Raw genomic sequence first — 115,343 nt, forward strand, 5'->3', positions numbered from 1 at the left:
GTCTTTAGACTCCAGTGCCGGTAACAAGCCCTTATAGGGCTAGAACAAACCACCGGCTAAGCCGGTGGTTTTGATTATAGAGGTAATTATGTTAAATCAGTTTTCAAGAACAGAACTTCTTCTTGGCAAGGAAGCCATGGAGGAGTTGGAGAATAAAAGAGTTGCCATTTTTGGAATTGGCGGTGTCGGCGGTTATGTTTGTGAAGCCCTTGTAAGAAGTGGTGTTGGCCATTTTGATTTGATAGATGATGATAAGGTTTGTTTGACAAATCTTAACAGACAAATCATTGCAACACGTTCTACAGTTGGTAAGCACAAGGTTGATGTTATGAAAGAACGTATGCTTGATATCAATCCAAAGGCAGATATCACTGTTCATAAGTGCTTTTTTCTTCCTGAAAATGCTCAGGAGTTTCCATTCGAAACATACGATTATGTTGTGGATGCAGTAGATACAGTTACTGCTAAAATCGAAATTATTATGCGCTGTAAGGAGCTTGATGTTCCAGTAATCAGCTGCATGGGAGCAGGAAACAAGCTGGACCCTAGCAGATTTAGGGTGGCAGATATTTATAAAACAACAATGTGCCCTCTCGCAAAAGTAATGCGCCGAGAGATGAAGAAGAGGGGCGTTAAGCATTTAAAGGTTGTGTTCTCAGATGAAAAGCCAAGGCGTCCAATTGAGGATATGGCCATTAGCTGCAGGACAAATTGCATTTGCCCACCTGGCGCAGAGCACAAATGCACAGAGAGAAGGGATATACCAGGTTCTATAGCATTTACACCTGCTGTAGCAGGCTTGGTTTTAGCCAGTGAGGTTATTAAGGATTTAACTAACGGATTTAGCAGAGACAAAATAGGGGAATAAAACTATGACATTACAACAAGTATTGTACGCGTTAACTATTGAAGAAATGGGGTCAATGAACAAGGCAGCGGAGAAGCTATACATTGTTCAGCCTACACTTACCAGTGCCATTCAAGAGCTGGAAAATGAGGTGGGACTGACCATTTTCATGAGAACCAATAAAGGTGTTATCGTAACACCTGAGGGGCAGGAATTTTTGGATGACATCAGAGGTTTCTATCGTCAATACGATATTGTAATGCAAAAATATAAGGATGAAGGTACATACAAAAGAAAGTTTGGTGTATCAACTCAGCACTACACATTTGCTGTAAGAGCCTTCATTGACATGGCAAAAGAATACGATATGAATCAGTTTGATTTTGCCTTGAGAGAGACCACAACTCACAATATTATAAAGGACGTCAGCACTCTTAAAAGCGAAATCGGTATTTTGTACATCAGTGAGCATAATAGAAAGGCTTTGAATAAGCTTTTTAATGAGCATTCTGTGGAGTTTCATCCACTTATTAAGTGTCGAGCTTTTGTTTACTTATGGGGAGAGAATCCACTTGCTCAAAAAGAATATATTACGTTTGATGACTTGAAGGATTATCCTTGTCTTTCCTTTGAACAAGGAGAAAATAGTGAGTTTTTGGCAGAAGAGATTCTTAGCGAGAATATATATCCTCAGACTGTAAGAGTTACAGATAGATCAACAATGCTTAACCTGGTTCGTGCAATGAACGGTTATACTCTGTGTTCTGGAATTGTATGGGGCGACTTGAATAGCGACGGATATGTGGTTGTTCCTTACAAAGGAGATGAAGAGAATCCTAATAGTATTATGGAAATAGGCTATATCACCAAGAAAAACTCTGTAATGAGTAAGATAGGTGAGCAGTATCTGGAAGAGATAGATATTGCATTATCTCAAATTGATAAGAGCGTTATTTACGAAGAATAGTTTTTTCACATATTTTTGCTATAGTGTATACACTGATGATGAGAAAACGTATCAAGGAGGCTGATATGGCATATTTTCCAATGTTTGTAGATATAACAGATACTAATTGTCTGGTTGTAGGTGGCGGTGATGTGGCCCTTAGAAAGGTAAATGTACTTCTGGATTTTGGAGCAAAAGTACATGTGATTGCCAAAGAAATCTCTATGGAATTGGCTGCTTTATCTGAGGAGACGGATCATCTGCTCTTAGAACAGCGCGAGTTTACGCCACTTGACCTTCAGGATCGCAAGTTGGTTGTTGTTGCAACTAATGATAATGAGCTCAATGCTCAGATTTCTATGATGTGTAACGAAGGCGGTATCCCTGTCAATGTGGTGGATGACAAGGATAAATGCTCATTTATTTTCCCATCATATTTGAAGGAGCAGAATTTAGTAGGAGCATTTTCTAGCAGTGGCAATAGCCCTGCCCTTACTCAGTTCCTTAGAAATAAAGAAAAAGAAGTGCTTACGCCAAAGCTTGGAGAGCTTAACGAGATGCTTGGCAGATGGAGACAACCGATTACAGAGCTGTTTCCACTGGAAGCATCTAGAAAGAGTGCATTTGAACAGCTTATCGATTATGCACTTTGCTATGATGGAATTCCAACTGATGAAGAGGTTGAAGAGCTGCTAGGCGCTATTAGCATGACATTATAAACATATCTAAGAAAAAGACCTTGAAAAAAGGTCTTTTTTTGTGTATTTTTTGTCAAAAAAGACACATTTTTGCAAAAGTTGGGTACAATAGAAGTGTTATTTTATATAACGAGGGGTGAGAGTATGAGTACATTACAGAAAACCAGAAAACTAATAAAAAGATTGTTTATAATCTTAGGAATTTCTTTTGCTGTCATCATTATTTCTTTTGTATTTCACGTGATTCAAGTTAACAAGTTTAATAGCCAGGAAAGATATTATACACCAGATACTGTATCCATGGATGTTATAGCGGATATTCATCCTAGGGGGATGCTTACAGATTCTTGGGAAAAGAATGATGCTTTCGATAATATGGTCATTAATGGCAAAATCTATGAAGCTACTATAGTAAACAATTCAAAGTGTCTCTTAACAGATTGGCAGTTGAAGGTATATGTTCGGGAAAGCTGTTGGATTAATAATGCCTGGAATGGGACTATGGAAATTCATCAGTTTAAGAATGGCGTAGAAAACATTCAGACTTTAGATTTGAGAGATTATAACGCAAGTGATATTACTCTTGATTATTATTTGGCAGGACAGGATTTGCTTATTCCTCTTAATAGTGGTGATTATTATATATATCATCCAAAAACAGGTAGTGATTCTGGAGAAGTACCAATTAAGTCAACATCGGAGCTCTCAGGTCAGTCCAACATTGGATTTATCCTGTATAGTCTGTCTGGGGACAATGATTTATCTGACTATGTAATGACATATCATCTTACTAAATCTTATTTTGCAGGCACAGCTGGAATGATATTTGTTGTACTTATACCGGCATGGATTTTACTGATAATTGTATCTGCAATAATTGGATGGATTATTTTAGGCTTCGAAAGTACTGTGAATTATCAAACCCAGATAATAGATGACATGTTTACAATCTGTAGCAATCTTGCAGATGAAAAGGATTATTATCACAAAGAACATTCTAATAGAGTTGCAAAATATTCTAAGAAAATTGCTGAAGCAATGGGAATGGATAAGCATGATTGTAATGTAGTGTATTATGGTGCACTCCTTCACAATATAGGTAATTATGCAGTACCGGAAAGAGTTTTAGGAAAATCAACCAAGCTCACAAAGGATGATGAGAAAATTGTACAAATACATACAATTAAAGGTGCAAAATTGCTTGAAAATGTGAAGATGATACAGCTGGCACCTGCAGCAGCATTGTATCACCATGAACGCTTTGATGGAAAAGGCTATCCAATGGGCAAGAAAGGGGAGGATATTCCTTTAATTGCAAGGATTATTGCTGTCGCTGATGCCTATGATGATATTAGTCACGATAGAGAATATCGTAAAAAGTATAATCTAGAAGAAATAAAATTATTCTTTAAAGATAATTCGGGAACATGGTTTGATCCACTTATTATAGACGTGTTTCTAAAAATTATTGATACCATTGAGGAATAGTTGGGGAGTTTTTAAATGGTTAACATAGATAAGAAAAAGCTCAAAATTTTAATACAGGGTATAGTAATTATACTATTGAGCAGAGGGGGAGCACATCTACTGGAATTTCCAGGAAATCTGAACCTTACAGGAATTATTTATGCCTCTTATTACGGAGGATGGATAGTGGGCCTTCTAGCTGCAATCATTGGTGGCCTTCTAGCTAAGTTTTTTGTGGCAGGAGATATAGTTTTTATTGTTATCGATGCTTTAATGGCTATTTTAATTTATTTATTGAGCAGAAATAATAGATTTTTTAATAGGTTTTTCTCTACGATAAGCTTAGCCCTTACATTTGCAATATTGCAAGGAACTATGTTGACTGTTGTATCGTATATCAACTACCCAGAGTATGCCGGAAACTATCTAATAGATGCGTTAGCAGCTTATATTACGAATTTAGGCGGCAGTCTGTTTTCTTGCATTGCTATATGCAGTCTTTTTGTGTCTTTTGCAGACGCATTTGTGAGCTGTATGCTTATTTATACAGTCAGAAAGCTTTATAAATGGTATTTCAGAAAAAAGAATTCATCTAAATTGAAAAAAGCATTGGGAGCGAAAGTTACCTTGACGCTTTTGGCAATTTCTACAGCCTTAGCATTTATTGGTCCAATAAATGCTAAAGCCGAAATGAACATCAATTTTGTTCAACGTATATACAATAGTGATAATGGTTTAGTTGGTGGATGTGCAAATGATTTGGCACAGACTTCCGATGGAAGCATGTGGGTCGGTACATACGGAGGCTTGTACAGGTTCAATGGCAAAAACTTCGATTTGCTTGATTCCGTGGCATCTATTCGATCTGTACAGTGCTTGTATGTGGATGAAAATGATAGGCTTTGGGTCGGAACCAATGGGGCAGGTCTGTCTGTGGTTCATGACGATTTGTCTGTAGGCGTGTTAAATACTGATAATGGGTTGTCAGCCAATTCTGTACGAGCCATTGTTGAAGATGGCAAAGAAAACTATTTTGTAGGAACTACAGCAGGGCTCGAAATTGTAAAAGTTGAAGATGAAAAACCAGTAATCATTAAATCCTTTGATGATATTGGTTATGTATCAAAGGAAGCTGCTGATAGCAATGGGCATGTTGCTGTACTTGATACTGTTGGAAATATTACTGTTTTTTCTACAGATAGTTATGAGGTGGAAAATTCATTTGAATGTAATGAAGCGACTACAATAGCTTATGATTCTAAAGATAATTTATATATAGGCACAGATATGCAGTGTATCTACAAATATGAGTATGTTGATGGAGCCTACAACAAAATAGAAACTATTGATACTCCTGATTTTACATATATTAATGAAATGTATTTTCATCGTAACGGTTTGATTTACATTGCGGCTGATTCTGGAATAGGATTTGTAGATGAAGAGGGGAATGTAAGTCATATTAACACAGGAAGATTTGATAGCTCTGTGGAACAAATATTTGAGGATTATCAAGGAGATTTGTGGTTTACCTCTTATCGTCGTGGATTACTATGTTTAAGTCAGTCTGCTTTTGTTGATACATTTGGTGTTTATAATATTTCACCAGCGGTAGCAAATGTTATAAAAAACAAAAATAATCAGTTTTATATTGGAACTGATGATGGACTTGTAATTATAGATTATGTCACTGGTAAAGCTGTATACAATGAGATTACTGAATTTTACGCGGAAACAAGAATTAGATCAATGTCGGAGGACAAAGATGGCAATTTAGTTATAGCTGGTTATGGCAAAAATTTAATGGCTGTTTCAGATACTGGAGAGTTTTATCAATATGTGCAGGATGAAAATCAGATTACAGATAGAAAACAGCGATTTTTACTAACTCTATCAGATGGTAGAATTCTGGTTTCTAGTGAAAGTGGATTAACTTTCATAAAGGATAGAAAGATTGAAAGCACACTTGAACTGGGAAATGAACTAGATAATGCAACAATTTTAAATGCTTTAGAGCAGGAGGATGGCACACTACTTGCAGGCAGTGACGGTGATGGAATAGCTGTTATAAAAGATGGCAAGGTTGAAAAATATATAACGAAAGAAGATGGCCTATGTTCAAGTGTTATCCTCAGAATAGTGGCTGATAAAGTTGGAAATGGCTATTTTATAATGACTGGAAGTGGGCTTTGTTATATGAATCAAAAATATCAGATTCGAGAGTTAACAGGCATACCATATTTTAACAACTTTGATTTATATCAATCGGAAAGTGGCAACGTATTTATAATTGGCGGAGCAGGTATTTATGTAGTTAGATATGAAGACCTGATGGCAGGCTTGTCAGCAAATGTCTATAATTTGTTGGATTCTAATAAGGGGCTGCCAGGAAGCCTTACAAGTAATGCATGGAATTATGTTTCTGAAGATAATACAATTTTCCTTTGTGGAAGCACAGGAATATATTCATTGAATCTTGATAATTATGGAATGAATATTGATTCATATAAGGCAAAGATAACAGGTGTTTCTTATGATGGAGAATACGTGCCTGTTACCACGATGGATGAAATAGTTATTCCTAGAGGAGTAGAGAGGGCAGATTTTACCTTAGATTTAAATAACTTCACTCCTAGTGATCCGTATATACGATATTATCTATCGGGTGTTGATATAGAAAAGACGAAGGTTTTAGCAAGTGAACTAGGAACAATATCCTATTACCGTCTACCTTACGGGACATATAAGTTTAATATAGAAGTGTTGAATGACGATAATAGAGTTCTAGTAGAACAACAATATACAATTATAAAAGAACGAGAAGCATATGAAACTACAGCATTCAAGATATATTTTTATCTAGAAGTAAGTTTAATAGTTTTTGCAGTAATAGTTTCATTTGCAAATGGAACCGTATATACGTTAACCAAAAAACAAAATATTGAGCATGAGGAAGTTGTAAAGAAATTACAAGCTGAAAAAACTGCTGCCTTGGAAAGAACCCTTAGGATGGAAGAAGCGGCTAACAAGATGAAGTCAGAGTTTTTGGCTAACATGTCTCACGAAATCAGAACTCCTATTAATGCAATTATTGGCATGGGAACTATGATTACAAGAGAGTCAAAGGAAGAAACAACAAAAAAATACGCAAGAGATATAAGAAATGCCAGTAAGACTTTGCTTGCTCTAGTTAACGATATTTTGGACTTTTCAAAGATTGAATCGGGTAATCTGGAATTAATTGAGAGTGATTATGATTTAAGCATACTAGTTAACGATTTGATTAACATGATTAAACCAAAGGCTGACGATAAAAAGCTTAGCTTTAATGTTGATATAAATCCGGATATTCCTCAGTTTTTATTTGGCGATGAGGTGCGAATAGAGCAAATTATTATCAATATTCTGAGTAATGCCGTTAAGTATACGCAGGAAGGTGGCGTTACATTTAAAATGGATTATTCTCGAGAGTCAGACGAGGATATTATGCTCAAGGTTAGTGTAAGCGATACAGGTATAGGCATCAAGGAAGAGGATATTGAAAAGCTGTTTTCGCCATATCAGCGTTTTGATGAACAGAAGAATAAAAAGGTTGAGGGTACAGGCCTTGGCATGAGCATTACAAAGAGTCTTCTTGAAAAAATGCATAGTCAGCTTGAGGTTACTAGTGTGTATGGCGAAGGCTCAACTTTTGCATTTTCCATTATTCAACAGGTAAAGGGAGAGGAAAAGCTAGGAGATTATAGGAAAAAGGCTGACGTTGCCGTTTCCGAAGATGCTATGGAGTCCTTCCATGCTCCAAATGCCAACATTTTGGTAGTTGACGATGTAGAAATGAATTTGATTGTCGCAAAGAATCTTTTAAAGCGTATTCAGATTCAGGTTGATACAGCACCTTCAGGACCGATTGCGGTAGATTTATGCCATACTAAAAAGTACGACATTATATTCTTAGATGCAATGATGCCTGGAATGAGCGGCGAGGAAACATACGCAGCCATTAGAAAGGCTTGCTCGATTAATAATGATACTCCTATCATTGTTCTTACTGCAAATGCAGTAAAGGGGGCAAAGGAGGAGTACTTGGCAGTAGGTTTTTCAGACTATTTGTCAAAACCAATAGATGGTCTTAAGTTTGAGGCCATGATAGAAAAGTACTTGCCAGATGATAAGAAGCAATTTGATGTTGAACGAACAGACGAAGAAGAGAATGATTCTGATGGGGACGGGGACAGTATTTCTGGTTTGCGCCAGATACCAGAAATCGATGTTGATTCAGGAATCTTGGCAGCAGGAGATGTAGATACTTATCTTGTAGTTTGTAAAAGCTTTTACGAAACAGCCAAGGAACGAATTCAGATGATAAAGGATTATTATGATGGCATGGATATTAAGAATTATACTATTCAAGTTCATGCATTAAAGTCATCTGCAAGACTTATAGGTGCTAATGATTTATCTGAAAAGGCGTTGGCGCTTGAAATGGCTGGAAAGGATAAAAACGTAGATGCGATAATCGCAAATACGAATCAGGTATTAGATATTTACACAAGGATTTACAACCAAATGATAAATATCTATGAGAAGGAAGCTGAAGCTTCTGATAGTGAAGAGCCTAAGCAGGAGATTTCGCAGGAAGAATTGAATGACGCGTATGAGGCATTGAAAGAGTTAGTAACACAAATGGATTATGATTCTATAAAAATGCTTATAGAAGAATTAAATACTTATAAATTGCCAAGTGATGATGAAAAAACAATATTTGAAATCGAACGGTTATTAAAAGTGTTTGATTGGGATAAAATAGAGGAATTGTTGCAACTATGATATAATTACATAGGGTTATATTAAGGGGTTTTGAGTGATGAAAAAATTTGATAAAAATGTTATTTTGAATTTCATAACAATGATTGGCGGCGTTACTGTTAATTTTTTGCTTTCATTCCTGATGTATAAAATGGGGCTGCCAATGTATTTGGATTCTATTGGAACGATTGCAACAGCAGCGGTATGCGGCATGCTGCCAGGTATTTTAGTGGCGGTTATAACAAATCTTGTTTGCTGCATATATAATCCTCTTGCGATATACTACGCTATCCTAAGTGTTCTTATGGCAATTGTTACATCTATTTATACTCATCGTAATTATTTAAAAAAGAAAACTCGCGTTGCAGAATATCTTCTGATTTTGGCATTAATTGCAGGGGGATTGGGAGCAGGTGTGCAGCTTTTGTTGATACATCATCCACAATATGCCGAGGTATCACATGTCAGTGAATATATTTCAACTAGATATTCTATCAATCTATATGTTTGCTTTTTTGCAGTTAACATAATTCTAAACCTAATAGATAAAGGCTTATCTGCAGGAATTGTTTTTGGGGTCCTTAGATTAGTTCCACAGAAAAATCTTGATGAGATTTGGGACATTGGTTGGCAACAGCGTCCTTTATCAGCTATAGATATGAAGAGGATGAAAATAGCCTCAAAAAAGAATAGTGCTAAATTACAAAAAAGAGTTTCGAGTATGCTCATTACTGCAGCAATAACTATGTCTGTGATAATGAGTGTAATTAGCGTGCAGCTATTCTATTCTGATGTTAGAGAGCGTTACATCGCCAATGCAACAGGCGCCGTTAAAATGGCAGCAAAGGTGATTGATCCAGATAGAATTGATGCTTATGTTATCAAAGGACATGAATTAAGTGATTACATAGAAACAGAAAATGCTTTGTATGATATCAGGGCAAATTTTGAGGGCGTAGAGTATCTTTATGTAATCAGAATGAAAAAAGATGGCTGTCAGGTGGTGTTTGATTTGGCTACCGAGGAGGTAGAGCCATATGACAATGGAGATATGATTCCATTTGAAGAAGCCTTTGAGCCTTATTTGGACGATTTATTTGCTGGCAAGGAAATTGAGCCAGTAGAATCAGACGATATATCAGGGTGGATAATCACTAAATATTATCCGGTAAAAGATGCTGATGGAAACACTGTTTGTTATGTTGCAGCAGATGTACAAATTAAATATCTTTCAGGCTATCTGAAGGATTATATTATAAAAACATTTTTGATATTCTCCGGATTTTTCTTACTAATACTGGCTTATGGTATGTGGCTATCCAGATATCATTTAGTTTATCCAATAAACAGTATGGCTGCCTATACAAGTGATTTTATGACGGAAAATGACAATCAGACTGCGCTGGAAGAAAATGTACGAAGAATAAAAGCACTAGATATCCACACTGGAGATGAAATTGAAAATCTGTATAAGGCACTTTGCAAAATGACGGAAAGCACAGCGGAAAAAATGAAGGATGTTCGTCAGCAGGCAAAAGCTATCAACCAAATGCAATCGGGTCTTATCATTACGATGGCGGATTTAGTTGAAAATAGAGATTCGGACACAGGATATCATATTCTGAAAACTGCAGATTATGTAAAGATTATATTAGAGGGACTTCAGAAGAAAGGCTATTATTCTAAAAAGCTCACTCCAAAGTTTATCTCAGATGTGGAAATGTCAGCACCTTTGCATGATATAGGAAAAATAAATATACCTGATGCTGTGTTAAATAAGCCAGGAAAGCTTACAGATGAGGAATATGAGATTATGAAAACTCATACCACAGCAGGTAAGCAGATTATGGAGAAGGCAATAAGTACAGTTAAGGGTGAAAGCTATTTAAAAGAAGCAAGAAATATGGCTGCTTACCATCATGAAAAATGGGATGGTAGTGGATATCCAGAAGGGTTAAAAGGGGAAGTTATACCTCTTTCAGCAAGAATAATGGCAGTGGCAGATGTCTTTGATGCCTTGACAGCAAGAAGAGTTTATAAGGAACCAATGCCATTTGAAAAAGCTATGGATATTATTATAAAGGACTCAGGAACACACTTTGATCCTAAATGTGTTGAGGTATTTGCTGAATCAGAAAAAGAAGTTAGGAGAGTCTTAAAGAAGTATCAGGAATAACTATAGTTTAAGCATTTACGGGGGGACCTAGTGCATGAAACATAATAGCAGCAGGAAATATTTTGCCATTGGAATAGCAGCAACTATATTTATGGCTACAAATGTTTTTGAATCGCCTTACATATATGCATCAAATGTAGAAGATGTAGATGAGGTTTCTTCTGCCACGGAAAATTTAGAAAAAAATGGTGGAGGCTATGCTATTTCCAATCAGTTGGAGGGAGTAGGATATGCGGTCAGGCTTTATGATGCTACAAATGGACTTCCTACGTCGGATGCAAACTGTGTTCTTGCTGATAGCAATGGCTATATATGGATAGGAAGCTATGGCGGCGTAATAAAATACGATGGCGCAACATTTGAAAGACAGGACTCTTCAGATGGTTTGACCAGTGCAAAAGCCTTATATGAAGATAGTAATGGAAGAATATGGGTAGGTACAAATGACAATGGTATTGTTGTTATAGAGGAAGATAAAAGAACACAATATACATACAAGGATGGTTTGCCTTCATCCACAATCCGCTCTATTGCTGAGGATGAAAATGGTTCGATTTATGTAGGAACAACAAATGGTATTTGTTATTTTGATTCAGATTTTAATATATACAACATTGATGATAGCCAATTACTTAATAAATACATTAGTTACCTGTACGCAGATTCTCAAGGAAGAATCATAGGAAATACAAGGGATGGAGATGTATTTGTCATAAAGAACAATAGGGTTGTTTTCTTTTGGACAAGTCAGGAAATAATAAGTAATACAGTATCTATTGTTGGAATGGATCCAGACAATGCAGATGGCATTTACCTTGGCGATGATTCTGGAATTTTGTATCACGGAAGCATTTCAGATGGATTAAATAATCTAGAGACAATAGATTTATCAGCAGATACAACAAAGCTATCTAATATTACATATGTCTGTGGACGAATATGGATAACAAGTGACAATGTTTTAGGATATTTGGATGCTGACAAAGAATTCCATGTAGTTGAGACCAGTCCGTTGTATAGCACTGTTGAAATTATAACAGCTGATTATCAGGGCAATCTGTGGCTGGCATCAACAAGACAAGGTGTTGCGGAGGTGGTCACCAGTAATTTCCAGAATATAACAGATTTGGCGGGCCTTGAGCAAGAAGTAGTAAATTCCACTTGTTTGTATAAAGATAATATTTATATTGGAACAGATAAAGGTCTGCGTATTTTAGATGGCGATTTTCATGTGGTAGAAAATGACCTGACGAATATACTAATCGACACACGTATTCGTTGCCTCATGGAGGATGAACATTCAAACCTGTGGATATCTACATATACAAATGGATTTGGTTTGATTTGTTACGGCGCGGATGGACAGATAACACAGTACAACGAGGATAATGGTTTTATTAGTAATGGTATCCGTTGCACTTCTATGCTAACAGATGGTTCTATTGCAGTTGGCACAAATAAAGGTGTGGCGATTATTGAAAATGGACTTGTAAGAGAAACAATAACAGCAGATGATGGGCTGGAAAATGAGGTCTGTCTGTCTGTAACAGAGGGAATAAACGGAAACATATACATTGGCACCGACGGCGCGGGTATATTTGAATATGATGGTATTGGGCTATCTAAAATAGGAAGAGATGAGGGATTAACATCTGATGTCATTCTAAGAATAAAGCCTGATAAAAATAAAAATGTTGATTGGGTCATCACTTCTAACTCAATCGAGTATATAAAAAATGGAGAAATATATCCTGTTAAGACATTTCCTTATAACAATAACTTCGATATATTTTGGGATAATAATGATAATTACTGGATTCTATCTTCATATGGATTATACTGCGTTGAAGCAGATATGATGCTTGATGATTCAATTGTAGAATACTCACTGTACAACACTGCCAGCGGCTTGACTAGTATACCAACAGGAAATGCGTATAGTGCCTTAGATGAAAATGGAAATCTGTATATAGCTGGACGAAGTGGAGTTAATCTAGTTAATATCAACAATTATTTTAAACAAACCAGCGAAATAAAAATCAGGGTAAAGGACATTACGTATGATGGAATCAGTGTGCTTCCTGATGAAGATGGTAAATACATTATTCCTGCCGATGCAGGCAGAATTCAAATGAATGCTGCTATTTTAAATTATACTTTGTCTGATCCTATGGTAAGGATATACCTCGAAGGAGATTCTAGTGAGGGTATTACTGCTGTTCAGAGTGAATTAGATTCTCTTGAATATACTGGTTTGGCATATGGAGAGTACACTCTTCATTTACAGATTATTGATGATGCTACAGGAACAATATATCAGGATTCCACATACAGCGTAGAAAAGAAACCACATATTTTTGAGCTGATGGTTGTAAAGATTTTACTATTAATATTTGTGGCTCTTTTGGTGGCGCTATTTGTATGGAGATTGATGACAAATACCATAATACGAAGACAGTATAAAGAAATCCAGGCTGCCAAAGAAGAAGCAGAAAGAGCGAATAGTGCGAAATCCCGTTTCTTAGCCAATATGTCGCATGAAATACGTACGCCTATTAACACTATTCTTGGAATGGATGAAATGATTCTTAGAGAGGATGCTAAAGGTGTAGACAAAAAGTATTCTATGTCTGTAATTAATTACGCATTAGATATTCGATCTTCAGCAGAAACACTGTTAGGGTTGATAAATGACATTTTGGATATTTCTAAGATAGAGTCAGGAAAAATGCATCTTATTGAGCAGGAGTATAAGCCTGCCGAACAAATACGCTCCATGATCAAAATGATTAGGGTAAGAAGCGACCAAAAAGGTCTGAGCTTTGATTTGGATATTGATGAAAATATTCCATGCAAGCTATATGGTGATTATGGAAAGATAAAGCAGATAGTTCTTAATTTACTTACAAATGCAGTTAAATATACAGATGAGGGAGGCTTTACATTGTCTGTAGCTATGATGGAACAGACAGTGGGAAAGTGCAAGCTAAAGTTTGCAGTAAAAGATACTGGTATTGGAGTAAAGCCTGAGGATATGGATAAATTATTTTCGGCTTTTGAAAGACTGGATGAAGAAAAAAGTAATGGAATTCAAGGTACTGGACTGGGACTTGATATTTCAAAACAGTTTGCAGAGTTAATGAATGGCACATTAACCTGTGAGAGTGAGTATGGAACAGGCTCTACATTTACATTTATAGTAGAGCAGGAAATTGTTGATGCAACTCCTATAGGTGATTTTAGCGAAGACGATGCTTTGGTGGTTAATGGTCCTTATGTGCCATCTTTCGTTGCACCGGATGCCTCAGTGCTTGTTGTTGATGACGATCCTATGAACCTGACAGTTATAAAGGGGTTGTTGAGAGATACAAAAGTTTTTGTTACTACCGCAGAATCTGGTGAGGAATGCTTGGAAAAACTTAAATTTGGAGAGTATGATGTTGTATTCCTGGATCATCTTATGCCAGGAATGGATGGAATAGAAACAATCTCAAAAATAAGAGAACAAAATCCCGAGCTTCCGGTCTATGCCTTTACTGCAAATTTTGTTGCAGAAGGAGATGATTTTTATGAATCACATGGATTTAATGGGTATTTAACGAAACCAATAGATGGAATGGCTTTAGAGAAGACCATTCGAAAGCATATAAAAGATGAGATAGTAATGGAAAGTAACTAGGAAAGCAGTCTTAAGGTGTTTGATTGGGCTAGGATGGAGAAAATTCTCCAGGGGAAACTAAAGTGATGAATTTTTTGAGAGAGATACAATTAAGTGTAATGCTATTTTTGAGTGGGGCTTGTGGCGTGCTCATATTATTGACCTCCTTCACAAAAACTATGTCCGCCTCACGAAGACGTGCACTTGTCTATATGCAAGTAGTGTCAATGCTATTGCTACTGTTTGATAGAGAGGCATATATATACAGAGGCGATGTTAGTGAGCTTGGCTATTGGATGGTTCGCATAAGTAATTTTGCAGTTTTTTTATTCTCATTGTGCGGAACACATTCTTTTAATTTGTATCTGATAGACTTATATAAAGGAAAAGATAAACTAAATCGTATTCCAAACACATTGAGATATTGCGAAGTCTTTTTTTTCTGTGGGCTAGTACTATTAATAATTTCACAGTTTACAGGATTCTATTACACGTTTGATGAAAATAATCGTTATCAACGAGGAGATGGCTATTTACTTTGCTATTTGATGCCAATGTTAATATTGACACTTCAATTAATAACGATTTTAAAGTACAAAAAGGCATTATTAAGAACGGAATATATACCAGTAATACTATTTGTCGGCTTTCCATATATAGCTACCATAATACAAATATTTGCATATGGACTATCACTTACAAATATTTCTATGGTAGGAATGGTTGTGCTTTTGTATTTCTTTGAGATTAAAAATCTCAATACTCTACAGGAAGCGAAGCAAAAAGCAGAAGAAGCAAACACAGCAAAATCCCGTTTTCTGGCAAATATATCACACGAAATACGTACTCCTATTAATACAATAATGGGAATGAATGAGATGATATTAAGGGAGGACGCAACAGAAGTACCTAGAAAGTATTATCAGAATATAACGGAATTTGCCAAATCAATTCAGGTTGCATCAGAATCCTTGCTCAGTCTGGTAAATGATATTTTAGATATTTCACAGATTGAGTCGGGAAAAATGAAGTTGGATGAGCATGAATATGATTTGGAAAGCTTTTTAAGAAATATTATTACCAACATAAGAAAAAAGTGCGAGGAAAAGGACTTACAGTTTATTGTAGACATTGATAAGAATCTTCCACAAAAAGTCTTTGGAGATGTAAACAAGATTAGGCAGATAGTTTTTAATATGCTGACAAACGCTGTAAAGAATACAGAGGAGGGCTCTATACAATTCATTGTAAAACTGGTGGAGCGCAAACAGGAGGATTGCAAAATCTCATTTATTACAACTGACACTGGAATAGGAATGAAAACCGAAGAAAAGGAAAGATTATTTTCGGCTTTTGAATTAATGGATGTTGTAAAAAATAGCAATATTCAAGGTTCTGGTTTAGGGTTAGATATATCACGTCATTTTGCAACCATGATGGATGGAAAACTGGATTGTGACAGTGAATATGGTAAAGGGACAACATTTACATTTGAGATATCACAGAAGGTCATAGATAACGAGCTTTTGGGAAATTTTGATGAGAATCTGGAAGAAATACCTAAGGGAAATTATATTCCAAGATTTATTGCTCCTGATGTAAGTGTGCTTGTTGTTGATGATAATCCAATGAATTTATCAGTTATAAAGGGGCTACTTTCGGCAACAAAGATGTATATTGTGACCGCCTCGTCGGGTGAAGAGTGTTTGGAAAAAATAGAAGAGGCAAATTACGATATTGTTCTTTTAGACCATATGATGCCTGGTATGGATGGGTTAGAGACAGCAAAAAGAATTCGTGAGAAACATAAAAGACTGCCAGTTATAGCACTTACAGCAAACTATATTTCCAATGGAGATGAATTCTATACATCCCATGGATTTGATAGCTATCTTCCAAAGCCAGTAGATGGAGCAACATTAGAAAAAACTATTAGGGAGTTTTTACCTAGCAATTTGGTTATGGATGTTGATGCATCAGATATGCCGGTTCAATCTATGGAATTACCAACGGAATATCAGTGGATTAATTCGGTAGAGGGAATATCAGTAGAGGATGGCATACGTTTCAGCGGAGGAGCAGAAGGGTTTATAAATGCTCTAAAAATGTTTGTGGAAACGCTGGAAGGAAATATTGATGTAATACAAAAGGCATTTAACGAAAAGGATCTTAAGTTTTACACAGTAAAGGTTCATGCACTAAAGAGTTCAGCCAGAATAATAGGTGCCTTGGAATTATCAAATCAGGCTAAAAAACTTGAGGATGCAGGAAAAGCTGGAGATATTGATTATATTTTAAGTAACAATAATAAATTATTAGATGCATATAAATCATTCCAGGATAAATTTTCAGGATTATTTTATAAAGAAGATGACAAAAATAAACCTTTATTACCGCCAGAAGAATTAAATGAGGCAATCAATGCCATTAAAGAACTTGTTCCACAAATGGATTATGATGCTATCGAAATGGTAATGGAGCAGATACATGAATATAAGCTTGAAGAAAAAGATGCAAAGGCTTTTGCAGATATAGAAAAAGCATTAAAAACATTTGACTGGGACAAAATGGAAGAATTATTAAACAATATGTAAATAAATGGAGGACACTTACTTATGGGGCAAGACAAAATTTTAATTTTAGGTTCAAAGGAATCATTTATTATTCGAGTACTTTTAAAGAAACTGGCAGATGCTGGCATTGATGCTGAGTTTACAACTCTTTCGGTAGAAAAGATAAATGATTATTGGGAGGATATTTCGCTTGTTACCTTTTATATGGAACAGGATGAAAGACTCGATGATGAAATAAGAACATTTCTTGTAGATAAGATGGAGGATGATGACAAACAAATCATTCTCATTGGCGAACCCAATGATACAGATGATGTAGCAAAGGGAATACCATCGGATTTGATCTTTGAAATACTACCAAGGCCGCTAGATTATTCTAATTATATTAATATCGTAAATACGTATACAAAGAAGGCCTCAACAGGCGAGTTGAAAAAGAGCATTTTAGTAGTAGACGATGATCCTAATTACATGAATCTTGTTCGAGAATGGTTGAAAGATACCTACAGGGTTTCTATGGCAACTTCCGGGCTTAGAGCAATTAAATGGCTTGGAGCAAACAAAGTGGATTTGATTCTGCTTGACTATGAAATGCCAGTAACTGATGGTCCTCAGGTTCTGGAAATGCTTAGAGCTGACGACGATACAAAGGATATTCCGGTAATGTTTCTAACGGGACGAGATGATAAAGAGAGTGTTATGGCAGTTGTGTCATTAAAACCAGAAGGCTATTTTTTGAAAACGATAGGAAAAGATGAATTATTAAACAAGCTTAAGATTTATTTTATGTCGAAGGAATAGACTTTAATTATGACTATGATGAGTAAAAGAGCAGGAAAAATAATAGTTTCTTTTGCTTTAATATGTTCACTTGGTTGCTTCTTTACTAGTTATTTATGTGCAAGGGAAATTGATTCAGAAAATGATAGTGTTCAGATGGGTGGAGGCTTTGCTGCTACAGGGCAATTAACGCAAGTAGGGTATTCCACCCAGGTGTATGATGCTGTTAATGGGCTTCCAACTTCGGAGGCAAATTACGTTTTATCAGACAAGGAAGGATATATCTGGATAGGCGGATATAGTGGAGTTATGCGCTACGATGGAAATACCTTTACGCGCTTTACCTCTACTGAGGGCCTAACAAGTGGAAGAGGAATATTTGAAGATTCTGAGGGCGGTATTTGGATAGGAACTAACGATAATGGTGTAGTCTATTTTGATGAATATAGGCAACCAACTCATTATAGTAAAAAAGATGGTTTACCTTCTGCTTCGATAAGAACATTCGCAGAAGACTCAGAAGGAAATATATTCATAGGTACAACTGAAGGAATAGCATATGTAGATTCTAAAGGGCAAATACTTACAGTTAATGATAGCAGAATAAACACCGAGAGAATTTTACGTTTATCAACAGATTTAGATGGTACTGTATATGGATATACCAAAAATGGTTCAGTATTTTCTTTAAAGGATTGTAGTGTCTCAGAATTCTATACTGGGGAGGAGCTGGGTGAACAAAGCATTACTAATATATATGCAGATCCATCAAGCTCAGAAAAAGTATATATAGGTGTTAATTCTGGAAAAATCTATTATGGTAAATTTGGTCTGAAGCTAGATGATATGGAAGAAATATCTGTAGCACCTTTGGATAAAATTAAATGGATAGAATTAGCATGTAACAGAATATGGGTGGCTTCTGAGAGTGCTTTGGGCTATTTGGATGAAAAAAATGTATTTCATTTGTTAGATGATATTGCGGTAGAGAGCGGAATAGAAATGCTAACTTCTGATTATCAGGGAAATATTTGGGTTGCATCCTCAAGGCAGGGGGTTATGAAGCTTGTGGCCAATAGCTTTTCAAACATTACCTCTAAGGTGGGTTTAAGTGAAGAGGTTGTAAACACAACATGTGTGTATAATAATTCACTGTATATTGGCACAAATGCTGGACTTAGAATTATAGATAATTTTTCTACAGTTATAGAAAATGATTTAACGGAGTATCTGGGAAATGCAAAGATCAGGTGCATAATCAAAGACAGTAGTAATAATCTTTGGATTGCTACCTTTGAAAATAAGTATGGTTTAGTTTGCTACAAATCAGATGGAAGCCTTGAATCCTTTACTATGAATGGTGGAATGCCAAGTAATGAGATTAGATGTGTAGAAGAAGCGAAGGATGGAAGCATAATTGCTGGAACAAATGGCGGTTTAGCTATTATCAAAGACTATAGTGTTGTATCTACAATAGACAAGTCGTCGGGTATAAAAAACACGGTTTTTCTCGATGTTGAAGCGGGGCAAGATGGTGAGATATATGCAGCAACAGATGGTGATGGAATATATGTAATTAAGGATGATGAAATTGCAAAGCTTGGCGAGGATGATGGACTTACAAGCGACGTAATAAACAAAATCAAATGGGATGACAGCAGAAATGTTTATTGGATAATTACATCAAATTCCATTGAATATATGAAGGAAGGGAATATAAAAGAGGTATCAACCTTTCCATATAACAATAATGACAATATTTTCTATGATAAAAATGGAGGTCTATGGATACTTGCATCAAATGGCGTTTACTGGGTTGATGCATCTGAAATGCTAAGTGATGATGTACAAAAGTATAAACTATTTACTATTTCAAATGGACTTACCAGTATACCTATTGTTCTGGAATATAGTGATATAGATGAGGATGGTAACCTATATATTGCTGGAATGAATGGTGTTTGTGTTGTTAATATCAATAACTATTACCAGGGAAATTTGTGGATAAAAACTGGAATAACAGATATTTACTGCGATGATCAGTATATTTCACCTGATTTATATGGTACATATACTATTCCAGCAGTTATGGGAAGAATACAAATAAGACCGGCAATACTTGATTATTCCATGGTAAATCCGTTGGTAAGAGTTTATTTGGAAGGCAATCCAGACAAAGGCTTTATTGGATACAGAGACGAATTAACCACGCTGGAATACACAGGGCTTCGATATGGAAATTATAAGCTTCATATTCAGCTATTGGATGAGGCGTCAGGAGAAATAATTCAGGATAATACTTATGCAATTATTAAAGAACCGGTTTTCTTTGAGAGAACAGCTGTAAGGGTGCTATTGGTCGTTTTGCTTGCAGTAGTTGTGGGCGTCGCAGTTTGGCGCGTTATGACATGGACAGTTATTCGGCGACAATATATGGAAATTGCAGCAGCAAAGGATGAGGCGGAACGAGCTAATTCTGCAAAATCCAGATTCCTTGCAAACATGTCCCATGAGATTCGTACACCTATTAACACAATTATGGGTATGGATGAAATAATTCTCAGGGAAAACCCAGAAGGAGTTCCTAGAGAGTATTTGATGTCCGTTATCAATAGCGCGATGGATATTCGTACAGCCTCGGAATCATTGCTTAGCCTGATTAATGAGATTCTTGATATATCTAAAATAGAATCAGGGAAAATGCATTTGGTGGAACAGGAATATGAACCAGTAGAACAACTACGTGCCATAATCACTATGATTCGAGTTCGTGCAGAACAAAAGGATTTATCATTCGATGTAGAAGTGGATGAAAATATTCCTAGTATTTTGTATGGTGATTTTGGAAAGATTAAACAGATAACACTTAACCTGTTGACGAATGCAGTTAAATATACAGAAAAAGGTGGATTTACACTTAAAGTAGCAGTGACAGATGATCCAGAAGAATATTGTGATTTACGCATTTCTGTTAAAGATACTGGAATTGGCGTGAAGGAAGAAGATTTAGATAAACTGTTTACAGCTTATGAAAGACTAGATGAAAAGCGAAACAGTGGAATTCAAGGCACAGGACTTGGATTGGACATTTCACGTAGATTCAGCGAATTAATGGGCGGAAATCTTTGGTGCGAAAGTGTCTATGGTGAGGGCTCTGAATTCATTTTTACCTTCCGACAAAAGGTAATTGATAATACTCCTATAGGTGAATTTAAGGAGCGAGAGGAAACTACTCCTCCAGGCTTTTATGCACCTCAGTTTATTGCACCAGAAGGCGAATTATTAGTTGTTGATGACAGTCCAATGAACCTAAATGTCTTTAAGGGACTTCTTCGAGCAACACAAATAAAAATCACAACTGCTTCAAGTGGATTGGAGTGTTTGGAACTGTTGGAGAAAAAACAGTTTGACATTGTTCTTTTGGATCATATGATGCCAGAAATGGATGGTATTGAAACAAATGCCATTATCAAGGAAAAATATCCAGATTTACCGGTATATGCTTTGACTGCAAACAATATGTCGGATGCAGATGAGTTTTATAAGTCTCATGGTTTTCTTGGATATTTATCTAAACCTATTGATTCCTTTACAATGGAAGCAACTTTGATGAGGCATCTTGGAGATAAAATAATTCAAAAGCCAGCAGAGGAATTAGAAAAGAACGAGCCTACCGACTTGCCAGATGATATGCTTTGGATTAGACAGGTGGATGGTTTGGATGTTGATGAGGGTATAAAAAATTCTGGCGGTGTAACGGTATATGTTATTTCAATCAAAGATTACTATGACACAATTGATTTAAATGCTGATGCTATCGAGGAAGCATATAATGCCGGAGATATCAAGCTGTACACAGTAAAGGTACATGCTCTTAAGACCTCAGCAAGAATCGTTGGAGCTATGGAGTTATCTGCATTGGCTGAACAGTTAGAGGATGCAGGAAAGAAAAACGATTTAGATTTTATTAATGGACAAACTAAAAAGCTGTTGGCCGATTACAGAAGGTACAAAACTTTGCTTTCCAAATTAGAAGCCAGCCAGGAATCCCAAGGTGAAGAGGATAAAACTCCAATTAATCCTGAGGAGCTGAAGGAAGCCTACGAAGCTTTAAAAGAACTTGTGCAGCAGATGGATTTCGATGGGGCTGAAATGGTGCTTTCTGAAGTGCGCCAGTTTAAGCTTGGCGACGAGGATAACAAGAAAGTATCAGAACTTGAAAAAGCTTTGAAACGATTTGATTGGGATGCCATGGATAATTTGCTTTAGGCGGGAATAGAAATGTAAGAATATTGATGTAAAAGAGTCTCATTAGTTGGGACTCTTTTTTGTGTGAATGTTGTATATGAAACACAATGTTTAACAGAAAATTCAAAATTTTCAGACGGGGATTATGTTACGATTATATAATAAGGTAAGGTGTTATTATAGACGAATTGTAAGTAGATATATAAGACTGGAAGGGGGCAATGAATTATGACGGTTAACGAAAGAATGGAAAGTGACAAAATTGTACTTGAAGTGGAAGGCAAGGTAGATCGTTTGACTACACAGACACTACAGGATGCAATTCTTTTGGCTTTACAGAAAATGAGTCAGCTGGAAATTGATTTTGGTGGAGTAAGCTATATTTCCAGTGCAGGACTTCGTGCACTTCTGATGGGACAAAAAACTGCTCAGTCTAAGCAGGGACGTATGTATCTAACAAAAGTTACTGAACCTGTACAGGAAATTTTTAATATGACAGGGTTTAGCAGTTTCCTAGAAATTCAATAAAGAGAAAGCGGGAAATATGGAAAAGAAGGTTTTAGTTATTGAAGATGACGAGGATTTGAGCTTTATCTATAATGTTCGTCTAAAAGACGCAGGCTATGAAGTGGATATAGCTGTTGATCGCCTAACCACAGAGGAAAGAATATTATCCTGTGAATATGACATTATTCTTATGGATATGATGTTGATAGGTACAACGGGGTTGGAACTATGTCCTTTTATTCGTGAGCATACAAACGCTCCGATTATATTTATTAGCTGTGTTGGAGATAATGTAAGTAAGATTGAGGCTTTTGATGCCGGGGCTGATGATTACATGGTAAAGCCAATAGATTATGAAGAGTTGATTTCTCGTATGGCAGCCAACATCAGACGAGCGAATTCCAGTGAGCCTACAAGAGGTATAGAGGGGATTCGACACTTTCAACAGTTTGATATCAATGAAAAAATCCACACAGTATTTAGCAAGCATGGTGGTGAAAGAAAACGAGTGGACTTATCTCCTACAGAATATAATCTATTGCTACTATTTGTTGATCATCCGGACGAACTGATTATGTATGACAGAATGTATAGGGAAATATGGGGGTGCTCTGATGAGGGAGATGTAAGAACGGTTATGGTACATGTGTCTAATCTTAGAAAAAAGATAGATGTGGAAAAACGAGATTGCATACATACAGTAAGAAGTGCAGGTTATATTTTCTCAGATAGATAACAGATGTGATTGTAAAATAGAACATGGAGAAGAGTATGAGAACAAGTTTGCAGAAATTATTATTGGCATTGATGTATACGGTGTTCATCGTTGGAATGATTAGCTTTTATCAGGAACAATTGTGGATAATTTTTATTTGCTTTGTTGGTTTTGCAGTATGCTCTGTACAGTACGCAAAAGCCTGTAAAGAAGAATCGGTTGATGAGCTGGAAGAAGAGAAAGAAAAGAATCAGTCCTTAACTGAAAGATATGATGACATTAAAGAACGAAATAATAGGATGAAGACTGAGTTCGAAAATCAGGTTGAGCTTAAAGAACGAAAAATTGAAGCGGCAGATAATGAAATTACTGATTTAAGCAACAGATTAGACGCTGCTATAAAATTTGATAATCTTAAAGGCATTTTACCGGAGTCCGCCAAGCTTACATCGGATTTTGATGAGGTAGCTATTACGCCTGTAATTCGACAAGTTCTAAGGGAATTTCATGAAAGAATGAAAGCCTCGGGAATTACAATGCAAATTTCAGAGCCTAAAGAGGATGTATATGCTAGGGCAGATGAGGGTAGTCTAAGGGTTCTTTTCAGAAATATTATTGATAATTCAGTGAAGTTTGCAGGCTATAACGGTAAGCTGGTGGTGACTATAACAAATGCACCAAAGGAGACTATCGTTGTAATTAGGGACACGGGAGTTGGTGTACCTGATGAGGAATTGAAACATATTTTTGAAATAAATTATCAAGGTAGCAATGCAATAGGAGGCAGTGGCCTTGGCTTGGCTCAGGCTAAAGCAATAGTCGATTATCTTGGCGGAATAATATACGCCAAAAGTTCAAAGGAAGATGGAATGGGAATATTTGTACATTTGAAGTCTGATTAAAATGGGGAAAGAATATGAACAGATTCGTATATACGTTAACAACAATAGCATTTTTAGTAATAGCGATAATTACCGCTTATATGGTAGTAGAGAAAAATCACTCGGGGTCAAAGGCACCTGTTGTGGCAGAAGTGCAGGAGCAAGAAGAAACTACTGAGGTTGCAGTAGAGGAAGAGCCTGTACAAGAAGAGGTAGTAGAGGAAGAACCTGCGGTGGAGGAGCCAGTTGAGGAAGAACCGGTAGAGGAAGAACCGGTTCAGGAGCCTGAAGAAGAGGTGGAATATTACACCTATAAAGTGGTGGGGGCAAGCTGGCTTCACTTAAGAGCTAATCCGGGAACGGATAATGAAGCGGTAGCGACTGTTCCTAGGGGATACACAGGATATGTTGTAAAAATGACAGGTCATTGGACTCTTATATGTGCTGATGGTTATATAGGCTATTGTAGTGACACTTATCTTGAATTTGAACAGATAGATGAAAGCGAATTTCCCGATGAGTTAAAGGGCTATGATGAAAATGACGCTGGAACAACTATCGCTGAAGGCAAAATAGGACCAGTGGAAGAAGCAAACGAAAAGAATGTTAAATGGCGTTAATGTTTTTTAGAAAAATGGTGGGGTTATGGGAAATATATTCAACTTAGATGATAGAGACAAGCCTTTTGAAAGCTATGATGAGTTTATGCGATATCTTTTTTCTTGTGTAGATATACGTATAAAAGAGCAAATTAAGGCAATGGAGAGTGATTATGAGTCTGATAGAGGAGGGTACAGAAACGTTTTATACCCTGACTTAGAGACTGCAGAAATCAAAAATAATAAAAGGTTTGATGCTTTTTTTAAAACCAATATGGCCAAAGAAGACACTGATGAGGACTCGCAAGTGGAAGAAGAAGGTGATGACTTCGAGGATGATATGCCTTCTGATTTATTAGATATTTTGAACGCTTTCAGTGCGCCCGAGGATGACGAGGAAGAAGATACTGAAGAAAGTAGCGGAATTCCTTCGGATATGAATATAGGAGATATGATTTCCTATGTAATGGACAGAGGCAGATTAACAAGGGAACAGGGAATGATTCTGCCATTTTTAAATATCACTGAGAAATTAAATTATACAAATTTTGCTGTGTTCTGTTTTACAGCAGGCATTCTGTCATCACTTCAGACAGATTATGCAACAATTTTCCAAGTTATTAATCAAAATAGTGGCTTGCCAGTCCCAACAATTGAGTCGGCAGCAAAAATATATTATGGCAGCGATTATCAGGTTGCCAAGTTTTACGATGACATGAGTCATTGCTTAGAGCAATTGCAACCAATCATGTCTTTAAATGTAAATCCAGCTATGCCATTTTCTACAACAGTGAGTCCTGATAAGAGGCTTATAGACTTCTTGTTTGGAAGTGAAGATGACAAACTTGATGCGGATTATAGCAGATTCTTCAAGATGCTTACTAAAAAGGGAGAAGAGCTTGACCCTATTATGGCAAACGAAGGTATTTTGGATGCCATGGAAATATCCTTTAATGAGGGTGTCAGAATCTTCCATTACTATGGTGACGAAGGTAGTGGCAGGCGATTCTTTGTAAAGAAATTCTGCGAGAAAAATGGTCTTAAGGCTATAACCATTAATTGCAAAAAGCTGTTTAGCTATGACTTTAAATATGTAGACCATGCTCTGTGGGCTGTCACAAGAGAATGTATTTTGACAGGAGCGTGTTGTTGTCTTACAGAGCTTACATATAGGGATGAGGAAAAAGAAAAATTCTTTGGTTACATGGATTTAGCTCTTGGCAAATTGTTAGAGAAAGATATTCTTTCATTTGCCATGAGTAAAGAAAAACTTCCGATGAAGGAAATTACGAGGGAGGAATTTACAGAGCTTGAGCTTCCAACTCCTACCACAGCAGAACGAGAGGAATGCTGGAAGTTTTTTGCCAAGGATTACACTTTAGGCAGTGACGTAGAACTTCCCGAAATGGCTATAAAATTTCTGTTTACTGCAGGAAAAATCAAGGATGCCCTAAAGAATGCTAGGTCTCTTGCAACTATGGACAAAAACATTGATATACCAAGAAAGACATTGTTTAGAGGTTGCTACAACCAGATGAGCTCAGAGCTTACTCAAAAAGCAACAAAAGTAAAGGCAAACTTTGGATTTGAGGATATCGTAATGAATCCAACCCAGAGGGAAACCTTACAGCACGCTATAGACCAAATGAACTTTAGAAAACAAATATACGATGATTGGAATTATACAAAGAAGTATCCATATGGTCGTGGTCTTTCAGTGCTTTTGTTTGGTGCTCCTGGTACAGGTAAATCCATGTGTGCTCAGGTTATTGCCCATGAGCTTAATCTGGAGCTTTACAGAGTAGATTTGTCAAAGGTTATTGATAAATACGTAGGTGAAACAGAAAAATCTATTTCAATGATTTTCCGTGAAGCAAAGAAATGTAATGTGGTACTTTTCTTTGATGAGTGCGATACCCTGTTTGCAAAACGAAGTGATGATGGCGGTTCGAATCAGTCATCAAATAATAACAAAACAGCGCTATTGTTACAGGAAGTTGAAGCCTATGATGGTGTTTCAGTACTTGCTACAAACTACAAGCACAACATTGATCCAGCCTTCTTTAGACGTATGAAATACATCGTAGAGTTCCAGTTTCCAGATGTGGATACAAGAGAAATGCTGTGGAGAACTACTATACCGAAAACTACTCCACTTGCAAAGGATGTGGATATTAGATTCTTGGCAGAAAAGTACGAACTTGTTGGTGGTAATATCAAAAACTGTATTCTTAATGCAGCCTTTCTTGCAGCAGCAGATCCAAATGCTGGTGGAGAGGTACACATGCAACATTATTTAAATGCAGTTAAATATGAATTTGTTAAGGTAGGAAAAGTATTTACAAAGGCAGATTTTGAACCATATTCAGATTTGGTTGGTCTATAAATGGAGGGTTAAATATGTCAGATATTATGGGTGAGGTTCAACAGAACATAAATGCAAATGAAATAAACGCTAATCAACAGGTAGAGGAACAGAAATTTCATCAAACAAATACTGAAATAGATTATGCTTCTGTGCAGTTAGAGGAAAATCTGCCAGTTAATGTTGCTGTTAACAAAAATGGTAGTTTGTTAATTATGAGCGACTCTGAATTGAAAAAACAGATGTTAAAAACTCAGTTTCGTGAAGCAAGCATTTTGAGAAAAAAGCCTGATATTGCCTTTGATGATAATGCATTTCACTCCATAAAAGCCACTAAAAGAGATATGGCTCGTATTGACCATCTGTTGAAAAAGGGAAACATAAAGGTCGATAAGGATTACTTTAAACTCCAGGCAATGCAGGAGCGCAACCAAGCGCATGTGTTCTTGAATGATGAAAAGTTTTCTGGCGATAGTAAGCTGATGGAAGCAGTTAAAAACAGTGTGTTAAATATCGAAAATGCTTTTGCAACAATGAGAGGCGCAGGAGAAGGCCATGATGGTGCATTAAATAATAGGCAGATTAAGCAGATGCAAAAGTACTATGTAGATGCCATAGAGGCTTGCCATAATTATTGCAAGAACAGAAATCCTTGGTTTGAAGCAGGAAAAAGGCGTCTTGCTGCAGTAAAGGATATACTTGCAAATCTGGAAAAGGAAGCTGCCGAAATTGAAGTTGGAAAGCAGCTTTTATGGTCTGGCGTTTTTTCGGGAGATGAAGCATGCGATTTTTCAACACTTATATATAATGCCAGATTCCAAATGCAAATGGGTCTGCAAAAAAACAGACAGGAGATTTTTAAGTCTAAGAAAGCTAAGCAAGATAAGAAGACAGAAAAGACTAAAAACGACCAAGTGGCTTTATCAAAAGAGTTAAAGCCATTTATTGACATGCTTAACACAGAAAAAAATCCATCTGAACTAATAAAGAAAGCCACTGATAAATCTATGGCAGATTTGAAAGCACTGGTGTCAGCTTTACGAGAGATACCAGCAGGTAGATATTTTGCCAAAGATATGTATATTGGTGGTACAAATATCATGCTTATTTCTACAGATGACAGTGAGCTCTCTGTAAGAATAGGTGATAGCGAGATAAAGCTTCTAGGCACAGCAGATGAAATAGTTGGGTATTTGGAAGATGATATGGTTAAGCATAGTGATGTATTTGGGCAAGACTGTGTAAATGACGCCATTTTTCACTATAGAAATAAGGATTTTAAAAACCTTAAAGAGATTGTCAGTGGTGATGTAATTAATGCACGTCAGTTAATGACATATATCATCTTGAAGTCTGAAAAAATTAAGCCAGAGCTTCTTTATAATGTGCCAACCTATGAGTTGGTTGATTTGGCTGACAAAATCAATAAAAAAGAAATTGAGTCTTCTAAGGTATTAGAAAGAATTAATTTTTATCAGGGTGGAGACAACAATGAAGTTGCTTTGACAGCAGAGGATAAGGAAATTACGAGAATACTTGCTAATGAGGACAAGGATATTAAGGCCGCAAAGGTGGCTGGAGTAATAAATAATAAGTCTAACGTTGATCTGATACTTAGCATAAAAGAGAAGGAAGAGGAAGCAAAGGAGGCAGAAGAGGCAAAATTACTAGAAGAGCGTGAAAAGGAATTAATGGATAAATATGCATCCATGAGTCCGGAAGAGCAGCCTATGTGGTACAAGACCTATCAAGAGGGGGTTAAGACTAACGATCAGTTTAAGATAACTTTGGCCAAAGGCATGCGATTGTTTGCCGGAGATAAAGTTTCAGTGACTAATGAAGAGGTAGAGAATCGATACAATCAGACAATTGCTGATTCAATGACGGATATTATTACAGAGTTTGTATCTGATTTTATGTTTTCAGCAAACAATTGGGATGAAAATGGTAAGGTAGTTGATCCTGTCGATAGAATTAGACAGGTGTTTGTTAAACATGCTTATACTATTGTTTATTTGATGGATAATCCAAGTATCTTGTTAACTGTGTTTGATAATTTAGCTATTAGTTCAATGTTGTCTGATGAAGATAGCAAAAATATGAAAGAAACATTCAATACATTTATTAATGATACATTAGGAACTGTTCGTACTATTGTGGGAGTTGCAAATTGGTTTTTGAGCTATGAGGTCAAGGCAAATTTAATCATAAAGGGTATAAATAGTGGTCTTTTAGACAAAACTATCAAGGAAAAGGATGAAGAATTATCAGAATTAATACAGAAGAACTTTACAAAAATATCCGACAAGATGATTGTTGAACAGACTGAGAGTCTGTTTGGAAAAGCTGAAAAATCTCATATGGATATGTCCCGCACTGCAGAACAAAATGCTCATGCCACAGAAAATATCAATTCTTTAATGGCTAAAAGTAAAGCCAGAGCAGAGGAGTTATTTAAGGATAAAAATCTTCATGTTTCAAGGGCGCTAAGTGGAGACATAGATTTGGTTGAACGATATATGACTCTTAAAGAATTGTTAAAACTGGCTTCTGATGCTAAAGCAAAAGCAGAAGGGGGTAATGATGAAGATGAAGTCGAGAGACTTAACTTGATGCTAGAATCGATTAATGAAATGATATCGTCTACTGACCGGGCAATTGAGGAAACCCCAGTGCTATTTGAGGAGGATATGAATAAGGATGCCAGTTGCCGTACTGCGACTGACACAGGAAAATTTAGAAGATTATATGAAAATGATAAGCTCATTGTAGTGGGCAGTAAACTTAATATATTCAAATTCTATTTTAATAAGCTTATTTCTCTAATGAAAAATGAGGAAAAACTAGATGAAAAAACAAAGAAAATAGAAATTGATAACACTGTCGACAAGATGATAGAAGAGGCCGGAAAATTTATATCGGAAAACACATCTGCATTATGGCAGGGCTTTAAAAGTAAAGATTATTATAATAAATCAAGGACTATAGAAGACCTTGTATCTACTTTCAATGAAAAGATGAACGAGCTTGTCCTATATAATCAGGCATATGAAAACTATGAAAAGCTTATTGAATATGGTCATGGTCAGATGAGCTTGACAAAACAGGAAATGGAGGAGGTTGAGATTGAAGAAAGTACAAAGCAAATCGTAGTACCAGAAAGAACAGAAGAACAGAAAAACTGGACCGACGAAGAAATGCTGAAATTTGCAAAGAAACAGTCGTTGGATGAAGCAATAAAAACAAAAAAAGATAAAAAAGCAGATGAATACAGAAAGAAGCTGTTTGAATGCTACACTGTTAATACGTTTGCAAGTATGATGAGCAATTCATATAATCCAATTATTAATATAGCTATTAAATTTCAAGGTGTTAAGGATGTGGCAGATCTTAAATTAGAAAGCTGGTTTACTGACGAGAATAATTATGGACCAGAATTTAAGGCAGCAATAGAAAAGCTAATAAAAACAGACTGGAAGACACCGGAATTTAAGTTTGCTCAAGCTGAAGTGCTAAGACTGTATACAATCATAGCAAAAAATAGAATGGAAATAGCAAAAAATGCTATAGGTGGTGCAGAAGAAAAGAAGGGAGCTAGAAAGCTAACACAAGCCGAAGAAGACATTGTATTAGAGGCAACTCAGAAGAAGGATTTAATGAGTGGCGATGGTGTTGGAGCATTTTATAAAAATATATTTGAAAATTATTTTTCAAGAATTTCCAACATGGATAAGCGCGCCATGCTTGCTTCTTTAGTTAAAACTAAAAAGACACATAAGCTTAAAATTGATGGCACAGTAGATAAAAATGCTGATAGAGGAGCAGTGCTTGGGGGTATTTTCAAGGGATGTGGTCCGCTTTTGCAAAAGATTTTACAAGCACTTCCAGCAAATACTACACCTGAATTGAAGCAGGCTCTTTCGGATGTAAAGTCAAAACTGGCGCCTCTTCCAGATGATTATGTAGAGGCTCAATTAGCAGCCCTGGTAGATAATTCTAATGGAAAGGTAACGAAGATTGTAAAAGTCAAATCTTTGGGAGCAGCATCTGTAGGTCAGGCATTTTTCTGTAAGGCATACGGCCCAGGCCTTGGCGATGATGGAAAAACTGTTGTTGTAAAGATACTTCGTCCTGATATTCAAAACAAGATGAAGCGTGAAGAGCAAATCATGCTTGATGCGGCACAGGCTACCAATGATGGTATGGTTGCTACATATCAAGGACAGATGGAGAGCATTAGAAGAGAGATGGACCTTAGAATTGAGGCTGAGAATATTGAAAAAGGTCAGGTATATAGTAAAGGCTCAGTATTAGAGAAGAAGGTAGAAGAATTTGATGATGTTAAGTCAGTAAAAATCGATAAGCTTTTCAAATCAACACAAAATGCTTTGGTGCTTGAACTTGCAGATGGGAACACTGTTGAAGACTATGTAAATACCACAGAAGAATTTAGAACAGAACTTGGAACAAAGAACTTCCTTGTTAAAAGAGATGCTAGTGGCAAGTTGGTGGCTAGAGTTGATTACAAAGAAAATCCAGCAGATTTGGCGGATATAGAAAAAATCAATCAGCTACATGGACAGGCTGTTGATAAGCTTGCAGAAATGAGAAAGCGCCAGGAGCATCTGGTTAAAGTGGCAGACAAGTGGATTTACGAAGCTTTATTTGGCAGTGGATATTATCACGGGGATTTGCATGCTGGCAATATAATGGTATCAGAGAATGAGGCAACAGTCATAGACTTTGGTAATGCTACTCAGTTAACCAAGGAGGAACAGTCTCAGATATTAAAATTTATGGCTGCAGGTACAATGAATGATGCTGCAAATATGGAAGATGCTTTTGTAAGTCTTCTGTCAGCAGAAGGAAAGGCAAAGCTAGCTGAATCAAGAGAAGATTTAAGTAAAATGATTAAAAAAGTGGCTGAAATGGGCTCGATGGATTCAGCTATGTCTCGTATAGCTATAGTAATGACAAAAGCTCAGAAACTGGGTTTTGAAGTTCCAGCATCAATATTCAACTTTGTTCAGTGCATGCTTCGATTAAAGAATACTGTGGATGAAATGAATAAAGCAGTTAATCAGATGGACGACGATGTTGATAGTATTACTAGTATTAGAAAGACAATCAAGATAAAGAGTGATATCAATCCAATTAATCCAGATCAGAAGACTCTGTTTTCCGATAAAGAAGGGCTTAAGCTTAATTCTGATTACAGAGATGAAACAAGGATGCTCAGCCAAAGCTATGGCGTAGTGGATGAGAAAGAGTTTATGAAAGCTTTGCGAGATACAAATCATAGACAGGATTTCTTGGACACCTATATGCTTGGCATAAACGAGGATGTGGATTATCTAAAGGGCATAGCAAATAAGATTCAAAGCCCAACAAGTGGCGTAGCTGGAAAGATCAGAACTAAAAAAGGAAGAGACAAAGTTGACGCTAAGAACACTTCTCACAGAATTAAGCTTGCAAATTATATGCCATCCTTATTCAGCCGTGCTAAGCTTTTCTTGACAAATGAGGAATTAGAGAGAAAAAAGGGTCTTTGGGAGGAATTAAAGGGACTTGAAAATGATAAATTTATTACACGTAAGGCTGAATTTATATCACTTATTGATTCGCTAGTAAATAAAGATGAATTGGAGGCTCCTCTTAAGAAACTGTTTGAAGACCAGGATAACAAGAAGCTGTCTAAGGCTCAAAAAGAAAAGAAAGAAAAGGAATTTTTCAATCTCTACAAGAGTACAATTCAATCTAGAGCTAATGAAAAGTATGACACTTTAAAGGAATTGTCTGAGCAGCTGGATAAGACAGAAGAGAAGGATATTAAGAGTATAGATGAGGCTATGACGCCATTGTTCAAAGAAAAAGGTGGTAAGGACTTGGAGGCTGCATACAATGCCTATAGAGCTGCTCAGTCTAAGAATGAGGGTGTTGCCGAGGCTAAACAAAAACTTACAGACATCTTCTGTCAAATCAGTAGTAGAAAGGTAAAAACTGTTTTGAGTAGATGGGTTAAAGGTGAAAAGGTATCTTTATCTTATAAAGGTCAGGATGGTATAGAAGATTCCATTGATAAGGTATTATCTGCAAGAAAGTGGGATATACCAAAGAATATTGGTTATTTCAGAACCATAAAGTATGGAGCCCAATTTGGATATAGAATCTTGTTTGGTGAAGATGACCCTATTGGTAAAATCAAAGCAGATGATGAGATGGTTAAATATAGTGGCACTGCTGATCAGTTTAAAGAGCAAAATGATGACGAGGAGTAGAATAAGGCAGGCTAATTGGGAGGAGGAATAACATGGATATTATTCGTCTGGATAAGGAACAAATAAAATACTTTGCCGATATGGATCCATTTTCATTTGGGGACAAGCTGGATTTAAATGGTTACTTTGCGGTAGGAGCTTTGGCTCACAACAAAGCGAAAAATGTGGATATTCCTATGGGGCTAATGATATGTTCGTTGATAGAGCAAGGTCTTGTGGTGGAATGGATATGTATAGGTGAAAAGTTTAGGGGCTATGGTATTGGCGAAAAGCTCTTGATAACTGCATTTGATTTGGCCGCAGAGATAGGCTGTGGTAAGGTATTTGCTTATATTAATGAGTATAGTGAGGAATTTGCTCAGTCACAATTAATGTATTTACAAGACAGGTTATTTAAAGAGGAATATCCAGTACTTGGTGAATGGAATAACGCAATTGGTGAAATGGCTGCAGATAAAGCTGCATTGAAGGGTGATAATTTCAACATAGTAGCTTTTAATGCATTTCCAGAGGCAGGCAGGAAAAAGGCTTTTGTAGATTTTGCAAAATTAGATAATACCGTGTTTAATTATCCTTTTGAATTAGAGGATGAAGGCTACGATATTAAAAAAAGCTTTTTGCTACTGGACAATGACAAAATATGTGGAGGACTATTTACTAAAAAACTAGGTAAGACGGTTTATGTGACTGCGATTTCAATTAATAGTGTGGCTGCAGGAGAGGCATTATTTGCAAAGCTTCTTGATGCTTTAGCAACGGATTCAGATGCTGAAAGCGAAATAAGCCTATTGGTTCGACAAAAACCAAAAACCTATGATTGGTATGAAGAACCAGAGGATTTGGTTAACTACGAATTAATAGAAAACCTGGCTAATAAAGTGTTTAAGGAAAAGCATTTTGGTGGCAGATATTTGGCCGCAAGCATATACGCTTATATTGAGCAGGTGGGAGAAACAGTGGAGCTAGAAGGTTGGGACGATTTAGCTTACGAGGCTTTAGAGGAAGCATAAAGGGGAATAATCAGAATGGATGACGTTAAATGGATGCGAAGCCTACTTTCTCATAATGTTCGAATGCCTCTGTCTATCATTCAGGGGTATGGTGAACTTTTGGAGGAAGGAAAACTAGATGAGGATAAACAAAAGGAAGTAATAACAAAAATTTGTGGTAATATTCGCTATCTTTCAAACATTTTAAAACTTGTAATTGATAATGAAACCACATCTGTAGAATACAAATATGAAATCATAGATATTTTAGATGTAGTTAGAGAAGTCAGCAGTTACATGAAGGATTTTACCAGCAAAAGAGGAATTCGGGTAAGTGTCATAAGTCAAAGTGAGCAGGTAATGATAAGGGCTGATAGATGGCAGTTTATCCGACTGTTTTACAACCTTTTTGAAAATTCTCTAAAGTATATGGGCAAAAGCGGAGACATTAGCGTTATGGTTAGCGAGGCTGGTAATGATGGTGTTCTCATTGTTTATAAAGATACAGGAAATGGAATGCCTGCAGCTGAGGTAGAGCATGTATTTGAAAAGGGCTACCGAAGTATCACACATACAGGGGAAAATGGCCAAGGTATGGGAATGTATTTTGTTTATAAAATAATCGAGGATCACGGTGGAACTATCAATGTTTTGTCTGATGTTGGAAAGGGATTTTCGGTGAGAATTTTACTACCAGTATCTAGGGCTTAAAGCTTAAGGAGGTTTACTATGGGCGATTTGTTTCAATTAGAAGAGAAGGAACAAAGTGAAATTCAAGTTAATCAGGAAGAGCAAATCCAACAAAATCAACAGCTGCAAGAAGGCAATATCGTTGAAGAAAAACAGGAGCAGGAGACTGATGTATTAAATCAGGGCTTCATAATGGACACTCCAAAGCTAAAGCTTAAGAAAGGGAAGAATCCCAAAACGAAGTCTAAAAAAAAGGAAGAAAAGAAAAAAGCAGAAGAAAAGTACTTGGATGCTATAAAATTTGACAAAACATATGCTGAAGCAAGAGGTGATGATAGCAATGATATGGCAGCTATTAGAAGTGCCATGAGTGACTATTTTAATATCGAGAAAACATATGAGAAAGATGTAAAGTCAGAAGATAGTGATGTTAGAGATAATGCGTACGAGATGCTGGCTGAAAAGCTAAGGGATGTTGAAGCGAAGTGTAATAAATATCTTCGATTTAAGATTTGCTTTTCAAAGGCAGCTAGGGAAAGAACTGCTCAGGTAAGACAACTAAGAGAAGAGGTTCAATCTAGAATTGCCAAGTATAATGTTGCGCCTCCACAGCCAGTAGTAAAGGAAGAGAGTAAAGCAAAAAAAGGATTTAGACGTCTTGGGGATGGCATTAAAAGATTTTTCACGGAAAGAGTACCAGATGGCTTTAAAGGAGCTGGTAGAAGTATAAAACGCTCCTTTAATGATACATTTAAAACACGTACAGCAGGGCAGTTCTTTAAGGATGCGGCTAGAGATTATATTTGGGGTGGCATTTTTAGAAATTCTTTTAATATTTTAGCTTCACTTGTATTCATTCCAATTTGGCTGGGGAATGAAGTTGTAAAAGGAGTTGGACAAACAATAACAAAATTAAGTGGAGGAAAATATTTAGCGGATAAAACGTATCCAAAGATTGGAATTCCAGTACCTCATTTACCTTCCACATGGACTAGGCATCACGAAGCTATGGCAGCTGAAAAAGAGAGACAGAAAAAATTAAAAGAACAGGGAAAAAACACAGATGGTGCTTCAAATAATTCAGTATATATATCTGATGAGGCAGTTGAATCTGCAATGAAATTTAATATTGGATTCAAATTATTCGGACCAGCAGCATTTGGAGGCAAATTAAACAAAAAAGGAACTGCTTTAGCCAAAACTGGTGTAGGTTACACTAATAAGCAGACGAGGGATGCAATTATTGAGCGTGCAAATAAAGAATATCAATCCGCAGAAAAGTGGCGTGAAGATAATGTAGATGATGAAGAAGATGATGATGAATAGAAAGTAGGGGCAAATCAATGGCAAAAAAAAATGAGGTTGTGGCTAGTCCGGAAAATCCTACAATAGAGCTTAAAGGTGAGATATCTGATATAAGTGATGCATTGCAGCAAGTGGTAGAATCCAAAGAGTTTAAAGAGAAATATTCAGAGTTTGAAGACGTTGATTTATCAATGTTTTCTTACTATGAAGATGACATCCTTAGAAATGTTGATGTACTCACAAGGAAAATTCAAACTTGGGATAGTGAAACAGTAAAGAGCGTTCCGTCAGAAGAACTGGAACAAACTTTTTTGTGTCTGTACGATAATATTTACATACTGATTCAAAATGTTAATCCACTTTGGCAGGTAGGAATGGAAAGAATTAAGCTATTAAAGGATTATCAGGACTTGTATGTGGAAATGTTAAAAGTAAGAGGAGAACTCTAATTATGATTACACAAATAACAAAGGATAATGTTTCTTTATTTGAACATTTAATACCGGATGATTTGATAGAAGATATGATGATTAGAAGGGATACCTTTGGCCTGGGTTGCTTGCGTAGGGATTTAGATGGATATTTCGATGGATTTGGCGCCTTAGTTTTTGTGAAAGAATGCGATGAAAAAGAAAACATTGATAATATTCGAATCAAATGGTTATATGTGGATTCTAATAGGCGCGATGATGGCATAGGCTGCGAGCTTATTACAGATTTATTCTGGGAGTTTGGTAATACAGAGGTGCCAACTATGACTATTGATATACCAGCCATTGAAGACTATGAAGAACTGGGCAATTTTTTAACCGATTGGCATTTTCAATTTGCTCCCATATATAGTTTAGAATTTGAATCAGAGCTTTCAGCATTAAAGGATAATAAATATTTTAGTGGTATAAAAAAGAATACTGCAATAAAGGGAGCAACCTCGTTAGCTGAAGTGGATGAAAAAACACTTAAAGTCTTTTTGCGAGAGCTACGCAAAAAGTACATAAAAACAGGAAAGCATATAGACTATATGCTTACCGATTACAAAATGGATTATTTTGATTCTAATCTTTCTAGTGTTGTAATTAAGAATGGGGTTATAGAAGGAGCGTTGTTGGTACATACTCGTCCAAGTGGGCGCTTGGAAATAGTTGTATTTGATACATTACAGGATAATAAACAGGCATATCTTGCCTGCCTGATGAGCAAATCATATCAGGCAGCGCTAAACTCTAGCATAAAAAATGGCCGTGTATATCATGAAACCTACAATGAAAAAGGTATGGATCTTATTGATAGTATCTTTGGAGCACATGAAACTCCGTTAGTATTTCGTGGAATAATAGAAAACACTGGGATAGCTATTTCTACAGAACAATGGGAAGATATGAAGGAAGAATATTGGAATGAGCATCCGGATTTGTATGCTGTTTTAAAAGATATGAATAATTAGAAAAGTAAAGGAAAAGGCGCTGTGTCCTATTGGGGCACAGCGCCTTTTTGTGAACAAATTGTTAAGTGAATTTTTAATAAACCTTTAAAATTGTCACGCAAAACATATGCTAAGATATTAATATCAGTAAACTATCGTAAAAAGAGGGACTATATATGAGAAATAATCAGTTGTTACCTTTTGAAAGAAACCGTTATTACACGGGAAAAATGTTAACCAGCGTAGATTTCGAAGCAGAGCAAACCTACATGAATAACAAGAGACGTTTCTTAAATAGCATGATGTATGGCTCTGGCGTAGTCTGCGGTCTTAACGTGGTAAGCTTGGACGATTTATCACTTTTGGTTGAAAGTGGTGTAGCTATTGATGGCACTGGTCGTGAAATTGTTGTTGAGTCATCAGTTGTAAAAAAACTTTCAGCTATTGAGGACTTCGACAAGCTCACATCAGATGAAGCTCTTCTTTGCATTCGTTATAAGGAAGAGCCAGTTCATGCTGTGTATTCTTTGAATCAGTCGGCAGGGGACCAGTCCTACGAATACAACAGAGTGCATGAAAGCTACGAGTTGTTCTTAAAGGATATCTCGGAAGAATTTGATTTTCTTGAAATGGAAGATGAGTTTTACCGCATTACAAAGGTCTTTGAAAATGAAGATATTGATGTGGAAATATCTCTTCCAGCAGAAAACTGCGCGGGAACTTTATCTAGGGTTAGATTCTCATTTACTGGAAAGGCAGAAAAACCAGTGCCAGTTTCATTCCAGGGAATTTTACAGATGCCCGTATTCACCACAAACGATGGCGCTCATGAAATGGAAATCAACATTCCAGAAATGAAGATTGCCAAAGGTCAGGTTATCAATAAAGATTTTTGGATTAAGGCAGAAAACAATTCTATAGATAGTACTGAACTTATTTTAAAGGAAGGCTTAATAGTAATATATGGCGAACGTAAGAAGGTTAATGTAAAGGGGACAATTGATGTAGCCATATTAAAGGAAAGTCCAGAAAAACTAGCTGCCAGAAATGCCGGGAAGCTTAGCCTAGAAATGAGAACTGTACAGGCTCAGGGTAATGATGTGGTCTTAGCAAAGATTAAGTTAGTTAAGACAGACATGGCATACATTATTGATCAGATAATAGAGGCTGAGGTAAAGAAATATATTACTATTCCTCAAAATGAAGTAATTACAAGAGAATATATTAGTAATTTTTCTAAAGAGGATGTTGTAGTTCAAGATAATTATCCAAATGATACAGGAAAAGTTATTAAATATGAGCATATGGGCAATTCCAAATCTCCACAAATTGCAACTGGAATAGTTGAAATTCCACTTGGCGATGACAATGGAAAAGGAACAACTCATTTTTCAGGAGAAATTCTACATGGACTTGGGAAAGGTAATGTGTATGTAGATGTTGGATTTGAAGTCTATGATTCAAATGAAGCACTTCCTGGAGATAGTAGAAATACAATCTATGGAGCAGCAAACATATTTAGAGACAAAGAAAATGCTCTTCCAAACGTAGATGTTGCTGTAAAGGTTCTAAATGATAAGGGAAGCTTTATAGTGGGAGTTAACTTACTTGATAATGTAGATCAATTGATTCTTTCATTTAGATGGACAGCAATCAAATTTCCTACAGAAGATGACTTTGGACTTGAACATGAAATTGACAATATTTCTATCGCAGCAACAACGCCTACAGTTGTACTTGGTTACAAAGACAATTACTTCTTCGATGTTGAATTTAACGGCATAGAAAAGAGTGGATTGACATACGAACTTACAGAGCCTAACAGCGGCGAGATTTCAGCAGAAGGTGTATATACAGCTCCTAACAAGGAAGGAGTATTTGAGATCAGAATTTCACTTACAGATATACCAGTTGTATGTACATATGCATATGCGATAGTGAAAAAGGATGTAAATGAGAAGCAGGAGTAAAACTATATGGAGTTTGTAACAAACAAATATAACTTAAATTCCATATATACAGCAGTTGATAATTCTGTAAATGCAGTTCATGTATGTGAAAACAAATTTAGTCCACAGGGAACAAGGTACACTTTGTGGGAAATCAAAGATCACATACTTGCAAAAAAGCTTGTTAGCGAACTGGAGGGGAATGGAAACTGCGATATGTTTTCTATAGGAAATAGGATGTATTTTCTGTTCCCATTTAGAGACTTTAGACCACTTAAAGAGTTTTATAAAGGCATTAACCCATCATTAAATGATGGGGAGGAAGCTTGTATAAGGCTGGTAATGGAGTGTATGTCAATTGATTTACCATACTCCATTCTGCTTCTCATATTAAGCCAGGAAAGAATTAATCTTTCGAAGGATGGAAGTGTTTATTTTGATTACTGCATAGACTTTACCGAGTATTCCGAAAAGATAAAGGAAAAGGATTGTGCGAATCAATGCGTGGGAATTCTCCTTGATATGCTCGAACCTTTTGCCGATCAGAAAGCAAATTCTTATATGATTCTGTCAGCAAAACGTTGGAGAAGTGGATATAACACATTTGTTGAATTATACAAGGATGTGCATATGGCAGAGGCGCCAGCTCAAAAATATAAGCTGCGGGTCAGATTTAAAAGATGGTTTAAAAGAAATCAGGAACTGCTATTTAGGATATTATTAGTGTTTTGCTTAATCTTGCTAGCACTGGTAATTATCATGGTGCTTAGCCAAATTTTTACCGGAGGTGTTCCGTTTTTACGGATTTTCTTTAATCCATTTAAGGAGATTGGTACAGAAACTATGCTTCAGTAGGACGTTGTAATATGAAAAAGTATATTATCTATGGAATTATTTTATCAATTTTAATATGGATAATAGTAGTGGCAGTTATAGCATTACCTTCTGTTCCTACTAGTGATAAGATTTGCGGATGTGTTGCCACAGCTGATGAAAACGGCATGTTTGTGCAGCAGAATGGAAAGCAAACTTTTCTGTACGAACTTAGGCAGGATAAAAGTATGGCGGCAACCCCTGTAAATATTACCAAGCATGCAGATGGTGTTCTTTCAGGTTTAGCCATAATGGGAAAGCACTATCTTCTTTTCACAGGAGATGACATAACACTAGTTGTTTCTGATGAAAAATATGAAGTGACTAACTCGTATAAAGTTTTAGGAGTGTCAGAAACAGAACCTTATGGTTTATATGTCTTAAATGACCAGTTATATCTGGTTATGAAATCAGCAGATGCTGGAATAGGAGTAAGGTATTTCATTCAAGTAGGTGAGTATAACTGTGCAGCTACATACGATAAGACTATCGAAGTGGTCGAGGATGACTATAACTTGATTGATACTTCTTTACTTGAGTTCTTGCCGAATCCGTTTCCAACGGGAGTGCTTACAGCACTTTTGCTTAATAGATTATATCTTGTTATTTCAATGGTAATGGTGTTTGCTGCAGTTGCACTTCTGGTAGTATTCATTTATCTATATCGAGAAACAAATTCATTTGTTTGGCAGCGATTTGCAATGCAACAGATCGTAATCTATTTGATTGTTTGTGCTACCTTCTTTGCAACAGATAAATTATTTTTCTTTGGAATTGTAATTGTATGGGTGGCAAGCTCAATTGTTCTACTTAGTTTTGTAAGCAGAGAACATGACGATTTAGTAACTCTTGCAATGGCTGTTGAAAGTGCATCAAAAGGAAGAGATACAGCTGTTAAAATTCCAAAGAAGACCAATAGGGATTACGAAAGAATTTGGCTTGCTGCAAGAGATGTTTTAGAAGAAAAAAAGAAAGCGAATTACACCAGAGACAAGATGTTCTTGGCCTATTCAAGATTTGCACCTCGTAATATAACCGCATTACTTGCAAAAGAAAGTATGCTGGAAGTTACTCCTGGTGAGTATCAAAGAATGCGAGGTATTGTTGTAAATGTCAGTTTGGACTGGGACAGAGAACAAAGTGATATTCAGTTAATCGAGCAAATGAATAAGGATTTTGCAATTATTACGAAAGTGCAGGTGGATAATGATGGAGTTCTTTTATTTGGAGAACCAACGCTTGGCTCAATGCATTTCCTTTTTGAAGATAGCCCTAAAAAAGCTATTAATTTTGCTTCTAACATAATTAAATTACTGGCTAACAGAAATCCGGTAATCCTATTGCATGAAACAAAGCTTACCTTTGGTGTTGCAGGAACAAATGAACAGGCCTTTACCTTTATTGATTTCGATGATTTAGAACTACTCCAAGGGGTTATGAAAAAGATTCGTGAATACAAAGTGGGTATGGTCATGACTGAACAAATGGTAGCTTACATAGATGACAGCATAAAGACCAGATGTATAGGTTATGTAAATTTATCAGATGATGGAAGAAACATGAATTTATTTGAAGTATTAGATGTGCTTCCGGTTGCCATTGGCAAAAAAAGACTTGCTAATAGAGACCAATTCAAAAAAGCATTATCAATGTACTATCATAATGATTTTTATCTTGCAAGAAATATGTTTACAGAAATCCTGAAACAGGATAGCGACGATGAAATTGCTAAGTGGTATGTATTTGCATGTGAAGATTTATTAAAGCTTGCAGGCGAGAAAGAATACGATTACAGCCTGTTTGTTGAAAGGTAATAAATGGAAAACATTTTACAGATTCTAGTAAATGCAATTAAATCCAGAGTGATGGGGTTGTACACCACAATTCAGATGTGGACAAATCCATCATTCGTTAAGACTAAAGTATCTACAGTAATTAGAACATTTTTTACTCAGACACTTTCAGTCAAACCAAGACATAAAAAAGATTATTATGCCATTTCAAAATGGCTAGTCTCTAAAAAGCTGATTTATTTCATTGTCTTGGCGGTGGGTGTTCTATGTGCTTACTATTTGTTAATAATTAATCCTATCATTTCATTCAATAATGTGGCAGGTGTTAGGGAATATTATTACAATGCAATACCACTTAGATTTGTAAATGGTTCCGTAAAAATAAAAGCAAAATCAGGATATGTGGCATATGAAGGAAATGTATCAAAAGGAGCCGTTGAAGGAAAAGGTACTTTGTACAACATAAATGGCGATACGGTCTACATAGGAGATTTTGCGGAAAACAAATTTGAGGGAACTGGCAAAGCCTATTATCCGGCAAATGTACTGAAGTATGAGGGAACTTTTTCAAATAATTTATACGAAGGAGAAGGAACCTTATACAGAGAAAATGGAAGTATGGAATACAGCGGTGCATTTTCAAAGGGCAAAAAAGATGGGATGGGAACCTTATATGACACTGGTTCAAATCAGGTATATCAAGGATTATTTAGTCAGGATGAGTTAGTGTATACCGATTTGATAGGTAAATCCACAGCAGAAATTGGGAAAGCTTATACAGGGGTTACAAACTTTTATATGGGGGATAACAACCAGTTTGTTGCCAGCCTAAAAGATATTGATGCAGTATACCAGGGGGATAGCTCAGATACAAATATAGAAGATGAAATAATGGTAGACATAATATATGTTAGCCATAATTACATTACCTTGGGAGGGAAAAGAGTATCCTCTGTTGCAGATTTAATTGATTATTTTGGCACACCGAGTTACCAAGGTTATACCAAATTAAAGCTGGCAGAACAGATAGTTATAAAAGACATGATAGAAAACGGAGATGCCACATTTGATCAAGTTTCAATGACAATCGTTCCGAGTAACACAAATGATGTTTTTAACGTATCAGGATATTCTAGGGATAAGACAGTTTATCTTTATACCTTTTTAAAGGACGGAGTAGAATACCAATTTTTCTGTCCAGAGAAGAGAGGGGATTTTGGTTTTTATGGAGTTGCTACATATTAAGAGTTACATAAAAAAAGCAACAGCTTTCATATTGATAGCAACATTCATAAGTGGTTCTGTGTGCCAGGAGAGAGTGGAGGCAAGGAATTCCTACACATTGACCGTTGAAATGGCTAAATCGTTAGCACTGGCCAATTCTGAGGAAGTAGAAGAGTTGCTACTTAAATATGATCAGGCTGGGATAAAGTACAAGTCGGCAGTGAAATCTGCTTATGAAAAGTATAGAAAAATAACTTCATTTAGCTGGTCACCGCTACTTAGCTTTAAGTTACCTGAAAAGCCAACAGAAGCAGAAGAATATGAATTTCAATATACTGCCATAGAAAAACAGGCTGAAATAGATAAGCTAGAAAGACAGTTGGATGACATAGTATATGAGATTTATGAAAAATCGGGGAATCTGTATACAAAAATATATACTCTTCAAGAACAAATAAAATACGAAGAGACGCAACTTACTCTACTTGATGAGCAAATAGAAAAGACTACACTACAGGTGGTAGTTGGAACAGCTACTCAAGCTGACTTGGACAAGATGAATACCAAGAAGACTACCTTGACTGAATCACTAGCTACTCACAAAAATACAAAAGCAACTAGCGAAAAAGAACTTGGCAAAATGATAAATTTGGAATTGCCACCAGAGGTGTACCAATATACATCTCCTTATGTAGAAAGTACACTTAATCGCTCTTTGCTAGAAAAAATAATTGAATACACCATGGATAGAGACGAAGCCTTATATGAAGCAGGTGTAGTAGAACAGGCCAACAAAATGGCTGCCGAAACAAACTACAATTTATATAAAAAGCATTACGGCGGCGATATGTATTTGATTCAGTCTTATTATGACACCATCATGAGTGGCGGAGAAGTTAATAAGACACAGTTTAAAAAAGCCTATGCATCTTTCCTTACAAAGATTGATTCCTATTGGGTAGGAGACCATGTAATCAAAATTTTGTTTATAAAAATCTATATCCCAAAGGAATGGTTTAAGGGTACGTTAGATGGTATTCGTTATGTGGATGATGATCCTTATGTTTGTTATGACACTCTATGCGAATATATGATTTCACATAAGGAAAGAGTTTCAATTGAAGAACAGTTAGAAACAAATCTTAATTCAGGTTTTGATAATATTACAACTTTAAAAAATACCTATAAGTCCTATGTAAAGGACCAGACAGAATTATCTAAAGAATTAGAGGATGCATATATTCTTAATAAAGCAGGGAAAATGACCTATACAGAATATACAGACGTTCAGACAAGCTATGAGGAAGCTCAAATGAATGCACTGAAGGCATTAGATGAGTATACAAGAGCGCTATTTTCCTATGATAGAACAACCTGTGGGGCAATTACATATTATCTTCTTTCTGGAGATGCTGCTCTTTATAATTCAATTGGCGGAGAAAGCTTTTTGGAAGCCAATACAGTTACTGGCCCAAAGTATTATATAAGGACTTTAATAAATAAAAATGGATTTAGGCTAGGAATTTCTATTCCAGAAAGTTATGAAGGAAGTATTACAGACTTTGAGCTTTGGGTTGGAGATGAGCAGATTGGAGAAAGAACAAAGGTTGGCTATGAAATAAGACATTTAGCCATAGGTAAGATAAATGGTACCGATAGAGTATTTATCCGATTGTATGATGGTGAAAAATTTGTAAGCGATTGTGATATAGATCCAAAAGCCTATGAAGGAGAGCTATCTATTACTGATGGATATATAACAGTACCAAAAACTATCGATAAAGTTGTAGCTGGATATACCATAAAAGCATCACAAAGCGGACTAGTAAGCTTTAGGCTAAAGGATATAGCCGATGATCAGATTAAGTACTACAAACTTTTAGATTCCACAAATGCTCCACTTATTGAGGATAAACTCATAGCAGTTGATGATGAATTTAGATATTTGGCAGTCTTAAGTACAGATATCGAAAATGTTCAAATTGAATTATATGACGTAAATGAAGAATTGTTATACAAGGCAAGATTTAATCCAACAGAGTCTACGGTAGTAAGGTCCGTGGAAGAGGAAAGCAATGAGGAAGAGTGATTATGATAAGTAGAAGTCATCAAAATGATAATCACATATGGTCTGACAAAAAGCCTAAGATGGAATTTAAAGTTATCCGATTCCTGAGGGACAGGAAAAAGCCAGTTGCCATTTCTTTGGCATTCATTGTTGCAGCTGTGGGAATATGGCAAGGGGCTAGCTTCGCTTTAGCAAGGTTCAACCTTGATAGAGCTGTTTATTACAATCAGCAACAGTTAGATGCAGTTGAGGATGCCACCTTACTTATTGGAACTCATTTAATACACATTAGTGTTATCAACAATCAGATTTACGAAGTGGCGGAGATAAGCCAGTCGGATACAGGCCAATCAAGCATCTATTATAAATCAGAGCTTGGTGATGGACAGTGGTATGAAATATCAAATGCAAGTGCTCTTGCAGATATATCTTTTACAGGTACGCCTGTTAGTGATAGCGAGATATTAGCGTTAGGTCTTACAAATGAAACCAAATCAGATGCTATTACATACGATTTGGCTACAGGTAATCCTATCTGTCCATACAACACTACAGATCCTTATGATATTGCTGATTTAACTGAGACAATGGCTTTACAATCTGTGTATGAATACGATAGCAATATGATAGATAACGATAGAGATAGAGACTCAATACGTTATGAGTATTACGCTATCAAATATTTCTTTGAGAATACCTCCACAAGAAACGATGTTACTAACCTATGTGACACTACACTTGATCAGTTGCACCAGTTCTATTTAAACGAAGCATATCAAGAAATACCACTTCAGGAACTAGTACAAATTCTGGTAGCAGAGGAATATGTGGATCACGAAAGACGTGCTGAGGTAATGTACAACTTAGAGGAAAATGGAGTGAGTGATTTGGTTGCTAGATTATCAACTCCATCCATACTTCCTAGTGATTCTGGTAATTCTAGTAATGGAGATTTTTTTGCAAGCTTATTTAGATCATCAGGACTCCCATATCCTTATAATGGTGAATTTGCCGAAGAAGAAGATTTGCCGGAGTCTACAAGCTCCATGGGAACTGAAGCAGCAGCTGAAGTTTATTCTACTGTACAAGAAAGCTATGCAACTCATAATGCGCAAAAGCTTGTTCAAGGCAAATCCATTTTGGCCCAGTGCCAATATGCAGATTTACAATATCTTTATTACAACGTTAGCGGAGGAAATTTCAACAGAACCTCGGATGTAAATACATATTTTAAGTATGGCACTACTGGAGAAACTAATATACAAAGACTTGCTGCCATGGAAAATATCTCAGAGTCCGTAGTTGGATATAGAAGAGATTTAGAAAAATCAATACTTACAGACGAGTTGGTACCATATGGTACAGGCATACTTACAAGCCAAACTACATCTGGTGCAGGAAGTGCATATACAGCTCTTGCAGCAACTGAGGGATCTACAAATGAGCAATTAGACGGAGCTCTTTCAGACCAAAAATCCGAAGCGGAATCTACTAGACTAGAGCTTCAGTTTTTTATTACAAATCTTCGAAGCCGCATGAGCGAAGCAGATATGATTTCATACATTGACGCCAGACTTGATGAGGCCAATGCAATATATGCAGCAGTTAAAGAAGATGCATATGCTGATTATGGACACGAAGTTGTACAAGCCTATATCGATTTCTTAGAGGCACTGAAAGCTGATATTGAAAGTGGAATGGATGGTGGCGCTGCTGAGCTTCAAGGCTTGCTTGATGAATATACTCAAGGCTATCAAAACGCACTTGATAACAACAATTTAGGTGAGGCAGACAGATATGCTGCATTAATTGATGCTGTTACCAAACAAATGGGTGATGGCTCAGGACTTGGTGACTCCACAGTATCGGATTTGATGAACAGTTTATCAAATGCCTTAGGAGAAGGAAATGCAAGCCAGGTTTTAAGCGATATAAATGCATTATCTGCTATGAGTGCAATAGACCCCAACGGGGTACAGGATGCTTTGAATGATGCAAAAGCTAGAATAGCTGGTAGTACAGAATTATCAGATTCAGATATAGATGGTCTATTAGATGCTGTGGGAGAGGCCATAGCAGATGGTCAGGATAAATTTAGTGGCAAGATTTCTGCTAGCGACTTGGATAATTTGTTGAATAGCTTGTTTGGAGGAGGCTTTGATAGTCTTTCAGATGGGCAAAAGGTGGCACTAGTAAAAGCTACAACGGAATTTGGTGCAACCTACAATAATTCAGATGTTACAAATTACGGTTTGGAAAAACTTACACAAATCGTCACAGAACAAAATCCATACGTATACACACAGCCTACAGAAATTACACCAGAGTATTTGGATTTGGAACACATAGCAGCGGTTACAAGCTACAGATATGTATTCAACGCAAGCGAAACAAGAGCGACTCTTTCCAATAGAGGAGAGTATTATTCATTTGTTGCATATGAAAGCACATATGAGGATTCAACAGGTGAGATTAAAAGTTTAAAAACACCACTGACCTTTAGAAAAACAGTTTATTTGGATGAGGATTCATCAAAAGAAATATTTGCTTGTGTTGCTTACTACGTACCAGATACAGAATATGGAATAGTTGTAACTGATCAAGTTGCAGCGTGGGCAGACCAGATAATGGAAATGTTAGTTCAGATGCTATAGCGCGTATAGGAGAAGTTTTATGGCAGATTATTCAATTGTTTCGAATTGTAGCGAACATATGGTAAAGCTACTTCGAGAAAAAATGTGTCCCGAGCCGATTCCTTCAGCAAACAATATACAGGTTTCATCACCATCGTCACAGGACGTTGATTATTTGGTAGGTGTTTATTTGTATGACATTGTGGAAATGCAGGATGTTGCGTTAGGGCCAAATATTCGCAAAGGTCGCGTGAGAATTTCAAGGCCGCCTAGACCATATATGCTTTACTATTGCATCTTTGTGAATGGTGGTTCCCAAATGGGATTGAAGGATTTGGATGTTCAAAAAATACTTGGCAAGGTAGTTCAGATATTAAATGACAATGACTCTGTTTTGCCGGTTCAGTTACAACCGTGGCTTGAGACACCAGAACCACCGATTGTATTTTCTCAGGCCAAAATAAACTTGGAAGAAAAACATAGAGTATGGTCAGCACTACATAAACCATACAACCTAAGCTTATTTTTCAAAGCAGGGCCGGTATTCTTATCATCTGAAGAGATTATTACTACACCTGAGGTTGTGGAAGCAGCATTTAATCTTGATATGAAGAAAGAATAAATGCATTAGCCCTTTATCAAACTATTAAAGAAAGGAGGTAATCGGATGGCGTTAGTTTCTATTGTTCATCAAATGGATTTATGTCTTGAGTTGGTAGATGCTACCACCGGTGCAGGAATCAGAGATGCCAGAGTAAATTTTTACGTAGACGGGAAAATTTTTCCAATGGTAAAAAAACAAAATGGCAACTATATTCTCATTAATAGCCAAAGGCTCAATCGCCAAATAAAGGTGGAAGTCTATGGATATGAGCCAAGGGTTGTAGATGTGAAATATGAAGAGTTAGATTCTATACGACCGATAAAATTGGTGCTTTTGATACCAAAGATTACCGACAGTAACTTTGCTAGTTTGTGGAGTATAGAAGGGGAACTGCCTGGAATAACAGACATTTCGGCAGTGGTACCGTCATCAGCGCCATTTTCTTATCATTCTTATGATAGGGCAAGGAAAATGGTAAATATTCTTAATCCTCGCCGAATAGAGCTTGCAGGAACGGACTACGGTCTGGTTCATACCGACAGGAAAAGTTTTGAAGCGGTTGAGGTGCTAGATTTAAGGGTTCAAACGAAGCTGATGTTAAGTGACTTACTTGATGAGGAATTTGAAGTTTCCAATCCAATTGCAAGAATTGTCAGAGGCACAGTGGATGAAGATGGAAAATATCTTTTGAGAGTAAGAGCTTCTGTAGGTGATGACAAAAATGTAATTGTTTGTTATCACGTGGACGGAAAACGACGGTATCAGGTATTAGATTTTACAAATGCCCGCGAATTACAATTGGAAAGGAGAGATGAATGAGTGGTCCAGTATTGGTTAGTGGCGGGACTCTAATGTGTACTATGGGGACAATGCCATCTACTTTTACGGCAATGGCAAATCCTCAGGTAAAAATAGGAGGTGTACCTGCTGCCACTATGATGGACAATGCACCGCTTACGAGCATAAAGCCTTTTGGGATGTGCACTAGCCTTGCAAATCCTGCGGTTGCAGCCGCAACAGCAGCAGCTCTTGGAGTACTTACTCCACAGCCGTGTTTACCAGTTATACCTGGACCTTGGGTGGCTAGTGGTCAAAAAATCAGATCAGGAGGCAAAGCGTTCGTTTGTCAAGGAGATTGCCTTATGTGCGCTTACGCTGGAAACATTTCAATTGCTAATAGCGGACAGACAAAGGTTATTGAAAACTAATTTTTAGAGAAGGAGTGATTATATGGCGGAATATTTATCACCCGGAGTATATGTTGAAGAAATCGATAATGGTCCTAGATCCATAGAAGGAGTTGGCACAAGCACAGCCGGTTTCGTAGGAATGGCTGAAAAAGGACCTATAGAGGGGGCTCCGGAGCTAATTACCAATTTTAATTCTTTTCTTAGAATTTATGGTGGATTTCTAAGTGATTTTACACATGGTGAGTACAGATTTCTTGCTTATGCTGTAGAGCAGTTCTTTACAAATGGCGGAACAAGATGTTACGTCATGCGAGTTGCACCTGATGATGCAAAAGCAGCTTCTAAAAAGCTGGGATTTATTACAGCAAAGGCAGTTAACCCTGGTAAATGGGGTGACAAGATTGTAATAACACTTACTCAGAGTTCAAAGCGTAAAATCCAGTTTATGGAGAAAATTTCTGATACCACCTACAAAGTAAAAAATGCAGAGGATATTCATGAAGGTGACATTATTGTATTTGAAAAAGAATTCAATACAGTAACTGGAGTTTATGACAGAGAGCTTACATTAGCAAATCCGTTTAAGGCTGATGTGGTGGATAAGGAATTAATTCCAAAGAAGGTTGTTAATTTAGTTGAGACTGATATGACAATTAGATATCAGGATCAGATAGAAAACTATCCAGGAATCAATTTTATCCAGGGATCAAAGGATTATGTAATTAACAGAACTGAGCGTTCTGAAATTGCTACTATCGAAATTAATGGCAGTCCAAAGGGAATTAATCCTCTTGCGGAGATTTTTGAAAAGGATGCTACAAGTATTTCATTTACCCTTGAAGGTGGTTCCGATGGAAGCATATCAAAGGTAAACGCTGGTACGTTTATTGGTATGGATAAGGGACCTGGTCATAGAACTGGTATCCAGAGCTTCTTAGAAAATTCTATTGTAAGCATGATGGCTGTTCCTGGTGTAACAATGCCAGAAGTTCAGGTCGCACTTGTTGCTCACTGCGAGAATCTTGGAAGTAGATTTGCAGTACTTGATATGCCTGAGAAGATTTCTAAACCAAAAGAGTTGATTGAGTTTAGAGGTTTAATCGACAGCACCTATGCTGCTATGTATCATCCATGGGTACAGGTTTTTGATAGAAGTGCAAATAAGCCAAGCTACATTCCACCTTCTGGTTCAGTACTTGGTGTATATTCAAGAACTGATATTAACAGAGGTGTTCACAAGGCACCAGCTAATGAAACAGTAGCTTGTACAGGTCTTTCTATCAATTATACAAAGGCTGAACAGGATATCCTTAATCCAGAAGGTATTAATCTTATTCGAGCACTTCCTGGACAGGGAATCAGAATCTGGGGAGCACGTACAGCCAGTTCATCATCAAGCTTTAGATATATCAACGTTAGAAGACTATTTATCTTCGTCGAGGAAAGTATCAAAGCTTCTACTAACTGGGTTGTATTTGAACCAAATGATTCAATGTTGTGGAGCCGAGTATCACTTACAGTTGCATCATTCCTTGATAACCTATGGAAAGCAGGAATGTTGGCAGGTGATTCTGCTTCAGAAGCATACTTTGTAGAAATAGGAACAAACACCATGTCTAGAGATGATATCGAGAATGGCCGTTTGATTTGCAATATCGGTATTGCACCTACAAAACCAGCAGAGTTTGTAATCTTTAGAATTTCTCAGTTTACAGCGGAAGCTGGTGGTGGAGAAGAGTAAAACACAGTAGATAAGGAGATGTAATTATGGCAGATGGAACAGCAGGCAACTTAAATCCATATGATGATGGAGCAGGTAATTATTATCCATTAACCAAAATGAATTTCTTGGTTACTGTAGATAGTGTAGACGGCAAGGCTGCTTTTTCTGAGGTAACAGGAATTGAAGGAACGGTTGATGTGATTGAATTTAGACAGGGTAATTCAAATTCACTTGCACCACAAAAAATACCAGGACTTGTAAAACATGGAAATGTAACACTCAAGTTTGGTTATACAACAGATAATGCATTTAAGAACTGGGCACGTGAGTGTGTTTCTGAAACAAGAGGTGCCATTCCTCGTACTCGTGTACAAATTGAACTCATTGATATTAATGCTGGTTCACCTACAACTGTTAAAACTGCAATTGAAGGTACAAAGGTTTGGGTACTGGTAAATGCATGGGTTACAAAATACACAGCACCAGATTTGAATGCTACTCAGTCTGAAGTTGCTATTGAGTCAGTTGAAATAGCATACGAAGAATTAATTATTCCAAACTAGTATGTGAATACGATTGCTTTCATCCACATGTTTCATGGGGATGAGAGCTTTCGTACTTTCATAAAAGCTTAAGGAGGAAGGTGTATGGAAACTATATTTGATTTTGAATTACCTAGGGGTTATGTAGATGGTGATGGTGGAGTTCATAAGAGAGGAAAAATGAGACTCGCTACTGCAAAGGATGAAATCAGTGCTACTAGAGATCCTAGAGTTCTTTCAAATCCATCTTATCTGACAATTGCACTTTTAGCAGAGGTTGTTACAGAAATAGAGGGAATGCCTGCAGTAAATGGAACCTTGATAGAAAGGTTATTTACAGCAGATTTGGCATTTTTACAGGATATGTATCAACGTATAAATGATATAGAACCACCAAAGGTTCAGTGTGTTTGTCCAGATTGTGGGAAGGTGTTCCAGGTACCTATAAATTTTACAGAAGAGGGTTAAAGCTCTATCCACAAAAGGAAATGTATGAGGAGATGTCTTTCATATCATACTATTTCCATTGGGGTAGTGATGACGTGCTTTCTTTAGAACATAATGAAAGACGTCGCTGGTGTAAGGAAATATCATCCATCAACCAGTCTTTAAGACCCTCGGATAAACCAAAGGAAAAAAGTATCTTAGAAATGAGACCATCAAGGTCTAGGTAATTTTTAGCAGGTATTGTCTATGAGTATTTTTTCAGATAACACAGGCTTTAGTCCTGTACCAGGTTTTAACTTTTTACTAAGAGTTGAAATGGCATTTGATGTTCCTGTAAAAAGTGTAAGAGCTTTTACAAAGAATTTTGAATATGAGTATATCCAGGAAGGTGGATTAAATGACTACGTACATATGAGACGCAAACCTATTTCACAGCCATTTACCCTTGAAATAGAAAGATATGCCGCCACTGATTTGTACTATGATCCTTTGCAAAATGGCACTGAATTAATGCTGCCATTACTTTTGATGGTTTCCCCATATCAGGGAAATTTTGCAGGTTATTCAAGACGTGTTTTTGTTTTTACCGGTTGTACTGTAACGGGAAAAGAATATGGCTCTTTAGATGCTGAAAGATCAGCACTGCTTACAGAGATAATAAAGATAGCTTATAGGCAGGTTGCAGTCATTGATATTCCAGAGTCTATGGCTGCCGAAAAATTGGATTATGTCAATGAGATAAAAGAAAAAAAGTTTTCGACAGAAAAATATGGCAGGCAGGTGAAGGATGAAGTATATAAGACTGAAATAAAGACAGGTAATAATCCAAATGCAGCTTTATATAGCATTAAAGATGAGGCTGATCCTACAAAGGGAAACAAAGATCCTTTGAGAGCCCATGCAACATTTAATTATAATGAAGGAGAAATCGGCAAGAAGGGTGAGAATAAAAATGACGAAAGGTTTATTGACACTGAAAACGGCAAGTCATTTAAAAATGCTAGCAATAAACCATTAAGAGCACATAAGTATTTTAATTATATTGATGGGGAAACAAAAGCCGGAAATACCAATGAAGCTATTATTATAGAAGAAAACGTTGCTTCAAAAACTTCAAAAAAGCTTGAAGGAAATACTGCACCAATAAGGGCTCTTAAACATAAAACTGGAGAAATAGGCTCGAAACCTGAAGTAGTTAAATACAACATTAAAAGTGAAAAAGATGCTAAAAAGGGAAATACAGATCCTTTGAGAGCCAATACAAACTATGTTACAGGAGAAAGTGGCAAGAAACCAAAAGAAGTTAAATACAACATTAAAAGTGAAAAAGATCCAACAAAGGGAAATACAGATCCTTTGAGAGCCAATACAAACTATGTTACGGGAGAAATTGGTAAGAAAGGTGAAAATAAAAACGACGAAAGGTTTATTGATACTGAAAACGGTCAAAAGTTTACAGGCAAAAAAGATCCAGTACGAGCTCATAGCACATATAACTATATAGAAAAAGAGGTAGGTGCTGCTCCAGATGCTAATAAGCGTTCTTACCCATCTACTCAAAGCTATTATGGAAAAGAGACAGCTGAAAAATATAAGAGTTCAGCGAAAAATAATGCAAGGTCATGGCCAAAGACAGAAAGCTACTACGGCAAAGATGTAATGGAAAATATTACCAAGAAAGCAAAGCAAAATGTAAGAAAATGGCCACCAACAGAGAGTGCATTTGGAATTAACCAAATGAAGAATAACAGTAAAGGTAAAAAATAATGCTTAAATTAAAATCTGCTGATTCATTGAGAAAACTGAAGCCTTTAACACCTTTCTATAGTGGTTTTTCAGAAAGGATTCGTACTAATTATAGCACTATGAATGTGCGAATGGAAAAGGAAGAACTTGTCCATTTAGTATCGGAACCGCCAGAAGTCTACCTTGAAGACTTCGGTATGACAACCGTTACTAATAATACAAATATCCATTCAAACAAGAATACAAAGGTGGAAATGTTAAATGAAATGATTAATCGCCTCTATTACAGCGATAGTCATCATTTTACATACCAGGATAAGGTTTATGTTGAAAATGTATTAAGAAAGCTTGGTGTGGAAAACACCAGCAATTTTATAAAGCAGGTAAAAGAAATAAAAGAGCAGATGGATGAAACCATCAATTATATAAAAATTAATGAAAACAATCCTATAGCTTTTCAGAAAATGATGGAGCGCATTGTAACAGAAAATAAGCGTATTCCTAAAAAGAGAAAAAACAGCAAAAAAGAAGTATTGGAAAGCCGAAAGGAAAAGGAATTATATGAAAAGGTTTTTGACAGGCTTCAGAGCAAGGAAATCTATAAGGAAGTAACAGAATTACTTCGTGCCAATCCAGATATGCCAGCTATAATCAGGCAGGCAGAATTTCATTTGGCAGAGCAGAAAAATGAATCGAGGGAGTTGACGCTTAATTCAATATTCCATACTTTTGAGGGCGACACCAGAAATTACTTGGTACACAGATGGGAGCAATTAAATGATGGAGATGAAGTGACTCAGGTTACAGAAAATGGAGACATCCTTTCATCAGTAAATGCTTCAATCATTATGAATCTCATTGAAAATGTAATGAGCTTAAGAGCTGGGGATAAATACATTAGAGATGAGCAGTGGTATCAGCTAAAAAATGCATATAATCAATCTGCTGAAAATACTTTAAACAGATTTTTTACCGATAGGACTTTAAGCACATTCCATATTATAGAAAGCAACGACTATAGCAAACAAATACAGGAAAACATTACAAAGGAAACTGATGAGCTGGTATACAAGACAGAAAATATTGAAAACTTACAGAAGGAAGCTCTAAATGAAATCAATATTAAAAACCAGCAAAAGCTAGAACAAATCAGACAGCTAGAACAGCAGATAGTAATAAAAAATCAGGTGACTAATCCAGTTCCTGACAGAAAAAATACATATTACACAAGTCAGATTTTACTGGAGCATCCAGAGCTTTCTGGAGAGATAATAGCAAACATGCCTGATAACAATCTACAGACTACGGTTTACGACCAGATTAAAGAGGTAATAGTTAACCAGGTTGCAGATCCATTTACAAGAGAATTGTTAGTTCATTTGGCAGAAAACGGTAGGCCAGGAGATATATCAGAGCTAGAAAATATATCCCGTCAGCAGGAAGTTGTGAGAAATGTTACCGAACAAAAAAGGCAAGTCGAACAGGTCGCTAGGAATATAGAAACTGAGCAAAGAACCTTGACTTTGGTTCACAAGTCAGAGGAACAGACAATATCTGAAGACGTTTTAGATGAAATTAGGCAACAAAGAAGCTATATCGATAGTAGGCTTGTGGAAGTGACACAGAATGTTAATACAACAGAAACAACTCATACGGAAGTAATAAATCAAACGAACAATGAAGATGTGGTTAGAAACATTCAAAACAATGTAATAGAAATGGTAAATGAAAACATAAGAGGACAAGTTGATTCCATTTCAAATCAGGTTTTCAGAAGGCTAGAGAAAAAGCTAGATACTGAAAGAAAGCGTAGAGGGTATTAATTATGGGAAGCAGTCTTGGTGCATTTTCGGATTTGTCAGCAAATATATTAAATTCCTCAGTGGGTAACATAGAGCATGCGTATTTGGTAGTGTTTGATACAGGACGTTCTAAACCAATAGCAACTGAAGAAGCAGAAAAGCTTGATTCTAAAAAGTCTATGTTTGAACTACCGGACCTTATTGATACTGCGGCTATAGCAGAAAAATTGGCTGTTACAGTTGCCTACGCTAATACTTTAAAATCAATGCTTAGCGCAATTTTTCCACAAAAAGCAATTGATGAAGCTAATAAAGCAGGAAACGAAGTGGCAGTAAAAAGATTAAAGGTGCAGTTTAATCCAAACCACATTAGAGTTGATGCTTCAGGTAGCAAGATGGGCTTGAAACCAGATGTAACGGCCAAAAAGAAAGACGAAGGGACAAATGATAGCTATGGATATCAGACGTTTCCACCACGTATTACTGTGACTATACCAATTATTATAGACGAGGAGGAAAACACAGAAGCATTTGCTTCTGATTCGGTGAATCTTTTCAATGCAACAAATGTTACTCAGTCATTAAAAAATTTTTTTTCAGGTTCAAAGTGTAGAGTACAGGAAGAGACCGAAGCTATTCTTTCACTTCTTAGAAACAATTCTACAAGAACTGTGGGATTTTATTGGGGCTCAAAAATGTCTTATGTTGGTGCGCTGATTTCAGCTGATGCAAACTACACAATGTTTCATCGTGATGGAAGTCCATGTAGAGCTGTGATAAATTTACAAATTCTTACTGTTGAAAAAAATCTTAATGCTGGTTTTGCGAATCAGTGGGTTGATAAATACAATAATTTTAAAGAAGCAGATAAAAATAGTCTGGCAAAATGGGGAGAGGGTGCTAATTTAGGTAACATACTTAACCTTCCATTCTAATTTTAGAAATAAAGAGGTATTGCATGGGTTTTTTTGGTGGTTTTAATAGAGCGCAAATAGGATTTCCGCTAAAGAAGGGAATTTTTATAGATGGTGTTAAAGCAACAAATGCTGCTACTGATGCTGTATTTACAGCAAAAAAGTTGGCGGATGCGACACAGTACTATTTGCAAAGAAAAGTGATTGGTTTAACAAATGGTGTTAATACATCGGGACTTCAAGATGAACTGATAATGGATACTGCCAGTAATTTTTATTGGCTAGAGGTAGAGTTCAATCCTAGTACCTTAAGATATACTGCTAGAAATGGTTCTCAACAACAACAGTCGGTTACAGGTGATATGGCTGGACATATAGCACAATATAATGTAGATGCTGAGACTAAACTACATTTTGAAATGTATGTTGACTCTGCCATTTGCCTTAGTGCTTCCACAGGTGCAACACTTTCAACCGCAATTTCTGCAGGAATGAACATCTTTAAGGGGAGAGATTACTACAATATTGCACCAATAGTGGATGGCCTTTGTTCACTGTGTCATGATTTTGAAACTCAATATGTAATATTCGCGTGGGGGAAAATGGCATTCTACGGTATTTTAGAAGAAGTGAACGCAGATTACGTTATGTTTGATACTGATGGAAAGCCTATTCGAGCAAAGGTAAGTGTGGGCATTCGTCAATCAGGAAAGACTACAAAGGATGAGGGCGAAGAGAGTTTTCTTTCTAAATCTCAACAGTATTGGGATGATGTCTATAAGAATTATTTTGGAAAGGGAAATCAAGAAATACAGATTGGTACTAACGCTTATTATGAGTCAATTAAAGATTATAATAACTTGTTAAATTTAAAATAAATGGGGAATATAAATGGATACACTTAAATATGGCGATTTATATAAGGATTATGAGGGGTTTACATATCCCAAAGCCATAATTCAGATTGATGGTAAGGACATTGCAGCAAATCCAATTGTTGTAAATAACATTGATGTGGAAATTACTGCAGGGTTTGAAGCTTCCATAGCTACCTTTGATGTCTACAATGTATTTGATAGAATTCAGGCTAGATTTGAGTACGAAAGTATGTCAAAAGCAATAGTAATAGGAGCTGCCTTAAAAATATATTTAGGTTATTCATCAAAGGTAAAAGAGGTTTTTACAGGTGTTATCACTAAAGTAACATTTGCCTATGAGGCAGGTGGTGCACCACATATCACTGTTACGGGTATGGATATCAAGGGGCTTATGATGGCGGGTAGCTATTCAAAGCAACTAAAAGCCAGATCCTATTCGGCAGCGGTTAAGGAGATACTTGAAAAAACTGCCTATAGCAAAATGCAGTCAGCAGGAATAATCGAGAAGCTCTATATAAGCGATACCCCAGACACTCCACCACCAGGTACACCAAATAGCAATCCTGATATCGAAATGGTGGCTGAGTCAGACTATGAATTCGTGGTAAAGGCGGCAAAAAAGTTCAATTTTGAATTCTTTTGTGTAGGAGGAAATGTTTATTTCAGACCTGCAAAATGTGACAGTTCAGTTGAAATTAATTTGAATCCAAATAAAGGACTTTATAACTGCGAAGTCGAATATGACATAACAGGACTTTCCGAAACGATTGAGGCTAGGGGAATGGATGATGGTTCAGGAAAAGTGATTTCTGCCAAGGAAAAACTTAATAACAAAATTTCACTAGGTAGTAAAGCAACAAGCTTTATCAAGGGAAGCGAAAAGATTTATATCGATCCAACCATAAAGTCTGATACAGATGCTACTAATAGAGTAAAAACAATTAAAGAAGCAGTTTCATACAGATATGGAACCTTTAAAGGAACGACAATAGGTATTCCAGATTTTATTCCGGGGGCATTTATAAAGCTGGAAGATATGGGTGCTCCGGTTACTAATAAATTCTATATATATAGTATTCATCACAGACTAAATGAAATAGATGGATATTTAACAGATATTGTAGGGCAGGCAGCAAAGATTCCATAGATTTTTGCTGATGTATTCATTGTTAGGTTAGCACAAAGTCAAAAGCATAGGAGAAGCATATGGGACTATATGATGTTATTGATGACATTGCAAACAAACAGATACTTAAAACTGAAACAGGTGACAATCGCATTTGGGGCGTTGTGCTTGGTGTGGTTGTTAAAAATTATGACAAGGACCATCCTGGAAAAATATGCGTAAGTATACCTATGCGAGACAAGGAGGCTAATGAACTTAAGTGGGCAAAGGTGGTACAGATGTCATCAGGAAAGAAATGGGGAACTTATTTTCTTCCTGAAGTAGGTGACCAGGTAATGTTGGTTTTTGACCATGGAATAATAGATAAGCCTTATGTAATAGGTTGCGTGCCGAAGGATAATGACAATTTTTACACAAATGCTATGGATAAGGATAATAAATACAAAAGAATTACAACTAAAAATGGAAGTACGCTGGAATTCTTTGATAATGAAAAAGGGGATGGTGAAAAGGATGCCATAACTTTAAAGACTGCCACGGGTGCTTTTGAATTTCATATGGACAATGAAAAGAAAGAAGTATATTTATCTGACAAGGATAAAGAAAATCAGATTGTCATGAAAACCGAAAATGGAAAAATGACAATAAAGGCAGCGAAAAACCTTACTGTTGAGGTTGGAGATAATATTTCATTGATAATGAACGGAGATACTGGAAAGGTTACTCTTAAAACCAAGAAACTGTTAGTGGAGGCTTCCGAGGGCTCCGATTTAAAATCAGATAGGAATGTAAGCATCAGCGGAGCTAAAGTTAAAGTGACGGGTAATTCCAGTGCAGAGGTAAGTAGCTCAGGCTCCACAAAATTATCTGGAAATATTGTTTCACTTGGATAGAAGAATGTGAGGTTAGCATATGGATATGTTTTCGAATTTAGGTCAGTCTATGAAATTTCCTCCGCAAGTGGATCCTGCTACTGGCAGGTTTGTTGTTTCATCAGGAAGGGATAGCGTGAAGGAATCACTTTACTTGATTCTTATGACATCTGTAGGGGAAAGGCTGATGAATCCCTCTTTTGGTACAAGAATAATGAATTATGCATTTATGGATACATCTCTTACAATGCTTAATATTTTTACCTCTGAACTAAAAAATACAATATTGGAGCAGGAAACCAGAATATCTGATGTAGATATAAATGTAGATGCTAATTCAAAGGAAGGGGCTCTAATAATTAATATTAATTATTATTTGGTGGACAGCAACTTTATGGATAATTTTGTATTCCCGTTCTATTTAAATACTGAAACTGTAGAGGATGCGACAGAGGAGTTTTTATAACATATGGCAAATGATTCTTTTTCAATCAATCTTGATAACAGAACAGAAGATGATATAAAAAAGCGCATTGAAGAGCTTGCGCGGTCTTATGTGCCTCAGTGGCATTTTGACACTGAAAATCCAGACATAGGTTCAACGATAGCTCTTTTATTTGCTGAGCAGACAATGCGTAATGTAAGGCATTTTAATCATATATTGCCTAAATATCATGCGCAGCTTGTGAATTTACTTGGAATATCATTGATGCCAGCTCAACCTTCAGGAACTGTGGTTTTTTTGGATTTAATTGCTGACACAATGGAGGGCACTTTTGTGCCAACTCACACTAAGCTACTTTCTACAGAAAACGGAGATAGAATTGTTTTTGAAACAGTTGCACCATTGTACGTAACAAGTTCAAAATTTACAGGTGGATTTTTAACTCGTAGAAGCGACGGAAGGGTTTACAATTTTACTGAAGACAATGCTGAAGAGTTTGACTTTAAACCATTCCCATTATTTGATTTTACAAATATGACGGCAAAAGGAGAGGATAGTGTTGTTATCTCACATCCTTTCATTTTTGATGTGGAAAACGAAGATATTAAAATAGATTTAATTGGAAATGAATCTCTGCTTTCAAAGATTCGAGATGGCAAGTTTACATTTATGTTTGAAGGAATAGATGGTTATGCGCCAGTAGCTGATTATCAGGTTACATCGACAGGTGTAATTTTGCAGAAAGATTTTAGCTGCATTGGGGCACCAGCTTTAACTATTGATGAAGAATCGGAAGCCGAAAATCAAACAACATTACAAGAACCAACAAAGCTAAAAATACTTTCAAATGAGCCTATCATTGAAACAATCAGTGTAGACAAAATTGATATTTCATCAACTGGTTCACCTAGAAAAATGGATTTCGTTGGAAATGAAGAGGAATCCTTTAAAGTAGAAAATTTTGCACCATTTTCAGATAAGCTTGATTTATATAAAGAGTGCTACATAAATCTTGAAAACTATTTCATAAAACAGGAATCTCTTATTACATTGGAATTTGATTTAGTATTTGCTACAAATGCTGTAAAAATCAGCCAGAAGGAGTTGGATGATAGTTTAAAAATTATTAAGAGAAAACCTAAAAATCAAAATGATGAGGTGGGACCAGATGTATATCCAGATGAAGTGACCATGTGTTATTACAATGGAAATTCTTGGAGACGTTTGGATATAGATGATTATGATATTAGAATGTTCGCAAATGGAAATGACGGACATATAAAGCTTAATTTCATTTGTCCATCGGATTGGCAATCTGTGGATGTAGCTGGAAGACAGGGCCACTACATCAGAATTCAGTTAATTCAATCCTATAATTGCTACATGGTGCCATCTAATCATCACTACCCAGTCTTTAAGAATCTCAAGTGTTCTTATGATTACAATGGCAAAACCTATAAACCTAAAGAGGTTACACTAATTAGTGGAACAGGAATAAGAGATGTTAGCAATGAAGTGAGCATAGATGAAAGCGTAGATTTGTTTCACCCTAGTCAGTATAACGAGGATGCTTTATATCTATGTTTAGATAAAAAACCAATGAATGGTCCGATAGGAATGTTTGTGGGACTATCGGCAAGTACTTCACTTCCATTCCAACCATTTGCTTTGGAATATTTAGCTAGAGATGGATTCAAGCAAATACAGGTGGAGGATGACACACATAATCTATCTCAAAATGGAGTAATCAGGTTTTTACCGCCGGAGGATATAGTAAAAAGAAAAATGGAAGGAATTGAAGGCTATTGGATTAGAATTGTAAGCTCTAAAGAAAGCAATTCTGAAACGGTTCCTCCTATTATTGAACAGCTTAAGATAAACGCGGTTGAAGTCTTGAATGTAGATTCCCAGGATGAACAGGTATTTTACCTGGATGAGATAACACCTAATATGTCCTTCCCTCTCGAGGGAAACAATATTCTGGATATTGATTTGTGGGTAAATGAGAGAAATGTCCTAACAAAGGAGCAAATGGAAGCTCTTTTAAAAAACAGTCCTGAGAGAGTGAAAGCAGATGTGGATATTCTTGGAGCAATTCAGAATTTCTACGTGAAATGGGATGAAGTGGATTCATTAGAGTTTTCCACAAAGGAGGACAGACATTATATTTTAAATAGGGTCACAAACCGAGTTTTCTTTGGTGATGGTTTGTATACCAAGATACCAACATATATGGATGGCCCGGCCTTTGCAGTATTTGTTAGAAGCTGCGATGGGGAGAAGGGAAATGTAAGCGAAGGAGCAATTGACCAGTCAGTTGAGTATTTGGAGTTTATTGGAGATATTTCAAATCCGCTACCTGCATCGGGAGGAAACAATATCGAAAGCTTCCAGAACGCTTTGAAGCATGGGGCAAATCTTCTTAGCAACAGCGGCAGGCTTGTGTCACCGGCAGACTACATAAGAGATATATCTGCCATGTCCAACAATATTGAGCATGTTGCGGTAGTCAGTGGTGTGGATCAGTTTTTAAGAAAGAGTGAGAATCGCTTAAATATAATTGTACTTATGAAAGACTTTGAAAAGAACTCACTTACATTTCAAAGACTGGCTCCAACAATAAAAAGATATGTTGTAGAAAACAGCGAGCTTACAATTGCTGAGGATGATGTCCATGTAATGGAGCCGCTGAAAGTGAAAATATCTGTGGATGCTTGGATAAGACGAGATATGACAGAGGATAGTTTTACTGTTATAGAAAAAATGAAGGGAGTACTTAGGGAGTATCTAAATCCAATTTCGTCAGACAGTCATATGGGCTGGGATATAGGGGTTATACCAAGAAGAAAGCAGATATTTATGAAGCTTAATTCTGTTAGTGGAGCTAATAGAGTGGAACGAATGGAAGTAGTTGCAGAGTACACAGATGCTGATGGAACTCATTTTGTTACACTGGAGGAACTACCTAATAATATGTTCTTTGTGGTTGTTAGTGGGGAACATAGAATACATACATTTTAGTAAACGTGGGCGAGAGGTATTGGGATGATTTTTACACAGGAAGATAAACTGGATAGTTATGAAGATGTCATGGAACGAGCAAAAATGCAGATTCCTTTATATTGTAAAGAATGGACTAATTTTCATCCTTCAGATCCAGGAATTACGATTCTGGAGAACCTTTTTGCTTTCCAATTAAATCAGCAGAGACAGATTGCATCAGTACCACCTGAAGTGGAAGAAAAGCTCCTTAACATGATGAACTTTAGGCGATTCAACAACAAGTGCGCTAGAGTTCTGCTTCAGACAATTAATGCCGACGAACCATTTCTAATCCCTGTTAATCAGCGTTTCACTTTGGGAGACCTTTCCTATGAGTGTAATCGTCAGGTAGCCATCGGTGGAAACAAATTGACAGGGGTTTATAGCGTATCAAATACAGGTGAGATAGAAGATTTATCACTACTTCTCTATGAAGATATGATTGTTGAACGCTTTCCTTTTGGCAAGGATGCAAAGGAAGGAATGGGAATATATCTTTGTATGGAAAATCCAATCCAGCAAGGGGATGAGGTTATCTTCTATCTTAGACATGCCCATAATGAATGGCGCAATCCAGCAAAGGATAGAAAATTTGTTAATACTTTTGGGGAAATAAAATGGGAAGCTTATACAGATAAAGGCTTTGTTCCAATTACGGTTCATGATTATACAGGTGGAATGGTAGCTAGCGGAGAGCTTAGAATAAAGCAAAATGCTGGCGAAATGAAGGAATATAGCTTTGATAATGGTGCGAGTGGTTATGTGATTAGAGGAATCTTGGAAGAATCTAATTATGACGTGGTCCCAGTGCTAAATGGTATATATGGTTTTCTGTTTGAGGTATGGCAGAAAAGCACGGAAAGTACTTGCCTAACATTTGCTAAAGGTAAAGAAATACCACTATATTTGGATTTGTTGGAAGAGGGCTATCTTAGAGTTTATTGTAAAGAAAAAGATGGCAAATATTACCAGTACAATGCAGGTGAAGTAAAAAGAGGAACTCGATTTTTCGATGTTGAGCACGTGGGGTATGGAAGATTTATATTTAGATTTCCCGTCTCTGTTGCAGCAGGAAATGATTCCATTAAAATCGTGGTCTACAGCGAGAAAATGATGCGCAATTATCGTATAGGCGAATTGTATGGTTTCGATGATCAGGAATTTGATATTATAGTTGAAAATATAGTAAAGGAATCGTTCTCTCTTTTGGTAGAAACAGAGGAGCCAGATCACAGCTTATCATATAGTTTTGTGAAGCCTGATAGAACAGGGGACGGAGCGTTAAATTATAGTCTGGATGAAAATAGTGGACATATTGTTGTTCACGATGCAGGCAATTATATCAATTCTAATATATATGTTTGTGGTTGCGCCATTACACAGGGAGAAAAAGGAAATATCCTGCCGGGTAAGATATTTACTCCCGAAGGCTATGACAGCGATATCGTATTTACGAATCCTGCCCCAGGAGAAGGTGGTAGAGCAGGAGAAACAATCAAGGAACTTTGTAATCGCTTCTTAGGAGATTTAAGGCAACCATATACACTTGTAAGAGAAAGCGATTACGAGAAGCTTGTAAAACAAATTCCAGAGCTTTGCATTAAAAAGGTTCATGCTTACAAGGATGATAATAGTAATGATATATATGTAAGTCTGATGCCATATTCTGACAAGAAGAACCAAGGTATTTCAAAGCTGTATTCAACAGTTATCACTGAATATTTACAGGAAAGACGAATGCTTACAACTAAGGTTTCCTTAGTACAGCCTGTGTATGTTCCAGTGGATGTGCATGGTACCATCTATGTAAAAAAGAACTACAAAAATTGCGCTGGAGAAATAAAGGAATTTCTAAACAAGACATTGGATTATGTGGAAGGACCACAAAACTTTGGTGATATTCTTTCATTCCACGATTTGTTCCACGAACTGGAGCAATTGGATTGTGTTGATTTTGTTTATGATTTTAGTATCACTCCAAGAGATAGAACACACGCCAAGTTAAATGGAATGGATATTGTTCCAAACAAAAATGCAATACTTATACCAGGCGAATTGTTTGTTGATATAGAAACTAATATTGAGGAATAGATATGGCATATTTAAGAAACTACGCATTTAAAAAGAGCCGTCTCGAAAAGGCAGCCCGCTATGGAGTTACCTTGGATGGTGAGACAATCAAACTAAATAATGATTCCTATGAGCATGGAATCTTTTTTGACGCTCTTGACAGTGGTGATACCGAAACACCTTGGGGACGTTTGTCTATGGAGATAGAAAAAAGTGAAGAAGTGCTTTTTAGAGTTCATGTGTTTGCCACAGACAGTAAATATATTAATGAGACTGCTACATGGAGTGAATTCTTTTTAGATGAAAATGTTTCGTTGGAGGAAAAGGCTAAGACATTTATCAATATGGAAGATAAAATGTATCTTGCTACAAATGATGCCATCCTTTTTGACGTAGTTGGTAGATATTGTTTTATATATCTGGAGTTACTTGGAACTGATGAGTGCAGTATATCAAATATGCGAATGTTTCTACCGGGTGATAACTTTTTCCAAACGTTGCCAGAGGTATATCTGCAGAACAATGATTTCTTGAAAAATTATTTATCTATTTTTTCAAGTATTTACAATGACTTTCAGGAACAGCTTGAAGCTGCACCAAAACTTTTAGATATTGATACAACACCGGTGGAGCTCTTGCCTGTTTTTGCTAGCTGGATGGGTGTAAATGTTGAAGGAAGTTTTTTGAGCGATAGTCAGTTAAGAGACTTGGTGAAAAATCTGTATTACCTTAATAGAATGAAGGGCACCAGGGCTGCTCTTGAAAAAATATGCGAGATTGTCCTTGGTGAAAAGCCGATTATTGTTGAACAGGCCATGATGGATAATCAGGATGTTGAAAAAAATGTATATGGTAATTCACCATTTGACATTGTCATGTTCGTTGAAAATTTTGTATCAGAAGACAAGCGTATGCAGATTATGTATTTACTGAAGCAATTTATTCCAGTCCGGGCAAATTTAAACATCGTTTATCTTGAGAAGAAGTCTGATATGGATGGTTACACGTATCTTGATATGAATGCTTGGATGTATGATGAAAAGACTGCGAACTTAGATGATAAAGACAGGTTGGATGGACATATTATCATCCATTAGTAGGAGTATTGCTATGTATGAAAGCGCTAATTGGGAAGCATACCTTAAACAAGTCATTGATGATGCAAAAGCTAATGCTGAAAAAAATAAATCAGGTGAGTGGAAACGTGATGATGGAGAACAGGTGAATGAGCTTTATATGACAAGACCTAATCTTGTTTCTATTAATGCTGAAAATACTGATGTTTTTCATGCAATGGCGGAGGCATATGCAATAAATAACAAGCAAAGTGTTTTTGATAGACAGGCATTATTCCATACAGATAGTACAGAGGTGAGGGAAAAATCTGTGGACACAACAGATATGTGAATATTGGGGTAGGGTGGTTAATAAATGGCGAAAAATACACTTGAAATCCAAAAAGAACACAAAAAAATAAATAAAGAAATGGCTAAGGCGGCAAATGCATATATGCGTATGAGAACACTGCGCAAGGATGATGTGGATGGAGCATATACAACTGGTGCGGACATCGATAGATTTATGCATGCTCTCGTTGAAATATATGCTGATACCATAAGATCTTATTTGGAAATGCCATCTAGCAAGAGGGATGAGTCCATAGAAACTAGCTTGCTGGTAGATGCATTTTATCATTATAAAGATGAGAAAATTGAAGAGGATGATAGTGTTAAATCAATTGTAAAAGAAAAAGTTGAGATGGTTGGCGGACAATTTGAACCTGAAAATGTAGACGACAAAGACGAGGAAAATAACGATCAGGGGCTTACTAGTGCTCAGAAAAATGGACTTAGAGAAATAGCAAAATGGATGTATAGAAATTCTTTCAGGCAAGGCAGAATTGATTGGATAAAGAATATTGGACTTTCTGTAGCGCAATGGGCTAAACATGGAAATTTTCAGTCAGATTACAGCTATACATCTTATGATAAACACTACAATGTTGATCAGATCATGAGCAAAAGCGAGCGTGAGAAGCTGCTAATTTACTATTTGGTAGAAAATAGGAAAACTAATGGAACAACTGTACAACCTGAGGACGTAAATGCTTCCCAGTCTTATGTGCCTAATCTTGAAAATTTTAAAGACCGTATGATAGCCACTAGGTGGAAGTTCTGGAAACGTGTTCAGGGTAATGAGATATATTGGGAAAAACTTGGAACTGCTGCTCAACTAGCAGAGCAAAATGCTTTTTATTTGACAGCTTTAAAAGGCAGCGAGGTGGTTGATGAAAATATCATAAAAAATGATGCCGAAGAAAAAGTTAACGATGAACTTAAAGAAGAAGTCAAGGAAGAAGCTGAAGGAGAAGCTAAAGGACAAGCCCAAACAGCAGCTAAAAAAGAATTCAAAGAAAGTGATAGAGAAGAAGCTAAAAAGAAGCTAATAGATATAGGAAGAAAAGGAAGTGAGCGAAAAATACTAATTGAAGAGTTTGATGACATGCTTAAGGAGTATCAAGCTCTTATTACAAAAAGGGATGATTTAGTTAAGGACACAGAAGAATATAATGAGAATGAAAATACTATAAAGAATAAAGAACAATTACTGCAAGATAAGTTAAATAAGATTGTGGCCATAAATAAAGAACTGCCTAATAAAGATGAACTTATTGAAATAATCTACAAATGTGCTGATAGTACTTCAGAAGATAAGAAATCATCAATAACTGGATATATTGCTATGGGATCGGGCAGCCTTTTAGGAAATGGTTTGGCTGCATTACCTTCGGCCCATAATTTTATAAGTATTGGCACCATACCTGCTGAAAACCTTAACATAGCTGGTGGCGCATTTGGAACACTAGGAGCAGTTTCCAAACTCGTTTCTGCGTATTATTCGTTGAGAAGTCTGCTTAATACAAAAGATGTACAGACTTTCGCAGAAAATACAGCTCAAGGATTAAAGGTTGCAAGGACTACAGCTGAAGGTCTCTATATGGGCGCTGCAGGACTTTCTAAAATCATTCAACATGTTGAAAAAGCTGGAATGACTTTGAATAACACGACAGAAAAACTTAGTTCGTATATTACAGGTACTACTGTTGTTGCAGGAATAGGAATGGTTACTGAAGGCATATCATTTATTGAAGCTTACAATCGCTATGATGATACAAGTATTGCTGCAGGATACTTGAAAGACGTAGAAGCAGCAAAGAAGAAAAGAAGGGAGCTTTCAGGTAGAAAAAAGCTATCAGAGAATGACCGACGCGAGGATGTACTTGATAAAATGCTTTCTGCGAACAACAGGCGAAAGCGAAAAACTGCTATGTTTGATATGGTAGGCAGCGGTATAGCTTTTGCAGGAAATACGGTTACAGTTATGGGACCGTTATCTCCTGTAGGTATGATATTATCCCTAGTAGGTACAGGTGTTAAAGTAATAGGAACCTTGTGGAATATGTGGGATAGCCATAAGGGAAAGAAGGAAACGGTATATAATTTCTTTGGTGTTTATGATGCTTATAATCAATTGATAAGTGTGGCTCCTGAGAAGCAGAAGCAAACGTTTATAAATGAAAAGAAGGCTGTATTGAAAGAGCTTAGACACATGATTCTAGCAAAACTGAACCTGTTTTCTTTAGACCAAGGTTATTTCTACGCTGTGCGAAAAATGGCAGAATTGTTGTATTACAAAACATTTTTCAAAAATGACCGTTCTACACTTTTAACAAGGGACGATTTGAAATCGGCTAATTATCAATATGTGAAAAGTGAGTATGTTCCACGCCTGAAGGCGTTGGGATTCAAACCACAATTTCCTGGAAGAGCTGAAGCTAATGGGTTCCCACAAATTACAGTCAATATGATAATGGTAAAATTACAATAGGAGATAATGATGGAAGAAAAAACTAAAAGAGAAAGACAATTATTGAAACTTTTGTTAGCTGATATGGAAGAAGCACATATGGAGCCGGAATACTTTGAAAATGCTGTGCCTCAATCCAACACGGATATGATTCGGACCTTTCATCCATATTATGGCGAGGTTGAAGAAGGGATTATTGGCGAGTACTATTTTATGCCATCAGGCGCTAGCAAGGATATGTATTATTTCACTGCCGTTATGACATTAGCAAACGATATAGACCCTAAATATATCCCGGTTGTAACAGAGGCAATTTCAAAGCTTAATTTTTATATGCCTGTAGGAAGTTTTGTATTGAATAAAACAGGCGATATTCTGGCTTTTAAAGTATCAGAAATTCTGAGTAATGACATTGATATAGAAAGTTCCGTTAAACTTATGAATTTGGCGTCATCTCATGCTATACAGCTTCCAGAACGATATGTTCAAGTTCTACTTCAGCTTGCAGATGGTAGTTTATCTTTGGAACAATTTCTTATGCTTTTTTAGGCTAGATAGAAAAAGGGGAGTTTTTCATGAATAAGTCTAATCTCATATACAATGATGATAATGAATATTTAAATGATTTGTTTATATATCTTGATTTATATCTAGAAGAGATACTTAACGAAAGAGAACATGCTGGGGATGAATGTAAATCTCAATCGTACTATAGCGTGATTCTTGATCGTATAGAGATGAATAATGAGATAGAGATTTTACCTAGGTTGGAAAGTATTATAAAAGATGCATCGGAGGATACTGCCAAAGATTTTTTGAGAAAATTTTTGGGTATTTTGGTAAAAAGAAAACTCAACATATCATATAAAGCTAAGTGTAATGAGGTTTTTGGAAAGGAAGATCCTACATTATCGGATTATATGGAACTTTTATGGTCAAAAGACAATGATTGTTCATATGAGACTAGCAAATTTGCTAATTATCTTTCCATAAAAGACTTATTGGAACTTATTCTTCCTGAATACTATGACAGTGTTGATTTGTTGAATGCACCTATAGAAGCTGATATGAGATTGGTGGATTATTTAATTGGGAGCGATGCTTATGTACCACCATTCACTGACAGAGTGTTAACCCAGGAAGAACCCTCCCTGCTTTTTATGGAGGACATCATATCACAAGAACAGGACTTTATGGATGGGGCTAATAAAAGAGCCATGCTTTGGGGGCAAAGTGGTGGTGGTAAAAAGGTAAGTCTTTTAGCAGCAGCATCCTCAAAAAATAAATCAATTGTCTATTTTTTTATCCCAAAGGAAAATCAAAATCATAGTTTATATAAAGCAATATGCTATGCCGAAAGAGAAGCGTTTTTCTACAATAGCGTTCTAGCAATCTGTGGAATGGAGAATGTATCTGATGAGTCAGATTTTATTTTATCCTTTAAAGAAACATGCGAGTGGATTATTCCAAATATATTTTTTTTGATGGATACAGAAGAAGAGCCAGAAAAAAGTGTATTTCCACGTATTGAAGTAGGTAAATATGACGAGGGGAACAGGCAAAAACTGTGGGAAAAATTTTTGAATGAAGATTTTTCTGATTGTGAAGTTGAAGAGGCTTTAGATTTAAGTGTTTTGGCAAGTACCTTTGTTATTACTCCAGGAAAGATGGAAAAGGCTTTGGATGAGGCCTGTGGCACAAATAGGATTATCACTAAAAAAGGTTTATACCAAGCCTGCTACAGTCAAATAGGTCATTCATTATCTGATAAAGCAAGCCGTATAGTTTCAACTATGACCATAGATGACATAAAGCTAGGAGATACAAATATGGAATACCTAAAGGATATTCGTGATAGTATCCTTTGCCGTTATAAGGTTCATTATGAATGGAACTTCAAGAAGAAGCTTCCATATGGAGAGGGAATATCTATTGTATTTTCTGGACCTCCCGGAACAGGAAAAACTATGGCTGCAGGGGTTCTAGCAAACGAGCTTGGAATGGAGATATATCGAATAGATTTATCTCAGCTTATGGATAAATATGTAGGCGAAACTGAAAAAAATATCAAATCTATTTTTGCCAGCGCAAGTAAGATGTCCTGCATTTTATTTTTTGATGAGGCCGATGCTATTTTTAACAAAAGAATGGATGCGCAGGGCGCAAACGAGCGTTTTGCAAATATAGAATCAGCCTTGTTGCTGCAGTGCATAGAGGAATATAAAGGTATTTCAATACTTTGTACAAATGATATGGGACGTATTGACAGCGCTTTTATGCGACGTTTTAAATACCATATGATTTTTAAAAATCCGGACGAAGCCATAAGACTTGAAATATGGAAGGGAGTATTTCCAGAAGAAGCACCGTTGAGAAAAGACATTGATTTTGGATTACTGGCTAACATTTTTGATATTTCAGGTGCGTTGATAAAAAACATTGCTGTTTCCAGTGCATACTTAGCAGCACGAGATAAAAAGGAAATAGGCATGAGTCATATCATGAAGGCAGCGCTAAGAGAACTTGAAAAGAATAAGATGATAATTAGCCCTGAGGCTAGTAATTGTATTCGCACTTTTTTGGAATAGTCTAACGACATGAGACAGAAGAGGGTATAGGTGATTGCATGAGTAAAAACAATGTAATTGATGTAGAAAAATTATTAAATTTTGATTTTGAATCAGACGAAATGCAACAGCTTGATGAAAAAATTGATGCTGAATATGATTTTAATGAAGTTCTGAAAAGTGATGATATAGAGCTTAAGGAACTGGAAGAAGAAAAACATTTTATTGAAATTGTTAGAGATGTTTATAAAAAAGGAGTACATAAGCCTGAAGCATTAGAAGACGTATACACTAATGCAATGGATACTTGCTATCGATTGGGAAGAAGGGTTAACCCCTTTAGTACATTAGGAAAGGCGCGTATAAGCGCTGGAATTAACCTTCGCAAGGAATTTGAAAAATTAGAGGGACCTTTAGTTTCTTCTATCACAAAGGATAATGGAAAAGCATTTGTCAATTTGGTGCCAGCTAATCTTTTAGAAGATATTTCTTTTGAAAGAATGCAAGGAATTGCATTAGTAAGACGTGTTGGTAGTGAATTATTTGGTGCAGGTGCTGCTGTGTTTTATTGGGATGAAGCTCCTCTCGATAGAGCACCTATACTAAGAATAGAACATTTTTTTGTAAGAAAAGAATTTCGTGAAAAGGGAATAGGCAATGCTATGATGGCTGAGCTAATGCACATAGCATATATGAATAATGCAGTTGCTGTGTCTGTGGGGTATTGGAATGATATGAATGAAATCATTGGAGATTTCCTTACAGAATGGCGTTTTCAATTTACGTTAGGCTATCTTCCTGAATTTCGTTGTTTACTTGGGGATATGAAAAAACTAAAAGTATTAGAAAAGAAAAATAACAAGTCAAAGCCTTTATCTGAATTGGATGAAAGGACTCTTAAACATACTTTAAGACAAATTAATGATCCTAACGCTAAAGAACTAATTATGCTTAAAAAAAATTATTTTGAAAATAATATTAGTTGCTATATAGAAGGAAAGAATGGGATAGAAGGGTTGTTATTATTCCACAAGAATCCTGATAAATCTATTAGAGGAGAACTACTGTGGAGTGTTAGCAAGAATAGTGCAAAAAACTTATTATCGATGATAGCATTTGCTTATTTAGCAGGTGAAAAACTTTATAAAGATAATGTTTTGGTTCAGGCTTTCATCAGAAGCTATGAGGCTGAGGACTTGTTTGATCATATGTTTAACAATCTTAAGGTTCGATTTGGAATAGAAGCAATGCTTTCAGCCCCAAGTGATGATGAAGATGTTACAGAGGAATTGTGGGAAAGAGTTAAGGAGAAGGGCAATGAGTGATGAATTTTATGAAGTAAAAAATATTGAAGACAATTGGACTCTTATAGAAACGAATAAGTCTGAACAAAAGGAAGCTAATGAAAAATTAAATAAGGATATTTCACTGAACACTGAGCAGAAAAATAAATCTACTTCTGCCTCATTAAATATTGAAATGCCTAAAATTATAAAAGCGGAGGAAGTTAATCAACAGAATTTAAGGCCTTATGATTTAGAAGCAGGTGAAAATTATATCGAATTTTCAAAGGAAGGGGCTATGTTTCAAGAAGGGGATAGCGCCAAAATGAGAAAGATTCGAAATGCAATTAAGGCTTATTATGCTGATGGAAGCAATAAAGAAGAGGCACTAAAAAATATTATAAAGGCATGTGATAGTTATACACGATTCAAGTTTACTTTGTTAAAAAAGGGGCGTGGACTGGAAAGACTTGAACAGGTAAAGGAATTACGTGAAGAAGCTAATCTAAAATTGGAACGCTTGAATGAAAAGCAGGAACAGGAAAAATACATTTATACCGAACGCCGCGCTATGGTTGAGACTTATGGATATTCTATACCTAAAATGGCGAGTTCAAAAATTTTGGGCGCTATGAGATTTGTTATAGAAAATCCGATTAGATTGATATTAAAAGGGCTGGTTTTGCCAGTTTGGGCAATTAATGAAGGTGTACGAGGTATACAAAAATTGTCGGGGAAACAAATGAATCGACATATTTCGTTTCCAGGTTTACATTCATTCAAACATTATCAACATGAGCTGTATAGACTTTTTAATGGACACCTTAATTCGTACGAAGAAGCCAATGGTTTTTTAACTAATTATAAGGGCAAGTATATATACGATCAGGATATTTTGGATAGAATGCAAGCGGATATGGATATGATTGGCGAAGATGGAGCTGACTATGATTACAAAGTGGATGGCGCTACCCAAGAAGGAGCATCTAAGTATAAGCCTACATATGACGAAGAAGATGAAGAAGATGAAGAAGTTCAAAGTGATGAAACAAAATCAAAAGAAAAAATAGAGGAAAACTCAGAGGAGAACTTAGAGGAAGATATAGAAATCATACAAAAAGAGGAGATAGTAGAAGAACAGCAGAAAGCGGAGGAAGAAGAACAGAAAGTTCAAGAAGAACAGAAAGTTCAAGAAGAAGTGCAGAAAGTACAGGAAGAACAGAAAGTTCAGCAAAAGGTACAGGAAGAAGAACAGAAAGTTCAGGAGGAACAGATTGATCAGCAGAAGTCCGCTGAAAATAAAAAGGCTGATAATACAAGAGTTATTGAAAATCCATACAAAACTGTAATAGAAGAAGAAAGACAACTGTTTTCAAAACCTTTGGAGGAGGTGTTTAAAGGCGCGGAAGATGTGGAAGTTTTATTTAATTCACTAGTAACATATTCTTTAGCTGATTCAAGCGAGATTAATATCATTACAGAAAGAGCAAAAGATGTTAAGAAACTCACAAGTAGTGAACTTATGAAATACAGAGAAATGATTATTAATTATTGGGGAGAGGAATATGGATGGGTTCTGCCACATCTTTCTTCACCTGCGGCAGAAGAAAATTGGAATAAAGAAAGACGAATACCTGAAATAAGAGAAAATCTTCCTAGTGAGACGATTCGTAATCTTGTTTTAGGATTGGAGGAGGCCGCTAATAGATTAAACGTACATATGCGCCGTGAAAATTTTACAGATAAATATAGCTATGACCTGAAATCAAATGCTAAGAGTACTAAATCTAAGGAACCTTTTAAAGGATACAAATATGAAGCTCAGGATAGAAGTTATGATTGTTGGTCAGTTGCTGGTGCTGCACTTATTAACTACAACGGCGGTAATGTTACGCAAAAGAACCTTCGCCGATATGTACCTAAATTTAGAGACCAGAAAGAAGATGAAACTGAAGAACAGTATGCAAACTATAAATATGAGGTAGAACAGTTTACTACAAAAAATAAAAGTGAGGATGGTAATCTAAGTAATCAGGGAAATATTTTTTCGCTGGCAGATTATTTTAAGCAAACCCTCGGAGATGATATTGCATTAAAACATGTCTCATTGAATCTAGCGAAATGTGCTAAAGATGATGCAGTAAATGCTGATAATAATGGACTTCATAACACAACTATGGTATTCAAATCAAAAATTAGAGAAGCATTAGCAAAAAAACAGCCAATGGCAATTCTTACAGGAGATCATTACAGGGTAATCGTAGCGGCAGATGCGAACAAAATTACTCTGGCAAATTCTCTTAATGGTGGTTCAATGCAAGTAAGTTCATATGATGAAATAATACAAAAAAATTTAAATGGAGTAATTGAGCTCACTTGGGTAGAAAGACCAACAAAAGAAGAATACAGTGGTATTTTAAAGAATTATAAAAATCTCGGTTTAGATAAAGATGGAAATATATCAAAAACAGCTAAGGATATACCGGATGATGCAGATAAAGCTGCTATTCACGATGGGGTAGTTGCTTTGATTGATCACGAACAAGCGGGATTAGATGATGTAAAGGCATATTATAATGAAGAAGTTTATCTACCTAATAAAAAATGGGGATGAAAGTATCTTATAGTTTAGAAGTATAATGCGAGGAGAAGATTAATATGGCAAAGAAAAACGAAACAACTAATCAAATAGGTATGTTAAGCAAAGAATTAAAGAAAATGATGAGGGAATTGTTTGGGGAAGTCCTTGAAAATGATGGAGTGCTTCGTTCACGAGTAAATCATCTGGGGGTTACTGATGCAGCAGCAATTGTTGATGTGATGCTTGAAGGTGGCCTTAGAGAGGAAGCGCCATATGGAGTGTTACATTTTCATACAACTTTCGCTGAAAATGTTCCGGAAGAATCGTTGGCGGATTTGCTTATCGCTTTAAACGGATTAAATCATGTGGTAAGTGCTGGTGCATTTCCGGGTTTTGGAACCTTTGCATATTATGACCCTCTTGAGCAGATATATTTGTCATACCGTATGCCAGTCAATTTAAATCAAATCGAAGCAGAATATGACAATATTCGATACTACTTGGGATGTTTGTATGAGCAGATGGATTTATTTATGGACTTTTTAATGTTTACTATTGTTAATCCTGGAGCAATGACAATCGGAGATTACATGGAGTATCTTGATGAAATGTCAGATATAAACAATCTGGAGGAGAGACTTAAGATATTCGAAGATGAATTTGAGAACATGGTCAAAAAAGCAGGGCTTAACTTAGACGACATTGAGGAGAATGACGAGGATTCCGATGATAAAAATGAATAATATTTTCATTTAACCCGGCATGTACAGGTAGAGGTGCAGATATGTGTAAAGAAGTTAATATGCAATTCAAACATTCATATGTGAGCAAAGAAAAGATGAGCAAAGCTGACGAAAGTATTTACTCATCACAATTTAAATCTTATATAGCTGACGGTGAGAGTGCGCTTAAGGATAAAATTATAAATAATGAAACTCGTGAGAGTGTCATGCAGGATGTGCGACGGAATTTGAAAGAGCGAATGCAGAGTGTCAATGACAAATCTAGTCAAGATGCTATTCGTATGCAAAATGAACATCAGGCTCTTCGAATTAAGATGCAAGAAGCACTTATTAAAACCAAGGAAGCTACAAGACAAAGAAAACTTCTTGATGCCAAAATGTACGCCGAGCAAAGTAAGCAGTCAAATTTGAATGCTGAAAGCGCTGAACTGAAAATAGATAATATGCTACTAAATCAGAAAGCTTCAATCATAAAGGATGCTCAGGAGGGAATAGACGAAGCTGAAAAAACAACGGCAGCAGATTTTGATCAGAAGGTTCGTGACCTGGAATATCTTGATACCTTGAAGGCACAGGCTGCTGAAAATAAAAAAGTTACCCATCATAAGAATATGTTTTCACTGTTCCGTGCTATAGGCAAAAAAATGGAAAGAGACAGTATAGCAGATGAGCAGCTTAAGCAGGAAAAGATAATTAATGAGCAAAAGCTTATTTTACGGGAAAAAGGTAAAGAATGGGCTAGAATTAGACAGAGATATGAAAAAGAGACATATCGTCGTTATTATACAGAATTTGATCGTGCAGCTGCACAATTTAGAGTGCTTAATAGGAATGGAAGGGATACCGCAGGGCCTCTTAAGGATGTTAAGGAATATGTTGGCGAGTTTGATATGGAAAAACTCGAAGATACCCTTTCAAAACTTTCAGATAATCCTTATCTTAATGTCAAAGTAGATGTTAAGGACAAGAAGGCAAGAAATATTGATGAAGCAGATTTTATTAAATCACATAAAAAGATAACTCTTATGGGCGAACAGGATGAGAGTGGGCTCAGAAAGAGATATAAGATAAGTGGAGATTTTTCTTATGGATATGAAGCCAGAAGACAATTTAGCGATAAGAATCATCCGACTGCTCTTATAGAAAATAAAAATGCATTTCAAAAAATTGGATATGATGTTGATCGTTTAAAACTTCAAACTGATGAAAAAGATTCACAAGGCAGATTTATCAATTCAGAAGATAATCTTGAAATAGTTCAGGCTGAACAAAAAAGAGGTTCTAAAGAAGAAAGGAAAACCTTGAATGGTGTATTCCTAGATGGTGAATTTCTGTCTACAAATTTTAACGAAATTAATGGACTTGACGATGCCAATTTAACAAGTGGATATTCCAAAAAAGATGCTCGTATTAAAGAATATGTGAGAAGAATGGTGCTTAAAGGAAATATGTTCCAGCATATCAATTCAAGAACCATTCAGTATGCTATGGGATATGGAGCATCAGAAGCAGCAGGTGGGAAAAAAATCCAAAAACAGCTTATTGCATCTTTCGCGAAGGAGATTATGAGCAAAAAAGGCCTTCCGGATTGGGACGATGAAACGATAGATCACACTATGGATGTAGCTGAGTTTTTTGAACAGATTGAAGAAGGCAAAGTAAGCAAGGAAACCATTAGGAAAAATGAAAGGATTCAGCTTGAGACTAATGCGGATAAAGTAAAAAATAGGATATTCAGCAAAGAGTATGAGTCAAAATTATTTGATCCTCAAAATAAGGATAAGGAGCATAAGCTTCCAGATTCTACCATGGATATATGGGAGAAGAAACTTATAGGAGACAATAAGAAAGAAAAGAAGTCACTTTCAACTGCTGTGAAAACAAAGGTAGCCTTTGATGTATTGAGACAGGAGTATGCTTACAACAAGGGAGTTGTAGATGAAATTAGTGATAAAAACACTCGTGTCGGTAAAATATTAGATGCGATAAAAGACGATACAAAGGCTCTTATTGATTTATCATTATTACTTCTTTCTGAAAATGAAATCACAGATTATTGGAATATGGCCAAGAACATTTGTAAGAATCACCTTACGACAAATTTTGAAAAAAAGGTAGGAGGTGTGTTTGACTCTAGATTTAATCGGGCACTTGCATATGGGCGAAGCGAACAGGGAATGCTTATGAGAATTGCACTTATAGATGAGCTTAATGCTAACCGTTCGCATTTTGATCCACTTAATTTTTTTGAAGCCCTAATGCCAACAAGCTGGAAACAGTATACAGAGAATATTAAAGACCAGAGAGGATATGGAGCCACATTCAAGCAAAAATTAACAGATGGTACTATAACAGGTATCATAAGTGATGTGTTTTCAGCATATATTGATATAGCAGATGGTATGGGAAGTCTTTCTCCAGATACTTTTCGTCAGCTTAACATAGCAAGGAAGTATACATCTATGCTTAATAGTGCTATTGATATGGGAGCAATATCAGAAGCAGGTGTCTTTGCTATAAGCGATCTTATGGATGAAGAGTATACTGAGATAGACGAAGATGGTAAAGAATCAACAAAACATACTAGTGATGATAGGAACAATGCTATATCGCTGGGCTTTACAATGGTAAGAAACACCGTCAAATTGATAAAGACTACAAAAAAATATTATAAGAATTCATTAAAGGAAATTGAAAGGCGACAGAAAAAGGAACCAGATTATAATCCAAAAGAATTCTTGGATAATCTCAACAAAAACTACTATGATTTTATGGTTTCTGCATCAGGTATCATGATGGGCACGGCATCTACTGTGAGTAGTTTTGCTGGAGAAAAGCAACTCAAAAGTATTTTTGCAATGTGCAAATCAGGCATGTCTACTGTCCAGGATGGAATTGAAATATATAGAACCAGCAAACAGATTGGCAGAATTCGCAAGACAGAGAAAGAATTTTCTGCACTTGAGAATAAAGATGTGAAGGAACAAGAGGATGAAGAATTTTTGGATGTACTTCATAGTAACTCACAACTTCAATATGGCCTCTCGTGCGCTAAGAGAAAGAATAGGGATGACCGAGCAATGAAGATACCATCTATGATATCAAATGCGGGAAAGACAATATTAAATTTCATCAAAGCATTTATACCACAGGCAAAAAAACATCCTATATTCTTAGCTATTGATGCTACTTGGTCAGTGTTAATGACATTAGCTTCTACAACAACACAGCTTGTTCGTGACAGGTTAGGTGTTAGAGCTAACATTGATAAGATGATGGGTCAAATGTTGAGATATGCTCCTACAAGTGTATTAAATGATGTCCTTAGACGCGAGGCAGGAATAGTATCAATAGATTATCTTACAGATCTTGCAAGAATATTTATGTCTTTAGATACAGAAGCGTTTATGAAAGAGGCATCCACGGGTGCTGAAAAGAAGATAGGTGCAAAGATTGCAAAGACATTATTTAATAATGGTGTATTTAATGAAAACAACTTAGATAAGGTGGATGGTAATAAATTAATGGGAATTATGGGCGTTAAAGGCAATTTCCGTGGAATATTAAAGCATTCACTTGCATAATGAATAGGATGAGATATGTCACATAAATATAATTATTCACTGATAGATAAAAAAAATATGTCCAAGTATAAAGACTACATCTTTGACTATGATGAATGTGGTATATCAAATAATATCGGCATTGGGATTGAAAGTGAAGGAATTCCAAAGGGAGCAGTGATTATTCATAAGGACAAGCCCAAATATATGATACGAAGTATTCGTCTTAGTGATTCCTTAGATGGAAAAGAAGTTTTGTTTGAGTTGATTAATGTTCTGCTTAAGCTGGGTAAGGAAAATGGATATAAAAATATCGAATGTAGATTTACAGATGCTGAAACTGACAGTATTACTGAGCAAATATTCGGTGATGTAGGATTTAAATTCTTGGATGAAGAAACATTAGTATATAGAATTGATGCATTTACTCTCGGTAGTCTCTTGAGAGATGGACCTTATTCTGTAGCAATGCGTGAAGGCGCTGTTTCTATTATGGCAAAGAATCAGGCTAGGTGTTTGACCAAGATTTCCAATGAAAATCGCAAACTATTCGATGTTTTGTGTCCTAAAGAGGAATTGTCTTTTGTTACAGTAGATGAAGATGGTGGGATTCAAAGCTACGCAATAATATCAGAGATTACTGATGGAAGCTTGTATTTATCTGCTATGAGAAGTGCAAAAGGTCATGAGGAAGATATGCCTGGGCTTTTGTATATGTGTCTTGGGAATGTTTTTATGAATATAGAGCCTGACGGTGAGTTTTATATAGCTGCTGCAAACGATATATATAAAAATTTTTCAAATAGCTTTTTGGAACCGGTTCTGCCGATTGTTTCTGTCCAAAGAATTATTACTGCAAGCAGAGATATAGAGTAGGGGGCCTTTAGATGAGTTATGGAATGTCAAAAAGAAAACAAAGAGAAGCATTTATAGCTTCTATATTTTATATTGCACTGATTGTGTTGGTAGGGGTGTTGGCTCATTTCAGAGGACTAGAAAATATCGTAGATATTTATCTAATAAACATCGGTGTTGATGTTGTTGGAATGTTTATGGGGTACGTGCTTTTTATAAGCTGCATTATTGATGTACAAAAATCCGGAAGCAACCTGAAGCATTTACTATCACTGCTGAATGTAGCATACATAGGACTTTTTGCGGACGCATGCGCATGGCTTTTAGACGGGGTTCCAGAACTTAGAACACTGAACATTTTGGACAATACTTTATATTATATGTGCGGTCCTATGGAGGCATATTTCTTTTGGCTTTATACAATGACTTACTTAAAGGTCAACAAAGGAATCGTTAAAAAACTTGGATATGTGGCACGCTTTGGATTGTATATTGCAATTGGCATGCGTGTAATAAACCTATTTAACGGTGTATATTTTACCGTCGACGAAATGGGAATATATCATAGAAGTTCAACGTATGTTATTTCAATGGTATATGCTTTCTTTACAGCACTTTCTGCACTAATATCAGTAATTCTGGAAAGAAAACAACTGGAGCGTTATCAGATTGCCACATTTGCCATTTATGTGGTGGCGCCTTTATCAATGGGCGTGGTTACTATAGGAATATATGGTTTATCACCTACACCAGCTACCATCATGCTGACAGTTCTTTTGATGTACTGCGTGCTAAATGTTGCTCAAGGCCGACAGAAGGCTGTGGCCGATAGAGATTTATCCCTTGCTTCAGATATTCAGGTGAACAGTCTACCAAAGATATTTCCTTACTTACCAGAGAGGGAGGAATTTGATTTGTTTGCATCAATGACACCTGCAAAAGAAGTGGGCGGAGATTTTTATGATTTCTTTATGGTAGATGATAATCACATTGCTCTTGTTATGGCGGATGTATCAGGCAAAGGAATTCCGGCAGCTTTGTTTATGATGGTGTCAAGGACTCTTATCAAAAACAGAGTTCAGGCTGGAGATAGTCCAGCACAAGCGCTTATTAATGTGAACGAGCAGCTTTGCGAAGGTAATAAGGCAGAGTTGTTTGTTACTGTTTGGCTTGCAGTTATAGATTTGGCTACAGGAAAAGGTGTTGCGGCAAACGCAGGTCACGAACATCCTGTACTAAAAAAAGCAGACGGAGACTTTGAACTGGTTACATACAAGCATTCTCCAGCTGTGGCAACAATGGAAGGCATCAAATTTAGGGAACATGAATTCCAACTAGATCATGGAGATATTATATTCGTATATACGGATGGAGTTACTGAAGCAACAAATATTGAAGAACAATTATTTGGCGAAGAACGATTGTTAGAAGCTTTGAATTCTAATAAGGATGGCTCGCCAGAAGATATTCTTGGAACTGTAAAAAAACATATTGATGGTTTCGTAAAGGATACAGAGCAGTTTGACGACATAACTATGCTTTGTATGAAATATGTGTGAAAATACGGGGGAACAATTGCTAATTTCAGACAAGTTGTGAGAAAATAATGTAGGATAGCTGCTGCGAGGAGATGCGGTATGAAGGTATTTGAATGCGAAGCAACAATAGAAAATTTTGATAAAGTTACAGCATTTGTGGAAGAGGAATTAGAAAATAATGAGGTAGACATGAAGTCTTCGATGCAGATTACTATTGCATTGGAGGAGATTTATGTAAATATTGCTCATTATGCTTATTCCAAAACGGATGCTGATGGAAACGTCATTCCCAATACAGGCACTGGTCCTATGAAGCTTTCTATAGATGTTTCTAGTGAACAGGTTCTGATGACATTCGAGGATAAAGGGATTCCATATAATCCATTAGAAAAAGCTGATCCAGACATTACCTTATCGGCAGAAGAAAGAGACATAGGTGGTTTGGGAATATACATGGTTAAGCAAAGTATGGATGATGTGGTATATGAACATCGTGATGGGAAAAACATACTTACATTAGTGAAGAAACTTTGAATTGAAATATAATTGTTTATAAGATGAAGGAGGCGTAATTATGCTAAATATTAACAAGACAAAAGATGATGCAAATTTGATGTTAGCATTGGAGGGAAGACTGGATACTTCTACAGCTCCACAGCTTGAGGAGGAAATTAATGGAAATATTGCGGGAATCACAGACTTAAAGTTTGATTTTTCTAAGTTAGAGTATATTTCTAGTGCTGGCCTTAGAGTGCTTCTTTCTTCACAGAAGACAATGAACAAGCAAGGTAAAATGACGATTACCAATGTATCAGAGGAAGTAATGGAAATATTTGATGTAACTGGTTTTTCAGATATTCTTACAATTGAGTGAAAATCAAAATGCTAAGCATGATTATTAAAATGTCTGGTTCCACATTGCTTTATGTATTATTAACAATTGCAATATGGTATTGGACTAAAGAAAAAGAAATAACAACTTCTAAAAAAATTATTATTGGTATAGCATATGGAATAAGCTCGGTTCTATCTACTCATTTTGGGGTCTCATATTCCAATATGATTATTAATGTCAGGGATATTGGGCCTCTTGCTGCTGGGCTTTTTTTTTCACCATCTGCTGGTATAACTGCCGGTTTAATTGGCGGCATAGAAAGATATATTGCAGGTACATATTTTGGAGTCAGTTCATACACAAGAATAGCTTGTAGCTTGTCAACATGTTTGGCAGGCTTTGTTGCTATGGGCATGAAAATAAAAATGTTTAAGTGGAAAAAGCCATCACCATTTTATGCATTTTTTATGGGCTCAGTTATGGAAGTCTTCCATATGTATGTGGTGTTCATAACACATAGAAATGACATGAGAATGGCTTTTCTTGTCGTAAAAACCTGCTCTATACCTATGATAGTCTTTACGGGATTGGGGCTTGCAATCTCTTCCATATCATTACAGATTCTTACCGGAGAATGGAAAAATCCTATTAAAAAAATTGATGCTGAAAATGAATCAATATCTCAAAAATTTCAGAGATGGCTATTTGCAATCACTTCCATTGTAATTTTAGGCAGTTTTATTATATCTTATATCATTCAAACACAATCAGCATATCAAAATTGTGAATCAACACTGCAAGGTAATTATATGACGATAAAGCATAATTACTTTTTAAATGAGGACAATTTAGGGGCTGATAGTACAGTTTTATATGGAATAATTGATTCTAATCGTGGAGTATTGCGTGGAAAAAACTTTAGCCAGTTTTTACCAGAAAATGAATACGATAATATTTTGGATAATCTTGGAAAAGTTTCCCCTGGCGTATTTTGGGGAATAAAATCCTATATTTATGCAAATAAAATAGATGAAACAAAAATTCTAGTTGTTGCCATGAGCGAGGAGGAAGTTTATTGGTATAGAGATGCAGAAGCCTATGAAATAGCTTTTTCAGATATTCTTCTTTTTACAGTACTTTATGTACTGATAGCCTACTTGGTTAATCAGATAGTAGTTAATAACATCCATTTGATAAATAAGTCTTTGGGAAAAATTACAAATGGAAACCTTAATGAAGTGGTTGATGTAAGATCATCTTCAGAATTTGCTTCATTATCAGACGACATTAATCAAACTGTTGTTGTTTTAAAAGGCTACATTGAAGCAGCTGAAAAGAGAATAGAGCAGGAATTAATATTAGCAAAGACTATTCAGGCATCAGCATTACCGAGAGTGTTTGATTTCCCGGATAGGGATGAATTTAGTATATTTGCATCCATGAAACCAGCAAAAGAGGTTGGCGGAGACTTTTATGATTTCTTTTTTGTAGATAGAACAAAAATGGTATTTGTTATAGCGGATGTTTCTGGAAAAGGTATACCTGCGGCACTATTTATGATGCAAAGTAAAACTGCAATTAGAAGTTTTGCTGAAGCAGGAGGCTCACCAGAGGAGATACTAGTTAAAACAAATGATGCATTATATGAGGGGAATGAGGCTGAAATGTTCGTGACAGCTTGGATAGGAATATTGGATTTGTCCACAGGGGTAATGCAATGCTCAAATGCAGGACACGAATATCCTGCAATCAAACATAAAGATGGTTCGTATGAACTTATAAAGGACAAGCATAGCCTGCCACTTGCCGCTATGCCAGGATTAAAGGCAAAACCATATGAGATTCAACTGGAGCCAGGGGATAAATTATTCGTATATACGGATGGCGTGCCAGAGGCCACAAATGAACAAGAAGAGCAGTATGGTATCAATCGTATGCTAGATATACTAAATGAAAATCAGACTGCTACGATGGAGCATACTTTAAGAGCTATATCAGAAAGCGTTGATAGATTTAAAGGAGAGGCGGATCAATTTGACGATCTTACTATGCTTGGATTTGAGTTTGTGCAAAGGTCCAAATAGGTTTATAATTTCAGTTGGGTATAAATTTAAAGGGGGATAATTGAATAATGAAACAACTCAAACCTATTACTAACAAACTCTTATGGATCTTTGCATTGGGGCAATTCGGTTGGAGCCTTCTATCAGGTGTAGTATCCAACTGGATGGTTTACTACTACACAGGCACACCTAGTGAGCAAAATCCCAATACTGGTCTATTTGCATCAGGAATTACTCAAAATCCTATTTTTTTCAAATTAACATTGTTTGGACTCGTGCTAGCATGTGGTCGTATTTTTGATGCCATCACAGATCCTCTTATTGCAGGATGGTCAGATGGAGCAAACTATAAAGGCGGAAGACGAATACCATTTATGAGAGCAATGGCAGTGCCATTTTCACTTTGTACTATTGGATTATTTGTGCTTCCACAAACAAGCAATATAGCTGTTAACGATGTGGTACTTTTCGTACTTTTGATGGTGTTCTATCTTTTCATGACAATGTTCTGTACACCATACAATGCACTTATTGCAGAATTAGGTGATACACAGCAGCATCGTATAAACGTATCAACATACATTTCATTTACATTTATTGTTGGTCAGTCTATTTCATTTTTGCTTCCAAATGTTGCAGGTGCCTTGGAAGGAAGCTTTGGACAGGCTGGCTCAATCAGAATGTCGGTTGCAATTATGGCGGCAATAGCTTGTGTAGCAATGCTTATTCCAGCTTTTTATATCAATGAGCGAGATTACATTGATAGCAAGCCAAGCGAGACAAAGCCATTCTCATCACTTGTTAAGACATTTTCGAATGTTCAGTTTAGACACTTTGTATATAGCGATGTTATTTATTTCTTTGCTCTTACATTGTTCCAGACAGGTCTTGCGTTTTATGAAACACAGCTTATGGAAATTGAAGATACATGGACCTTTGTCCTTACTGCAACAATGACATTCATCAGCGTTTGCCTCTATCCAGCAGTAAACATCTTAGCTAAGAAAATTGGAAAGAAGCAGCTTATTATCATTGGATTCTTTGCATACGCATGTGTATTCTTTGTAACAACATTCTGTGGCAAGGGATTACAGTGGGGCTTCATTATTGCTGTTGCAGCATCTATCCCAATGGCAATCCTTGGAATTCTTCCACAGGCATGTGTTGCCGATGTAGCAGAGCTTACACGTCTTGAAACTGGTGAAGACAGAAGTGGTATGTTCTTTGCAGCACGTACTTTTGCATTCAAAATGGGGCAGGCAATTGCGATGGTAGTATTTACTTCTGTTACAGTTGCTCAGACAAAGGCTAGCTATCGTATGACAGCAGGAATTGCATTTGTTACTTGCTTCATTGGTGCTTGCATCTTCTTCACATTTAATGAAAAACAAATCCTTGCGCGTATCAAAGAGCTGAAGGGCAGCGAGGAAATCTAAGGAAAAATAGACTTAATAAATCCACTTGATTTGCAATAAGCAGTCAAGTGGATTTTTTTTGTTCGAAAAAATGAAATGATTGTGAAAGTATTTTGAAAAAAAAGATATTAAGAAAAATATGTGCAATAATTAACTAAAAAAGAATCAAATATGGAGAAAGAATCTATGAATGAAAAAATGATATTTGCGTTTGGTGGAAGCTTTAATCCTCCACATGTGGGGCATACAATGGCTATACAAAGTATGCTTGATATGGGAGCTACTCGGGTACATATATTCGTAAGGATTAATGATGGGGTAGATTTGGTTGACAGGGAAACTAAAATTGGTTGGTTCAACCGCATGAAAGAGAAATATAAGGATATTGGATGGGACAAAGTGGTTATTCATGAGGCGGTTTCTAATAATGTAAAGGGGAAACAATACTCATTAGCAACGGTGAGAAATGGAATTAATATGCTTCATGAACAAGCTGGTGAGACAATTACTCATTATTATGCAGGAGATGATTATAAAAAATTTAAACCTTTTTGGAGATTGATAGGGGGAAATGTCAAGCTGGTAATAGGAGCAAGGATGGATGGATTATCTTCTTCAGAAATAAGAAATAATCTCGATAGAAGAAGGTATTTGTTGGAACCATTTGTATATGAAGATCTTAAGAAAAAGGAAAAGTAAGTGGGGACAAAAATGGAAATAATTACAAAAATAATACTTTTTATAATGCGAAAAAAAGGAGAGAAAGCTTTTTCAGAGATTGAAAAGGCTAGCATGAATGCAAACGAATATAGTCGCAATCTTTTAATGGAATTGCTTAATGATTCGAAAGATAGCGAATATGGAAAAAAGTATCATTTTTCAGAAATTAAATCTATCGAAGATTATAAAAGGTACGTACCGGTAACGGAATATGATGATTATGCGCCTTACATCGAACGCATGGTTAAAAATGGTGAGGAAAATGTATTGACCGGAAGAAAGGTAGTTCACTATGCCCAGAGCTCAGGGTCTGTTGGAGTACCGAAATTTATTCCAGTAGTTCAAGAGGTTATAGACCTTTACAGTGAAGTTGGATGTTCTAGAAGCTTTGCCTTGGCGGGAAGATATCTTAAGGAACATGGAAAGAAATTTCCTTATTACAAATGTTTAAATCTTGTAGAGATTATAGAAAGAAAAACAGATATAGGGGTACCTAAAGGTGCTATATCTTCAACAGCTTTGGCCCATGTGAGACCATTAATGAAATATATTCAGACTACTCCAAATGAGGTGGTTTTTCCAGAAGAGGACTTGGATCAGAAATATTTAAAACTCCTATTTGCCTTATCATATGAAAATCTGTCTTTTTTGAATGGAGCATTTACAACAGCCCTTGTAGATATAATGGTTTATTTAACAAATAATTGGGAAATGCTAGTTGAAGATATCAAAACAGGGCACATTAATTCTGAAATTTCGATGTCTATTCAATTAAGAGAAAAACTTGAAAAACAATTAAAACCAAATCCTAAGAGAGCAGCAAAATTGCGAGAAGAATTTGAGAAAGGATTTGACACTCCAATTATTCCAAGAATATGGCCTAAGCTTGCCTGGACTGGTGGAATTGGAACGGGTACTTTTGCGCCATACACACAAACAATGGAAAAATACGCGGGAAAGAATATACCACATGACCACTTACTTTATGCTGCATCAGAATCTATATTCGCATGTTGCCCAGGACTAAATAGGACAGAGTTCTTACTTATACCTCAAAGTGGTTTTTATGAATTTGTTCCTGCTGAAATTGATGACTTTTCGAAAACTTATAATATAGACGAACTGGAAGTAGGGAAGGATTATGAGATTATCCTAACAAATCTTTCGGGACTATATCGTTATAGAATCTATGATGTGGTTCGAGTATTGGGATATTATGGAGAATCACCTTTAGTTCAGTTTGTATACAGGAAAAATCAATTAGTAAACCTTGCTAGTGAAAAAACTAATACAGAAGCTTTGGCAGCTGCTGTAAAAATGTTTACTGAGGATACAGGTATTGACATAACTGATTATAGTGTATATCCAGACACATCAGAAGAAGTAGGAAGATACGTATTCTTACTGGAACCTACAGAGGAAATTAGCTCTAGTAGATGTGAGGAATTTGCAAAGATAATGGACGAGAAGCTTGGTGAAACTAATCCGGCATATAAATATACAAGATTATCCAATGAATTGGCTCCTGCAAAAGTTCTTTTGCTTCAGCCACAAACAAATGCACTTTGGAGAGATTTACAAGTTATGAAGGGAACTTCGCCTAATCAAATAAAACCAGTAAGAGTAATAGATTCACCAGCAAAAGAAAAATTCTTTATGGGATTAATCCAAAAGTAGGAGGAGTTATGGGGATGGTTGATATTATTAAGAAAGACGATGAATTCATCATTAAATTAAAAGGAAGAATTGATTCAAAGAATTCGGGGGATTGCGATAAAGCAATTTTTGATGAGCTTAATGAAAGTAGTATCACTAAGATACAAATTGATATGGATGAACTGGAATACATATCAAGTGCTGGCTTGCGCATTCTTATGAAAATTGCCAAACAAAACCAAGAGAGGCTTACCATAAGTAATGTAAATAGAGATATATACGATATTCTTGAGATGACAGGCTTTACAGAACTTTTTGATGTAAACAGAAAACTGAGAAATATCTCAGTTGATGGCTGTGAGATTATAGGGCAAGGGGCAAATGGCGCAGTATACCGATTAGATGAAGACACTGTAATAAAAGTATATCAGCCAGGCACACCAATTGAAGATGTTAATAGAGAAAGAAATCTGGCCCATGCAGCTTTTGTAAAGGGAATTCCTACAGCTATTTCATACGATGTAGTGAATGTAGAAGATAAGCTTGGAATAGTTTTTGAGCTGTTAAATGCACAGTCACTTTCTTCTGTAATCGATGAGAATCCGGAAAGATTTGACGAACTGGCACAAAAATATGTGGATACATACAAAGCATTTCATACCAAGACGGATGATAAAAACGAGTTTCCTAAAGTTAAGGATATTTACAACATATATATTGATGGAATTGTAGATTGGTATACAGAAGATGAGATTAAAAAATTAAGAGAACTTGTAGCATCTGTGCCAGAGAGAAATACGCTGATACATGGAGATTTTCATGCCCATAATATTATGTATGCGGAAAATGAACTCATTATGATTGACATGGGTGATGTATCTGTGGGACATCCAATATTCGATTTTTTGGCTACGGCTTCTACACAAGCTAATTTAGTAGATTTAAATCCTGAATATGCTCAGATTCATACCGGAATGAAAGTAGAGTATATAAAGAAGCTGTGGAATACGTTACTAAGGCTTTATTTTGATGGCAAGAGTGATGAAGAAATTGCTCTATTAGATAAGCAGATTAGGCTTATGTCTAAGCTAAAGGTTGCTTTTGCACCAGTAATAGCAAGGGGAATTCCGATGGAGCTTATACAATCAAGTGTGGATGATGCCAAGATAAATTTGATACCACATATTGACGAGTTAATAGGAAAAATCGATTGGTAGATTAAGGAGCAGGAAAATGAAGAAAGTTGTTATGTACTCTTCTAATTCAAAAAGAAGAAGCAAAGATTCAAATTGTATGGTATTTCCTAAATGGAGCAGACTTTGGGATGAATTGGCTGAAAAATACGATGATGTAGAGATATATCTTGTTGTCCAGCTAAATGGTAGATACTTTTTAGATATTTATGAAGGCGAATTAGTAAATACGCCTGAAAAAATTCATCTGGTTCAAATGGATATGGAAGATAAATTAGATGAATTTGTAGAAAAAATAGTGGAGATTAATCCTGATGTAGCCATTGCTATGCCAGGGCCAGTGTCAGGAATTGATTGGAATGGTCTTAGAGATGCTTCAATTGCTGAAGAATTGCAGCGTAGAGGAATAAATTCAATTTGTTATCCCCTTAAGACTGCTGAAATCTGTTTTGATAAATGGTTGACTCATAAGTTCTTGGAAGAAAACGGGTTTAATGTGGCAAAAGCGGTATATTCTCATCATGAAATGTTTTTTGCTGGTCAAAATGATTCCCAATCAACTGGAAATGTATACCAGGAAATGGTGCTACAAAAGATAAAAGGACTTCCTTTTCCAGTTATTATAAAAGGGACAACTGGCTCTGCATCTACCGGTGTATATGTGGCTAAAAATTATGAAGATGCGAAGGCATACATGCTCTCTGAAAATAATAGTGAAGATTTGATTATTGAAGAAATGCTTAGTGGACAGGAGTATGGTACAGAAATTCACGGTTATAAGGGAAACTATAATGTTTTGCCACCATTTATGAAGTTCACAACCGATAATGAGGATGTTATTGATCCGCTGGGATTAACTACTCTAAAATTCGGTCCAATGCGTTCTGATAAATATCATGTTAATGAATTAGTATCAGAGCTAACCCGTATGGCTGAGCTTATGGAATTAAATGGAAATAATAATTTAGATTTAATGTTATGTGGTGATAAATGGTACATTATCGAAATTAATGCTCGCTGGTCTGGACTTACAACACTAACATCATGTAGTGAGCAAAGAAGTCCATATGCAGTTTATCTTCAGGAATATGTAGGAACAGATAGAGATTATAAAAAGATAGAGGATTTAAAAATTGCATGTAATTTTAAAATGTCAGGTGGTTCAAAGGAGATGTTGGAGAATCTTAGTAAAGAGCCTGATGTTGATAGTGTAATTCAGTATGAAGTAATTAGAAAAGACGGAAGCAAATTTTCTTTTAATGATGTCATCATAGGCGGGTTTGATAATTATAAGGAAATGGCAGCTTGTTTGAAAGACTTGCAAACAAAGTATCCAAAAGAAATATCAGCAGATGTTGTGGAGGCAATAAACGATAAATTGCCTGAACTATAGTTATAATGCTAAAAGCCGGAAGGAGAATAGGGGGAGTATGATAAAGCTTGCTTCTAGATACCTAAAACATTACATAGGATATATTGTGACAGCTATTATACTTGTTGCAATACAGACCTATGTACAGATGGTTTTGCTGATGGGGGAAATGAAGAAAATTCTTGATCAGGGTGTAGCTGTTAAGGATATGGACTTCATATATTCTACAGGAGTAAAAATGGTGTTATACACTATTTTGATAGGTGCTTTGACGATAGTTATATCATATTTAACTGCCAAGGTATCTGGTATTTTTATGAGTAGAATGAGAAAAGATTGCTATATTAAAGTTCTTAGAATGACACCAGAGGCATTTAATTATTTTGGAAGCTCAACTTTAACAACAAGAACTATTGATGACCCTAAGGCCGTGGTTAGTTTATACCAGTTCTTAATTAGCAGGGTAATTATGATACCTATGGTTGTAATATGCATTTTAGGGCTAATTTACACCAAAAGCCAGGCTATATTTTGGATTCTATTATGCGCTGTAGTATGCGCAATGACACTCCTTGCATTACTAGAAATATATGCGAAAAAATATAACAGTATATTTCAGCGAAAAATCGATAAACTAAATCAACTGGTTAGAGAAAAAATAACAGGTGTACGATCAATTCGTGCTTTTGGAAATGAAGAGAAGGAAGAGCAAAGAGGCATTAATCACGATGAAGATTTATACAAATCTGCATTAAAAGCCAATCAACCAACAAAGCTAATGAATCCATTGACTATGATTATATTTAACTGGGTCATGGTTATTATTTACTACGTTGGTTCGATAGAAATCAAGAATGCCATGTGCTCAATTAGTGATTTAATACTTATTTTTCAATATTTGAGTTATTTTACTATGGCTCTTTCACTGATTCCTACACTGGTTAATATGATGCCAAAAGCGCAGGTGTCAGCTGATAGATTAATTGAATTGCTTGATTATGATTGCACATCTGAAGATCTTTCCAAGGAAAGCAATTGGGATGTAAAGGGTACCATCGAGTGTAAAAATGTTACATTTGGATATGATAAGAACCGACCAGTGCTAAAGAATATCAGTTTTAAAGTAAATGCAGGGGAAACGTTGGGAATTATTGGCACAACAGGAAGTGGTAAAAGTACGTTACTACAGGTTATTATGGGGTTCTATAAAATTGATAAAGGTGACATTCTAATCGATAATCATTCTATTAGGGATATTAACAATCAAACTTTACTCAGTTTATTCTCGTATTCTCCACAGATTTCTTATGTTTTTCAGGATAGTGTAAAAAATAATATAGTTTCCTTCGATGAACATATTTCTGAAGATAGAATACAAGAAGCTTGCTATATTTCGAAATTTGATGAGGTAGTGCCTAAGCTTGCCGAAGGGCTGGCGACTGAAATGTCACAAGGGGGAATGAATCTCTCTGGCGGTCAAAAGAAAAGGCTTTCATTAGCACGAGCGATAGCAAAAGATGCACCTATATATCTATTAGATGAACCATATGCAGCATTAGATGCAATTACCGAAAAGAAGGTAGCTACCAGCATAAAAGATGCTAAAGGCAATCGTACAAAAATAATTGTTTCAGCAAAAATAAATTCAATAAAGGATGCAAATAACATCCTTGTGTTGGAACAAGGTGAAGTGGTTGGCTTTGGAACCCATGAAGACCTTCTAAAGACCTGTAAAGAGTACAAAGAAATATATGATACTCAGTGCTATCTTGACAGGGAGGAATAAGACTTTATGAAGAAAAAGAGAAAATCCTCAGTGCTAATAAGATTATTTGCAGATATGGGAAGGCAACGAAAGACATTATATTTTGTTGTTTTTGTTATAGCATTGTCCAAATTTTTCTTAGCAATAGCTCCAAGAATAGGGGGAAAGCTTACTGATCAAATTGTAGCCTATGCAAGACAGGGACAATATGATATCCCTCATGTTATTAGGATGTGTGTTGTTTTGGCAATATTATATCTTTTGGGAAATGGTGCTGAAATACTAATTGGAACCAAAATGATGGCTGTATCACAGAGCCTCATCAAAAACCTTAGAGATAGGGGATTTAGAAAGTTTAATAGGCTTCCTATAAGCTATATTGATTCTCATCCAACAGGCGATATTGTCTCTAGAATGACTAATGATTTGCAATCATTAACAACAGCTCTGGAAAGTACACTTAGTGTTTTAATAGGACAAATCATATTGCTTGTGGGCGTAATAATTATGATGCTTATTACAAACCCACTACTCACACTGATATATTTCATAGTGTTGCCATTAGGTTTTTTAGCATCAGGAGGAATAGTCGCAACCTGTGTAAAGCATGTGAGAAAACAAAGTAAATTTACAGGGGCATTAAGCGCAATTGCAATAGATTCCTATTCTAATTATCCGATTATAAAGGCATATCAATGTGAAGATTCAAAAATAAAAGCATTTAATGTAACAAATAGAAACTTTTACAGGCAATATGTAAAGGCTCAGTTTTTGACTGGCTTCATAATGCCGATATCTGTTATTACTAGCAATGTGGCTTATATTTTGGAATGCATTATTGGTGGTCTATTTCTTATCAGAGGCACTTTAACTTTGGGTGAGTTTCAAGCATTTTTATTATATGGAAATATGGTATTAGCTCCATTGACTGCTCTGTCTACAGCTGTAAATAGCATACAGACAGGATTAGTTGCAGCAGAACGAGTATATGAGTTTCTAGATGAGCCGGAGGAAAGTGACGAAAAAGACAAAGCAGAGATTAACTTTGATAATTTCCATGGCAATATAGAGTTTTCGAAGGTTAAGTTTGGATATTCAAAAGATAAGATTTTAATGAATGATATTTCATTTGAAACAAAAGCTGGTCAAACTATTGCCATCGTAGGGCCAACTGGTGCAGGTAAAACAACCCTTATAAATCTGCTTTTGCGATTCTATGATATAAATGATGGACAAATACTCATGGATAGCGTAAGTATCAATGATTACTCACGATATTCATTAAGAAAAGCTTATGGAATTGTTTTACAGGATAGTTGGATTTTTGAGGGGACTATTGCAGAAAATATATCCTATGGTAAACCTGATGCAACTAGAGAGGAAATAATAGAAACAGCCAAAAGAGCTTATTGTGATGAGTTTATATCACGACTTCCTAATGGATACGATACAGTGATAAGTGACGAGAAAGCTGGCTTATCATCAGGAGAAAAACAATTGCTTTCCATTGCAAGAACTATGATAGCAAATCCAAGAATATTAATTTTAGATGAAGCTACATCACAAGTTGATACTAAAACGGAGCTTGTTATTACCAACGCTATGACTGAACTCATGTCTGGACGTACGTGCTTCGTGATAGCACATAGACTGTTTACTATAAAAAACGCCGACAAAATTATATACATGGAAGATGGAGATATTAAAGAAGTGGGTAGCCATATAGATTTGATGAACATGAATGGAAAATATGCAACATTGTATAGGAGCGCGGCAGAGGTTTAGGTTTAATATGAATGATATTATTGATATTGAGAAAAAACAGATTATTGGCAAAGGTGCCCATTGTGAAGTATATAAAATCAGTGATGATAGAGTTTTAAAATTGTATCATAAAGATATACCTGAGTCTGAAATAATTAAGGAACAAAAACTTGCTAAAGCTGCAATGGAAAATGGCATTCAGACAGCGGAGGTTTATGATATATATCAGTGTGGTGATCGAAAGGGCTTGTTATTTGAATATATCCACTCTTGCACTTTGACAGAATATTTGTGTCAGCATCCAGATGAATCTGAGATATATGCAAAAAAGTTAGCAGAATTGGCAATGCAGATTCATAAAATGAAGATAGACCCATCTATATGTATGAATTATAAAGAAATAATGCATGAAAGGCTGAATGCGGTTAAAAATTATTACAGTGCGGGGGAGCTAAAAAGAATTCATAGATTGATTGATAGCATTCCCGATAAAGATACAATTATACATACAGACTTTCATCCTGGAAATGTGATGATGAAAGGGAAAGAGCTTATCTTAATAGATATGGCTGATATAAGTATTGGGCATCCCATTTTTGATATTGCAAGTACGTATATGGGGTTAGTTGTAATTCCTAGAAAATTTGAAAAACAAAAAAAGGTGCAATCAGCATCACTTGATGTAGAAGCGGCTGAAAAAATGTGGGATATTTTTATCAGAGAATACTTGCAGAACAAAGATGAAGGATTAGTTGAATTATATGAAAATTGTAGTAAAGCTATAACGGATTTACGATTTTGCGCATCAAAAAATGCAGGTAATACAGGTGGTGAACGAATTGCAAAATTAATGGCCTGGCGTGCACGATTTACCTTTTTACCAAAGATTAATAAATACTGCAGATTAATGTCGCAAATAAATGTATTCTAAATCAAGTTAAATGGGAGTTTGTATATTAAGACAAACAGGTTGGGTATATGAAAAATAGTATTGCTGATGGCAAGTATGTACAGAACACACTCATAAAGCACGAGATGGCAACAATCGTTGCCGTTCTTGGTGTGACAATTTCTACATTTGGAAATACATTGCTGGCGGGTCGATTTTTAGGAAAGTCAGCCTTGGCTGCAATGAATATCCTATCGTCTTTTACATTTCTGTATGCCATGATTGGATGCCTGGTTAGTGTAGGCGCTGCATCAAAAGCTGCGGTTGCACTTGGCAAACATGATTATGAGCTGGCAGGCAAGTATGAAAGTGTGGCTTTTGGCCTATCAATAATCATACCAACAATTATCAGCACTATTTGTTTAATCAATTTACATTGGTTCATGTCGCTACTTGGATTTGACAGTGAACTGTATTTGATGAGTGTTGATTACGGAAAAGTAGTTCTTGTTGGCGGTATCTTCAACACTCTAATGTATTTCCCTTTTAATTTTCTAAGGATAGATGGAAGGGCTAAATATTCTATGTGGATATTTAGTTTAATGGGGGTTTTGGATCTAATTCTAGTATACCTGCTCTTATCATTAGGAGTTGGCCTTATTGGTGTAGCTATTGGCAACGTTGTTTCAATGATGATAGCGGATTTTATTGGCTTGGCCGCTATCTTTTCAAAGAAAAGTAATATTCATATGGTCAAGCTCACAAAAAAAGATATTGTTCCAATTACTGGCAGTGCACTTTATGCTGGTTCGGCATCGGGCTTAAATAATCTTTGTAAGGTGTTTAGAACTATATGGTTGAATGGATTGGTGCTTAAGTTCTTAGGTACAGATGGAGTCAGTGTGCTGGCAATAGGTTGTGCCATTATAAACTTTGCATCTGCAGCAGTAACTGGATTTGGAATGGCAATGTATCCGCTAGTAGGAATCCTTTATGGAGAACATGATTCTGATGGGCAGAAGAAGGTAATGAATGGTTCCTTGAAAAACTCTTCAGTGGTAATGATTTCTCTTGGAATAGTTCTTTGCATCTTTGCAGAAAATGTGGCAAGGGCATTTGGTATCAATGAACCTGAACTGGTTGGACAGGCTGCATTAATGATTAGACTTGTAGCTATCAGCCTTATTCCTGCTACCTATATGAATGAATATATCTATTATTACACCGCCATAGGTGAAAACGTGGCGGCTATGACATTCACAGTACTTCATAGTTTTGTTTTAGTAGTGCTTATGATTTCAGCACATTTGAGAATCGATGCAAGTACATGGTATGGGGTAGAGTTTATATTAGTTGAATTTGTAGACTTCGTAGTTTTGTGGGGCTATAGCAAATATAAAAGACTTAAAGATCATAATTTAAAAACAATACTTCTTATTCCAAAGCGAAGTGATGAGATATTTTTCAGCGCAGTGTCATCAGGTACATATGAAGATAACATGGCACTGGTGGAGCAGGTAGAGGAATTTTGCCGAGTTAACAAAGTCAGCTTCAGAGGTATTCGAATACCTATGGTTGTGGAAGAAATATCCATATTAATGGCTAATCACTGCTTTAAAGATGAATATACAGGTATCGATGTAAAGGTATCAGTTTTGCGTAATACAATTATTGTTAGAACGAGGTGTGGTGGTGAGATGTTTAATCCTGTTACCTGGTTTGCCAATGAAGAAGAGACAGATTCTGATTCCGAAGAATTGTTTGGAATGAGAATGGTAGACAAAATGGCAAATGATATACGCTATACCCAGTTATTTGACCTAAATAATGTAATTGTTACAATGGAGGGCCATAGTTGATGGAAATCAGCCCGATGATTGTTGATGAAAAATATATACTTCGTCCGGCAGAGGAAAATGATATTCCTAGCATCATTTCCTGCATAAGGGAAGAGTATGGGGATTGCTATTATCGCAGAGCCTTTTATAGCGAAGAATACCTGCGGAAAACAATGCCCCAGCTGAATCTTTTCGTGGCCATGGATGGGGACAACTTGTGTGGATTTCAATCTATGATAAGTCACATGCCAGAGGATGAATATGTGGAAGGGGCATCACAAATCTTCTTCAAGGAGTATAGAGGATTTGGATTGTCCAGAAAGCTAGTAGATTATACTTACGATCTTGCTAGAAAAGAAAACTTTTATAGCATATATGCAACGGCTGTTACCTTTCACAAGATTACCCAATCTATGTGTGAAAAGGAGGGAATGATACCAATTGGGTTTAATTTTGGAAGCTATATTACCTCCAAAATGCATAACAGCTTTCATCTGGGGACTAATAAAAAATATGTCCAGGCTATTTTGCTATTACCGTTGATAAAGCCAGATAATAAAAGTGTTTATATTGCTGAGAATACAAAGGAACTGGCTGAGTATATTTATAGCAAGCTTGGTATTGAATATAAGATTTTGACGGATAAATCGGAGCCAGAAATAAAGCAATCAGATATAGAAACCAAGGTTAATGCTAGAGAACAGTTAGTGCATATAAGAGTGCATACCATCGGTCAGGATTTTAAAGATAAAATTGTTGAAATTAAAGATAAATACAGTGGAGAATTGTGGACAATTCAATTAATTCTACCTATTGAGGGGCCAGAAAGCGTATGGGCTCAAGAGGTGCTAAAAAATGAGGGATTCTTTGTATCGGGAATGCGTCCACTTTGTAATAAAAAAGAGCAGATGTTTATGCAATACATAGGGGATGTTAGTTTCGAGGTAAATCAATTGGAATTGACAGATAATGCAAATTTATTGATTCATAAGATTTTAAGTCTTAAGGAAGAGGATTAAATGAAAGAAAAAAAGAAGAAATCATTAAGGGGAAAAATTATAACAGCAATGATATTGCTGATTCTAATGATTATGCTTGTAGTTGGTATCAATATTGTGGTCAGAATGAGCATGATGGTGAAAACTGTCCATAGTGGAAATGCAGCTCTCGGCGAGAAAGTTAATAGCATTACATCTGAAACTATGGAAAATGAGATAACTACGCATATGCAGGATATTGCTACTGGGCAGGCCAATACAGCCGATGCTGAGTTTGCTCAGTTTAAAGAGACTGTAGAAATGCTTGCATCAGATGCAGAGTATCTTTACGCAAATTCTGACAAGTATGGTCGATATATGGTGAGTCCTCCGGACCCTGCAAACGATGGAGAATTATCACTTCATATGACCTATAGTGCAAATACAAATATTAATGATCCAGCAATCATTGATGAGGCAGGTCTTTTGGGAAATGCAAGGCAGACTCTTTTAGACAGTCATGCAGGAAATCCAGCTATGGCAGCTTGCTATTATGCAACAGAATCTGGCTTGTTTATCGAGGCAGATTATAGTTCGGCAGCAAAATGCGATGAGAATGGAAATCCATTGAATTATGAAGCTGCTGAAAGACCTTGGTATATAGGAACAAAAGAAGCAAAGGAAACATATTTTACAAATATCGTAAGAGAATCTACTGGAAAACGAGTTGGAATGATGTGCGGCTCACCTATCTATTACAATGATCAGTTTATGGGCGTGGCTTGTTCAGGTATGTATCTGGATGATTTGGATGAGATGGTTTCATCAACAGAAATTGGTGAAAACGGTATTGCTGCAATCATCAATAATGAAGGAAAGCTACTATTTTCTTCTGATAAAACTGGTGTTTTTTCTGTAACAGATGAAAACGCAAATACAGATATGAGAGGAGATACCAATCCTGGATTTGCAGGAATGGTTAGTGAAGCTGTAGCTGGAAATACAGGTGTTAGAAACTTCACTTTGAATGATACAAAGTATTATGCAGCTTTCGCACCAATGGAAACAGTAGGATGGACATTTATTGTAATGCTTCCAGAAAGCGAAGTATTTAGCACAACAAATGCTCTTTTGGAGGAAGTTGATAAAGAAAACTCTAATCTGGACAAAACGATAACCACATATATAGCAAGAATGCTTAATACTGTGGTAATAATGGGCATTATTGCTGTCATATTGGCAGCAATTGCTGCACGTAAAATGGCAACAAGCATTGTTAGACCTATAAATAAATTAACAAACAAGGTACTTGCAATTCATGGTGACAATCTTGACTTTTCTTGGGATGAGAAGACTGATGATGAAACCCAGGATTTGGCAGAAAGCTTTGAAAGCATGACAAAGCGCATGAAGGAATATATTCAGGAAGTTACCCAGATTACTGCTGAAAAGGAAAGAATAGGTGCTGAGCTTAGCATTGCTACAAAAATTCAGGAAGCAATGCTTCCAAATGTTTTTCCACCATTTCCAGATAGAAAGGAGTTTGATATCTATGCAACTATGACTCCAGCAAAGGAAGTTGGTGGAGATTTCTTCGATTTCTTCTTTATGGATAAGGAACATTTAGTAGTGGTAATTGCAGATGTATCAGATAAAGGTATACCAGCTGCAATGTTTATGATGCTTACTAAGACAATGATTCAAAATAGAGCTTTGATGGGTGGAACACCATCTGAAATCCTCGAGTTCGTAAATAATCAGGTATGTGCAAGAAATGAGGCTTATATGTTTGTAACTGTATGGCTTGCAATACTTGATGTCACAACAGGTGATGTTATTGCAACAAATGCAGGACATGAGTATCCAGCAATAAAAAAAGCTGGCGGAAAATATGAGTATTTGAAGGATGAGCACGGTCTTCCTATTGGTGCAATGGAGGGCGTTAAATACAAAAACTACGAATTCAAAATGGAGCCTGGAGATTCATTCTTCGTATATACGGATGGCGTTACAGAGGCAATAAATGAAAAAGAAGAATTCTGGGGAATGGATAATGCTCTTAGCGCACTCAACAAGAATGATTATGACACACCGCAGGAAACTCTGGCTGGAATGAAGGTTGAGTTGACAGAATACATGGGTGATGCAATGCAATTCGATGATATTACACAGCTTTGCTTATTTTACAAAGGGTGACTAGTTGGAAAAACAGAGGACGATTTGATATTGATATATATATAATTCATGTAAAAGGGGTTTGGGAATGAAAAATTTAGTATTACGCGTGCTGACAGGATTTGTTATAGCTTTTTCATTGGCACTTTGTGTTGTGGCTTTTGAAGTCTTCGCATGGTAACAGTAGACTATCTTAGGCTATTAATGGGAGAGCCTATGCTATATCATAGAGGGGGTACACATGGCAAATATTTTTGATGGTAAAAGTATATTGAATAGAAATAAGATCTACGAGATACCCGAAGGTACAATGATTCTTAAAGAGGGAGAGATTAATCTGGATATGTATAAAATTCTTTCAGGCCATGTAGAAATGTACACAGGTTATGGAACCGACAATGAGATTCTGATAGGTATAATTGGGGCAGGTACCTGTTTTGGGGAGTTTGGAATACTTACAGGAAAGCCAGCAATTTATACAATTATTGCTTACTCAAAAGTAAAACTGCTTAGAGTTACAGAGGGTTTGATGGGACAGTTTATTCAGGAGAATCGCGATGATATCTTAAAGATAATGAAAAACATGGCCACTAATATGATGCGAATGCAACATCAGATAAATCAATTGAGTGAGGAATTGATGCTTAAAAATCAGGAGGAGACTAAGCAGCAAGAAATATTAGATGACAATATGTCTGAGACAGAGTATTTTGAACAGCTGCATAAACGTCAAAGAGATGAATTGAGAAAATATGCTTTGTATCAGTCTGAAAAAACGGATGACGATATGCCTAGAATGAGGTTTTTATAAAAGATTGTTTATAGTATGGAACTAATCGGCCTCTTGTAGGAGTTGTTATTGAATAAAACTAGAATGGAGAATTATGAGATGAAATACCCTAAGTTTCTTGGAGCAAATGGCACAATCGGGCTTGTTGCACCATCCTTTGGATGTACATTTGAGCCATACAAAAGCTGTATGGATGCAGCTATAGAAAGATTTAAAGGCATGGGCTACTCCATAGTTGAAGGGCCTAACTGCCGAAAGGATGATGGTATAGGAATCAGCTCCACACCTCTTAACTGTGGAACCGAGCTTACAGAGTATTATTGTTCATCAGACAACGATATGCTTATTAGTTGCGGCGGTGGAGAGTTGATGTGTGAGACTTTGGATTATGTTGATTTCGATGCAGTTAAAAATGCTGCTCCAAAGTGGTACATGGGATACTCAGACAATACTAATTTCACTTTCCTACTTAATACTATTTGCGACGTGGCTTCTATCTATGGACCAAGCATAGGAGCTTTTGGCGCAGAGTACCTTCACCAGGCTTTGCTTGATTCAATCAAAGCATTCACTGGTGAGCTTGATAAAGTGTCTGGATACGACATGTTTGAACTGGAGTCTTTGAAGGACGAGGAACATCCTTTAGTTTCATATAATCTTACAGAGAAAAAGGAGTTAAAGCTTTTCAGTGGTGAGGCAGCAGTAAATCGATTACCACAGTTTACAGGCAGAATTACAGGAGGCTGTTTGGACTGTCTTGCAAATCTGGTCGGTACTAAATACGACAAGGTGGCTGAGTTCAACAGGCGATACAGCGATGAAGGTGTGATTTGGTTCTTAGAGGCCTGTGACTTAAATGTTATGTCTATTCGTCGTGCTCTTTGGAATTTGGACAGGGCAGGATGGTTTGAAAATACCAAAGGATTCATAATAGGTCGTCCACTTGCTGCATGGAAAGAGGAAATGATGGGACTTGATCAGTATAATGCAGTCACTGGAATTCTTGGAAAGTACAATGTTCCTATAGTAATGGATGCTGATGTAGGACATATTGCACCAGCAATGCCAATCATATCAGGTGCTATGGCTACAGTTGGTACAGACATGGGAAATATAACAATCGAATATAATTTAAAATAGTTCTTAAAAAGAATAATGCTGACCAGGATTCTGGCCAGCATTATTTTTATCTTGCGCGAATATCTAATATTTCGCCAATATACATGGTGTGAAAATCGTCCAAGTGACGTTCCGTATACTGTTTGTTTAGAATAGCCTCATCCAGTACTGTGTTTTCGGTCATTGGCACAGCAGCAATCTTTCGACACAGAATAATAAAGTTTGCATCATCAATATAAGGAACCTTCATAGCGTGTTCAATATCTACGTGGCATAGGCGAAGCTTATCCTCATTGCGGCCGCTAAGCTGATCAAGTACCTTCATTAGTTGCACGTTGTTTTTGTCGTTCATATCGAAGAAACATGCTGAAAAATACTCAGATTTATCAAGTAGTTCTTTTGTGTACCTTGTGTTGCGAAGAAATGCGTAGACTACATGTTTTCCCCAGATATGACCTACGCCTCCGTTGTGGGACGAGGTGGCATTGGCTTTTCCGTCTGCCTCTGCAACGATTGCAATACCATCGTCGGCAAGCTTTTGAATTGGATTCCATTCCAACATATTAATTGGATAAGGTTGAAAAGTATGCATATGATTCTCCTTCTCTATAATATTTGATGGCTATTTAAGGTTATTGCTTTGAAGAAACTTTAAAAACTCATGCTCAGGCAATGGCTTTGTGAAATAGTATCCCTGAATGTAATCAACCCCCAGAGTTTTCATAGTTTCCAGTGCTTCTTCGGTCTCAATTCCCTCTGCAATTATCTTAATATCCATTGAATGAGCCATATCTATAACAGTTTTAACGATAGCCTGAGCCTTTGTATTCTTAAAATATTCATCAGTCAGATGCTTATCTAATTTTACAATGCTTACAGGCATATCAATTATGTAATTAAGGTTTGATGTTCCAGCACCAAAATCATCTAATGAAAATGATATTCCCTTTTCTCCCAGTTTCTTCATATTGCTAAGAATACTTTCCTTACTAATTAAAGAACTGGTTTCTGTGATTTCCATATTAATAAGTAGTGGTGAAATTGCATAATGCTCTAATAGCTCTGTAAATCTGGATACAAATACAGGACTTTCACCCTGCTTTACAGAAAGGTTAAGCTCGATTTTTTCAATGCCCAGTTTTTCTATCCTGTATGATTTCATAAAGGATAGAACCTTTTTATATATGCTGTCCGATAGAGGGATGATTCTTCCGGTTTCTTCCATGACTGGTATGAAATCATTTGGATAAACCAAAGTGCCATCCTTGAGCTTGATTCGCACAAGTGCTTCTGCACCTGTGAATAATCCAGTCGAAACATTGTAGATTGGTTGATAATGCATTTCGATTCGGTCTTCTTCCATTGCAGATATAACCATTTTTTCAACTAACTTGTGATTTCTTAGTTCTGCCATGGTCTCTGTATTAACAACAATTTCACTTTTGTTAAGCAAATCATGACTGCTTGGAATGAAGTTAGTGAGAAGCATTTGAAGCTCGTCTGCATCCTCTGCTACGTTACAATTAGGAATTACAGTATAGAAAGGATGTAGGAGAGTAATTGCATCAGCAACATCTGGATTGTCTTCTATAGATTGAAAATATGTGGCAATTTTAAACTTGGTGCTTTCCATAAAATCGGTATTATCAAATACTAAAAGAAAGTAGCCTTCAGCAGTATCAAATACTTTTGCTGTATCAATGCTAAATAGAAACTCGGAAAGCTTTTCTATTGTCTGTCTAAGTAGTTTGTTTTCATTAACAGCATCTCCAACGGTTTTGAAGGAAATCATCATCAACGAAAAACTTTTTTTGTTCTGATATAGAAAATCAAAATAGTCATGTATAACAGCGGAACTGAAGTGACCGGTTTTTCTGGAGATAGCTCCCTGCGGATTTTCCAACTCAAAATACATTATTAAAGCACCAATACATGCAGCGAAACTAACAATCAGATATTGAGGTCTTATAAACTGAATGATTGCAGCCAAGCTCCATATCACCATCCATATAAGAAGGGCATGAATCTTTTGGCGCTTGATGTGATGTCGTAAAAGGAAAGCGGAAATGGCGACACTTAAAATATAAATCGATGCTAATATGTAGGTCAGTATGGCAGCTGGGCCATAGGAATATAGCTTGATTCCGTCGTAATAAAAATTGAGAGGCAAATACAGAGTTAATAAAACTCCACCAACAAAGCAAAACTTGATGAATCTATCCAAAATAATTTCTGCCTGGCTTCCTTTTGTTTCTACTATATCTGAAACGGTATATTTAAAGGCGAAGAAGGAAACGACTTGCAGTGATTGCAGATAGAATTTTCCTACTAGTGTGATAATCATTGGATTGTATCTATATCCATAAACGATGAAATAACAAGAAGCTATATCCAGGATGACACAGGCCAAGATAGCATATAAGGTTTCGATAAAACGGCGTTCTGAAACAAGCCCCATAGTTGGTTGACGTTTATAAAAAAACAGGAGCATGGATACAATAATTAGGCCGCATACTTGAGTGTATATATTCATAAAATCATTCCTATGTGTAGTATTTAAACTGATTATAGCATTCATTTTACGTGGAATTGCCTAAAACTCAGAAAGTTCAAAGAATGTTCAAAAAGTGACAAAAAACAATCGAAAAAATTTAATAATTTAGTGCGTTAAAGTGTTGACTCATACTAGATGAAAGGGGTAAAATTTCTATTAATATTTAATAAGATCAAAGCATAGATTTCATGGAGGCGGAAAATGGAAATCAGATTTGAAAAGCGTGAACAATTAAAAGAAAAACCAGACTGGAACAACCTTGGATTTGGAAAGTATATGACAGACTACATGTTCGTCTGTGATTGGGATAGAGAGATAGGTTGGCACGATGCCAGAATTGTCCCAGAGGGACCAATTGAATTAGATCCAGCATGTATGACTCTCCATTATGCTCAGGAGACATTTGAAGGTATGAAGGCATATCGTCGTGAGGATGGAAAAATCCAGCTTTTCAGACCTGAAATGAATGCAAAGAGAATGATTAATTCTAATGAAAGACTTTGCATGCCAGCATTCCCAGTTGAGGACTTTGTTGCAGCTGTTAAGGCTCTTGTTAAGACAGAGCAGGATTGGGTTCCATCTCAGAAGGATACATCACTTTACATTAGACCATTTATGTTCGCTACAGAGGCTGCTCTTGGTGTTCATATGGCAAAATCATACAAATTTATGATTCTTTGTTGTCCAGTTGGCGCATATTATGCGACAGGACTTGACCCAGTAAAGATTTTAGTAGAAAATGAATTAGTACGAGCAGTTGCAGGCGGTACTGGCTTTACAAAATGTGGTGGAAATTATGCGGGTTCTATCGCAGGTCAGGTAAAGGCAGAGAAGCTTGGCTATTCTCAGGTTCTTTGGCTGGATGGTAACGAGCGTAAGTACGTTGAGGAAGTTGGTACAATGAACATCATGTTCAAGATTGATGGAGAGATTTGGACAGCTCCAACAGTTGGTACTGTACTCCCAGGTGTTACTAGAGATTCTATGATCCATTTATTAAGAGATTGGGGATATAATGTTAGAGAGGAACGCCTCGCAATTGATGATCTTATGAAGGCTGGTCACGATGGCAAGCTTGAGGAGGTCTTTGGTACAGGAACAGCAGCAGTTATTTCTCCAGTAGGTGAGCTCCGTTTTAAGGATGATGTTGTTGTAATAAATGGAGGTAAAACCGGAGAGCTTACGCAAAAGCTTTATGATACTCTTACAGGTATCCAGTGGGGTAGGCTTGAGGACAAATATGGATGGACAACTCTAGTAGATTAAATTTTGAATTGGAAATCAATAATGATGATATGCAGTCAATCCAGGATGCATTCTGCAAATCTAATGATATGTATATCATGTGTATTGGGAAAAACTTAGGACAAATTACATCCTTCTCAGGTTCAAAGCCTGAGGAGGATTTTGTTGACTCCAATTTTTCTTCTGAACTTAGAAGAGAAATTGTTGATTCTTTCGTGGATGGTTCCGCGGAAAACATCGTGGAAAGATATGGTACAAATGATTATCTCATGTACAGGGGCGTAGCTATCAGAGGTTCCGAAGGAGAGCTTATGGGGGCATGGCTTTGCTTTGGCGTTGATAGAACACAAGTCCCTATCGAAGTCAGATTGGATTCCTCGATTCGTCTTACTACAAAGGATTCCTTCGACAAATCAATTTCACTAATTGAAACTCTTACAAAGTATTATTTCGCAGAAAAATTCAAATCACATCTTTTGCGTCAAAAATTGATGCAAGAAAAAGATGTTGAGAATGAAATTACATATAAGCTAAAGAAAAATGAAATCATGACAGATATCCTTCGTTTGATGGAGTCAGAGAATTCATTTTCAAAGATATCCGAGGATATTCTCAAGGAATCAGGCAGATATTTAGACTGTACACACACAGCTTTGCTTCAGATTGATTCCAGCGGAGTGGGTGTGGATATGATTTCTGAGTGGTGTGCAGATGGCAGCAAAGCGCTGATTTCTCACTTTCAGGAGGTTCCTTTGGTGGAACTGCCATTTATGAATGGAAAGCCATACACCATTTCATCGGATGCTTCACTTCCTGAAGCCTTCGAGATTTTCTTCATTAAATACGGAATTAAGGCAGCTATTTTCTTACCTATCAATGTTAATGATTCAGCTGCAATGTATTTATGTTTCTTCTCTATTGGAGAGGAGAGAAAGTGGAGTGTGGATGATTTGCGTTTTGCAAACGATATAAAACGCATCATTCATACTGTTTTAGTTAAAAAGATTACTACCAATTCCCTGGCTAGTTCTTACAATGCTCTTGAGGCAATTCTACAGAATGCTGGCTATGGAGTTGTTGTTGCAGATTTGGCTCAAAACCAAATCCTTTATACAAACGATACCTTCAAAATCATGTTTGAAAATGAAGTTGACAGGTTGGCAATCGAAGAAATAATTTTCGATGAGAGATATACTCTTCCAGAGCTAAATGGCTATTCAGCCAATGGGTCAGGAAAGTGGTTCGATATTTCAATGGATACTCTTAAGTGGGTGGACGGAAGAGATGTTAGAATGATTACTTTCTACGACATCACAGATCTTCGTATCTACCAAAAGAAGGTTGAGAAACAGGCCCAGGAGGATATCCTGACAGGCCTCTATAACAGACAGGCTTGCGAAAAGGACATTTCCTTAGAGTTCCATGTGGCTAAAAAGCTTGATACGAAGTTTGCAGTACTTATGATTGACTTGGATGATTTTGCCAGCGTCAACGAAGGACTGGGCTACAAAATCGGTGACGACTTGCTTGAGTATGTTGCTCATAGCATTAACGATATTTCTTATATCCACGGTAAATGTTACCGTGTAGGTGGCGATGAATTTGCGGTCCTGGTTGATCATGAAAACTATGATAATCTTGATTTAATTATCAAGAGAATTATGAATCTTTTTGATAATCCATGGAGACTTAATGATCAGGATTACTATTGCACAATGAGCATGGGGTGTGTTAAAGCACCTGCTGATTTAGAGGATTCTGTAGATATTTTAACAAGACTTAATATCGCAGTTCATGGTGCTAAAAACAAAGGTAAAAACCGATTTGAGTACTATAGTCCAAAATCAGAAGCAGTTATGGCAGAAAAGGTCAAGATGGACCAGGCCATGAGAAAGGCTGTAGAGGATGATTGCAAAGAATTCGAGGTTTATTTCCAGCCTATCATGGAATTTATCAATGGCCTGCCACAGTGTTGCGGTTCCGAAGCGCTAGTTAGATGGAATTCATCTGAATATGGCATGCTTATGCCAGACAGATTTATCAGTCAGGCAGAGCAGATGAGGCTTATCAATGCTATTGGAGATCATGTCCTTTTGGAGGCTGCAAAGGCATGTAAGCATTGGAACGATTTTGGTCATCCTGAATACAAGGTCAATGTCAACCTGTCAGTAGTTCAGTTGACTCAAAATGATTTCATTGAAAAACTGAAAAACGTACTGGAAGTTACATCAATTAATCCTAGAAACTTGACTCTAGAAGTAACAGAGTCTTTAGCTATAAATGATATGGAATGGATGGTAAAGATACTAAAGGCCATTCGAGAATTGGGATGCAGAGTTGCGCTGGATGATTTCGGCACAGGTTATTCTTCCCTCAATCATATTAGGAGTATGCCTATCGATACTATCAAAATCGATAAAGCATTTGTCTCAGAAATGGATTCAGATCATTTCTCAGAAGCATTTGTAAAGACTATCTCCGAGCTTGCTGATTCCCTTGACGTAGATGTATGCGTTGAAGGAGTTGAAATAGACAAGCAGATAGATATGATTGGCAAGTTTTCCGTTAATTTAGCTCAAGGCTTCTTTTTCGACAAACCACTATCTAGAGGAGAGTTTGAAAAGAAATATTTATAAAAGAAAGGGATTATAATGTACACACTACAGGACATCAAAAACACAGATCCAGAAGTAGCAGAGGCAATTGTTAAGGAGTTCAATCGCCAGTCAGAACACATCGAGCTTATCGCTTCAGAAAACTGGGTATCACCAGCAGTAATGTCAGCAATGGGCTCAGTACTTACAAACAAGTACGCTGAGGGGTATCCAGGAAAGCGCTATTATGGTGGTTGCTCAGAAGTTGATGTAATCGAGGAGCTTGCTCGTGAACGTGCAAAAGAGCTTTTTGGTTGCGAATATGTCAACGTTCAGCCTCATTCTGGTGCGCAGGCCAACATGGCAGTGCAGTTTGCAGTGCTTAAGCCAGGGGACACAGTTATGGGTATGAATTTGGATCACGGCGGACACCTTACACACGGTTCACCTGCCAACTTCTCTGGTACTTATTTCAACATTGTTCCTTATGGAGTAAACGATGATGGTTTCATCGATTACGATGAAGTAGAGCGTATAGCACTTGAGTGCAAGCCTAAGATGATTATTGCAGGAGCTTCTGCATATTGTCGTAAGATTGACTTCAAGCGCTTCAGAGAAATCTGTGACAAAGTTGATGCAGTTCTGTTTGTGGACATGGCTCACATTGCTGGTCTTGTAGCAGCAGGCGTCCATGAGAGCCCAATCCCATATGCAGATATAGTTACCACCACTACACACAAGACTCTTCGCGGTCCTAGAGGTGGTATGATTATGGCAACAGCCGAAGCTAATGAAAAGTACAATTTCAATAAGGCTGTATTCCCAGGAATCCAGGGTGGCCCACTTATGCATGTTATTGCAGGTAAGGCTGTATGCTTCAAGGAAGCTTTAGACCCTTCATTCAAGGAATATGGTAAGCAGATTGTAAAGAATGCTCAGGCACTATGCAAAGGACTTCAGGACAGAGGCATTAAAATTGTTTCTGGTGGTACCGACAATCACTTGATGCTCATCGACTTAACTCCATTTGAGCTTACAGGCAAGGTTGTTGAGAAGCTTCTTGATGATGCGCATATCACAGCAAATAAAAACACAATTCCTAACGATCCAAAGTCGCCATTCGTAACATCTGGTATTCGTCTTGGTACACCAGCTGCTACAACACGTGGACTTAAGGAGGATGATTTCGACAAGGTTGCTGAGGCAATTGCAGTTGTTATCAAGGAGCAGGAAGCTGGCGTAGAAAAAGCTCGCAAAATTATAAAAGAAATTACAGATAAATATCCACTTACTGGCGAAATGTGTTAAAGTAAAAGAAATAATTAATAATTTAGGGGAATCGATTTATGAGGAGAGTTTCTTTTATAGGAAACCATTTGAAGAATTTGACATATCTAGTAATTATGGGCCTTGTTATATCCTTATTGCAAGGCCCTCTTTTTGTGTCTGCTTCAAATGTTCAACCTAAGACAGTTAAAATTGGCTACTATGAGAATGAAATATTCCAGGAAGGAGCCTCCGAAGATGCTATAAAATCAGGCTATGCCTATGAATACTATATGAAGCTTTCTGAGTACACAGGATGGCGTTATGAGTATGTGTATGGCAGCTTTAATGAGCTTTATCAGATGTTACTGGATGGCGATATCGATATGCTTGCCGGCCTTGCTTATAAGGAAGAAAGAGCGGATTTGATTGGCTATCCGGATATGGCAATGGGTACCGAATCCTACAACCTGGTTAAATACGAAAGTAATCATGAAATAACTAGTGATGTGGAGACGTTAGCGGGACATTCTATTGGTGTGCTTGATAGTGCCATGGCAGATGCATTAGATGAATATCTTGATAAATATAATGTAGATGCCGATGTGGTACGTTATGAATATACTGACGAGCTCACAGAAGATTTTGAAGCAGGAGTAGTAGATGTTCTTGCTGTTGAAGGTGAAGGTACAAATAAGAGAAGTGGTTACGAGGTTCTTTTGACCTTCGGAATGACTGATTATTATATTTGTGTCAGCAACAGCAGAGGTGACCTTCTAAAAGAATTAAATGATGCACAGACTGATTTATTTAATGACGAGCCATATTATACAAGCTCACTTAGTTCAAAGTATCATGGCTCCAGCGTATCGGCGCAGGCATTGTCATCAGTTGAAAGAGCCTGGCTGGAAAATAATGATTCGTTGACGGTTGGCTATTTAAACAATTATCTTCCATACAGTTCTACAGATGTGTATGGAAATGTAACAGGTGTTATCAGAGAACTGATGCCTGCCATTTTCAATGCTATTGATGTGAACAATATCAGCGTGTCCTATGTGGGATATGATACATACGAAGATATGATGACTGCCATCAATAACGAAGAAATTGATGTTGCCTTTCCAGTAGGTGGTGGTATATATCACTCTGAGCAAAATGGTATTTACCAGACAGAGCCAATAGTATCTATCAGTACTGAGTTGGTATTCGATAATGTTGTGGTTAATCCTAGCGCTGCTACATTTGCTGTAAATAGCAGTAATAGCATGCGGTACTATTACATAAAGACATATTATCCAGAGGCAGAGATAGTTTATTACGACAATATCGAACAGTGTTTGGAAGCTGTTATGAAGCATGAAGTTGATTGTACTACTCTCAATGGTTTGCGTGCTGGTGAGATTCTTAAGAATTACAAGTACAACCGATTATCCGTTAGACAGCTTTCTGAGAAGGATGGCAGATGCCTTGGCGTATTAATTGGTAATGATGGTTTGCTACGTCTTTTAAACCGAGGTATTAATATTCTTACAGAAGATTATTCTGAAAGTATTGCTTATAAATACACAAATGATTTATACAACTATTCATTTATCGACTGGCTGGATGACTATCTTGTGGGCGTTTTAGTAATTATTGTCTTGATTGTTGTAGTTTCAGTAATCATCCTTCATATTAGAACCATTCGAAAGAATAGAGTTATACTTGCTCTTCGCAATTCCAATAAAAATCAATTGGTTCTTATTGAAAATATTGCAAGAAATATTAAGGAGCCAATTACTGAAATTCATAATCTTTCAAGTACAGCTAGTCAGGTGATGGACGATGAAAAATTAGTAAGTGATAGCTTGAAAAAGATTGCGGATGACAGCGAAGGCATCCAGACTACTGCCGACAAAATTATCGATGCAAGTATTCTTGATAAGGGCAAGCTGATTCTTAATAAAGGAAAGGTTAATGTGGCGGCCTTTGCAAAAAATATTGAAGGTTATATACAGCCACGGGCTGATGCTAAGGGTATTAATTATTCTGTTAAGACAAAAAAGATTAAGACCAAGGATATTATGGTAGATAGAGAACGATTAATGCAGGCAATTATGGCGGTTATCGACAATTCTCTAAAGTTTACAGGTGCAGGTGGTACCATAAAGGTAACAGTGGAAGAACAGCCTTGCAGCAACATGAGTATGGCAAGGATGGTATTCACAATCAAAGATGACGGTATTGGCATGAGCGATGAGTTTAAAGACATTGCCTTTGATGCTTTCACTAAAGAGGAAAATGCTTTGGATGCGAATCTGACAGGCGTCGGCCTGGGACTTACCATTACGAAAAAGCTTGTGGAGCTTATGGGCGGTTATATCACTCTTATGTCGAAAAAGAATCTAGGAACAGAGGTAACAATCACCTTGGATTGCAAAATAAGCTACAATTAACGGATAGAGACTGGTTTAGACCGGTCTCTATTTTTGTTGCCTAAATGTCTGAAAAAACAATTTTAGAACATAGATTGTATTGACATTAACACATTACATTTTATAATAATAAACTGGTTTGGAATGATTTAGTTTCCAAGTGGGGGGCAAGAGTATTGAGACACAAGAAGGGAACTATAGATAATGAAAAAGAGAATTATGGCGGCAGTTCTGGGCTTTGCTATTATATTTAGCACCTTCAGCTCGGATTTAGTGTCGCAAGCAGAGGGAGTCGCAGACCCCCAACAGGTGGAAGAGCAGACGCAGCTCGAGACACCAGAAACAGAAATAATAACTGAGGAACAAAAGAAAGAAGAAGTTCCAATTAACAAAGAGGAAGAGAAAGAAGCAGAGGAGCCAGCTGTAACAGAGGAAGCTCAAGAAAACCAGGAGATGGTTTCCGAAGAGCCTGTTCAAAAAGATGAAAAGGAAATAGTTACTGAGGATGTAATTTCTGATGATACTGAGACAGAAAACGAAACTGTAGAAGAGAATGTTTCAGAAGAAAAAGAAGATGCTTTTTCTCAGACAAAGGAGATTGATGGTGTTAAAATCTCCATGACTGCAGCAGCAGGGGTACTTCCAAAGGACAGCCACTTTGAAGCAGTTGCCATCACTGGAAAAAGCAACATCTCTAAAATCGAGGATGCAGTAGAAAAGAACCTTGTTGATACAAAGTCAGTAGTAGAGGTGAAGGCATTTGACATCACTATCTATGACGCAAACGGAAATGAGGTTCAGCCAGATACATCAAAGGGAAATGTACAAGTAACTTTCAACAATATCGACACAGCAGAGGTAAAAGCTGATGCTAACAAAGATATGGAAGTATTCCATGTGTCCGATTCTATGAATTCAGCAGAAGCTGTAGATTCAAGTGTTGGAGATGGCCAGATTAGCTTTGAGGCAGAGCATTTTTCACCATACGCAATGGTAACTGTTGTAGATAATACTTCTGATAGTTCTAATGACTTAGATGAGAATGCACTTATAGAATCTGTCGTTGTAAAAAATGGTGATACAGTTCTTTCAACATCAGGCGATAATGATGTAAGCTTTGCGGACGGATTGTCTGTAACATATAAGTTTAAAGAGAATATTGTAGTTGCAACAGACACTAACGGAATAGACGGTGACTATGTCATCCTAAAACAAGGTAATGCATATAAATTACCAACCATTGATGTATCAAAACTAAAGCTTAGTGGTACTGGTATTCTAACTACATCTGTAGGTTTAACAGATGAGGATACAAAAACAACCACACACATAGGTGACATATTAGTAGATACTTCTACGGGTGAGGTTACATTGCAAATAGCATCAGAAGGCGTTGATGATGGAACCAGCATTAAAATTGATGATTTCACTATTTCATTTTCTTTGAATGAAGAAAAAATAGGTACAGCTACGGAGTATGAGTTTAAAATTGGTGGTCAAACATACAGCTTATCAATTAGTGATAATATTGCTAAAGAGCCAACAATGAAAACAAGTGGAGCGGTGGCAGATGGTACAGAAACTGTTACATGGACTACCACTATTACTAATGATGCTAATCCAGTTGATTATTCTAGTACAGGATATGTTTTTACTGGAGTTTTGGATAAATCACAGATCCTAGATAAGAGCAGTTTTAAGATAACTACTAACGATAAGGATGTTACGGATACATCAAAATTATCAGTTACTTCAAATGAAGATGGCACAACCACTATTACATATGTGATAGATAAGGATAAGGTAG

The 115,343-nt window shown here is 36.5% G+C and carries 77 protein-coding genes (1 of these 77 running past the window's edge); 75 read left to right on the top strand and 2 right to left on the bottom strand.

The genetic code is table 11. The annotated features are described in order from the left end of the window. Positions 1-88: 88 nt before the first annotated feature. The 70 genes from E7274_RS04860 (at position 89) to E7274_RS05200 (ending at position 103,481) form a co-directional block, all read left to right on the top strand. Positions 89-868, top strand: a complete 780-nt coding sequence (locus E7274_RS04860; protein ID WP_304174173.1) for a tRNA threonylcarbamoyladenosine dehydratase — start codon at positions 89-91, stop codon at positions 866-868. A gap of 4 nt (positions 869-872) precedes the next feature. Then, entirely contained in the window at positions 873-1,814 is a 942-nt protein-coding gene (locus E7274_RS04865; RefSeq protein WP_304174174.1) for a LysR family transcriptional regulator, read from the top strand. A 65-nt stretch (positions 1,815-1,879) separates the two neighbouring features. Next, positions 1,880-2,512 (top strand): precorrin-2 dehydrogenase/sirohydrochlorin ferrochelatase family protein, encoded by a 633-nt coding sequence (locus E7274_RS04870; RefSeq protein WP_304174176.1) that lies wholly within the window; start codon positions 1,880-1,882, stop codon positions 2,510-2,512. Positions 2,513-2,635: 123 nt separating this feature from the next. Beyond that, positions 2,636-3,979, top strand: a complete 1,344-nt coding sequence (locus E7274_RS04875) for an HD-GYP domain-containing protein (protein WP_304174178.1) — start codon at positions 2,636-2,638, stop codon at positions 3,977-3,979. Positions 3,980-3,994: 15 nt separating this feature from the next. Then, complete coding sequence (locus tag E7274_RS04880) at positions 3,995-8,785, top strand: ATP-binding protein (RefSeq protein WP_304174180.1); 4,791 nt, start codon at positions 3,995-3,997, stop codon at positions 8,783-8,785. A 37-nt stretch (positions 8,786-8,822) separates the two neighbouring features. Then, complete coding sequence (locus E7274_RS04885) at positions 8,823-10,940, top strand: HD domain-containing phosphohydrolase (RefSeq protein WP_304174182.1); 2,118 nt, start codon at positions 8,823-8,825, stop codon at positions 10,938-10,940. A 34-nt stretch (positions 10,941-10,974) separates the two neighbouring features. After that, positions 10,975-14,619 (top strand): hybrid sensor histidine kinase/response regulator, encoded by a 3,645-nt coding sequence (locus tag E7274_RS04890; RefSeq protein WP_304174184.1) that lies wholly within the window; start codon positions 10,975-10,977, stop codon positions 14,617-14,619. Between the two features lie 191 nt (positions 14,620-14,810). Beyond that, positions 14,811-17,192 carry a response regulator gene (locus E7274_RS04895; RefSeq protein WP_304174186.1) on the top strand — a complete coding sequence of 794 codons (2,382 nt, stop codon included), beginning with the start codon at positions 14,811-14,813 and terminating at the stop codon, positions 17,190-17,192. Between the two features lie 21 nt (positions 17,193-17,213). Further along, positions 17,214-17,972 (top strand): response regulator, encoded by a 759-nt coding sequence (locus E7274_RS04900; protein ID WP_090479512.1) that lies wholly within the window; start codon positions 17,214-17,216, stop codon positions 17,970-17,972. A 9-nt stretch (positions 17,973-17,981) separates the two neighbouring features. Then, positions 17,982-22,220, top strand: coding sequence for a hybrid sensor histidine kinase/response regulator (locus E7274_RS04905; RefSeq protein ID WP_304174188.1), 4,239 nt, complete (start codon positions 17,982-17,984; stop codon positions 22,218-22,220). Between the two features lie 207 nt (positions 22,221-22,427). Next, positions 22,428-22,727, top strand: coding sequence for an STAS domain-containing protein (locus E7274_RS04910; protein ID WP_304174190.1), 300 nt, complete (start codon positions 22,428-22,430; stop codon positions 22,725-22,727). 16 nt (positions 22,728-22,743) lie between these two features. Then, positions 22,744-23,442 (top strand): response regulator transcription factor, encoded by a 699-nt coding sequence (locus tag E7274_RS04915; protein ID WP_304174191.1) that lies wholly within the window; start codon positions 22,744-22,746, stop codon positions 23,440-23,442. Positions 23,443-23,477: 35 nt separating this feature from the next. Beyond that, positions 23,478-24,323: a sensor histidine kinase gene (locus tag E7274_RS04920; RefSeq protein WP_304174193.1), complete on the top strand. Its 846-nt coding sequence runs from the start codon at positions 23,478-23,480 to the stop codon at positions 24,321-24,323. Positions 24,324-24,337: 14 nt separating this feature from the next. Further along, positions 24,338-24,922 (top strand): SH3 domain-containing protein, encoded by a 585-nt coding sequence (locus E7274_RS04925; RefSeq protein WP_304174194.1) that lies wholly within the window; start codon positions 24,338-24,340, stop codon positions 24,920-24,922. Positions 24,923-24,947: 25 nt separating this feature from the next. Next, positions 24,948-27,287 carry an ATP-binding protein gene (locus E7274_RS04930; RefSeq protein WP_304174196.1) on the top strand — a complete coding sequence of 780 codons (2,340 nt, stop codon included), beginning with the start codon at positions 24,948-24,950 and terminating at the stop codon, positions 27,285-27,287. A 14-nt stretch (positions 27,288-27,301) separates the two neighbouring features. Then, complete coding sequence (locus E7274_RS04935) at positions 27,302-33,544, top strand: AarF/UbiB family protein (protein WP_304174198.1); 6,243 nt, start codon at positions 27,302-27,304, stop codon at positions 33,542-33,544. Positions 33,545-33,576: 32 nt separating this feature from the next. Further along, positions 33,577-34,554 (top strand): GNAT family N-acetyltransferase, encoded by a 978-nt coding sequence (locus tag E7274_RS04940; RefSeq protein ID WP_304174200.1) that lies wholly within the window; start codon positions 33,577-33,579, stop codon positions 34,552-34,554. Positions 34,555-34,569: 15 nt separating this feature from the next. Beyond that, positions 34,570-35,244, top strand: coding sequence for a sensor histidine kinase (locus E7274_RS04945; protein WP_304174202.1), 675 nt, complete (start codon positions 34,570-34,572; stop codon positions 35,242-35,244). Positions 35,245-35,262: 18 nt separating this feature from the next. Beyond that, complete coding sequence (locus E7274_RS04950) at positions 35,263-36,549, top strand: hypothetical protein (RefSeq protein WP_304174204.1); 1,287 nt, start codon at positions 35,263-35,265, stop codon at positions 36,547-36,549. A gap of 17 nt (positions 36,550-36,566) precedes the next feature. Continuing rightward, the gene (locus E7274_RS04955; RefSeq protein WP_304174206.1) at positions 36,567-36,977 is read left to right on the top strand and encodes a hypothetical protein; all 411 of its coding nucleotides are present in this window, start codon (positions 36,567-36,569) and stop codon (positions 36,975-36,977) included. 2 nt (positions 36,978-36,979) lie between these two features. After that, positions 36,980-37,972 carry a hypothetical protein gene (locus E7274_RS04960; protein WP_304174208.1) on the top strand — a complete coding sequence of 331 codons (993 nt, stop codon included), beginning with the start codon at positions 36,980-36,982 and terminating at the stop codon, positions 37,970-37,972. A 155-nt stretch (positions 37,973-38,127) separates the two neighbouring features. Continuing rightward, positions 38,128-39,921 (top strand): hypothetical protein, encoded by a 1,794-nt coding sequence (locus tag E7274_RS04965; RefSeq protein ID WP_304174210.1) that lies wholly within the window; start codon positions 38,128-38,130, stop codon positions 39,919-39,921. Positions 39,922-39,927: 6 nt separating this feature from the next. Next, a complete protein-coding gene (locus E7274_RS04970; protein ID WP_304174211.1) occupies positions 39,928-40,755 on the top strand; it encodes a hypothetical protein in 828 nt (275 codons plus the stop codon). Between the two features lie 11 nt (positions 40,756-40,766). Next, positions 40,767-42,587, top strand: a complete 1,821-nt coding sequence (locus E7274_RS04975) for a hypothetical protein (protein WP_304174213.1) — start codon at positions 40,767-40,769, stop codon at positions 42,585-42,587. Between the two features lie 3 nt (positions 42,588-42,590). Further along, positions 42,591-43,811: a hypothetical protein gene (locus tag E7274_RS04980; protein WP_304174214.1), complete on the top strand. Its 1,221-nt coding sequence runs from the start codon at positions 42,591-42,593 to the stop codon at positions 43,809-43,811. After that, positions 43,792-45,879 carry a hypothetical protein gene (locus tag E7274_RS04985; RefSeq protein WP_304174216.1) on the top strand — a complete coding sequence of 696 codons (2,088 nt, stop codon included), beginning with the start codon at positions 43,792-43,794 and terminating at the stop codon, positions 45,877-45,879. Before E7274_RS04980 ends, E7274_RS04985 begins: the two co-directional genes overlap by 20 nt. Before the next feature lie 2 nt (positions 45,880-45,881). Continuing rightward, complete coding sequence (locus E7274_RS04990; protein ID WP_304174218.1) at positions 45,882-48,512, top strand: hypothetical protein; 2,631 nt, start codon at positions 45,882-45,884, stop codon at positions 48,510-48,512. 19 nt (positions 48,513-48,531) lie between these two features. Continuing rightward, positions 48,532-49,113, top strand: coding sequence for a DUF4255 domain-containing protein (locus E7274_RS04995; protein WP_304174220.1), 582 nt, complete (start codon positions 48,532-48,534; stop codon positions 49,111-49,113). Between the two features lie 45 nt (positions 49,114-49,158). Beyond that, positions 49,159-49,914 carry a hypothetical protein gene (locus E7274_RS05000; RefSeq protein ID WP_304174222.1) on the top strand — a complete coding sequence of 252 codons (756 nt, stop codon included), beginning with the start codon at positions 49,159-49,161 and terminating at the stop codon, positions 49,912-49,914. Further along, a complete protein-coding gene (locus E7274_RS05005; protein ID WP_304174224.1) occupies positions 49,911-50,303 on the top strand; it encodes a DUF4280 domain-containing protein in 393 nt (130 codons plus the stop codon). The genes E7274_RS05000 and E7274_RS05005 overlap by 4 nt, the downstream gene beginning before the upstream one ends. 22 nt (positions 50,304-50,325) lie before the next feature. Continuing rightward, positions 50,326-52,026 (top strand): phage tail sheath subtilisin-like domain-containing protein, encoded by a 1,701-nt coding sequence (locus tag E7274_RS05010; RefSeq protein ID WP_304174226.1) that lies wholly within the window; start codon positions 50,326-50,328, stop codon positions 52,024-52,026. Positions 52,027-52,052: 26 nt separating this feature from the next. Beyond that, positions 52,053-52,571 carry a phage tail protein gene (locus tag E7274_RS05015; RefSeq protein WP_304174228.1) on the top strand — a complete coding sequence of 173 codons (519 nt, stop codon included), beginning with the start codon at positions 52,053-52,055 and terminating at the stop codon, positions 52,569-52,571. Between the two features lie 84 nt (positions 52,572-52,655). Continuing rightward, complete coding sequence (locus E7274_RS05020) at positions 52,656-53,018, top strand: phage tail assembly protein (protein ID WP_304174230.1); 363 nt, start codon at positions 52,656-52,658, stop codon at positions 53,016-53,018. Beyond that, the gene (locus E7274_RS14410; RefSeq protein ID WP_442960413.1) at positions 52,955-53,224 is read left to right on the top strand and encodes a DUF6760 family protein; all 270 of its coding nucleotides are present in this window, start codon (positions 52,955-52,957) and stop codon (positions 53,222-53,224) included. Before E7274_RS05020 ends, E7274_RS14410 begins: the two co-directional genes overlap by 64 nt. Before the next feature lie 19 nt (positions 53,225-53,243). Further along, positions 53,244-54,764: a hypothetical protein gene (locus tag E7274_RS05025; RefSeq protein WP_304174232.1), complete on the top strand. Its 1,521-nt coding sequence runs from the start codon at positions 53,244-53,246 to the stop codon at positions 54,762-54,764. Continuing rightward, positions 54,764-56,566, top strand: coding sequence for a hypothetical protein (locus tag E7274_RS05030; RefSeq protein ID WP_304174234.1), 1,803 nt, complete (start codon positions 54,764-54,766; stop codon positions 56,564-56,566). The genes E7274_RS05025 and E7274_RS05030 overlap by 1 nt, the downstream gene beginning before the upstream one ends. Before the next feature lie 2 nt (positions 56,567-56,568). After that, a complete protein-coding gene (locus tag E7274_RS05035) occupies positions 56,569-57,480 on the top strand; it encodes a CIS tube protein (RefSeq protein ID WP_304174236.1) in 912 nt (303 codons plus the stop codon). A gap of 23 nt (positions 57,481-57,503) precedes the next feature. Continuing rightward, positions 57,504-58,337 (top strand): CIS tube protein, encoded by an 834-nt coding sequence (locus tag E7274_RS05040; protein WP_304174238.1) that lies wholly within the window; start codon positions 57,504-57,506, stop codon positions 58,335-58,337. Between the two features lie 13 nt (positions 58,338-58,350). Beyond that, positions 58,351-59,484, top strand: a complete 1,134-nt coding sequence (locus tag E7274_RS05045; protein ID WP_304174240.1) for a phage late control D family protein — start codon at positions 58,351-58,353, stop codon at positions 59,482-59,484. A 59-nt stretch (positions 59,485-59,543) separates the two neighbouring features. Beyond that, positions 59,544-60,356, top strand: a complete 813-nt coding sequence (locus E7274_RS05050) for a phage baseplate assembly protein V (protein WP_304174242.1) — start codon at positions 59,544-59,546, stop codon at positions 60,354-60,356. Between the two features lie 19 nt (positions 60,357-60,375). Continuing rightward, entirely contained in the window at positions 60,376-60,801 is a 426-nt protein-coding gene (locus E7274_RS05055) for a GPW/gp25 family protein (RefSeq protein ID WP_304174244.1), read from the top strand. 3 nt (positions 60,802-60,804) lie between these two features. Beyond that, positions 60,805-63,801 carry a hypothetical protein gene (locus tag E7274_RS05060; RefSeq protein WP_304174246.1) on the top strand — a complete coding sequence of 999 codons (2,997 nt, stop codon included), beginning with the start codon at positions 60,805-60,807 and terminating at the stop codon, positions 63,799-63,801. Positions 63,802-63,825: 24 nt separating this feature from the next. Then, on the top strand, positions 63,826-65,913 hold the full coding sequence (locus tag E7274_RS05065; RefSeq protein ID WP_304174248.1) for a baseplate J/gp47 family protein: 2,088 nt from the start codon (positions 63,826-63,828) through the stop codon (positions 65,911-65,913). Positions 65,914-65,915: 2 nt separating this feature from the next. Further along, positions 65,916-66,989, top strand: coding sequence for a phage tail protein (locus E7274_RS05070; protein WP_304174250.1), 1,074 nt, complete (start codon positions 65,916-65,918; stop codon positions 66,987-66,989). A 13-nt stretch (positions 66,990-67,002) separates the two neighbouring features. Beyond that, positions 67,003-67,299, top strand: coding sequence for a hypothetical protein (locus E7274_RS05075; RefSeq protein WP_304174253.1), 297 nt, complete (start codon positions 67,003-67,005; stop codon positions 67,297-67,299). Between the two features lie 24 nt (positions 67,300-67,323). Then, positions 67,324-69,780 carry a hypothetical protein gene (locus E7274_RS05080; RefSeq protein WP_304174255.1) on the top strand — a complete coding sequence of 819 codons (2,457 nt, stop codon included), beginning with the start codon at positions 67,324-67,326 and terminating at the stop codon, positions 69,778-69,780. A 9-nt stretch (positions 69,781-69,789) separates the two neighbouring features. Then, positions 69,790-70,308: a hypothetical protein gene (locus tag E7274_RS05085; RefSeq protein WP_304174257.1), complete on the top strand. Its 519-nt coding sequence runs from the start codon at positions 69,790-69,792 to the stop codon at positions 70,306-70,308. A gap of 26 nt (positions 70,309-70,334) precedes the next feature. Beyond that, entirely contained in the window at positions 70,335-72,347 is a 2,013-nt protein-coding gene (locus E7274_RS05090) for an ATP-binding protein (RefSeq protein WP_304174259.1), read from the top strand. Between the two features lie 38 nt (positions 72,348-72,385). Continuing rightward, complete coding sequence (locus E7274_RS05095; RefSeq protein WP_304174261.1) at positions 72,386-73,651, top strand: GNAT family N-acetyltransferase; 1,266 nt, start codon at positions 72,386-72,388, stop codon at positions 73,649-73,651. After that, positions 73,644-76,223, top strand: coding sequence for a hypothetical protein (locus tag E7274_RS05100; RefSeq protein ID WP_304174263.1), 2,580 nt, complete (start codon positions 73,644-73,646; stop codon positions 76,221-76,223). The genes E7274_RS05095 and E7274_RS05100 overlap by 8 nt, the downstream gene beginning before the upstream one ends. Positions 76,224-76,267: 44 nt before the next feature. Further along, positions 76,268-76,933, top strand: coding sequence for a hypothetical protein (locus E7274_RS05105; protein WP_304174265.1), 666 nt, complete (start codon positions 76,268-76,270; stop codon positions 76,931-76,933). 41 nt (positions 76,934-76,974) lie between these two features. Further along, positions 76,975-80,517 carry a hypothetical protein gene (locus E7274_RS05110; RefSeq protein ID WP_304174267.1) on the top strand — a complete coding sequence of 1,181 codons (3,543 nt, stop codon included), beginning with the start codon at positions 76,975-76,977 and terminating at the stop codon, positions 80,515-80,517. A 15-nt stretch (positions 80,518-80,532) separates the two neighbouring features. Continuing rightward, complete coding sequence (locus E7274_RS05115; RefSeq protein WP_304174269.1) at positions 80,533-81,372, top strand: hypothetical protein; 840 nt, start codon at positions 80,533-80,535, stop codon at positions 81,370-81,372. Between the two features lie 11 nt (positions 81,373-81,383). Then, positions 81,384-82,910, top strand: coding sequence for a PP2C family protein-serine/threonine phosphatase (locus E7274_RS05120; RefSeq protein ID WP_304174272.1), 1,527 nt, complete (start codon positions 81,384-81,386; stop codon positions 82,908-82,910). Positions 82,911-82,988: 78 nt separating this feature from the next. Continuing rightward, a complete protein-coding gene (locus E7274_RS05125) occupies positions 82,989-83,423 on the top strand; it encodes an ATP-binding protein (RefSeq protein WP_304174274.1) in 435 nt (144 codons plus the stop codon). Between the two features lie 40 nt (positions 83,424-83,463). Then, positions 83,464-83,763 (top strand): STAS domain-containing protein, encoded by a 300-nt coding sequence (locus E7274_RS05130; RefSeq protein WP_304174276.1) that lies wholly within the window; start codon positions 83,464-83,466, stop codon positions 83,761-83,763. A 17-nt stretch (positions 83,764-83,780) separates the two neighbouring features. Further along, entirely contained in the window at positions 83,781-85,808 is a 2,028-nt protein-coding gene (locus tag E7274_RS05135) for a SpoIIE family protein phosphatase (protein WP_304174278.1), read from the top strand. Between the two features lie 47 nt (positions 85,809-85,855). Continuing rightward, on the top strand, positions 85,856-87,223 hold the full coding sequence (locus E7274_RS05140; protein ID WP_304174280.1) for an MFS transporter: 1,368 nt from the start codon (positions 85,856-85,858) through the stop codon (positions 87,221-87,223). 165 nt (positions 87,224-87,388) lie between these two features. Further along, positions 87,389-87,901 carry a hypothetical protein gene (locus E7274_RS05145; protein ID WP_304174281.1) on the top strand — a complete coding sequence of 171 codons (513 nt, stop codon included), beginning with the start codon at positions 87,389-87,391 and terminating at the stop codon, positions 87,899-87,901. Positions 87,902-87,913: 12 nt separating this feature from the next. Further along, positions 87,914-89,599, top strand: coding sequence for a GH3 auxin-responsive promoter family protein (locus E7274_RS05150; RefSeq protein WP_304174283.1), 1,686 nt, complete (start codon positions 87,914-87,916; stop codon positions 89,597-89,599). Positions 89,600-89,607: 8 nt separating this feature from the next. Next, entirely contained in the window at positions 89,608-90,795 is a 1,188-nt protein-coding gene (locus E7274_RS05155; protein ID WP_304174285.1) for an anti-sigma factor antagonist, read from the top strand. A 16-nt stretch (positions 90,796-90,811) separates the two neighbouring features. Then, positions 90,812-92,164: an ATP-grasp domain-containing protein gene (locus tag E7274_RS05160; RefSeq protein ID WP_304174287.1), complete on the top strand. Its 1,353-nt coding sequence runs from the start codon at positions 90,812-90,814 to the stop codon at positions 92,162-92,164. A gap of 37 nt (positions 92,165-92,201) precedes the next feature. Beyond that, entirely contained in the window at positions 92,202-93,929 is a 1,728-nt protein-coding gene (locus E7274_RS05165) for an ABC transporter ATP-binding protein (protein ID WP_304174289.1), read from the top strand. Positions 93,930-93,935: 6 nt separating this feature from the next. Further along, complete coding sequence (locus E7274_RS05170; RefSeq protein ID WP_304174290.1) at positions 93,936-95,693, top strand: ABC transporter ATP-binding protein; 1,758 nt, start codon at positions 93,936-93,938, stop codon at positions 95,691-95,693. Positions 95,694-95,700: 7 nt separating this feature from the next. Continuing rightward, positions 95,701-96,603, top strand: coding sequence for a phosphotransferase (locus E7274_RS05175; RefSeq protein WP_304174292.1), 903 nt, complete (start codon positions 95,701-95,703; stop codon positions 96,601-96,603). A 47-nt stretch (positions 96,604-96,650) separates the two neighbouring features. Then, positions 96,651-98,420, top strand: a complete 1,770-nt coding sequence (locus E7274_RS05180) for an MATE family efflux transporter (protein ID WP_304174294.1) — start codon at positions 96,651-96,653, stop codon at positions 98,418-98,420. Then, positions 98,420-99,418, top strand: a complete 999-nt coding sequence (locus tag E7274_RS05185; RefSeq protein ID WP_304174296.1) for a GNAT family N-acetyltransferase — start codon at positions 98,420-98,422, stop codon at positions 99,416-99,418. Before E7274_RS05180 ends, E7274_RS05185 begins: the two co-directional genes overlap by 1 nt. After that, positions 99,419-101,572: a SpoIIE family protein phosphatase gene (locus tag E7274_RS05190; protein WP_304174298.1), complete on the top strand. Its 2,154-nt coding sequence runs from the start codon at positions 99,419-99,421 to the stop codon at positions 101,570-101,572. 220 nt (positions 101,573-101,792) lie between these two features. After that, positions 101,793-102,362 (top strand): Crp/Fnr family transcriptional regulator, encoded by a 570-nt coding sequence (locus E7274_RS05195; RefSeq protein WP_304174300.1) that lies wholly within the window; start codon positions 101,793-101,795, stop codon positions 102,360-102,362. Between the two features lie 78 nt (positions 102,363-102,440). After that, complete coding sequence (locus E7274_RS05200) at positions 102,441-103,481, top strand: S66 family peptidase (protein ID WP_304174456.1); 1,041 nt, start codon at positions 102,441-102,443, stop codon at positions 103,479-103,481. A 46-nt stretch (positions 103,482-103,527) separates the two neighbouring features. On the opposite strand, the gene E7274_RS05205 is transcribed toward E7274_RS05200, so the two are convergent. Then, positions 103,528-104,052 (bottom strand): flavin reductase, encoded by a 525-nt coding sequence (locus E7274_RS05205; RefSeq protein ID WP_304174302.1) that lies wholly within the window; start codon positions 104,050-104,052, stop codon positions 103,528-103,530. 30 nt (positions 104,053-104,082) lie between these two features. Next, complete coding sequence (locus E7274_RS05210) at positions 104,083-105,993, bottom strand: EAL domain-containing protein (RefSeq protein WP_304174304.1); 1,911 nt, start codon at positions 105,991-105,993, stop codon at positions 104,083-104,085. 222 nt (positions 105,994-106,215) lie between these two features. Here E7274_RS05210 and E7274_RS05215 point away from each other — a divergent pair, with 222 nt between their 5' ends. From E7274_RS05215 to E7274_RS05235, 5 genes are all read left to right on the top strand, one after another. Beyond that, entirely contained in the window at positions 106,216-107,280 is a 1,065-nt protein-coding gene (locus E7274_RS05215) for a branched-chain amino acid aminotransferase (RefSeq protein WP_033153609.1), read from the top strand. Continuing rightward, positions 107,259-109,895 carry a sensor domain-containing phosphodiesterase gene (locus E7274_RS05220; RefSeq protein WP_304174305.1) on the top strand — a complete coding sequence of 879 codons (2,637 nt, stop codon included), beginning with the start codon at positions 107,259-107,261 and terminating at the stop codon, positions 109,893-109,895. The genes E7274_RS05215 and E7274_RS05220 overlap by 22 nt, the downstream gene beginning before the upstream one ends. Positions 109,896-109,910: 15 nt before the next feature. Further along, positions 109,911-111,161 (top strand): serine hydroxymethyltransferase, encoded by a 1,251-nt coding sequence (glyA, locus tag E7274_RS05225; RefSeq protein WP_304174307.1) that lies wholly within the window; start codon positions 109,911-109,913, stop codon positions 111,159-111,161. Positions 111,162-111,199: 38 nt separating this feature from the next. Then, complete coding sequence (locus E7274_RS05230; RefSeq protein WP_304174310.1) at positions 111,200-113,557, top strand: transporter substrate-binding domain-containing protein; 2,358 nt, start codon at positions 111,200-111,202, stop codon at positions 113,555-113,557. 183 nt (positions 113,558-113,740) lie between these two features. Then, positions 113,741-115,343, top strand: the 5' end (the start) of a protein-coding gene (locus tag E7274_RS05235) for a SpaA isopeptide-forming pilin-related protein (RefSeq protein ID WP_304174312.1). 3,539 nt of this gene lie beyond the right edge of the window; 1,603 of the gene's 5,142 nt are visible here — the first part of the coding sequence; its start codon is at positions 113,741-113,743; its stop codon lies off the right edge, out of view.

The sequence above is a fragment of the Pseudobutyrivibrio ruminis genome (assembly GCF_015057245.1).
GTDB classification, from domain to species: domain Bacteria; phylum Bacillota; class Clostridia; order Lachnospirales; family Lachnospiraceae; genus Pseudobutyrivibrio; species Pseudobutyrivibrio ruminis_E.

Bases quoted from the DNA above. Each gene is read 5' to 3' on its own strand.
- E7274_RS04985 (WP_304174216.1), top strand. From the start codon at position 43,792: ATGGAGTTGCTACATATTAAGAGTTACATAAAAAAAGCAACAGCTTTC.
- E7274_RS05000 (WP_304174222.1), top strand. From the start codon at position 49,159: ATGGCGTTAGTTTCTATTGTTCATCAAATGGATTTATGTCTTGAGTTG.
- E7274_RS05220 (WP_304174305.1), top strand. From the start codon at position 107,259: ATGGACAACTCTAGTAGATTAAATTTTGAATTGGAAATCAATAATGAT.
- E7274_RS04925 (WP_304174194.1), top strand. From the start codon at position 24,338: ATGAACAGATTCGTATATACGTTAACAACAATAGCATTTTTAGTAATA.
- E7274_RS05230 (WP_304174310.1), top strand. From the start codon at position 111,200: ATGAGGAGAGTTTCTTTTATAGGAAACCATTTGAAGAATTTGACATAT.
- E7274_RS04875 (WP_304174178.1), top strand. From the start codon at position 2,636: ATGAGTACATTACAGAAAACCAGAAAACTAATAAAAAGATTGTTTATA.
- E7274_RS04970 (WP_304174211.1), top strand. From the start codon at position 39,928: ATGGAGTTTGTAACAAACAAATATAACTTAAATTCCATATATACAGCA.
- E7274_RS05070 (WP_304174250.1), top strand. From the start codon at position 65,916: ATGGCATATTTAAGAAACTACGCATTTAAAAAGAGCCGTCTCGAAAAG.
- E7274_RS05185 (WP_304174296.1), top strand. From the start codon at position 98,420: ATGGAAATCAGCCCGATGATTGTTGATGAAAAATATATACTTCGTCCG.
- E7274_RS05155 (WP_304174285.1), top strand. From the start codon at position 89,608: ATGGGGATGGTTGATATTATTAAGAAAGACGATGAATTCATCATTAAA.
- glyA (WP_304174307.1), top strand. From the start codon at position 109,911: ATGTACACACTACAGGACATCAAAAACACAGATCCAGAAGTAGCAGAG.
- E7274_RS04990 (WP_304174218.1), top strand. From the start codon at position 45,882: ATGATAAGTAGAAGTCATCAAAATGATAATCACATATGGTCTGACAAA.
- E7274_RS04860 (WP_304174173.1), top strand. From the start codon at position 89: ATGTTAAATCAGTTTTCAAGAACAGAACTTCTTCTTGGCAAGGAAGCC.
- E7274_RS05175 (WP_304174292.1), top strand. From the start codon at position 95,701: ATGAATGATATTATTGATATTGAGAAAAAACAGATTATTGGCAAAGGT.
- E7274_RS05045 (WP_304174240.1), top strand. From the start codon at position 58,351: ATGGATACACTTAAATATGGCGATTTATATAAGGATTATGAGGGGTTT.
- E7274_RS05055 (WP_304174244.1), top strand. From the start codon at position 60,376: ATGGATATGTTTTCGAATTTAGGTCAGTCTATGAAATTTCCTCCGCAA.
- E7274_RS04880 (WP_304174180.1), top strand. From the start codon at position 3,995: ATGGTTAACATAGATAAGAAAAAGCTCAAAATTTTAATACAGGGTATA.
- E7274_RS05180 (WP_304174294.1), top strand. From the start codon at position 96,651: ATGAAAAATAGTATTGCTGATGGCAAGTATGTACAGAACACACTCATA.
- E7274_RS04940 (WP_304174200.1), top strand. From the start codon at position 33,577: ATGGATATTATTCGTCTGGATAAGGAACAAATAAAATACTTTGCCGAT.
- E7274_RS05050 (WP_304174242.1), top strand. From the start codon at position 59,544: ATGGGACTATATGATGTTATTGATGACATTGCAAACAAACAGATACTT.
- E7274_RS04865 (WP_304174174.1), top strand. From the start codon at position 873: ATGACATTACAACAAGTATTGTACGCGTTAACTATTGAAGAAATGGGG.
- E7274_RS04905 (WP_304174188.1), top strand. From the start codon at position 17,982: ATGACTATGATGAGTAAAAGAGCAGGAAAAATAATAGTTTCTTTTGCT.
- E7274_RS05140 (WP_304174280.1), top strand. From the start codon at position 85,856: ATGAAACAACTCAAACCTATTACTAACAAACTCTTATGGATCTTTGCA.
- E7274_RS04870 (WP_304174176.1), top strand. From the start codon at position 1,880: ATGGCATATTTTCCAATGTTTGTAGATATAACAGATACTAATTGTCTG.
- E7274_RS05035 (WP_304174236.1), top strand. From the start codon at position 56,569: ATGGGAAGCAGTCTTGGTGCATTTTCGGATTTGTCAGCAAATATATTA.
- E7274_RS05090 (WP_304174259.1), top strand. From the start codon at position 70,335: ATGAATAAGTCTAATCTCATATACAATGATGATAATGAATATTTAAAT.
- E7274_RS05165 (WP_304174289.1), top strand. From the start codon at position 92,202: ATGATAAAGCTTGCTTCTAGATACCTAAAACATTACATAGGATATATT.
- E7274_RS05150 (WP_304174283.1), top strand. From the start codon at position 87,914: ATGGAAATAATTACAAAAATAATACTTTTTATAATGCGAAAAAAAGGA.
- E7274_RS05215 (WP_033153609.1), top strand. From the start codon at position 106,216: ATGGAAATCAGATTTGAAAAGCGTGAACAATTAAAAGAAAAACCAGAC.
- E7274_RS04995 (WP_304174220.1), top strand. From the start codon at position 48,532: ATGGCAGATTATTCAATTGTTTCGAATTGTAGCGAACATATGGTAAAG.
- E7274_RS05095 (WP_304174261.1), top strand. From the start codon at position 72,386: ATGAGTAAAAACAATGTAATTGATGTAGAAAAATTATTAAATTTTGAT.
- E7274_RS05105 (WP_304174265.1), top strand. From the start codon at position 76,268: ATGGCAAAGAAAAACGAAACAACTAATCAAATAGGTATGTTAAGCAAA.
- E7274_RS05020 (WP_304174230.1), top strand. From the start codon at position 52,656: ATGGAAACTATATTTGATTTTGAATTACCTAGGGGTTATGTAGATGGT.
- E7274_RS05195 (WP_304174300.1), top strand. From the start codon at position 101,793: ATGGCAAATATTTTTGATGGTAAAAGTATATTGAATAGAAATAAGATC.
- E7274_RS05170 (WP_304174290.1), top strand. From the start codon at position 93,936: ATGAAGAAAAAGAGAAAATCCTCAGTGCTAATAAGATTATTTGCAGAT.
- E7274_RS05120 (WP_304174272.1), top strand. From the start codon at position 81,384: ATGAGTTATGGAATGTCAAAAAGAAAACAAAGAGAAGCATTTATAGCT.
- E7274_RS04935 (WP_304174198.1), top strand. From the start codon at position 27,302: ATGTCAGATATTATGGGTGAGGTTCAACAGAACATAAATGCAAATGAA.
- E7274_RS04965 (WP_304174210.1), top strand. From the start codon at position 38,128: ATGAGAAATAATCAGTTGTTACCTTTTGAAAGAAACCGTTATTACACG.
- E7274_RS05030 (WP_304174234.1), top strand. From the start codon at position 54,764: ATGCTTAAATTAAAATCTGCTGATTCATTGAGAAAACTGAAGCCTTTA.
- E7274_RS04980 (WP_304174214.1), top strand. From the start codon at position 42,591: ATGGAAAACATTTTACAGATTCTAGTAAATGCAATTAAATCCAGAGTG.
- E7274_RS05100 (WP_304174263.1), top strand. From the start codon at position 73,644: ATGAGTGATGAATTTTATGAAGTAAAAAATATTGAAGACAATTGGACT.
- E7274_RS05135 (WP_304174278.1), top strand. From the start codon at position 83,781: ATGATTATTAAAATGTCTGGTTCCACATTGCTTTATGTATTATTAACA.
- E7274_RS05075 (WP_304174253.1), top strand. From the start codon at position 67,003: ATGTATGAAAGCGCTAATTGGGAAGCATACCTTAAACAAGTCATTGAT.
- E7274_RS05205 (WP_304174302.1), bottom strand. From the start codon at position 104,052: ATGCATACTTTTCAACCTTATCCAATTAATATGTTGGAATGGAATCCA.
- E7274_RS04895 (WP_304174186.1), top strand. From the start codon at position 14,811: ATGCAAGTAGTGTCAATGCTATTGCTACTGTTTGATAGAGAGGCATAT.
- E7274_RS05060 (WP_304174246.1), top strand. From the start codon at position 60,805: ATGGCAAATGATTCTTTTTCAATCAATCTTGATAACAGAACAGAAGAT.
- E7274_RS05005 (WP_304174224.1), top strand. From the start codon at position 49,911: ATGAGTGGTCCAGTATTGGTTAGTGGCGGGACTCTAATGTGTACTATG.
- E7274_RS05040 (WP_304174238.1), top strand. From the start codon at position 57,504: ATGGGTTTTTTTGGTGGTTTTAATAGAGCGCAAATAGGATTTCCGCTA.
- E7274_RS05200 (WP_304174456.1), top strand. From the start codon at position 102,441: ATGAAATACCCTAAGTTTCTTGGAGCAAATGGCACAATCGGGCTTGTT.
- E7274_RS05015 (WP_304174228.1), top strand. From the start codon at position 52,053: ATGGCAGATGGAACAGCAGGCAACTTAAATCCATATGATGATGGAGCA.
- E7274_RS04920 (WP_304174193.1), top strand. From the start codon at position 23,478: ATGAGAACAAGTTTGCAGAAATTATTATTGGCATTGATGTATACGGTG.
- E7274_RS05010 (WP_304174226.1), top strand. From the start codon at position 50,326: ATGGCGGAATATTTATCACCCGGAGTATATGTTGAAGAAATCGATAAT.
- E7274_RS05025 (WP_304174232.1), top strand. From the start codon at position 53,244: ATGAGTATTTTTTCAGATAACACAGGCTTTAGTCCTGTACCAGGTTTT.
- E7274_RS05065 (WP_304174248.1), top strand. From the start codon at position 63,826: ATGATTTTTACACAGGAAGATAAACTGGATAGTTATGAAGATGTCATG.
- E7274_RS04955 (WP_304174206.1), top strand. From the start codon at position 36,567: ATGGCAAAAAAAAATGAGGTTGTGGCTAGTCCGGAAAATCCTACAATA.
- E7274_RS05115 (WP_304174269.1), top strand. From the start codon at position 80,533: ATGTCACATAAATATAATTATTCACTGATAGATAAAAAAAATATGTCC.
- E7274_RS05125 (WP_304174274.1), top strand. From the start codon at position 82,989: ATGAAGGTATTTGAATGCGAAGCAACAATAGAAAATTTTGATAAAGTT.
- E7274_RS04890 (WP_304174184.1), top strand. From the start codon at position 10,975: ATGAAACATAATAGCAGCAGGAAATATTTTGCCATTGGAATAGCAGCA.
- E7274_RS04915 (WP_304174191.1), top strand. From the start codon at position 22,744: ATGGAAAAGAAGGTTTTAGTTATTGAAGATGACGAGGATTTGAGCTTT.
- E7274_RS05160 (WP_304174287.1), top strand. From the start codon at position 90,812: ATGAAGAAAGTTGTTATGTACTCTTCTAATTCAAAAAGAAGAAGCAAA.
- E7274_RS05210 (WP_304174304.1), bottom strand. From the start codon at position 105,993: ATGAATATATACACTCAAGTATGCGGCCTAATTATTGTATCCATGCTC.
- E7274_RS05145 (WP_304174281.1), top strand. From the start codon at position 87,389: ATGAATGAAAAAATGATATTTGCGTTTGGTGGAAGCTTTAATCCTCCA.
- E7274_RS04945 (WP_304174202.1), top strand. From the start codon at position 34,570: ATGGATGACGTTAAATGGATGCGAAGCCTACTTTCTCATAATGTTCGA.
- E7274_RS04960 (WP_304174208.1), top strand. From the start codon at position 36,980: ATGATTACACAAATAACAAAGGATAATGTTTCTTTATTTGAACATTTA.
- E7274_RS05190 (WP_304174298.1), top strand. From the start codon at position 99,419: ATGAAAGAAAAAAAGAAGAAATCATTAAGGGGAAAAATTATAACAGCA.
- E7274_RS04910 (WP_304174190.1), top strand. From the start codon at position 22,428: ATGACGGTTAACGAAAGAATGGAAAGTGACAAAATTGTACTTGAAGTG.
- E7274_RS05110 (WP_304174267.1), top strand. From the start codon at position 76,975: ATGTGTAAAGAAGTTAATATGCAATTCAAACATTCATATGTGAGCAAA.
- E7274_RS04950 (WP_304174204.1), top strand. From the start codon at position 35,263: ATGGGCGATTTGTTTCAATTAGAAGAGAAGGAACAAAGTGAAATTCAA.
- E7274_RS05130 (WP_304174276.1), top strand. From the start codon at position 83,464: ATGCTAAATATTAACAAGACAAAAGATGATGCAAATTTGATGTTAGCA.
- E7274_RS05085 (WP_304174257.1), top strand. From the start codon at position 69,790: ATGGAAGAAAAAACTAAAAGAGAAAGACAATTATTGAAACTTTTGTTA.
- E7274_RS05080 (WP_304174255.1), top strand. From the start codon at position 67,324: ATGGCGAAAAATACACTTGAAATCCAAAAAGAACACAAAAAAATAAAT.
- E7274_RS04930 (WP_304174196.1), top strand. From the start codon at position 24,948: ATGGGAAATATATTCAACTTAGATGATAGAGACAAGCCTTTTGAAAGC.
- E7274_RS04900 (WP_090479512.1), top strand. From the start codon at position 17,214: ATGGGGCAAGACAAAATTTTAATTTTAGGTTCAAAGGAATCATTTATT.
- E7274_RS04975 (WP_304174213.1), top strand. From the start codon at position 40,767: ATGAAAAAGTATATTATCTATGGAATTATTTTATCAATTTTAATATGG.
- E7274_RS04885 (WP_304174182.1), top strand. From the start codon at position 8,823: ATGAAAAAATTTGATAAAAATGTTATTTTGAATTTCATAACAATGATT.